This window comes from Myxococcus llanfairpwllgwyngyllgogerychwyrndrobwllllantysiliogogogochensis (genome assembly GCF_006636215.1).
Classification (GTDB): Bacteria; Myxococcota; Myxococcia; order Myxococcales; family Myxococcaceae; genus Myxococcus; species Myxococcus llanfairpwllgwyngyllgogerychwyrndrobwllllantysiliogogogochensis.
This window is the reverse complement of sequence record NZ_VIFM01000004.1, coordinates 1-115,343: the sequence shown is the minus strand read 5'-3', so window position 1 is coordinate 115,343 and position 115,343 is coordinate 1. Positions and strand designations below refer to the sequence as shown.

Genomic DNA, 115,343 nt, shown 5'->3' with positions numbered 1-115,343 from the left:
TCTCGCTGGAGGATGCGCTCGCCCTGGTGACCGAGCGGGGTCGCCTCTTCGAGCAGCTCCCCTCGGGCGCCATGGTGAGCGTGGCCCTGTCCGAGGAGGAACTGCTGCCGCTGCTGAGCGAGCGGCTGTCGCTGGCCGCCGTCAATGGACCCACTCAGTGCGTGGTGGCCGGAGATACCGCCGCCGTGGACGCGCTTTCGACGGAGCTGGCGGCGCGTGGCATCGAGCACCGTCGGGTCCACATCGACGTGGCCGCGCACTCGCACATCATCGACTCCATCCTGCCGGCGTTCTCCGCCTTCGTGAGTCGGCTGAAGCTGCAGACGCCCAAGCTGCCCTTCGTGTCCGGTGTGACGGGGACGTGGGTGACGGAGGAGGAGGCCACGGACCCGCGCTACTGGGTGCGGCACCTCCGGCAGACGGTGCGTTTTGGCCCCGGCCTGCGCTGCCTGATGGAGGACACCTCGCGCGTGCTGTTGGAGGTGGGCCCCGGCCGGACGCTGGGCTCGCTCGCGCGGCTCCAGGTGGCTCGCGACCAGTCCACCGTGGTGCTCACGTCGATGCGCGCTCCTCGCGAGCCGGGCTCCGACGTGCGCTTCGTGCTCACCACCCTGGGCCGGCTCTGGATGGCCGGCGTGCCGGTGGACTGGAAGCGCCTGTACGCCGGAGAGAAGCGGCGGCGCGTGGTGCTCCCCACCTACCCCTTCGAGCGCAAGCGGCACTGGTTGGACCCGAAGCTGGTGGGCGCCATCGTGGGCGGAGAAGCCTCGCTTGCCCGACGCAAGGACGCCTCTGACTGGTACTACCTCCCGTCGTGGAAGCGGACGCTCGCCCCGCGCGTGCCCGCGGCCACCCTGGGTCACTGGCTTGTCTTCGTCGACGAGCAGGGGCTGGGTGATGCGCTGGCGGCGCGGCTCATGGAGACCGGCGGCCGGGTCACCCGCGTGAAGTCCGGGCCTGACTTCCGCCGGCTGGAGGACGGAGACTTCGAGGTGAACCCGGGCCGCGCGGAGAATTACGCGACGCTGCTGGCCGCGCTCACCGAGGACGGGCCGCGCCCCGACCGCATCGTCCACCTGTGGAGCGTGGATGCGACTGGCGCGGGCCTGGAAGGCGTGGAGCGCGCCCAGGACACGGGCTTCTTCAGCCTGCTCTTCCTGGCGCAGGCGCTGGGAGGCCAGGGTTCGTCCGGGCCGGTACACCTCACGGTGGTCTCCACCGGAGTGCAGTCCGTCACCGGCCACGAGTCACTCGCCTCGGAGAAGGCCACGCTGCTCGGCGCATGTCGCGTGCTGCCCCATGAGGTGCCGGGCCTCACGTGTCGGACGCTCGATGTGGAGCTGCCCGAAAGTCCGACGGAGCTCCCCGCGTTGGCGGCACGACTGGCGGGCGAGGTCACCGCGGCGTCCTCCAATGGCACGGTCGCGCTGAGAGGCGCCCACCGCTGGGAGCAGTCGCTGGAGCCCGCGCACCTGACGCCTCCGGAGACGGGCGCGCCGACGCGGCTGCGGCCTCGGGGCACGTACCTCATCACCGGTGGCCTGGGCGGAATCGGACTGGTGCTGGCGGAGTCTCTCGCGCGCAAGGTGCAGGCCCGGCTGGTGCTGGTGGGTCACCGCGCGATGCCGGAACGAAGCCAGTGGGACGCATGGCTGGGCGCACACGATGAGCAGGACGTGGTGAGCCAGCGGATTCGCCGGGTCCTTGTGTTGGAGTCACTCGGGTCCGAGGTCCTGGTGCTCCAGGCGGACGTGGGCGACGCGGGACAGATGGCGGAGGTGATGCGCCGCACGCGTGAGACTTTCGGCGATCCGCATGGCGTCATCCATGCCGCGGGTGTTCCCGCGGGTGGGCTCGCCCAGCTTCGCACCCGGAAGGCGGTGGAAAATGTCCTCCGTCCGAAGGTGCGAGGCACGTGGGTGCTGCACGAGCTGTTGAAGGGCATGCCGCTCGACTTCCTCCTGCTCTGCTCGTCCCGCACGGCCTTCACCGCCGAGCCCGGGCAGATCGACCACTGCGCGGCGTGCGCCTTCCAGGATGCCTTCGCCTACCAGGCCTCGGCAACAGGGAGCCTGCCGGTCATCTCCCTGGGCTGGGACACGTGGCGCGAGGTGGGCCAGGCCGTCACCACCCAGATTCCCGGCGGGGCCGACGCGCTGCGCGAGGCGATGCTCACCCACGCCCTGTCCCCCACCGAGGGCGTGGACGTGTTCGAGCGCGTGCTCGCGCAGATGCCCACGCACGTCGTGGTGTCCACGCAGGACCTGCGCGCGGCCATGGCCCGCAGCGCCAGCTTCCTCCAGGACCTGATGGGCCCGGTGGAGACGGACGACGCGCCCAAGGGAGAGCGCGCGGCGCCCACCAACATGGACGACGCGGAGCGCGAGCTGGCGGACATCTGGCGGCGCTTCCTGGGTGTGGAGAGCGTGTCGCTGCACGAGAACTTCTTCGAGCTGGGTGGCAACTCGCTGATTGGCCTGAAGGTCATCAACGAGGTGAAGCGCCGCTTCGGCACGGACGTGCCCGTGGTGGCGCTCTTCGAGAACCCCACCCTGAGCGCCATGGCGCGGCTCCTGACGCGCGGACAGGACCCGGCGCCGACGACGACCACCAGCGACCGGAGGAGCCGAGGAGCGCGGCGCCGGGAGCAAATCCAGCAGCGCCGCCAGTCCGGCAATTGAGGGGGAGGAACCAGCGTGTCGGAAGGCAACACGGGCATGGAGATCGCAATCACCGGGATGGCCGGGCGCTTCCCGGGCGCACGCAGCCTGGATGAGCTGTGGCGCAACCTGTGCGACGGCGTGGAGGCCATCGAGCCTCTGTCGGACGACGCGGTGCTGAAGGCCGGCCTGCCCCCGGAGGTGCTCGCGGATCCCCACTTCATCAAGGTGGCCTCGCGACTGGAGGACGTGGCGGGCTTCGACGCGGCCTTCTTCGGCTACACGCCGCGCGAGGCGGAGGTGATGGACCCGCAGCAGCGCCTGTTCCTTGAGTGCGCGCTGGAGGCACTGGAGGACGCGGGCCAGGGAGCGCCGCCCCAGGACGTGCTGGTGGGCGTCTTCGGTGGCCAGGCCCTGAGCACGTATCTGTTGCTCAACCTGATGGGGAACGCGGAACTCCTTCGCACCGCGGACCCGCTCCAGCTCAACCTGGGCAACGCGGGCAGCTTCCTCACCACGCGCGTCTCCTACAAGCTGGACCTGCGCGGCCCCAGCTTCAACGTGGAGAGCGCGTGCTCCACGTCGCTCGTCGCGGTCCACGTCGCCTGCCAGAGCCTGCTCAACCAGGAGTGTGACGTCGCGCTCGCGGGAGGCGTGTCCATCAACCTCCAGCTCCAGGGCGGCTATCGCTACGTGGAAGGTGGCATCCTCTCGCCGGATGGGCGCTGTCGCTCGTTCGACGCGCAGGCGAAGGGCATCGTCTTCGGCAGCGGCGCGGGTGTGGTGGCGCTCAAGCGACTGGAGGACGCGCTCGCGGATGGCAGTCACATCTACGCCGTCATCAAGGGCTCCGCGGTGAACAACGACGGCGCCGCGCGCGTGGGCTACACCGCGCCGGGCGTCGAGGGGCAGGCCGCCGTCATCTCCGAGGCCCTGGGCAGCGCGGGCGTGTCCGCCGCGAGCATCGGCTACGTGGAGGCGCACGGCACCGGCACGGCGTTGGGAGACCCCATCGAGGTGCAGGCATTGACGCGGGCCTTCGGCGACGAGGCGGCGGGCCCGCGCACGTGCGCCATCGGCTCGCTCAAGCCCAACGTGGGCCACCTGGACGCGGCGGCGGGCGTGGCGGGCCTCATCAAGACGGCGCTGGCGCTCAAGCACCGCAAGCTGCCGCCCAGCCTCAACTTCGAGACGCCCAACCCCAACATCCCCTGGGACGAGAGCCCCTTCTACGTCAACACCACGCTGCGCGAGTGGAAGGCCTCCGCCCACGGGCCCCGGCGCGCTGGCGTGAGCAGCTTCGGCATGGGTGGCACCAACGCCCACGTCATCCTCGAGGAGCCGCCGACGCGAGCCCCTGTCCGGGCCGCCCGCGCGCAGCAGCTCCTGCTCCTGTCGGCTCGCACGCCCGCCGCGCTCGCCGCGCAGACCCAGCGACTGGCGGAGCACCTTCGCGCGAACCCGGGCCTGGAGCCCGCGGACGCGGCGTACAGCCTCCAGGTCGGCAGGCGTCGCCACGCGCATCGCCGCGCCATCGTGTGTCAGGGGCGCGAGGACGCGCTCACCGCGCTGGGCGACACCGCGCGGCAGTTGTCCGCCGCCGAGGAGCGCACGGGCCGCTCCACGGTCTTCATGTTCCCCGGCCAGGGCGCGCAGTACGCGGGAATGGCCCAGGGCCTCTACGAGAGCGAGCGCGCCTTCCGCGCGGTGGTGGACGACTGCGCCACCAAGCTCACGCCGCACCTGGGCCAGGACCTGCGCGAGGTCCTCTTCCCCGCCGCGAACCGCGCGGAGGAGGCCCAGCGCCAGTTGCAGCAGACGCGACTGGCACAGCCCGCCCTCTTCACCATCGAGTACGCGCTCGCCCGGCTATGGATGAGCTGGGGCGTTCAGCCCGAGGCGATGATTGGCCACAGCATCGGTGAGTACGTGGCCGCGTGCCTCGCGGGTGTCTTCAGCCTGCCGGATGCGCTGGCCCTGGTGGCCGCGCGCGGCAAGCTCATGCAGGAGCTGCCCTCGGGGGCCATGCTCTCCGTCGCGCTGCCGCACGCGGAGCTGACGCCGCTGCTGGACGCGCGCGTGTCCGTGGCCGCGATGAACGCGCCTTCGCTGACGGTGGTCGCCGGACCCGACGACGCGGTGGAAGCACTGCGGGCCCGGCTCGAGGAGCGCGGCGTGCAGGCTCGCAAGCTGCACACCTCGCACGCGTTCCACTCCGCGATGATGGACCCCATCCTCGCGCCGTTCACCGAGCGCGTGCGGCGGGTCAAGCTGTCCGCGCCCCAACTGCCCTACCTCTCCAACGTCACGGGCACCTGGGTGACGGCCGCCGAGGCGACGGACCCGGCGTACTGGGCCCGCCATCTGCGCCAGCCGGTGCGCTTCGCGGCGGGGCTCTCGCTGTTGCGGCCCGCGCAGGTGCTGCTGGAGGTCGGTCCCGGACGCACGCTGTCCACCTTCGCCGCCCAGCCCGGCGCGCTCCCGCAGGCGCCCACCACGATGACCTCACTGCGCCACCCGGACACGCGGCAGCCGGATACGGCCGTGCTGCTCGGCGCGCTGGGGCAGCTGTGGCTTTCGGGCGTGGACGTGGACTGGGAGGCCTTCCACGGAGGGGAGCGACGACTGCGCGTCCCGCTGCCCACGTATCCCTTCGAGCGCAAGCGCTACTGGGTCTCCCCGGATGGACACCGCGCGCTGGCTTCCGCTCCAGCACCGGAGCGCACGCTCGAGGCCCGGGAGCATGAAGAGGCGGCGTCCGCGGGCTACTCGCGCCCCGCGCTGTCCACGGAGTACGTGTCACCCGACACGGACGACGCGCGGACGGTGGCGCGCATCTGGGAGGACGTGCTGGGCGTGCGGCCGGTGGGCCTCAACGACGACTTCTTCGCGCTCGGGGGGCACTCGCTGCTGGCCACCACGGTGGTGGGGCGCCTGCGGGACACCTTCGGCTTCACGGTGCCACTGCAGTCCCTGTTCGAGGCACCGACGGTCGCCCGCCTCGCGGCGTTGGTGGCCGAGCAGCGCAAGAGCCCCGGCCATGATGATCCGGAAGTCGAGGCCCTGCTGAAGATGCTGGCGGAGCTCACCCCCGAAGAGGTCGCGGCCAGCCGTTAGCCGCGCTCCCACCCCTTTCGAGAAACAGCCGATGGCATCTCCCAACTCCGCACCCCTGAAGGCCCTCATCCTGGCCATGGAGTACACCCCGAACGTGGCCGGAGGCGTGGGCACCTACGTCTACGAACTGGCCCGCGGGCTGGCCCGTGGCGGGTGCAAGGTCACCGTCGTGGCGTACACCCCGGGCGAGCCGGCCGTGCTTCGCGAGCCCAACCTCACCGTTCACCTGGTGCCGCCGAGCCGAGGCAGCCTCTCGCAAGCGGCGCAGCTCTCGCTGGTGCGTGGCATCCGCCTCTTCAACGAGGACCTGGTCCACCACGGCCGCGAGCGCATCCGCGAGGAGCAGCCGGACCTCATCCACTTCCACCAGTGGCACACACACCGCGCCGCGCGGGTGCTCGGCCGCGAGGCCGGCGTGCCCGTGCTGGGCACCAGCCACTACATCTCCGAGCCCGCCGAGCGCTGGTGGGGCCAGACACCCGACCCGGAGATCCTCGAGGAGGAGCGCAGCTTCTACGACGGCACGACGCCGGTCATCTCGGTGAGTGAGTCCATGAGCGAGCTCATCCGGGAGACCTACGGGCTGTCGGCGTCGCTGCTGCACACCATCCACTGCGGCATGGAGGCGGGGCCCTTCCTGGAGCCCTCGCACACTCCCGAGCAGTACGCGCGGCTGCGCGCCACGGTGGCCACGCCCGATGACCCGGTCGTCCTCTACACGGGCCGGCTCCATCCGCAGAAGGGCATCACCGCCATCTTCGCCGCCGCCGAGCGCGTGCTCGCCAAACGTCCAGAGGTGCGCTTCCTCCTGGCGGGCGGCACCGACTCGCGCGAGTCCACGCAGATGGTGCAAGGGCTGACCCAGCGCTACGCGCACCTGCGCCACCGCATCAAGCTGCTGGGCAAGTTGCCGCGTCGCCAGCTCGGACTGCTGCACCGAATCTCGGACCTGGCGCTGGTGCCCTCGCTGTACGAACCCTTCGGCTACACGGCCATCGAGGCCATGGCCTCCGGGCTCCCGCTCGTGGCGACGAGGTCTGGAGGCCCGGCGGAGATCGTCGAGCACGAGAAGACGGGCATGCTCGTCCCGGTGCTGCCCGGCGCACCAGGAGGCCCGCGCGAGGTGGATATCGAGGCACTCGCCAACGCGCAGCTCCACTTGCTGGAGGACCGCCAGCGCGCTCGGAGCATGGGCCTCGCCGGACAGCAGCGCGTGGTGGAGCTCTTCGGCCTGCCGCGCATGGTGGCCGCCAACCGCGTCGTGTACCAGAAGCTGATCGACATGCCCGCCCGGCAGGCCGAGGCCCCTGTCGCCCGGCGCGAGGTGCTCTCATGACATCCCCGGTGTCGCCCTCCCCCGCCCTGGCCGCGGCGGAGTGGCTGGCCTTCCACGTCCCGCAGCCGAGCGCCTGGGTGAGGGTGTTCTGCCTGCCCCACGCAGGCGGCAGCGCGTCGCTGTTCCGCACCTGGCAGGCGGAGCTGGGACAGGACATCGAGGTGTGCCCGGTGCAGCTCCCCGGCCGGGAGAATCGGCTGCGTGAGCCGCCCCTGCGTGAGCTGCCGCGGGTCGTCGACTTCCTGGTGGACGTGGTGGCGCGCCACGGGGACAAGCCCTTCGCCCTGTTCGGTCACAGCATGGGCGCGCTGCTCGCGTACGAGCTGACGCGGGCGCTGCGCGAGCGAGGGCTCCCCACGCCGTTGCACCTCTTCGTCGCCAGCTACCGCGCGCCCCAGACGCTGAAGGCCCACCCGCCCACGGCGATCACGCACGACATCGACGCGGCCGAGGCCCGGCGCATGGGCGAGGCCATCTCCGTCTCGGGCGACATGGCGGAAGAGCTGCTGAAGCTGATTCGCACCACCCTGCTGGCGGACACCGCCGTGTGCGAGGGCTACACGTGGAAGCCGGGCCCCGCCCTGGCCTGTCCGCTGTCCGCCTTCCGAGGCTTCGACGACTACGTCCCCGAGGACGCGACCGAGGCCTGGCGCCAGCTCACCTCTGGAACGTTCTTCACCCAGACATTCCTGGGCGACCACTTCTTCCTGCGGCAGACGCCTCGCGGCCTGCTGCAGAACATGCGCCGGAGCCTCGCGAAGTCGCGGCCCGCGCCTTCCCGCTGACCCTCCCCAAAGGAGCTGCCCCGATGAAGTACCTCATCTACGTCAAGGACCGCACCTCGGGCCCCGTGCCCCCGGACCCCATCGCCCTCAACCGCTCCGTCCGCGAGTGGGTGGGCGCCCGCCTCCAGGACGGCACCATGGACTGTGCCTACTACGTCCTCCCGAAGATGGGCCTCTGTATCATCAACGCCGACTCGCACGAGACGCTGCTGACGCTGCTGCGCGCGTGGCCGTCGTTCGCGTTCCAGGAGTTCGAGATCCACATGCTGGCGGACGTGCGCCACGGCATCGACAACAACTTCGAGCGACTGACGCGCGAGGGCCCCAAGGCCCAGGCCGAAGAAAACGCGGCGTGACGCGCCACCCAGGAGAGCTGTCATGAGCACCGCCACCGTGCAGAAGGATGTCGGGCCCCAGGTCCCCGAGCGCATGCCGCTCGACAACCGTCGGGCTTTCTACGAAGGCCTCGAAGCCAACAACAAGCCCATCATCTTCACGGATGCCATGAAGGGCTGGCCCGCCGCCGAGCGGTGGACCTTCGACTGGTTCATCCAGCAGTACGGCGACGTGAGCGTCCCGGTGGAGTGGCTGCGCTACAACGCACGCCCCGCGGGCGATGTGGAGCGCGTGGGCCGCGTGCGGAAGATGACGATGCGCGACTACGTCGCCTCGCTGAAGGTGAAGGACGGCGAGGAGACGCCGGGCTACCTCATCGGCAACGACTTGTTCCGCACCCTCCCCGCCCTGCACCGCGACGTGCGCTTCGACGAGTACGCCGTGCAGCGGCGCCTCACCGAGCAGCTCTTCTTCATGGGGCCGAAGGGCACCTTCACCCAGCTCCACTTCGACCGCGCGCACAACCTGCACGCCGTCATGGTGGGCCGCAAGCAGTGGCAGCTGTACGCGCCGTCACGGGACGCGGAGCTGCGGCCGGCGAAGCTCAGCCACCCCTGGTCGGTGATGAGCGCGCATGACCTGACGCCACACGGGGGCAAGCCGGACGAGCTGCCCGCGGGCAAGGTCCCCGACTATGACTTCGTCCTGGAGGCCGGGGAGATCCTCTACCTGCCCTATGGCTGGTGGCACCGCGTGTACACGGTGGAGGACGCCATCGCCACCAACTACTGGTGGTGGACCTGGTCCATGCTGGCGCGCATCGGCCCCAAGCTCATCCCCTCCATCGCGGTGAGCGCGATGAAGAAGATGCGCAAGCAGCAGACGCTCGGTCGCGAGTACCGCGAGCAGTGACGCGGAGCCGGCGGCTCACTCCAAGTCGATGAGGGCGGCGAACATCGCGCCCTGCGAGACATTGACGACGCCTGTGCCCTTTCCGATGGGGCACAGGCGCAGCGAGTGGCCGCCGTAGGTTTCACCGAGGACGAAGAGGCCCCAGATGACGCTGTGAGGCAGCACCCCACCGTCTGGTCCCAAGTAGTGGAAGGGCGCGGACCGCACCCGCTCCTGCACCACCCAGCCGCCCTCATCGAGCGCCTTGCGCGCGGCTTCGTCCCACGCCGGCGCGGGCGTCGACTCCCCGAGCAACACCGAGGCGCCGCCAAAGTCCCGCCCCGCCTTGAGCACCAGCTCCTCGCGCCGGGAGGACAGCAGCTCCGGAAGGAAGACGCGCTCGCCCCCGCGCTCGACGTGGGCCCGCTCGACACGGCGAGACCAGGGCACGTGGGTGCGCACCAGCGCCTGCTCCTCGGCGGACAGCGCGGAGGACGTCACACGCTCCGACAGGAGCGCGAGGTTGCGCTTGTCGTCGAGCACGTCCTGAGCGGGACCGTTGAAGAGGCTGATTGAGCGAGCGGAAGTGGCGGCCCGCGCGTTTTCGATGAACTCCGGGCCCGCCATCAGGAGACGATCCCGGGCCTCGTACTCGACCACCGCGTGCAGCCGCTTGCCCTGGGTGGTGAGGCGGTGCCCCTCGGCGCTCTTCACCGCGCCGTAGGTGGTCATGAAGACCTCGCCCCGCGCGCCCTCCGGACGGAGGATCTCCATGAGCTGGCTGGTGAAGAGTCGGCACGCCTGCTCCGCGAGCGCCGGCCCCGGAAGTCCGCTCGGGGGGAAGAGGATGGCGATGTTGCACTCGCCCTCCCACTCGGTGTCGCGGCGCACGCAGTCCACGATGTTGGCGAAGAAGACGCGCAGGGTATGGGGCTGACGGATGCGCAGCCCCTGCTCGGTGGCGAAGCGGTGCATCGCGGGCTGCGACATGACCTGCTGGACGAGGAAGGCCGTCTCCCAGCCGCCGACCCCCGCCGTCAGGTTGAACTCCAGGCACTTCAGGGCCGTGCCATCGTGGATGAAGTCACCCCGGCTGATGGCGCCACGCGCGTCGTCCGTGCGCGCGAGGCAGTCCAGCGCCTCGCTGGCGCGCTCCTGGGAGAGCCCGTACCAGGCCGCGGCGCTGCCAGCGTCCCCGAGCAGTCGCCGTGGCGCGCATTTGATGAGTCGGCACAGCTTCGTGGCCATCTCCCGCATCGCCACCACCGCCGTGGCGTCGATGAACAGGGGCCAGGCGTGCAGTTGGTAGGGAAAGAGCGGTGACGCCTCGCTCGGCGCGAAACTGTGCCGCGCGAAGGCCTCCGGGACGCGCTCGGCGAAGTCGAGGAACTCCGCGGCCGCGGAGGACAGCCCCCCGTGCAACGCCTTGATGTCGGGAGGCAACTTTCCGCCGGGAATCGGCTCGGGCGCGCGCATGCCGTACTGCTCCTTCATGAGTAGAGGTGAACCACGTCGACTGCGTGGGAGTCGCTCAAGACAGCTCGCAGACCACGCGAAGCTCGCTCGTATATCGGTGCTGGGCCGCATCCGTGAGCCAGAGGTGGTCCGGGTCCGGCACCATCTCCGAGAAGCTGACCCGCGAGGACGGAGCTTCCTCCAGCGCGCGTCGCACCAGCTTGGCCATCATCTCCACCAGGAGCGGGCTGTCGAAGTCCACGAAGCAGGGCTTGCGCTCCGTCTCCACCTTGAAGAACGCGAAGCGAGGGATGCCGAGTCCGCGCTGCCAGCGCCGGGCCTCGAGCCACTGCTCCAGTGCCTCCGTGACACTGGCGAAGCCCAGGCTCGCCGCCGGCACGCTCCATCGCTCGCGGGCGACGATGACACCGTCCACCGTCAGTCGCGGCGAGTAGTCCTCGCCCAGCGCCAGGTCGAAGGCGCTCGCGCAGCGGTGCTCCAGATAGACGGCCAGGAAGTCCATCAACCCGAAGCGGCGCCCGCTCACCCGGTCGACAACCTCGAGCGCGCCGTCGCGGCGCTCCACCACCAGGTCACCCACGCGCAAGGCGCGAGCACCAGGGTTCGGCGACGGCTCCTGCCCGGAGAGGTAGTGGAGGCTGCCTCTGGGGAACAGGCACGGCAGCGTCCGCTGGCTCCACTCGGACTTGGGAAACACCGGGATGATATCCGCCTCGGTGGCACACCGCTCCGCGAGCGCGAAGAGCTCCGCGGGCGCGGGGTGCTGCTCCACGAAGAGCGAGGAGATGCTGTTGCACAGGTGCAGCTCACCCAGGACCAGTTGGTAGTCCCCGGCGCGGACCGCCTCGTCGCTCGCCGCGTCGATCATCACGTCCGGCGACGCATGCCAGCGGCGCTTCCACCCCGCTCCGCTCGTGACGAAGCTCTCTCGCACCAGGGGACGCAGTGCCTCGACGGTGCGCGTCTGACGACGGACACCCGGTTCGAGGGCGAAGAGCTCACGCCAGCGACGACGGTGCTCGGTGACAATCTCGTGGATGGGCATCAGCTCCGTCGCGGACGCCGGGTCTTGAATGCCCTCGACGAAGGCGAGCTGGAGCGTGGAGAGCTCCACCGTCGCTCCTCCCTGGGACAGCTTGTCGAACAGCGCCTCCAGGCCCACGCCCGTGCGACGGGTCACCTCGCCCACCAGCCAGCGAGCCCCCGTCAGCAGCAGCTCCAACACGGGTCCGAGTCGCGCGAGCAGCGGAGCCCCCAGCTCCAGCGAGCCGTCCCTCACGCAGTCCTCGTAGATGAGCGTGCGCGAGGCGTACGTCTTGCCCGCGGCGCGCGTCGGGAGCGCGCCCGTCACTTCCTTGAACACGCCCTCCAGCTCCGCGAGCGCTCCGTCCAGCGCCTCGGGTGAGCCGGCCGCGGCCTCGACGGCGGCACGCGCGTGCTCCAGTCGGTCCAGCGGGGCCAGCGCGCGCGCCCGAGCATCCTCATCGGGAATCGCCATCAGCGCGCCGCGCAGCACCATCTCCGGGCGCACCAGCAGCGGCACGTCCCAACCCCAGGCCAGCACTCCCATCCCGCTCGCCTGGTCCAGCGCGTCGTAGACCTCGTCCACGTTCGCGAAGGAGGGCTCGGCGCCGCGCGTGAGCGCCTCCGCGATGGCCACTGCGCTGACCGTGCCATCACACCGCGCGAGCAACAGCGCCTGCGACGGCAACAGCTCCACGGGCGTGGGCATGGGGCCATGCAGCACCTGGCCCTCCAGGCGGAAATACGGCAACAGCCGAGGCGGCGCCCAACGTCGCAGGGTGGCGTCCTGGACCAGCGCGGCGCCGAGCGTGTCCATGCACCACGCCTCGAAGTAGACGGCGCGCCGGGAGACGAGTTGCTGCCCCGGCGACAAACGCAAGGCGTCACTCGACTGCGTCAGCCGCGCCCAACCCACCGGACCGAAGAACCCGATGGTGTCATTCTTGGTGCTGTAACGCTGAACGTAGGAAGCGACCAGCCGCTCGCGTTGCCGGGCCTTGCTGTTGCGCGCCGTGGCGGGCAGCGCCGCGAGCGGCTCGACGCCCGTCTTGTACGCGTGACGGTTCTGCCAGAGCAGGGCCTCGCGCAGTCGCGTCTCACCTGCCAGGGAGCGCAGCGCGGCGCTGATATTCAGCAAATCCGCGTCGAACGTGGCACGCAGTGCCTCCCCGGGTGTTTCAGCCCCCGTCGCGAGCCAGGCCTCCGCGGCGGCGGCGGCGCTCGGTGCCGCGAGCCGGAGCACATCCTCTGCGGGAAAACCGGCGCCGCGCAGCGCGGCCCAGGGCCACAGCGCCATTCCAGGAGCAAGCGGGACAAGCAAGGGTGAAGCGGACATCGAGGATTCCAGAGGCTCGGGTACAGCGGTCAAGGAAGTCTGCCCCTTCCGGATTGTCCGCCTACTCTAGTATACAGCCCGTCCCTCTCAACGGCGTTCCCTGTATGAGCGATCAATCATCATCATTGCCGCGTCTTTCGTATTTCACGGGTCGAGGTGTCGCGGAGAAGATCCGCCTGGTGCTCGCCGAGTCCGGCACGGAGTACGAGGACATCGACCTGGGCAAGTTCGACGTGAAGGCGAAGGAGAAGACGCCTCCCTTCGAGGAGCTGAAGCGCGCCGGAAAGCTGGCCTTCGACAAGGTGCCCTTGTGGGAGGAGCCGGACGGCTTCCGCGTCGTGCAGAGCCTGGCCATCCTGCGTCACGTCGCGCGCACCCGGGGCCTCTATGGCGCGAACCCGCGTGAGAGCGCCGCCTGCGACATGATCATCGAAGGCGTCGAGGAAGTGACCGCACGCGCGCGCAGCCTGACGTCGCTCAGCCCGGACGACCTGTCCGAGCAGCTCCCCATCATCCTGGGCGAGGAGCTGCCCCAGTGGCTCGGCCACTTCGAGCGGGTGATTGGGAACAACGGCAGCGGCGAGGGCTTCTTCGTCGGCACCGCGGTGAGCGTGGCGGACACCAGCGTCTTCGGCTTCCTGGAGCTGCTCGTCGACAACGGGCTCATGGAGGTGCTGGAGAACAGCTACCCGCGCCTGCGCTCGTTTTTCGAGCGGATGCGACAGCGTCCCAACCTCGCGCGATACATCGCTTCTCCCAAGCGAAACCCGCCCGTCCAGCTCCTCAACGGCTGAGCGGAATCATCCTGGCACCCGAAGCCCTCCGGCCATGACGCTGACCCTGAAGTTTCATGACTCCGTCCGCCACCTGAGTGATGAGGCGCTGGACGTCCTCACGTCCGAGTCGAGTGTGTTCTTCGGCCGGCGCTGGCTCAGGATGCTGGACGCGGTCGACCTCCCCTTCATGGTCCGGGGCGAGCTGTCGCTTCGCTATGCCATTGTCAGCCAGGGCGAGGTCCCCGTCGCGCTGGCGCCGTGTTTCATCACCCGCAGCCAGAACATCTACACCCCCTACGCGCTGGAGAAGTTCTTCTTCAGCAGTTGGAAGAAAGGCTTCGCCAACGCGGGGGGGCTGAGCCGGGTGGCCGTCACGGTGGCGGACCTCTACCATTCCCTGGCGCGGCTCACGGGGGCTGGCATCGACGGAGGCGTGTTCGTCACCAGTCCCCTCAGCATGCGCAGCGGCATCATTTGCTCGCCCCAGTCGCCTGAACTCGCGCGCCAGGCTCGCGAGCTCATCCTCCAGGGGCTGCGGGAGTTGGCGACGAGTGAGCGACTCCCCCTCTACTTCTACGGAGTGGATGGAGACGATGCGGCGCTGCGAGAGGCGCTCAACTCAGCGTCCTTCCAGGAGGTCTTCATCTACGACGACAACGTCATCGACGTGCCGCCGGGTGAGAGCCTCGACGCCTATCTGGGCCAGTTCAAGAGCGACGCGCGGAGGTTCCTCAAGAAGGAGATGGCGCACGTTCGAGACGCGGGCGTGAGCTTCGAGCGTGTCTCGCGCATGGGCGAGATGGGCGAGTTGCTCGAGCGGTTCTACGAGGTGACGTATTCGAAGTACGGCAGCGAGCACATCCGCCACCCGCCCGCGTTCTGGTCCGCCATCGAGCAGCACGTCTCACCCGAAGCCGAGGCCGTGGTGGGCTACCAGGGCGGAGAGCCCATCGGGTTCTCCCTGCTGCTGCAGAAGCACGACGAGGTGTGGTTCTACCGCGTCGGTCGCGCCGAGGCGGGTGCATCGGAGACCCCGCTGTACTTCAACCTCGGCTTCTATGAGCCGCTGCGCCGGGCCTACGAACTGGGCGCCCGGAAGCTCTGGCTCGGGCCCAGCGCCTACGAGACGAAGCGGCGGAGAGGCGCGCGAAGACATCCACTCTTCAGCTACCTGTGGATTCCAGGGCGCTGGCCGCGCACCGTCCTTCAGCCCTACGTGTCTGCCTATTCCCGCGTGACGAAGGCCATGGCGGCGGGCAGCCCGCAGAAGAACCGGATGCGCAAAACACCCTGACCTGGAGGGTGTGCCGACTCCCGTGGCGCGTCGCACGCTGCCACGGGAGCCTGAGCAGGCTCAGCCTTCGAGCTGCTCCGGCGTGACGCAGGCCGCGGCGAGGTCCAGGTCCTCCAGCGGGATTCGCTGGATGTGTTCGCGAGGCTCGTACTTGGGGTTGAGCTTGTCGCGATACTTCTCGGAGCCGCTCTCGTACGTCACCCACAGCTCGCCATCGATGATGTTCACACCCTGGGCGTAGGGGTCGATGAGCCCGTTGCTGATATCCACCCGGTTATCGATGTTCGCCGTGAAGGAGTCCGCGCTCGCCTCGAACGGCTGGTAGACGAGCTTCTGGTCGCCCGTGGTGAACAGCAGGGCGCCGTCGACCACCGTCATCCCCTGGGCGCGGTCCGGCGCGCGGATGGGTCCCTGGCGTGAGTCCTCGATGAGGGAGCCGGTCTCCTCGTCGAGCTTGTAACGCCAGACAGCGCCCGCCTTTCCATCGCCGTCCTTGCTGTAGCTGCCGATGTACGCGTAGCCGTCCTTCACCGTCATGTAGCTGCCAGCGGAGACCAGGTCCATGCCAGTGGCCGGGTCCTTCACTCCCTCGGGGAATGGAACCTCCATCACCTGAGAGGCCTGGGCCACGGTCCCCGTCTTCGCCGCGCGCTCGAGCTCCTCGCGCGTGTAGACGTAGATGCCCCGGGTGTCGGAGACGTAGACGAACTCGCCGTCGGTCGAGACACCACCGCCGTGCGTGGGCTTTCCCTCTTCGGGGTGCTTGGGGTCGAGCCCACCGAGCTGCACCTGGAGCGACTCGCTGCCCGAGCCCTTGTCCTGCACGGACAGCAGCACGTCGTGCTCGTCGGAGTAGTACGTCGTGAGCACTTCATCGCGTTTGGCGTCGTAGCCCTGGCCCTGGGGCGTCCAGCCCGCATCGAGGTGCAGCAGCTCCGGACCGACGGGCGCCGAGCCGCTCGACGAAGGCGGGGCGGACGCCACGCTCGCGGGCTCCGCGACCGCCGACTTCGTCCCCAGGCCGGTGAGATTCACGGGGCTGGGCCGGGCAGCCTCCAGGCCGTCCTGGAAATAGGGCGCGGGGGCCGGGGGCGTCGCCGGTGCTTCAGTCGCCAGAGGCTTCGTGGCGTCCGTCTGGGTCGTGGTGACGACCCGGCGAGGAATCGAGGTGATCAAGAGCATGCCTCCGTCTGAACGGGCGAGTATCCAAGCCCCGCTGTATCACGGGCTGGTAACAACCCGAGCATATCCGAGTCTGGCCGGGAGAGCGCGACCCGGCCCACGGAACCGGCGGTCCCTTGGGGCGGCTGCGGGACGCGGATTTTGCTATGGGGGGGCCATGTCATCCGCACTCCAGACCCGTTCCCCCAGCTCCCTGGCCGCTGGCCGCTTTGGTCAGACGCGCTACATGATTCGCCGGAAGTTCTTCAAGCTGTTCGGCGGCGCCTTCCACATCTACGACGAGGTGGGCAACCTCGCGTTCTACTCGAAGATGAAGGCCTTCAAGCTGAAGGAGGACCTGCGCATCTACGGAGATGAGGAGATGCGTGAGGAGCTGCTCACCATCAAGGCGCGCGGCATCCTCGACTTCGGCATGACGTACGACGTGACGGACGCCGCCACGGGAGAGCGCGTGGGCGCGCTGCGCCGCAAGGGCCTGCGCTCCATCCTCCGAGACCAGTGGCTGGTGCTGGACGCGAACGACCAGGAGACGGGGAAGATTGAAGAGGACAGCATGATGCTGGCGCTGGTGCGCCGCTTCCTCACCAACCTGGTGCCGCAGTCCTTCTCCGGGAAGCTGGGCGAGACGAAGGTCCTCGCCTTCCACCAGCGGTTCAACCCGTTCATCCAGAAGATCGACCTGGACTTCTCGATGGACGACCGGAACCTGCTCGACCGGCGGCTCGGCATCGCCGCGGCGGTCCTGATGTGCGCCATCGAAGGCCGTCAGCAGTAGCCTTCGAGAGAGGGGCCGGGAGCGCGTCCCGGCCCCCTTCTTCAGGAGCGGAGGGGCAGTCGGAGGGTGAAGGTGGAGCCTTCGCCCATCTGGGAGCGGGCGGCCAGCGAGCCACCGTGAAGCCGGGCGAGCGACGAGGCGATGAACAAGCCCAGTCCATGGCCCCTCCCCTGCTGGCTGTCCGCTCTCCGGAAGCGGTCGAAGACGTGGGGCAGCGAGGCGGCCGGGATTCCCACGCCCTTGTCTCGCACATGGATGAGGACCGCGCCCGGATCCAGCGCCGTCCGGATGTCCACCTCGCGAGAGGCGCCGCGATACTTCACCGCATTGGACAGCAGGTTGTTGAGGATCTGCCGCGTCCGTTCCGCATCGAAGAACACCTGCTCCGGAGGCTCCTGCGCCTCCAGCCGGAAGGTCACCTCCGGCTGGGCCTCGGACCAGTCCTGGACGACTTCCTGGAGGAAGGGAACCAGGGGCGCGGGCACGCGCTGGAGTTCCAGCTTCCCATCCACCAGTCGCGAGGCGTCCAGGATGGAGGTCACCAACCCGTTCATCTGGTCGAGCTGGCGCATCACCGACTCCGCGGAGCGTTGCTCGTCTTCGGGGGCGCCACGCTTGAGCAGCTTGCGAAGCAGGAGCTGGACGTTGAGGCGCGCGGAGCTCAGCGGCGTCTTCAGCTCATGTGCGACCCAGTTGAGCATCTCCTCGCGCGCCGCTCCCAAGGAGGTGGCGGAATCGCGCGAAGGCGGAGGTGTGTCCGGAATGGCCCGTTCGTGACGGGCCAGCGCGGCGCTGACGGTCTTCTCGAAGGTGGCCAGGTCCACCGGCTTGGCCAGGAACGTCTCCGCCTCTTCGCGACCGGTTGGGCGCGCCGCGCTGAGCAGCACGAAAGGCACATGCGCCAGGGCGGGCTCCGAGCGCATCGCATAGAACAACTGCATCCCCGTGCGCCGGGGCATCATGTGGTCGCTGATGACCAGGTCCGGAGGCTCCGTGCGCGCGAGCATCAGGGCCTCCTCGCCATTGCTGGCTCGCACGACGCGGTGGCCCAGGTCCTCCAGCACCTCGGAGAACACTTCCAGGAGCGCCTCTTCGTCCTCGGCGATGAGGATCAGGCTCATGTCGTGCTCCCACCGATGGTGGTTCCCACCGGACGGGCCTGACCCGTGAGCAATCCCTGAGAGGAACGCATGGGGGCGAGCACCCGCAGGCCCGTATCGGCCACCTCGAACTCGCGCACGGTGCTGTCGTACTTGCTGTCGCGCATCTTCAGGATGGAGAGGATCCGGTGCAGGCGGCCGTGCAGCTCCACGAAGCGCAGGAGCAGCACGTTCTCCGCCAGCATGGCCACGGGCGAATCGCTGAAATCCAGCTCGGTGCCCACGACCTTGGAGACCTCGCGGGTGAACAACGACGTCACTCCCAGTTGCCGCAGGCGCAGCGCCAGGGATGCCAGGAAGGCGCGGCGTCGCTCGCCCTCCATGATGGACTGCTCCAGCTCCGCCAGCCCATCCAGGACGACGCGCTTCACGCCCCGCTCCTCGATGCGCTGGAGGATGCGGCGGACAAGGACGTCTGCCTCGGCTTCCGCGGGCAGCTCGTTGATGATCTCCAGCATCCCGGACTCGTACGCGGGCCGCATGTCCAGCCCCACCCGCAGCGCGCGGGCGAGCACGCGCTCGGGTGAGTCGAAGAACGAGACGAAGAGCGACTTCTCTCCACGGCGAGCGCCGTCCAGCGCGAAGTACGACGCCATCAGCGTCTTGCCGATGCCCATGCTCCCGGCGATCAACGTGGCGCTGTTGGACGGAAAGCCGCCGTACATCAAGGTGTCCAGCTCCGGAAGCCCGAAGCCCCTGCGTTCGAGGTCCAGAGGAGCCTCCGGCACGGCAGGCAGCGTCGCCTCCAGACGAGGCAGGAAGTCCACGCCCTGCATGGTGATGCGCATGACGTGCTCGCCCAGCAGGTGTGGACGACCGCGCAGCTTCACCACCTCCACCCGGCGCATGCGGAGCGCGCCCTGGCTCCGGACGGACACCGCCACGATGCCATCCATGGTGGTGGCCTCCGGCAGTTCCATCAGTCGCTGGAGCGGATACTCCGTGGTGAAGATGCCAATGCAGTTGAGCGCCGCCAGGCCGAGCCCCAGCTCGTAGAGGAACTCGCGCAACCGCGCCTCGTCCTGCCACAGGTCGCGGATGGAGCGCAGGCCGTCGATGAAGAGCAGGCGGGCGCCGCGCTCTCGCACCGTCTGGAGGAGCAGGTCCCTGGCTTCCTTGGCGCCCCGCTTCAGCGCCGAGTAGGCGCTGATGAGGAACAGCATGTCGCCCAGCACCTCGGGCTTGTGGAAGGCGAAGCCGGACAGCGCATCCACCAGCTTGTCATGAGGCTCGGAAGTGACGGTGACCACCACGACGGGGATGCCCCGCGACGCGGCCGCGAAGGCCACCTGGCTGCACAGCACCGTCTTGCCGCTGCCGGGCGTCCCGGTGACGATGATGGACTGGCGAGGAGGCAACCCACCCGCCAGGAGCACGTTGAGGCTGGGGATGCCGGTGTCGAAGTTCTGCGGCGGACTCATTCAGGAATTCCGGGGAACGTGAAGACCCAGGCGAGGGAGGCCTGAGCCAGGAGGTGTGCACGCGACGGCACAGCGCGCAACCTGCGGTTGGCTCGGGCGACCCGCCACCCCGAAACGCCGTTCGACGACCCCGGACTGTTCAGCAGTCAGCATCCTCCAGCCCTCCAGGGCTGGATGCTGAACCCGCGAAGGGCTGGGCGCCTGCCGTGTGCCGTCCAACCCCCCGTGCGATGGACCTGGCGCGCGCTCCCCTGGCACCAGCCAGAGGAACCGCACGTGCGGCGACCATCACACGGGCAGGCGTTGGAGCAGCGGTTCGAGCCCCCGATCAAATCTCCAGGAAGACCAGTTCATCTGAACGGACCCGTAAAATGGGCCGCACATAAACCCATCGAGAAAGCCAGACGCAACCCAGCCTCCACGCGCGACGGATTGTGGATGTTATTGGCGGTGACCGGAGCGCCTCAGGGTGCCCGAGCTCGCGATTCGCCACGGACGTCAATCGGGCGGCGCGGAGCCGCCACCGATGACGATGGGGTCATCGAGGTTCTTGAGGTCATCGCCAGCCTGAACGCGGGACTCTTTCATCTTAGGCGGGTTTTTCAATACAGTGCGACTGAGTCGTCAGCGCGCATTAAACGGAGAATCCAGGAATGGCTCGAAACGTCAAGTCCACCTACGTCCTTGGTACGGGTCTCTCTCACGACGGCTCGGCGTGCCTCATCAAAGATGGGCGCATCTGTGTGGCCATCGAGAAGGAGCGCATCACCCGGCGCAAGCACGACGGTGGCAACGACTCCGACGCGGTGAGCTACTGCCTGCAGGCCGAGGGCATCACCATCGACGACGTGGCCGTGGTCGTGCAGAACGACAACTTCGGCATGCTGGTGGGGGCGGACGACTGGTTCCAGGGGCCTCGGGTGGTGAAGGGAACCAACGTCCCCCTCGTCACCATCTCCCACCACCTGGCGCACGCCTTCAGCGCCATCTGCGCGTCGCCGTTCGACGAAGCCTCGGTGCTCATCATCGATGGCAGTGGCAATTCCTTCGATGACTGCCTGGACCGTGAAGGGTGCACCCTGGGCGTGACGCCCGCCAAGGAACTGGAGCACCTCTACTTCGAGAAGGACAGCTATTACCACTACGAGCAGGGCCGGATGCGCCCGGTCTACAAGGACTTCTCCGAGGCCGGCATGGGCATCAAGCAGTACCCCATGCGTCCCAACTTCACGATGCACTCCATTGGAGGCATGTACCTGGCTGCGAGCGTGTACGTGTTCGCGGGCTTCGAGGACCCGGGGAAGCTGATGGGGCTTGCGCCGTTTGGCCGCCCGAACCAGCACGACTTCCCCATCTTCGACCTGAAGGACGGTCGCGTCTTCGTGCGCTACGACTGGATGGAGCGCTTCACGCGGCCGGCGCGCAACAAGACGGACTTCAAGGAGGGCTTCCAGGCACACGCGGACTTCGCGTGGTGGCTGCAGCGTGAGGTGGAGCGGGCCCTGCTCTACGTCGTGAACCACCGCTACGAGCAGGCGCCGTCGGACAACCTCGTGTACGCGGGAGGCGTGGCGCTCAACGCGGTGGCCAACCGCGTCATCCGCACGCAGTCTCGCTTCAAGAACATGTTCATCCAGCCGGCGGCGGGTGACAACGGGCTGGCGGTGGGCTGCGCGTATTACGGCTGGCAGGAGGTGCTCAAGCGCGAGCGGGTGAAGGCCACGGGCTCCTCGGCGTTCGGCCGGCACTACCGCCGCGACGAGGTGGACGCGGCCCTCAAGAACCACGACGACCTGCTGAAGGAGGAGCCGGCGCAGGACGTGTACCGGCGCACCGCGGAGCTGCTCGCGGACGGCAAGGTGGTGGGTTGGTTCCAGGGGGGCTCGGAGCTCGGTCCGCGCGCGCTCGGCCACCGCAGCATCCTGGCGGACCCGCGCCTGCCGGAGATGCGCGACTTCATCAACAGCAAGGTGAAGTTCCGTGAGGACTTCCGTCCCTTCGCACCGTCGGTGCTGCGCGAGGACTGCTCCACCTACTTCGACTGCGACTACGAGAGCCCGTACATGGTCATGGTGGCGCCGGTGCGTCCGGAGTGGCGCTCGCGCATCCCCAGCGTCGTGCACCAGGACTTCTCGGCGCGCATCCAGACGGTGACCGAGGACGTGTCCCCCGCGTACTACCGGCTGCTGAAGCAGTTCAAGGAGGTCACCGGCATCTCCGTGCTGCTCAATACCTCCTTCAACCGCAAGGGCATGCCCATCGTGGAGACGCCCGAGGAGGCCATCCGGTTCTTCCTCAGCTGCGCGCTGGACGCGCTGGTGCTGGAGGACCGCATCTTCTTCAAGGTGGCGACGCGGACGTCCGTGGACCTGCCCCTGGACAAGCTGCTGCTGGAGCGCATCAAGCCCGCGCTGGAGCGCAACGTCGAGGAGGCGAAGCGTATCGGCGGGGTGTTCGAGCTGCGCCTGAGCGGCGTGCGGACCTTCACCATGGACCTGTCGCGCCAGCAGCCGACCCTCTTCGAGGGCCGTCAGAAGACCCCGGACGTGGTGCTCGAGCTCTCGGAGAGCGACTTCCAGCGGCTCTACAACGACCCCAACGAGGCCCAGTCGCTGTTCGGCCAGGGAAAGATCTCCGTCAACGGAGATCCCGCGCGCGCGCTGCAGGTGGCGCGCATCCTGCGGATGTCGTGAGCCGCGGGCCCGCACTCGAGAACGCCATGAACGTACGGGAAGCCCTCCAGCGGACGAAGCACTGGGTCAATACCGAAGGCAGCCGGATCCCAGGCTTCCTGGGCGCCTATGTCGCGGGGAGTTCGACGCGCATGCCGCTGGACGCGCCCTTCGCGCCGTGGCGTGACGTCGATATCGTCATCGCCACGACGGACGCGAACGAGGTCCGGATGCCGCCCCTGGAGTTCGTGCACCAGGAGGTCATCGTGGAGTGCGGCTGTCTGGACGCGAAGCTCTTCCAGCGCGCCGAGGATATCGTCGCGACCCCGGAGCACGCGGACAACCTCGCGGCGGGGGTCATCCTGTCGGACCCGACCGGCGCCTTCCAGAAGCTGCACGAGCGCGTCGCCGTGGAGTTCCCCCGGCGCCCCTGGGTGCGTGCCCGGTGCGAGGCACACCAGCGCACCTTCCTGACGCACCTGGAGCAGGCCACCCAGGCCCGCGCGGCGGGGATGTATCCGCTGATGCTCATGCACTACCACGCCGCCCTGGTCTACCTGTCGGGGCTCGTGGCGCTGTCACACCTGCGCCCCATCACGGTGCGCCAATGCTTCGTCCTCTCGGGGGAGTTGCTGGAGCGGCAGGGGCTCGGGGCCCTGCACGAGGAATCGCTGGAGCTGCTGGGCAGCGCGAGCCTGTCGAAAGTGGAGGTGGAGCACTTCCACGCGGACTTCATGAAGGCCTTTGACCGCGCGATTGAAGTGAAGCGGGGCGACGTCCCGTACGGCTTCAAGCTTCGCGCGCACCTGAGGCGCGCCTACCTGGAGGGAACCCAGGAGATGATCGACGCCGGGCGGCACCGGGAGGCCGCGTTCTGGTTCTTCGGCCTCTATTTCCTCGCGCTGATGGTGATCCAGAAAGACGCCCCGGGCGACGAGAGGCCGGTGTTCCAGGCGCGCTTCGATGCGTTCTTCGCCCGGCTCGACTTGCACCCCACGGCCGACTGGATGGGCAGGCTGAGGCGCGCGAAGGCCGTCTTCGAGCGGTTCCGCGAGGCCTCTGAAACGGCCCTCGCGAGCACCCCCGCCATCAAGGACTGACTCCCCTCATGGCGACCATCCTCCTCGCGCCCTTCGCTGGCCATGGCCATATCAATCCCACCCTGAAGCTCGCCCGGGCACTGGGCCAGCGAGGCCACCGCGTGGTCTACGCGGGCCCCCTGGACTGCCAGGAGCTGGTGACCCGCCGCGGGGGCGAGTTCATCCCCGTGCTCGAGGAGCAACTGCCCAAGGGCAGCTTCGACCCCTTCCAGGCCTCCGGGTTCCTGGGGCACGTGCGCCAGCTCCGCGCGCTCACCCGCCGGGTCGACGCCGCGCTGCTGGCCATCGCGGAGGGCGCGCTCGACGGAGTCTTCGAGCGCGTGCGACCGGACCTCGTGGTCTGCGACACCCTCCTCCCGTACACGGCGCTGGTGGCCCATGGCCATGGAGTCCCGGCGGTCTTCTTCAATACCTCCGTGCCCCGCGAGTTCATCCACCCCTTCCTGTCCCGGCCACCCACGGAGCCCTCCCGCAGGCTGCGCGCCCACGCCGTCCGGGCGTTGCTCGGGGTGATGGGGGCGCTGGGCATCGCGCCCCGGATGAACGAGCGCAGCGCGCGCATCGCACGCCGCTACGGCTATCCGGTGGAGGCGCTCGCAACGGAGCCCGAGCGCCTGCTCGCGCCCCGGCTGCCAGAGCTGGTCCTCGCCCCGCGTGAGTTCGCCGAGCCCGATGGCTACGTGGAGTCCCACTACATCTACGCGGGGCCGAGCATCGACCTGGACCGGGCCCCCATGGACTTCCCTTGGGAGCGGCTCGCCGCCGACAAGCCCCTCATCCTCTTCTCACTGGGCAGCCAGGGCGCCTTCCGCCGAGCGATGGAGCAGCAGGTGCTCGACACCGTGTTCGCCGCGGCGCGGGCGAGGCCCCAGTGGCAGTTCGTCTTCGCGGTGACTCCCGCCCACGACCCGAAGCCCTACGACGCGGAGCCCAACGTGGTGGCCGTCCACTCCGCGCCCCTGCTCCAGTTGCTGGAGCGCGCCACCGCGGTCGTCACGCACGGCGGCTTCAACACGGTGAAGGAGTGCATCTACTTCGGCGTGCCCATGGTCGTGGTGCCGTTCGTGTTCGACATGCCCGGCGTGGGGCGAGCGGTGGAGCACCGGGGGCTGGGCATCTCCTGCCCCGCGAAGACGCTGAAGCTCGAACACCTGCTCGCATCGCTGGACTCGCTGGTGGGCGAGCCGCGGTGGCGCACGGCCCTGGCCGCCATGCGCGCGTGCTTCCATGAGAACGAGCGGAACAACTCGGCCGCGGACGCCCTCGAGCGCCTCCTCCAGGCGCCCGAGGCCCAGGGCGCGCGGCTCAGGCCGGGTTCTTCCGCACGGTGACCTGGAAGGCCTTGCGCACCACCTGGAGGTGCCTGGCCGCGGCGGAGAGGAACGCGTCGATGCCGAGGTCCGGGCGCGAGATGTCCTGGAAGTCCGCGAGCTGCGCGGCGGCCATGCCGTAGTCGTCGAAGGTCATCACCCCACCCGGCTTCAGCAGCCGCAAGCACAGCACGGCGTCCTCCAGGACGTCGTACGTCTCGTGTGAGCCGTCCACGTAGATGAAGTCATACACGGGCTCGGGAGGAAGCCGGCGCAGGGCGACATGGGACAGGCCCACAAGCTTCTCCACGCGCTCCCCCGCGCCGCTCGTGGCGATGTTCTCGTCGAACAAGCGCGCGGCATTCCCCTCGAACAGGTCCACGCAGGTGATGCGCGACGTCGGGTGCGTGAGCACGTTCTCCAGGAGCCAGATGGCGGAGCGCCCCTCGAAGCTGCCAATCTCCAGCACCCTCGCGCCAGGCTGCCCCATCAACGGCGAGAGCACCTCGCGCCACTCGGCTTCGCACTTGGACATCCAGTCCGTGGAGAAGCGGTAGCGGCCCACCTGCCGCAGCGCCGGGTTGCGCTCCATGTACCCGCGCGCCGCCGCCTTGACCTCCGGGGAGGCCCACTTGAAGTCCAGCAGCCGCGCGAGCGCGGCGTGCACGGAGCTCCGCAGGTTGTCCACCGACGCGGCATGAGGCCCCAGCCGCGCCGCCGCCCCGTTCGTCAGCATCGCCCCCAGGCTCTCCACCTCCCGGAGCCACGCGAGGATGCCCTCGTTCGCGGCCGCGGGCTCCATCCGCAGGAAGCCCTGGAAGCGCATGGCCAGCGACGACACCTGTTGGGACAGCTCAACCCCGGGGTTCACGCGGGCCTGCCTTTCTTCAGAGGGAGGGGCACTCACGACACCCTGCCGGCGTCCGCGAGTGTCTTGGATGGTTCCATGCGGTATACCGCGAGGTCAAGGAATCGTGATTAATCTCGAATGTAAACATTTCCTGATTATGTATAAACAGGCCTCGATGAAGCTCCTTCCATGAATGACACCCGCCTCCTGGTCAGCAGCATCATCCGAATCACCGAGCCCGGTGAGCGCAGCGGCTCCGTGCGACTGGTCAGCCTGAAGGAGCGGCGCGTCCTGGCGGACTGGCCCATTCCGGAGAGTCCCTTTCGCGCGTACGACCCGAACCCGCGCGGAGGGCTCAGGGGCGGTCGCGGCATCAGCGGCGACGGGGAGCGGCTCGTGGTGGCGGTGACGGATCGCCTCTTCGTCTTCAATCGCGAGTGGAGACAGGTGGGCGAGCTGAGCCATCCCCTCCTCGGCCAGGTGCATGACCTCCTGGTCGAACCGGATGGTGTCTGGGTGACGGCCAGCGCATCGGACATGGTGATGAAGCTGGGCTGGGACGGCGCCGTGCTGCGCACGTGGAGCTGGCGGGAGGACCCCGCGCTGGCCCGGGAGCTGAAGCTGGCGGACGCGCTCGGCGGAGCGCTGAGCGACGATTACCGGGACCCTCGCCGGCTCCCCGCCTTCTTCGACTTCGTCCATGTGAATGGCGTGGCACGCTGCCCCGAGGGGCTGCTCGTGTCCTTCGGCTTCGTCCCGTCCCGGCTCTCACGACGCATCCAGGCGCTGACGGACCTTCCCGGCGCGCTCCTGCGGCGGCTGGGGCGCGGGACGCGAAAGACGAGGGCCTCGAGCGCGTTCGACCTGCGCTTCCTGGCCTCGAGCTTCACGGCCTCCTCCTGGGTGGGCGTGCTGTTGCCAGACCAGGGGCCCGCGCGCGTCGTCGCCCGTCAGGACGGCATCCTGCGGCCCAACCACAACCTGCTGCGGCACCGGGACACGCTCGTCTACAACGACACCCACAACAACCAGGTCGTGCAGCAGGCGGTGGATGGAAGCTGGAAGCGGCAGGTGGCCATCCCCGGAGATCCACCCTTCGTCCGCGGTCTCGCGCCCCTGGGGGGAAACCGCTTCCTCGTGGGCAGCCAGCGGCCGGCCGCCTTGTACGATGTGGACTTCGATTCACCGCGCTGCGAGCGGCTGCTCGAGCTGGGCACCCACCGCCACGAGTGCGTCTACGGCATCCACGTCGTGCCGGACTGTTTCGGCGAGCCCCCGGAGGAGCTCTGGGCGCCCGCGTCCCAGGCCAACGACGCGCGGCCCCGGAACGAAGCGCGGGTGGCCTAGCACACCGCCGCGCGACGTGCTGTCCGGACACCTGCTTTTGACATGAGCGCGTGTTTCAGGTCCGGACGGACTCGTGGTCGAAGGAAGCATATTGCCTGTTTGACCAGTTGAGCCATGTTTCCATAGTCTGCATGGCTGACTTCAACCACCGGTCTTCCAGGTCTCCCTTGTCATCCATGAACTACTCGTTTCGCGGCCCTTTCTTGCGCTGCGTTCTCGCGACCCTCGCGACCTTCACCCTGGCCGCCTGTGGTGAAGACACGGTCCCGGAGCCGCCCCCGATCGCCGCGCCGGGCTACGAGGCCACGATCCGGCGCACCCGCCACGGGATTCCCCACATCACCGCCAGGGACCTGGGCAGCGCGGCCTTCGGCCAGGGCTATGCCTTTGCCCAGGAGCACGTCTGCGCCCTGGCGGATCAAGTCCTCAAGGTTCGCAGCGAGCGGGCCCGGTTCCTGGGCGCGGGCGCCGGCAATGCCAACGTGGCCAGTGACTTCGGCTACCTCGCGCTGGACGTCTACGGCCGCGCGCGGGAGGCGCTCCCCAGGCTGCCGGCGGACGTGAAGTCCATGATCGAGGGTTACGTCGCGGGCTACAACCGCTACCTCGAGGAGGTGGGCCCCGCAGGACTGCCCCCTGGCTGCGTCAACGCCGCGTGGGTGAGGCCCATCAGCGACGTGGACCTGATGGCCTACCACGTCAGCCTGGCGCTCCTCATGAGCAGCTACCAGTTCGTCGCCGCGGTCACCAATGCCCAGCCGCCGACGACCACGGGCGGCATGCGCATCACCGTGCCGTCGCCGGAGGCCTTCAAGGAGCTGCGCGATCACGACACGGGGAGCAACGGCTGGGCCATTGGCGCCGAGCGCTCGCGCGGGGGCCGCGGAATGCTCGTGGCCAACCCCCACTTCCCCTGGCAGGGCGAGCTGCGGCTCTGGGAGAGCCACCTCACCGTGCCGGGCGTGATGAACGTCTACGGCGCGAGCCTGCTGGGCGTGCCAGGGGTGCTCATCGGCTTCAACGAAAACGTCGCCTGGACGCACACGGTGTCGGCCGGCCAGCGCATGACGCTGTACCGGCTGAAGCTCGTGCCCGGCAAGCCGACCCACTACCTGTATGACGGGCAGGAGCGGCAGATGACGGCGCGGGAACACACCATCCTCGTGCGCCTGCCGGAGGGCTCGCTCACCAACGTGAAGCGCACGCTCTACAGCAGCCACGTCGGCCCCATGCTCGCCATCCCCGGCGCCACGGACTGGACCTCCACGGTCGCCTTCACGTACCGCGACGCCAACCTGGAGAACTCCACCCTGCTGGCCCAGTTCCACGCGATGAACCGGGCGCGCAACCTCCAGGAGTTCAAGGAGGCCTTCGCCACCATCCAAGGCATCCCCTGGGTCAACACCCTGGCGGCGGACCGTGACGGCAACACCTGGTACGCGGACGCCGCGGCCACGCCCGACCTGAGCAGCGCGGCGATCGACGCCTGGCGCACGGCCAGCTCGGGCGCGGACCCGCAGGCGACCTTGTTCCTGCGCAACCTCAACCTCGTGCTGCTCGACGGCAGCACCTCCGTCAACGAGTGGGTGGCCACTCCCGGCGGACGCAGCCCGGGACTCATCCCTTTCGCCCGCGTGCCTCAGCTCGCGCGGCGTGACTTCGTCTTCAACGCCAACGACAGCTACTGGCTCACCAATCCGGCGGAGCCCCTGCCGGACCTGTCCCCCCTGCACGGTCCCACGCGCCGCAGCCAACAACCGCGCTCGCGCATGAACCTGGTGATGTTGACCGAGCAGACGGCGGAAGGGGCCTCCGGCGCGGATTGGAAATTCACGCTCGACGAGCTCCAGGCCGCCATCCTCAGCAACCGCGGCCTCGTGGCGGAGATGCTGCGGCCCGGAGTGGTGGAGCGCTGCCAGGCCACGCCCACCGCGACCTACCAGGGCAGGAGCGTGGACCTCACCCGGGCCTGCGCCATCCTCGCCGCCTGGAACGGCCGCTTCGACGTGGACAGCGTGGGCGCGGTGCTCTGGCGCGAGTTCATCGGGACCTATCTGGTGAACCAGTTGCTGAACAAGGGCACGCTCTTCGACACGGCCTTCGACGTCAACGCGCCCTTCACCACGCCTGGCACCCTCACGCCCGCCCCCGCGCAGGGTGAGGACCCGATGCTCGTCAAGCTCGCGCAGGCGGTGACGCTGCTGGCGTCCTCGAACATCGCCCTGGACGCGCCGCTGGGCACCGTGCAGTTCACGCCGCGCCGCGGCCTGCGCATCCCCATGCACGGCGGCCATAACCGCGACGGCGTGGCGAACGTCGTCAACTACGGCACCATCCAGTCCACGCTCATCGACGTGCCGCCCCCGCGTGCCAGGCTGCTCAACGGCGAGACAGGCCTGACGGCGGACGGCTACGTCATCACCTCCGGGTCCAGCTTCCTCATGGCCCTGGAGTTCACCGACACCGGCGTGCAGGCGCGGGCCTTGATGACCTACGGCCAGTCGTCCAATCCCGCCTCGCCCTACTACTCGGACCAGACGGAGCTCTTCTCCGGGAAGCAGTGGCGCGACATCCGCTTCACCGAGGAGCAGATCCTCGGGGACCCGGCCCTGGTGGTGCAGTCCGTGTCGGCTCCGTAACCCCTCTGTACCTCCAGAGCCTCGACAGGGCCTCCGGCTGTCCCCGGAGGGCCGTTCCTCACTTGCATGTCATCACGAGTGAAACCCGTCCTCCGACCTCGGGGGACGAGCCTTCACCCGTCGTGCTCGGCACCGCCCGCCCAGGCCTGGCCCGCCAGGTGCCCGAGACACTGGAAACGTGAACATCATGTCCGCCCACTCCACCTCGTCTCCTGGCTCCTCCACGTCTCTCGTCGGCCTTCTGCGTCAGCGGGCGCAGGGCCGGGCAGAGGACCCGCTCTACACGTTCCTGGAAGAGGACGGGGCCGCCAGCGGGATGACGGGCGGGGAGCTGGACCGCTGGGCCCGGCGCATTGGCGCGGCGCTGGAGGCGGTGGCTCCCGCCGGGGCGCGCGTCGTGCTGCTGTACCCGCCCGGCCTGCAGTACATCGCGGGCTTCTTCGGGTGCCTGTACTCGCAGCGGGTCGCGGTGCCGGCCTACCCTCCGGATCCGCTCCGGCTCGCGCGGACGCTGCCCCGGTTGCGGGCCATCATCGAGGATGCGCGGGCCACGGTGGTGCTGACCACCTCGTTCATCGCGTCCTTCGCGGAGTTGCTGTTCGAGCAGGCCCCGGAGCTCCAGTCGCTCCAGTGGGTGGCCACCGACACGCTCCCCGAGGACACGGGGCACGACTGGACGCCGGCGGACGTCGGCCCGGACGCGCTCGCCTTCCTCCAGTACACCTCCGGCTCCACGGGCACGCCCAAGGGGGTGATGCTCAGCCACGGCAACCTGCTGCACAACCTGGGGCTCATCGCTCACGCGTTCGAGAGCCGCCGGGACTCCGTGGGCGTCATCTGGCTGCCGCCCTACCACGACATGGGGCTCATCGGCGGAATCCTGCAGCCGCTCTACATGGGGTTCCCCGTGGCGCTGATGTCGCCGCTGGACTTCCTCAAGCGCCCGCTCCGGTGGCTGGAGGCCGTGTCGCGCTTCAAGGGCACCATCAGCGGCGGTCCGAACTTCGCGTTCGACCTGTGCGTGCGCAAGAGCACGCCCGAGGAGCGCGCGGCGCTCGACCTCAGCGCCTGGGAGGTCGCGTTCTGCGGCGCCGAGCCCATCCGCCCGGAGGTGCTCGCGCGCTTCACGGAGGCGTTCGCGCCGAGCGGGTTTCGCCCCGAGGCGCTCTACGCCTGCTACGGCCTCGCCGAGGCCACGCTGATCGTCTCGGGCGGCAAGAAGGGCGTGTTCCCCGTCCATCGTTCGTTCTCGCCCGGAGCGCTGGCGCGCAATGAGGCTCGAGTCGACACGACGGCCGAGGGACAGGTGCTCGTCGGCTGCGGTGGAAACCTGCCGGACCAGGAGCTGCGCGTCGTGGACCCCGCGACGTGCGCGCCGTGCCCGCCGGGCACCGTGGGAGAGATCTGGGTCTCTGGCCCGAGCGTGGCGCGGGGCTACTGGCAACGCCCCGAGGAGACGGCCCGCGCGTTCGAGGCCCAGGTGCCCGGAAGTGACAGGCGATTCCTGCGCACGGGCGACCTTGGCTTCCTGCACGAAGGTGAGCTGTTCGTCTCCGGGAGGCTCAAGGACCTCATCATCCTCCGCGGCCGCAACCTCCATCCCCAGGACCTGGAGCTGACCGTCGAGCAGAGCCACCCCTCGCTCCGTCCCGGTTGCACCGCCGCCTTCGCCTTGGACGTCGACGGTGAAGAGCGGCTCGTCGTCGTCCAGGAGGTGGATGTCCGCAAGCTGGTGGATCCCGCCGAGGTGACGGCCCTGGTGCGCCGCCGGCTCGCGGAGCAGCACGACGTCCAGCTCCACGCGCTCGCGTTGATTGAACCCGGCAGTATTCCCAAGACGTCCAGCGGGAAGATCCAGCGCAACGGCACCCGCGCGGCGTTCGTCGCTGGCGAGCTGGCCCTCGTGTCGACCTGGCGCGAGGAGGCCGCGGTCGGCGCGACAGCTCCGGAGGCTGTGGCGCTGTCCTCGAGCGCGACCCTGGAGGAGACCACCACCTGGCTGCGGGACACCCTGGGCCGGAGGTTGCGTGTCCGGGCGGAGGAGCTGGATCCCGCCGTGCCCATCACCCGCTTCGGCTTCGACTCGCTCGTCGCGATCGAGCTGGGACACGCGCTGGAGATCGCCACGGGCGTCTCCTTGCGCATGGAGGAGCTGCTGCGAGGCCCCAGCGTCATGGAGCTGGCGGCACTGCTGCACGGACGGCGCTCGGCCGCGAAGGCGGAGCTCCCGGCCATCACTCGCCGCGCGGATGACACGCCACCCCTGCTCTCCCCCGGCCAGGAGCGGCTATGGCTCCTGGAGCAGCTCCAGCCGGGCGGTGCCCTGTACAACCTCGCCGTGGCCGTCCGGTTCAAGGGCGCCCTGGACACCGTGGCCTTGGAGCGCGCGTTCCAGGACATCGTGCGCCGCCACGAGGTGCTCCGGACCACGTTCCGCGCCGTGGAGACGGAGGGTCCGGCCGTGCTGATCGTCTCGCCGGACGCGGACTTCACGCTCGCCACCGACGACCTGCGCGCGCGGCCGGCCGCCGAGCGCGAACGGGAGGTCCAGCGACGTGCGGACGCCGAGGCGCTTCGGCCCTTCCTGCTGACGCAAGGGCCGCTCCTGCGCGGGCTCCTGCTGCGGACCGGCGAGCAGGAGCACGTGCTCCTGCTCACGATGCACCACATCGTCTCGGACGGCGCGTCCATGGAGGTGCTCGTCCGCGAACTCGCGGCGCTCTACGCGGCGCACACCTCCGGTCAGCCGGCGGCGCTGCCCGAGCTGCCGCTGCGGTACTCCGATTACGGCGCGTGGCTGCGCGAGCACCTGCGGGGCGAGACGCTGGAGCGGCTGCTCGGCTACTGGCGTCGGCAGCTCGACGGTGCGCCCGAGGTGCTGGAGTTGGGCGTTGCGCAGCCCCGGCCGGCGGTGTCCACGCACCAGGGTGACAGCGTGGAGGTGAAGCTGGCTGCCCCGCTGATGGAGCAGGTGAAGTCCCTCGCGTGCGAGCAGGGCGTGTCACCCTTCGTCGTGTTGCTGGCGGCGTTCCAGCTCCTGCTGGCCCGTTACTCGGGGCAGGACGACATCTGCGTAGGCACGCCCATCAACGGTCGTGACCGCCCGGAGACGCAGGGACTCATCGGCTTCTTCGTCAACACCCTGGTCCTGCGCACGCGGCTGGCGGGAGCCGCCACGTTCCACGAGCTGCTCGCGCGCGTGCGGGACATCACCCTGGAGGCCTATGCCCACCAGGAACTGCCGTTCGAGAAGCTGGTGGAGGCGCTGCGGCCGACTCGCCACCTCGGGGCCTCGCCGCTGTTCCAGGTGGTGCTGGCCATCCTGCCGGACCCGCTCTCCGCGCAGCCGTTGCCGGGGCTGGAGCTTCAGCAACTGGAGCTGCCGAGCCGCCTGGTCCAGAGCGACCTGCGCCTCGCGCTCGCGGAGAGCGTCCAGGGCCTCCACGGCCGGCTGGAGTACAGCACGGACCTGTTCGACGCGGCGACGGCGCGCCAGCTCGTCAAGCACCTCGGCGCCCTGCTGGAGGCCGCTGTCTCCCAGCCCTCGGCGCCACTGGCGTCCCTGTCCCCGCTGGATGAAGTGGAGCGCCGCCAGTTGCTCGTCGAGTGGAGCGGCGCCGTCCCCGGTGAGCCGGAGGATGTCTGCGCTCACCGGCTCTTCGAGGCGCAGGTCGCGCGGACTCCCGACGCAGTGGCGCTCAGCTTCGAGGGTGAAGAGCTCAGCTACCGCGAGCTCAACGCGCGGGCCAACCGGCTGGCGCGGGTGCTTCGGCGCCGGGGCGTGGGGCCGGAGGTCCTCGTCGGCCTGTGCGTCGAGCGCTCGTTCGAGATGGTCGTGGGGCTGCTCGCCATCCTCAAGGCGGGCGGCGCGTACGTGCCGATCGACCCGAGCCAGCCCGTGGAGCGGCTCGCCCTCATCCTCGACGATACGAGCGCGCCACTCGTCCTCTCGCGCGGCGCGCTGGTTGACCGGCTGGGCGGACAGCAGGCGCGGGCGCTGTGCCTGGAAGACGTGGAGGCGGAGGTCCGCCTCGAGTCCGCGGAGGACCTCGACGCTGGCGCCACTGGCGACAACCTCGCGTACGTCATCTACACGTCGGGCTCGACGGGCCGCCCCAAGGGGACGCTCCTCCAGCATCGGGGCCTGTGCAACACCGCGCGGCAGACGCTCGCGGTGATGAAGCTGGAGGTGGGCAGCCGCCTCCTGCAGTTCTTCGCGCTGAGCTTCGACGCGGCGGTGTCCGACATCTTCCCGCCACTGCTGTCAGGGGCCACGCTGGTCCTGGTGCCCAGGGAGCGGCTGATGCCGGGGGCTCCGCTCGAGCAGACCCTGAACGAGCAGGCCATCACCGTCGTCACGCTGACGCCATCCGTCCTCGCGCAGCTCTTCCCCGCGGGAGTGACGAGCCTGCGGACCGTGCTCACGGCGGGCGAGGCATGCACGCCGGAGATCGCCTTGCGCTGGGCGGACCGGCTGCGCTTCGTCAACGCCTATGGCCCCACCGAGGTCACCGTCTGCGCGACCTTCAATACGGCGATGGACCCCGAGCGCCCCACGCTGGGCAGGCCGATGGCCAACGTCCAGGTGTACGTGCTGGATGACGCGCTCCAGCCCGTGCCGGCCGGTGTTCCGGGCGAGCTGTACGTCGCGGGGGTGGGCCTGGCGCGAGGCTACCTGGGCCGCCCGGACCTCACCGCCGAGCGGTTCATCCCCCACCCCTACTCCGCGGTGCCCGGTGCCCGGCTGTACCGCACGGGCGACCGGGTCCGACACCTCGCCGACGGCGACCTGGAGTACGTGGGACGTGTCGACGACCAGGTGAAGCTGCGCGGCTACCGCATCGAGCCGGGTGAGATCGAGGCTGCGCTGCGCGCGCAACCGGGTGTGCGCGACGCGGCGGTCATCGTCCGAGAGGACGTCGCGGGCGATCCGCGACTGGTGGCCTACGTGGTGGCCTCGCTCGAGGTGGCGCGCGGGCTGCGCGGCGCCATCGAGCCGCGACTGCCGGAGTACATGGTTCCCTCGGCCTTCATCCCGCTCGAGGCGCTCCCGCTGACCCACCACGGGAAGCTGAATCGCAAGGCCCTGCCTCCGCCGGAGGACCCGCGCCTCACACTGGGCGAGGAGTACGCCGCGCCCACGACGGACACGGAACACAAGCTGGTGGCCATCTGGGCGGAGGTGCTGCGGACGGACCGCATTGGCATCCACGACGACTTCTTTGACCTGGGCGGTCACTCGCTCATGGCCACCCAGGTCATCTCCCGCATCCGCACCGCCTTCGGGGTGGACCTGCCCCTGACCGCGTTGATGACCGATGCGACCACCGTGGCCGTGATGGCCCGCCGCATCGACGCAAGCGCGCAGCAGCCCCGCAGGGCCCCGCCGCCGCTCGCCAGGGTGCCGCGCACCGGGCCCCTTCCGCTGTCGTTGGCGCAGGAGCGCCTGTGGCTGGCCGACCAGCTCTCCCCGGGCTCGCCTCTCTACAACGTGCCCGCCGCGGTGAGGATGCGCGGCATGCTCCACGTGCCCGCCCTGGAGCGAGGTCTCGCCGAGCTCATCCGCCGGCATGAGGCGCTGCGCACCGTCTTCCGCGAGGTGGACGGGCGCCCGGTGCAGGTCATCCTGCCTCCGGGGGAACTGGCGCTGCCGGTGGAGGATTTGGGTGGCCGCTCGCGCGAGGAGGCGGAGACGGAGGCGCGGCGCCTGGCGCGCGAGGAGGCCGTGCGCCCGTTCGACCTGGCGCACGGGCCGCTCGTGCGCACGGTGCTCGTCCGCCTGGGTGAGGACGAGCACATCCTCTGCCTGACGCTGCACCACATCGTCTCCGACGGCTGGTCGGGCGGCGTGTTCCTGCGCGAGCTCGCGGCGCTCTACGGCGCCTTCAGCCAGGGCGGGCCCTCGCCGCTGGCGGAGCTGCCCATCCAGTACGCCGACTACGCGGCGTGGCACCGCGGCTGGCTCGAGTCCGGCGTGCTGGCGGAGAACCTGGCCTGGTGGCGGGGCAAGTTGACGGAGCTGCCCACGCTCCAGTTGCGCACCGATACGCCGCGCCCACCGGGTGAGCGCTTCCGAGGTGACAGTCGGCGCTTCACCTTCCCCGCGGAGCTGACCGCGCGGCTGGAGGCGCTCGCTCGCGGCGAGGGCGCCACGCTCTTCATGGCGCTGCTCGCGGTCTTCGACGTCCTCCTCCATCACCACACGGGGCAGGACGACATCGTCGTGGGCACCGACATCGCCAGCCGCGAGCACGACGCGCTCGAGGGCATCATCGGCTTTTTCACCAACCAGCTCGTCCTGCGCACGCCGCTGTCGGGCCAGCCCACCTTCCAGGAGCTCCTCTCGCGCGTACGGCGGGTCGCCCTGGAGGCCTACGAGCACCAGGACACGCCCTTCGGCCGGCTCGTCCAGGAGCTGCGCGACCAGCGCGCCGCCACGGGACAGCCGCTCTTCCAGGCCAAGCTCGTCCTCGAGAACGCCCCCATGCCCGCGATGCGGTTGCCGGGCCTCGCCCTGGAGCTCATGGAAGGCGCGAGCAACGGGCTGGCGCGCTGGGACCTGCTGCTCATCCTCACACCCGACCGTGAGGGCCTGAGCGTCGTCGCCGAGTACAACACCGACATCCTCGACGGCGAGGGGATGGCGCGCCTGTGGGAGCACTTCCTCCTGCTGGCCCACGCCGCCGTCGAAGCCCCCGGACAGCGCATCTCCACCCTGCCCATGCTCACCCGCGAGGAGCACCAGCGGCTGGCGGCATGGAATGGCCCCCTGCGGCACATCGCTCCGGACGCGTGCATCCCCGCCTGCTTCGAGCAGCGCGTGTCGGCGGCGCCGGACGCGGTGGCCCTCGTCTTCCAGGAGCAGACGCTCACCTACGGCGAACTCAACCGCCGCGCCAACCAGCTCGCCCACCACCTGCGCGGGCTCGGCGTGGGCCCTGGCAGCCGCGTGGCCCTGGCGCTGGAGCGCTCGCTGGAGCTGGTGATCGGCATGGTGGCGATCCTCAAGGCCGGCGGCGCCTATGTCCCGCTCGACGCGAGCTACCCGGCGGAGCGCCTGTCCTTCCTGCTGGAGGAAGCACGGCCGGCGGCCATCGTGACGCGCTCGGAGGTTGCCGACGAGCTGCCCGCGCACTGGGCCCAGCTCGTGTGCATGGACCGCGATGAGGCCACGCTCGGACAGAGGCCGGAGCACGACCTGGCGCACGCGGTGGGCCCGGAGTCCGAGGCCTACGTCCTGTTCACCTCCGGTTCGACCGGAACGCCCAAGGGCGTCGCGGTGCCCCATCGCGGAGTGCTCCGGCTGGTCCAGGAGCCGGGCTATGTGCGCCTGTCGTCGGAGGAGACCCTCCTGCAGTTGGCGCCGCTCGCCTTCGACGCGTCCACCTTCGAGGTCTGGGGCGCGCTGCTGAACGGCGCCCGGCTGGTCATCGCGCCGCCGCACGCGCCGTCACTCGACGAGTTGGGCGCGCTCATCTCCCGTGAGCACATCACCACGGTGTGGCTGACGGCGGGCTTGTTCCACCAGGTCGTCGACACGCACATCGGAGCCTTGGCGCCAGTGCGACAGCTGCTTGCCGGCGGTGACGTGCTGTCGGCTCCGCACGTGGCGCGCGTGCTCGAGACCTACCCCACCTGCCGGGTCATCAACGGCTACGGTCCCACGGAGAACACGACGTTCACCTGCTGCTTCCCGGTAACGGACCGTGAGGAACTCGGCGCGGGCGTGCCCCTGGGTCGGCCCGTCCCGGGCACACAGGTGTACGTGCTCAACCCGGCGTTGGCGCAGGTCCCCATCGGCGCGCCTGGAGAGCTGTACGCCTCGGGAGACGGGCTCGCGCACGGCTACCTCCACCAGCCCGCGCTGACCGCGGAGCGCTTCATCCCGAACCCCTTCGGCACCACGCCCGGGGCCCGGCTGTACCGCACCGGCGACCTGTGCCGCGTGCGCCGTGACGGCACGCTCGAGTTCCTCGGCCGCGTCGACAACCAGGTGAAGGTCCGTGGCTTTCGAATCGAGCCAGGGGAAGTCGAGACCGCCCTGCGACGCCACCCGGCGGTGCGGGACACCGTGGTCGTGGCGCGTGAGTTCGCCGGAGAGAAGTCCCTGGTGGCCTATGTCGTTCCCGTCGAGGGCCAGACGGTGACCGTCGACGGGATGCGATCCTTCCTGTCGGACAAGCTGCCCGCGCACATGGTGCCAGCCGCCGTCGTAACACTCGCGGAGCTGCCGCTCACGGCCAACGGCAAGGTCGACCGTCGCGCGTTGCCGGCGCCGGATGGGGCGCGCCCCGAGCTCGGCACGACCTACGTGGCCCCTCGCACTCCTACCGAGGAGATCCTCGCCGTAGTGGGCGCGGAGACGCTGGGCGTGAAGACCGTGGGTATCGACGACAGCTTCTTCGACCTGGGCGGCGATTCGATCCGCGCCATCCAGTACGTGGCGCGTTGCCGCGAGCGGGGCGTCGAGCTGTCGGTGGCGACGCTCCTGGAGAAGCAGACCGTCCGCGCCATGGCCGAGACGCTCCTGCACCAGGAGCCACCCCGGACGGCGGCGGCGGCGAGCCAGCTCTTCTCCCTGGTGTCCTCCGAGGACCGGGCGCGGCTGCCCGCGGACGTCATGGACGCCTACCCTCTGGCCGCGCTCCAGGTGGGCATGCTCTTCCAGAGCGAGTACAGCCAGCAGTCGGCGCTCTACCATGACGCCTTCAGCTTCCACCTGGAGCTGGAGGACGCCAGCGCCGAGCCGCTGCGGCACGTCCTCCAGGAGCTGGCCTCGCGCCACCCCGTGCTCCGGACCTCGTTCGATCTGGTCCGCTTCAGCGTCCCGCTACAGCTCGTCCACCGCGAGGCGGAGGTGCCGCTGCACGTGGAGGACCTCGGTCACCTGTCCCGCGCCGAGCAGGACACCGTGCTGCGGGAGTGGCTCGGCCGTGAGCGCAGCCGTCCCTTCGCCTGGGACCGGGCGCCCCTGCTCCGCTTCGGCTTCCACCGCCGCGGTGAGCGCACGGTGCAGTTGTCCGTCATCTTCCACCACGCGATTCTCGACGGCTGGAGCTTCGCGTCACTGCTGACCGAGCTCGTCCCCCGCTACCTGGCCGTGCGGCGGGGCGCGGCGGCGCCCGTCCCTCCGCTGGAGGCGGTGTACCGCGAGTTCGTGGCGCTGGAGCGTCAGGCGCTCGACTCCGAGGAGACGCAGCGTTACTGGCAGGAGCGGCTGGCCGAGGTGTCACGCGTGCGCGTGGACGCCGCCCGCCGGACGGGAGCCCAGGCGCCGGGCCCGCTCCTGTTTCGCGAGTTCCCGCTGACGGAGCCGTTGGCCAGGGGACTCCGGGCTCTGGCCCACCAGGCAGTGGTGCCCATCAAGAGCGTCCTGCTCGCGGCGCACCTGCGGGTCCGAGGGGTGCTCGAGGGGGCCTCCGAAGTGGTGACGGGCTTCGTGGTGAACGGCCGCCCGGAGGTGAGCGACGGCGAGCGGGTGCTGGGCTTGTTCCTCAACAGCGTCCCCTTCCCGGTGCGGCTCGGCGGAGGTACCTGGGTGGAGCTGGTCCGCGAGGTGTTCGCCCGCGAGCAGGCACTCTCCCCGCATCGGCGCTACCCGATGGCGCGGATGCAGCAACAGTTGGGGGGACGCCCGCTGTTCGACGCCCTCTTCAACTTCGTCCACTTCCACGTCTCCGAGGGGCTGACGCGCATCCCGGGAATGAGGCTGGTGGAGCCGTACTGGGAGACGTCGTGGCTGGACATGCCGCTCGACACGACGTTCAGCGTGGACCCGGAGACCCAGGACGTGAAGCTCACGCTGCGCAGCCACGGGCGCGAGTGGGACCTGGACCGGCTGGAATACATCGCCGGCATCTACCTGCGCGCGCTGGAGGACATGGCGCTGCGCCCGCTGGGCCGCTACGAGTCCTGCCAGCTCCTCGACGCACAGGAGCGTCACCGCCTGCTCGTTTCCTGGAACGACACGGCCACGCAGGCGCCACCCGCGAAGCACGTGGGCGCGTTGTTCGAGGCCCAGGTACAACGGACGCCCGACGCGGTGGCGCTCCAGGTCGACGCCCTCTCGTTGAGCTACCGCGAGCTGAACGCGCGGGCGAATCAGCTCGCGCGCGTCCTGCGGCGCAACGGAGTGAAGCAGGAGGTGCGGGTCGCGCTCGCCCTTCAGCGCGGCCTCGACATGGTGGTGGGCGTGCTGGGCGTCCTCAAGGCCGGCGGTACCTACGTGCCGCTCGACCCGAGCTACCCGTATGAGCGGCTCGCCTACGTGCTCAAGGACAGCGCGGCCCAGGTGCTGGTCGCCCATTCCATCCTCCGCGACGAACTCCCCGACACCGGGGGGCCGCAGGTGTGCCTCGACGAGATCGACCTGTCCCCCGAGGAGGACACGGACCTCGGCGTGACGGTGGACGCGGACCAACTGGCCTACGTCCTCTACACGTCGGGCAGCACCGGCCGGCCCAAGGGCGTCATGGTGACGCACGGGGGCGCCGTCAACTACCTCGTGTGGAGCCGCGAGGCCTATGACGCGGCGTCGGGTGCGGGTGCGCCCGTTCACTCGCCGCTGGGCTTCGACCTGACCATCACCAGCCTGCTGACGCCCCTCATGGCGGGAGGACGAGTCGTCCTGGTGCCGGACACGAAGGCGGGCGAGGGACTGGCCCACGTCCTGCGCTCGGGCACGGACCTCTCCCTCGTCAAGCTGACGCCAACCCAGCTGTCGCTCCTGGAGACGCAGCTTGGCGACGTGGCCGTGGCTGGCCGCGTGCGCTGCTTCGTCGTGGGCGGAGAAGCGCTGACCTCCGCCGCGCTCGCGTTCTGGCGTGAGCGGGCGCCGGCCACGCGCATCATCAACGAGTACGGCCCCACGGAGACGGTGGTGGGCTGCTGCACCTTCGAGGTGGGTCCCCAGACCGCCCTAGGGAGCACGGTGCCCATTGGCCGCCCCATCGCCAACACGAAGTTGTACGTGCTGGACGCGCACCTCATGCCGGTGGCGGTCGGCGTGGCGGGTGAGCTGTACATTGGCGGAGCGGGCGTCGCGCGTGGCTACAGCCAGCAGCCCGCGCTGACGGCCGAGCGGTTCGTGCCGGATTCGTTCTCCTCCACGCCGGGGCAGCGCCTCTACCGCACGGGAGACCTCGTGCGCTGGCGCGCCGACGGCGAGCTCGACTTCCTGGGACGCATCGACGACCAGGTGAAGGTGCGCGGCTTCCGCATCGAGCTGGGCGAGATTGAAGCGGTGCTCGCCGAGCACTCGGCCGTGAAGGAAGTGGCCGTGGCGGTGCGGGACGACGGCGGTGACCGCAAGCTGATCGCCTACGTCGTCGCTCACGACGCGCCGCCGAATTCCCTGGAGCTGCGAGGCTGGCTGCTGACGCGGCTGCCGGAGCCCATGGTGCCCTCGGAGTTCCTCACCCTGGACGCGCTGCCGCTCACCCCCAACGGCAAGGTGGACCGCAAGGCCCTGCCCGACATGGACGTGAAGGCGGTGACGGACGGCATGGCGTATGCCGCGCCGAGGACCCCGGTCGAGGAGCGGATCGCGGAGATCCTCGCCATGGTGCTCGGACGACCGCGCGTGGGGCGGGATGACGATTTCTTCGCGCTCGGTGGCCACTCGCTGACGGCGACACAGGCCATCGTCCGCGTCCGAGATGCCTTCCGCATCGATCTGCCAGTGGGTGCGCTCTTCGATGCGCCCACCGTGGGCGCGCTCGCGGAGCAGGTCGAGCGGACATTCGACGCTGGGGCAGGCGTGCGGTGGACGCCCCTGGTGCGCGTGCCACGCGACGGGACGCTGCCCCTGTCCTTCGCTCAGCAGCGCCTGTGGTTCATGGACCAGTTGGAGCCGGGGAGCGCCGCATACAACATCCCCGCTGCGGTGAGCATCGAAGGTGACCTGGATGCGGCCTCGCTGGAGCGTGCGTTCGCCGCGCTGGTGGCGCGTCATGAACCCCTGCGGACGGCGTTCCGCGCCGAGAACGGGCAGCCCGTCCAGGTTATCTCCCCGGTGGGCGAGCTGCCGCTGCGGAGGGTGGACCTGCGCGGGCTGCCGGTGACGGAGCGCGACGCCGAGGAGCGGCGACTGAAGGCCGAGGAGGCGCGGACCCCGTTCGACCTCCAGCGGGGACCTCTGCTGCGCACCGTGCTCATCCAGCAGGACGAGCGCGCATACACGCTGCTCGTGACGCTGCACCACATCATCTCGGACGGCTGGTCCACCGGCGTGCTCATCCGCGAGGTGGCCGCGCTCTATGAGGCCTTCTCCAGTGGAAAGCCCTCGCCCCTCAAGGATCTCGACTATCAATACGCCGACTTCGCGGCGTGGCAGCGACGGTGGATGGATGGACCGGAGCTCGAAGCAGAGATCGACTTCTGGCGGATGACACTCGCTGGAGCGCCCCCGCTGCTGGAGCTTCCCACCGACCGTCCCCGTCCCCCCGTCCGCGCCTACCATGGAGCCACCCACGCGGTGGCCCTGCCCAGGCAGCTGTCCGAGGCCATCAAGGCGCTCAGCCAGAAAGAAGGGGCCACGCCCTTCATGGTCCTGCTGGCGGCGTTCCAGACGCTGCTGGCGCGCACCTCCGGCCAGGACGACCTCTGCGTGGGAACGCCCGTCGCGGGCCGGACGCGCACGGAGGTCGAGGGCCTCATCGGCTTCTTCGTGAACACGCTCGTCCTGCGCACGAGTGTGGCGGGAGACCCGTCGTTCCTGGAGCTGCTCGGCCGGGTCCGCGAGGTGACGCTGGCGGCCTACACGCACCAGGACGTCCCCCTGGACAAGCTCGTGGAGCAACTGCACCCCGAGCGCAGCCTGAGCCACCCGCCCCTCTTCCAGGTGGTGTTCGCCCTCCAGAACGCGCCGACGGCCGAGCTGACCCTCCCGGGGCTCGTCCTCAGGGCGCTGCCCACCGAGAGCCAGGCGGCCAAGTTCGACCTGGCCCTGTCGCTGCGCGAGGGGCCTGACGGCTTCGACGGCTTCATCGAGTACGACACGGACCTGTTCGACGCGGAGACGATTTCCCGGATGGAGGACCAGCTGCGCGTCCTGCTCCAGGGTGTCGTGTCCGAGCCGCGGGCGCGTCTGTCGCGGCTGGCGCTCACGCACACGAGCGGGCTTCCGTCCCTCGAGCCACAGCCAGCTCCGGTGCACCCGAGTGTGCTCTCCCTCATCGCCGGACAGGCCTCACGCGCACCCGAGGCGCCAGCGGTCATCGACGGGGAGCGCGTCTTCACCTACGGCGAGCTCGTCCGCGAGGCCTCGCGTCTGGCACACAGGCTCGCGCGCATGGACTCCCATGGGACGCATCCCATCGCGGTGTTGCTGGAGCGCTCGGCCGAGATGGTGATGGCCCAGCTTGCGATCCTCAAGGCGGGCAGCGCGTTCATGCCGCTCGACCCGACCATGCCGGACGCGCGCCTGCGCGTCATCCTCGCCGAGGCTCACGCGGCGGTCGTCGTGACCTCGCCCGCGCTGGCGGCGCGTCTGCCCCCGGGTCTCCAAGTGGTGTTCGCCAACATCCACCCGCCCGACGCGGACAGGGTCCCGGACGAAGGCACCACTGAACCGCCGGAGCCACTTCCGTCCCAGTCCGCCTACGTCATCTTCACGTCGGGCACGACAGGCGTCCCCAAGGGAATCACCACCGACCACGCCGCGCTGGCCCACCTGACCGCGTGGCATCAGCGCGACCTCCCCATGGGCCCGGGTGACCGCGGGGCCGTGCTGGCATCCCCCGCGTTCGATGCATCGATGCTGGAGCTCTGGCCCAAGCTCGCGGCCGGAGCGACGCTGGTCATCGTCCCGGACGAGGTGCGCGCCGCGCCCGCCGCGCTCGCGCGCTGGATGGCGGACACGGCCATCACCACGGCCTTCTTCACCACGGCGCTCGGGGAGCTGGTCCTGGCCGAGCCGCTCCCGGCGCACCACCGAGTGCGCGTTATCATCGTCGGTGGCGAACAGCTCCGGCGGCGGCCCACCGCCGAGACGCCGTACCAACTCCTGAACGTGTACGGCCCCACCGAAGTGACCGTGCTCGCGACCTGCGATTTCGTGGCGCCGGCCAGTGTCGAGCAGGGGCTCCCCACGATTGGCCGCGCCATCTCGGGGGCCCGAGTTTACGTCCTCGACGCGCACCTGCGGCCGGTACCGGTCGGCACACCCGGCGAGCTGTTCATCGCGGGCGGTGGCCTCGCGCGGGGATACCTGGGCCGGCCGGACCTGACGGCCGAGCGGTTCCTCCCGGATCCACACGGCCCTCCGGGCGCGCGCATGTACCGCTCGGGCGACCGGACGCGCATGCGCGCCGATGGGCGGCTGGAGTTCCTGGGCCGGCTGGACAGCCAGGTGAAGCTCCGTGGGTTCCGCATCGAGCTGGGCGAAATCGAAGCAGCGCTCGGAGCGCACCCGGCCATCAAGGAGGCCGTGGTCACCGTGCACGAGGTGGCGGAGGACCGCCGGCTGGTGGGCTACGTCGTGGGCCGCCAGGAGCTGCCGGAGGCCGCGGAGCTGCGCCGCTGGCTGCTCGAACGGCTGCCGGAATACATGGTGCCCGCGGCGTTCATCCGCCTGGAGGCGATGCCGCTCGACTCCAACGGCAAGGTCGTGCGCAAGGCCCTGCCCGCTCCCGACGCGCTGTTCGCCGGGAGCACGGAGGGCTACGTGCCCCCGCGGACTCCCACCGAGGAGATCCTCACTGGCCTCTTCTCGCGGGTGCTTGGCGTGGAGCGGGTCGGCATCAAGGACGGCTTCTTCGACCTGGGTGGACACTCCCTGCTCGCCACGCAGCTCGTGTCGCGGCTGCGGGCGGCCTTCGGCGTCGAGCTGCCGCTCCGGGTGCTCTTCGAGTCCGCGACTCCCGAGCACCTGGCCGAGCGCGTGGAAGCCCTGGCGCGCAAGGAAGGCGGGCCGCCGGTACCTCCGCTCACGCGAATGCCGCGGGGGGAGCGGCTGCCCCTGTCCTTCGCGCAGCAGCGCCTGTGGTTCCTCGACCGGCTGGAGCCCGGCAGCGCGCTCTACAACCTCTCCCATGCCATGCGGCTGAGCGGGCACCTCGACGTGGAGGCCCTGGAGCACGGCCTCGCGGAAGTGGTGCGCCGCCACGACAGCCTGCGCACGACGTTCGGCATGAATGAGGGGCTGCCCTACCAGATCGTGGCCTCGGAGGTCCCGTCGGTCCTCGAGCGGGTACGGATGGAAGGCACGCCCGAGGAGCGCGAGGAGGCCGCCCTGCGCAGGTGCGCGGCGGAGGTGCGCCGGCCGTTCGACCTGGCGCGTGGGCCGCTCATCCGAGCCGTGCTGCTTGAACTCTCCGAGGACACGCACGTCCTGATGATGACGATGCACCACATCATCTCGGACGGCTGGTCGGTGGGCGTCTTCGTGCGGGAGATGGCCGCCCTCTACGAGTCCTTCCGGCAGGAGCGCCCATCGCCCCTGGCACCGCTGCCGATCCAGTACGTGGACTACGCGCTCTGGCAGCGCCAGTGGCTGGAAGGCGAAGTGCTGACGGCGCAGCTCGGCTACTGGAAGGACCAGCTCGGCGGGGCGCCCCGTGCGCTGGACCTGCCCACGGACCGCGCGCGGCCCCCGGTTCAGACCTACAGCGGCGCGAGCCACCGCGTCCGCTGGTCGCCCGAGCTGTCCGCACGCGTGAAGGCGGTGAGCCGCCAGGAGGGTGTCACGCCCTTCATGACGCTCCTCGCGGCATTCCAGTCACTGCTGAGCCGCTACTCCGGGCAGGACGACATCTGCGTGGGCTCACCCATCGCGGGACGCACCCGCGAGGAGACCGAGCAGCTCGTCGGCTTCTTCGTCAACACGCTGGTGCTGCGCACCAGCCTCGCGGGCGACCCGAGCTTCCGCGAGCTGCTCGCCCGCGTGCGGAACGGAACGCTGGGGGCGTATGCCCACCAGGACGTGCCCTTCGAGAAGGTCGTCGAGGCGCTCCAACCCGAGCGCGACCTCAGCCGCTCGCCCCTGTTCCAGGTCATGTTCGCGCTGCAGAACACGGCGGTGCCGGCGCTGGCATTGCCGGAGCTGAAGGTGACACCGCTCGAGCCGGACCTGCCCACCGCGCGCTTCGAGCTCATCCTGACGCTCATGGAGGAGGACGGCGCGCTGACCGGGGCCATCGAGTACAACACGCGGCTGTTCGACGGGGCGACCATCCGCCGGATGGAGGTACACCTCGTCGGCCTGCTCCAGGCGGTGCTGGAGGACGTCGACCGCCAGCCCTCCCGAGTGCCCCTGCTGTCCGACGTGGAGCGCCGCCAGGTGCTGGTGGACTGGAACGCCACGGAGGCGGTGCTTCCGTCGGGGTGCGCGCACGAGCTGGTCGCGGCCCAGGCGGCACGAACGCCGGAGGCGCTCGCGGTGACGTTCCAGGACCAACGGGTGACCTATCGCGAGCTGGAGCGGAGGGCCAACCAGTTGGCGCACCGGCTGAGGGCACTGGGCGTGGGTCCCGAGGTGCAGGTGGGCCTGTGCGTGGATCGCTCGGTGGAGCTGGTGGTGGGCATCCTCGCGGTGCTCAAGGCGGGTGGCGCGTACGTGCCGCTCGACCCGGGCTACCCGCGTGAGCGTCTGGCGTTCATGCTCGCCGACAGCGGCGTCCGGGTGCTGCTGGTGCAACGGCATCTGGCGGACGGCGTGGGCGCGCCGGGCGTGACGGTGCACGTGCTCGAGCCGGGCGTGGGCGAAGGCGCACCGGAGACGCCACCGGACGTCGCCGTCGACGCCGACAACCTGGCGTATGTCATCTACACGTCGGGCTCGACAGGGCGGCCCAAGGGCACGCTGCTCACGCACCGCGGCCTGAGCAACACGGCGCTCGCGGCGGTGAAGGAGCATGGCTTCCATCCGGGCAGCCGCGTCCTGCAGTTCGCGGCGACGAGCTTCGATGCGTCGGTGTGCGAGATCTTCGCCACGCTGCTGGCGGGAGCCACGCTGTGCCTGGCGCCGCGCGAGGCGCTGCTGCCGGGGCCCCCGCTGCGGGCCGTGCTGACGGACAACGCCATCACCGCGGTCACCCTGACGCCGTCGGTGCTGGCGCAGCTCGAGCCGGAGGGGTTGCCCGCCTTGGAGACGGTGATCTCCGCGGGTGAGGCCTGCACGCCGGACGTGGCCCGCCGGTGGAGCCGTGGCAGACGGCTGCTCAACGCCTACGGTCCCACCGAGGTGACCATCTGCGCGTCCATCAACGGCGCGGTGGACCCCGAGCGTCCCACCCTCGGCCGGCCCTTCCCCAACGTGCGGGTGTACGTGCTGGATGCGCGCCTCGTCCCCGCCCCGGTCGGCGTGGCCGGCGAGCTGTACGTCGGCGGACCGGGCGTGGCGCGCGGCTACACGGGCCGGCCGGACCTGACGGCGGAGCGCTTCGTGCCGGATGCCTTCGGCGCGCTGCCAGGCGCGCGCCTGTACCGCACGGGCGACATCGTCCGATGGTGCGCGGACGGCGAGCTCGAATACGTCGGGCGCGCCGACGGACAGGTGAAGCTGCGCGGCTTCCGCATCGAACTCGGAGAGCTGGAGGCTGTCCTACGCGAGCACCCGGCGGTGAGGGATGCCGCTGTCGTGGCGCGAGATGAAGGCGGCACTCGCCGACTGGTTGCGTACGTCACCGGCGACGGGCCGGGCCTCGAGGTGCCGGGGCTGCGCGGCTATCTCACCGAGCGGCTGCCGCAATACATGGTCCCCGCCACCTTCGTGGTGCTGGACACCCTGCCCCTGTCGTCGAGCGGCAAGCTCGACCGCAAGGCGCTGCCGCCGCCCGACGCTCGGCACCTGGGCTCGGCGGCCACATACGAAGCGCCGCGGAGCGACGTCGAGCGCACCGTGGCGGGAATCTGGCAGGAGGTCCTCAACGTGCCTCGGGTGGGCCTGCACGACGGGTTCTTCGACCTGGGCGGCAACTCGCTCTCGCTCGTGCAGATCCACGGCAAGCTCCAGAGCGCGCTGGGCGTGGAGTTCCCGCTCGTCGAACTCTTCCAGCACCAGAGCGTGAGTGCGCTCGCCGCGCACCTGCGCCGTGTCGCCGACGCCGCGGCCACGCCCGTGGACACCGCCGCCGAGGAGGAGCGCTTCGATTCCCGAAGGGCCCTGCTCGAGCGGCAGCAAGCCCGGAGGCGAGGACGCGCCGGCCCCACCCCGGCCGACTCGGACGGCAATCCGGAGGATTCCCATGAGTGACGACATGGAGCGGTCCGAGCCTTCTCCGGAGGGCGTGGCGATCATCGCCATGTCCGGCCGCTTCCCCCAGGCCGCGACGCTCGAGCAGTTCTGGGACAACCTTCGCCGTGGCGTCGAGGCGCGCACCGTCTTCACCGACGAGGAGCTGTTGGCCGACGGCGCCGACCCGGCCCGCATCCACCAGCCCGGTTACGTCCGCGCGGGCTTCGTGCTCGAAGACGTGGACCGCTTCGACGCGGGGTTCTTCGACTTCAGCCCGCGCGACGCGGAGGTGCTCGATCCGCAGCACCGCGTCTTCCTGGAGTGCTGCTGGGAGGCGCTCGAGCGCGCCGGGTACGCGAGCCGGGCATACCGAGGGCAGATCTCCGTCTTCGGCGGCGCGGGCGCGTCTTCGTACCTCTACAGCAACCTGCTCTCCCGCCCGGACGTCCTCCAGGGAATGGGGACCTTCCAGGTCACCATCAGCAACGACAAGGATTTCCTCCCGCCACGCATCTCCCACAAGCTGGGGCTGCGCGGCGCGAGCATCGCGGTGCAGACGGCCTGCTCGTCCTCGCTCGTGGCGATCCACCTCGCGTGTCAGAGCCTGCTGACGGGCGAGTCGGACCTCGCGCTGGCGGGTGGCGTGTCCATCGCCCTGCCCCAGCGGACCGGTTACGCCTACCAGGAAGGCGGCGTCGTCTCACCGGACGCGCACTGCAGGACCTTCGACGCGAAGGCCGCCGGCACGGTGCGCGGCTCGGGGGCGGGGGTCGTGGTCCTCAAGCGCCTCGCGGACGCTCTCGCGGACGGTAACCCCATCCTCGCGGTCATCCGTGGTTCGGCGGTCAACAACGACGGCGAGGCACGGCTGGGCTACACCGCCCCGAGCGTCGAGGGGCAGACCGCGGTCGTCTCCGAGGCCCTGGGCATCGCGGGCGTCCCCTCGGAGAGCGTGACGTACGTGGAGGCCCACGGGACGGCCACGCCCCTGGGCGACCCCATCGAGGTCACCGCGCTCACCAAGGCGTTCCGCGCCCGGCTCTCGCAGGGTGCGCGGGCGCGCTGTGCGCTCGGCTCGGTCAAGACCAACATCGGGCACCTCGATGCCGCAGCTGGCGTCGCGGGGCTCATCAAGACGGTCCTCGCCCTCCAGCACCGGGAGCTGCCGCCCTGCCTCCACTTCGAGCAGCCCAACCCGAAGCTCGACCTGGCGAGCGGCCCGTTCTTCGTCAACGACACGCTGCGGCCGTGGGAGAGCGACGGCACGCCGCGCCGGGCCGGCGTGAGTTCGTTCGGTATTGGCGGGACGAACGCGCACGTCATCCTGGAGGAGGCGCCCGCGAGGCCTTCCTCGACGTCCTCCAGCCGCCCGTGGCAGTTGCTCACGCTGTCGGCGCGCACCGCTCCCGCGCTGGAGGCCGCCACCTCGAACCTCCAGACCTGGCTGTCGCAGCACCCGGAGGCCGAGTTCGCCCAGGTGGCGCACACGCTGCAGGTGGGGCGCCAGCGGTTCTCGCACCGCCGTGTCCTGGTCTGCCGTGACGCGGAGGATGCTCGCGCCGCGCTGGAGGCGAGAGACCCCCAGCGCCTGCGGACCACCCTCCAGGAGGACTCCACGAGCCCTGTCGTCTTCCTGTTCCCTGGCCAGGGTGCGCAGTACGTGGGCATGGGGCGGGAGCTGCACGCGTCGGAGCCCGTCTTTCGCAAGCATGTGGATGACTGCTGCACCCGCCTGAAGTCCCTGCTCGGCTTCGACCTGCGCGAGGTGCTGTTCCCACCGTCCGACGTGGACCCCTCGGCCGCGGAGGCGCGGCTCACCCAGACGGCGGTGACGCAGCCCGCGCTCTTCGTCATCGAGTACGCCCTGGCGAAGCTATGGATGTCGCTGGGCGTGACGCCGCAGGCGATGCTCGGTCACAGCATTGGCGAGTACGTCGCCGCGTGCATCGCGGGAGTGCTGACGCTCGACGACGCGCTCGCGTTGGTGACGGCGCGCGGCCAGCTCATGCAGTCGCTCCCCTCGGGCGCGATGCTCTCGGTCGCGCTCCCCGAGGCCGAGCTGCGGCCCCTGCTCGGCCCCGCGCTGTCGCTCGCCGCGGTCAACGGGCCCGCGCTCTGCGTGGCCTCGGGCCCCACGGAGATGGTGGAGGCGCTGGAGGCGGTGCTCTCCCGGCGGAAGGTCGAGTTCCGCCGGCTGCACACGTCGCACGCCTTCCACTCGGCGATGATGGACCCCATCCTGGAGGCCTTCGCCGCGAAGGTCCGTGGTGTGCGGCTGTCGCGGCCTCGCCGTCCCTACGTCTCCAACCTGACCGGCACCTGGATCACCGAGAAGGAGGCCACGGACCCGGGCTACTGGGTGGAGCACCTGCGCCAGGCCGTGCGCTTCGCCGACGGAGCGAAGCTGCTGCTCGAGGACACGGCGAACGTGTTCCTGGAGGTCGGTCCTGGCACGACGCTCGGCGCGCTGGTGAGGCAGGCGGCACGGTCGTCAGGGCCGAGCACCATCCTGTCCACCCTGCGGCACCCGCGCGAGTCGGTCTCCGACCGGACGCGACTGTTGGAGACGGTGGGCCAGCTGTGGCTCGCCGGGGCCGCGCTCGACTTGAACGGGCTCCAGCCCGTGGAGCACCGTCGCCGGCTGCCCCTGCCCACCTACCCGTTCCAGCGCGAGCGCTACTGGATTGAACCGCGCGCCGGTGCCGGGCTCACCCATGCGCGAGCGGTGACAGGACCGGGGCTCGTGCGCAAGCAGGGCTCGCTGGCCGACTGGTTCTACGTCCCGGGCTGGAAGCACGCGGTGCGGCCCGGCCCGGGCACGGCGGCGACTCGCTGGCTGGTGATGCTCGATGAGCGCCTCGGTCCCGCGCTGGCCGACCGCCTGGAGGCCACGGGCGGGGACGTCGTGAGGGTGGCCACGACGGACGCATACGGCCGCCAGGGACCTCGCCGCTTCACCGTGGCCGAGGGACAGCCTGAGGGCTACACGCGCCTGCTCGCGGAGCTCGACGCGGAAGGCTGGAGGCCCGAACGGGTCGTCCAACTGGGGAGCGTCGCCGGGGCCTCGCTGGACGAGGCGTCCGCGGTGGACCGGGCGGTGAATGGGTTCCACGACCTGCTCCATCTGGCGAGCGCACTGCACACGCGGAAGACAGACGCGGCTGTCGAACTCATCGTGGTCACCGCCGGAGCCCAGGACGTCACGGGAGAGGAGTCCCTGTGTCCGGCGAGCGCGCTCCTCGTGGGGGCGTGCAAGGTCCTGCCACAGGAGCTGTCCCCTGCCCTGCGCGTGCGCACAATCGACGTCGCCCCGGCGGAGGTGGGTGGAGAGCGGCTCACGCGCCTGCTGGTGGACGAGCTCCGCGTGGAAACGGCCGAGCCGGTCATCGCCTACCGGAGTGGACGCCGCTGGGCGGAGACCTACGAGCGCGCGCGCCCTCCAGAGGGGGGACAGGGCCGGCTGCGTGAGCGCGGTGTCTACCTCATCACGGGTGGGCTCGGGCGCATCGGCATGGCCCTGGCCGAGGAACTCGCGACGTCGTTCCAGGCGCGGTTGGTGTTCGTGGGCAGGTCAGTGTTTCCCGCGCGCGAAGCGTGGGAGGCGTGGCTGGCTTCCCATGGCTCGAACGACGAAACGTCGCGGCGCATCCGCCAACTGCTCGTCATCGAGCAGCGCGGTGGCGAAGTCCTTGTGCTCCGCGCGGACATCTCCCGCCCGGAGGAAGTCGCGGAGGTCCTCGCGCGAACCGAGGCGCGCTTCGGAGCCCTCCACGGGGTGATCCACTCGGCGGGAAGCCTGGGTGAGCGGGCCCACGTCCCGGTCCTGGACCCTGGTGACGCGCGGCATGCGGAGCAATTCGACGCGAAGGTGCGCGGAGTCCTGGCGCTCGAACGCGCGCTGCGGGGCCGCGCGCTGGACTTCGTGCTGCTGCAATCCTCCCTGGCGGCGGTGCTGGGAGGAATCGGGTTCGCGGCCTATGCGGCGGCAAACCTGTTCATGGACGCCTTCGCTGCCCGCCAGAACCGGAGCGAGTCCACGCCCTGGCTCAGCGTGGACTGGGATGGCTGGGGCGACGAGGAGACGCTCGACGAGGGGATGCTGGCGCTCACGATGGCCGAGGGCGTCGCCGCGTTCCAGAGCGTGCTCCGCGGCGACGTTCCGCGCTGGATCGTATCGACCGGAGACCTCTCCGCGCGGTTGGCCACGTGGGTCCAGCCGGTGGCGGCGCGTGGGGACGCGGCGAGCGCGGTGTCGTCGCATGCGCGCCCCCAACTCGCGACCGGCTACGTGGCCCCTCGCGACGCATTGGAACAGGAGCTGGCGGCGATGTGGCAGGAGCTCCTCGGCGTGACCCCGGTGGGCCGCCACGACAGCTTCTTCGATCTCGGTGGGCACTCGCTGCTCGGGACGCAGTTGCTGTCGCGCCTGCGAGAGACCTACCGGGTCGAGCTGCCGATCCGGACGTTGTTCGAGACCCCGACGGTCGCCGGCCTCGCGGAGGCGATCACCCAAAGCCGGAGCGGGCCCGAGACGCGCCCAGATCCCGCGCCCACGACAGCGAGCGCCACACCGCCCCGCGCCCCACTGTCCTTCGCCCAGCAGCGCCTCTGGTTCTGGGAGCGCCTGGAGCCGGGCACGTCCGTCTACAACATCCACACGGCGCTCCAGTGTGACGGTGACCTCGACGTGGGCGCCCTGGGGCGGAGCCTCGATGCACTGGCGGCTCGCCACGAGGCGCTCAGGACCACCTTCGTCGAGGAGGGGGACCAGGTCGTCCAGGTGATCGCCCGCCGGCTCGACCTGGAGGTACCCGTCACCGACCTGCGCGATCGCTCCGACGACACGCGCGCGGACGAGGCACGCCGCGTCGCGGAGGAAGAGGGACGCCGGCCCTTCGACCTGGAGAAGGGACCGCTCCTGCGCGCCCGACTCATCAAGCTGGCCGCGCGCGAGCACGTCGTCACGCTCACGGTGCACCACAGCATCTTCGACGCGTGGTCACTCGGCCTGCTCATCCGTGAGCTGGCGGAGCTCTACACGGCCTTCGCGGCCGGGCGGCGGCCCCGCCTGCCCGAGCTCACCATGCAGTATGCGGACTTCGCCCGCTGGCAGCGGGAGCGGCTCCAAGGCGACGTGCTCGAAGCGGAGCTCGCGCACTGGCGCACGCGACTCGCGGGAGCCCCTCCGGCGCTGGAGCTGCCGACGGATCGGCCCCGGCCAGCGACGCCGTCATACGACGGGGCGAGTCATCCGCTGGACCTCCCTCGTGAACTCACCGACGGGCTGAAGGAGCTGGGCCGGCGCGAGGGCGCCACGCTCTTCATGGTCCTGCTCGCGGGCTTCCAATCGGTCCTGGCCCGTCACTCGGGGCAGGACGACATCGTCGTGGGCACACCCATCGCCGGGCGCAACCGCGTCGAGCTCGAGAGCATCGTCGGCTTCTTCATCAACACGCTCGCCCTGCGAACGCGGCTGTCGGGCAACCCCACGTTCCGCGAACTCGTGGGTCGGGTGCGCGAGGTGACGCTGGCGGCCTACGCCCACCAGGACATCCCCTTCGACAAGCTGGTGGAAGCCCTGGCGCCGCCGCGCGACCGCAGCCGCTCGCCGCTGTTCCAGGTTCTGCTCATCCTGCAGAACGCGCCGGTTCCAGAGCTGGCCCTGCCCGGGGGTCTCAAGCTGCGCCCTGTCGGCGCGCCGGAAGAGCCGGCCAGGTTCGACCTCAGCCTGTCCTTCACGGAGACCGCCAGCGGGTTGCAGGGGACACTGCGGTACGCCACGGCGCTGTTCGACGCGAACACCGCGCGGCGCCTGCTCGGCCACCTGCGCATGTTCCTCGAGGCCGCGGCAGCCAACCCCGACCAGCGGCTGGACACCGTATCGCTCCTGTCCGCGGACGAGCAGCGTGAACTCGCGCACCTGGAGTCGGGCCGGCGTGAGCGACCTTCGCCCCGGTCCATCCTCGAGCGCTTCCGAGCGTGGGTGGACCACACGCCGGCGGCGCCCGCCGCGCTCATGGGCGAGCGCACCGTGCGCTACGACGCCCTCGCCCTCCGCGCCCACGTCGTGGCCCGCGAGCTGGCACGGCACGGGGTCCACCGAGGGACGCCGGTCGCCGTCTTCCTCCCCCGCTCCCCCGAGCTGCTCGCCACATTGCTCGGCGTCCTCGAAGTCGGCGGCGCGTATGTGCCGCTCGATCCGGGCTACCCGGCGGAGCGCGTGGCCTACATGCTGGGCGACGCGCGCCCCCGGGTCGTCGTCACGGATGGGCCTCGGCGTGAGCAACTCCCAGAAGCGTGGCGGGAAGGCGCGGTCCTCGTCGAGTCGCTCACCGATTCACCGGGAGCGTCGCCGCGTCCGGCCGACCTCCAGGGCGATGACGTGTCGCACCTGGTCTACACGTCCGGATCCACCGGCATGCCCAAGGGCATCATCGGCCACCACGCGGGCATCCTGAACTACGTCGACTACCTGGAGCGCACCTATCGGCCCGGCCCGGGTGACGTCGCGCTGCAGCTCGCCTCGGCTTCCTTCGACGCCTCGCTGCGCGACATGCTGGCGCCGGTGTTGATGGGCACGCCCGTCGTCTTCGCCGACGGCGACCGCGGGCGAGATCCCGAGGAACTGCTCGCGGCCATCGAGCGCTACCGCGTCACGCTGCTGCCGAGCGTGGTGCCCAGCCTGCTCCGGCTGCTCCTGGCGGCGGCGGGGACCCGGCCGCGCGAGTTGGGGACGGTCCGGCTGATCCTCTGCAGTGGCGAGCGGCTCCTCGCGACGGACGTGGAGCGGGCGCGCGCGGTGTTCGGTGCGCACGTGCGAATCGTCAACCAGTACGGCCCCACCGAGTGCACGCTGACGAGCACGTTCCACATCGCCACGCCCCAGGACCTCGTGGGCGTGGTGCCCGCGGGGCGGCCCATCGACAACGCCGAGGTGGTCCTGCTCGATGCCCGCGGCGAGCGTGTGCCCACCGGGGTCGTCGGCCACATCCACATCGGCGGCAACGGCGTGACGCATGGCTTCCTTGGGCGGCCCGACCTCACCGCCGAGCGCTTCGTGCCGCACCTAGATGGGGACCGGCCCGGGGCCCGCCTCTACGCGACGGGCGACTACGGGCGCTGGCGCGCTGACGGTGCGCTCGAGTTCGTCGGCAGGCGCGACGACCAGGTGAAGGTGCGTGGAAACCGGGTGGAGCTGGGCGAGATTGAATCCAACCTGACGCGCTGCCCGGGAGTGGGCGCGGCCGTGGTCCTCGCTGTTCCCGAGCAGGACGGTGACACGAGGCTGGTCGCCTGCATCGTCGCCAGCGACGCCGGGGCTCCAAGCGATACCGAACTCACCACGTTCCTCGCGGCCCGCCTGCCCGAGCCGATGCTCCCCTCTGCGTACGTGCTCCTCGATGTGCTGCCACGCACGCCGAACGGCAAGGCGGACCGGGCGGCGCTCATGCCCGCGGCGACGGCTGCCCGGCGGCGCGGTGGGGCCGACAGCGGGGCTCCTTCCGTGGCGCCGCGGACACCGACCCAGGAGATTGTCGCCGGACTCTGGGCCCAGCTCCTGTCGGTGGAGCGCGTGGGGATTCACGACAGCTTCTTCGACCTGGGCGGGCACTCGCTGCTGGCCACCCAGGCCGTGTCGCGCGTGCGTGTGGCCCTGGGAGTCGAGGTCCCACTGCGGGAGCTGTTCACACACCCCACCGTGGAGGCGCTGTCCGCGCGCATCGACGAACTCGCGATGAGCAGGCAGTCCGCCAGGGGCAGGCCGCCGCTCGTGCCCGCACCTCGCACGCAAGGGCTGCCGTTGTCCTTCGCGCAGAAGCGCCTCTGGGTGGTGGATCGACTGCGGCCCGGCGACCCGGCCTACAACATCTCGGGGGCCATCCGGGTTCGTGGGGCGATCGACGCCGACGTGCTCGAGCGCTGCGTCGCGGAGATCGTGCGACGCCACGAGAGCCTGCGCACGACCTTCGAGTTCGTGGGAGAGGAGCCGGTGCAGCGCATCGCCGCCGAGCTCGAGGTGCCGCTGGGGCGCGTGGACCTGTCGGACTTCCCCGAGCCCGAGCGCGAAGACCTGGTCGCCCGGCTCGTCGCCAAGGAGACGGGGTGGTCTTTCGCCCTGGCACAAGGCCCGCTGCTGCGCGTCTCGCTGCTGCGACTATCCGAGGCGGAGCACGTGCTGGTGTTCGCGATGCACCACATCATCTCGGACGGCTGGTCGCGCGGAATCCTCGTCCGGGACCTCATGGCGCTCTATGTCGCCTTCGTCGCGGGTCAGCCTTCGCCCCTGCCGAAGCCGGTGCTGCAGTACGCCGACTTCGCGCACTGGCAGCGGAGCTGGCTGCGGGACGAGGTGCTGGAGGCCCAGCTCGCGTACTGGCGTCGTCGGCTCGCGGGCGTGCCGCCGGTGCTGGCCCTGCCCACGGACCGTCCGCGTCCGGTAGCGCAGAGCCTGCGGGGCGCCCACTACCGGGCCACGCTACCGCCGCTTCTCGTGGAGGCGTTGAAGCGGCTTGGCCGGACGGAGGGGGTCACGCTGTTCATGACCCTCATGGCCGGTTTCCAGGCGTTGCTCTCGCGCTACACGGGGCAGGAAGACCTCACCGTGGGGACCGACGTCGCCGGCCGCAACAACGCCGACCTGGAGGGGCTCATCGGGTTCTTCGTGAACCAGCTCGTCATCCGCGGGCAGCTCGACGGCAACCCCCCGTTCCGCGCGCTCCTGACGCGCGTGCGTGACACGGCGCTGGAGGCGTACGCGAACCAGGACCTGCCCTTCGAGGAGCTCGTCCGCGCGGTCAACCCCGAGCGGAGCCTGGGCCATACGCCGCTGTTCCAGGTCAAGCTGGCGCTGCAGAACCAGCCGTTCACGGAGCTCCAGCTCCCAGGCCTGAGTCTGAGCGGCGTGGCGTTCGAGAACGCGTCGTCCAAGTTCGACCTCACGCTCGTCCTGGAGGAGTTCGAGGGCAGCCTCGTCGGGCTGTGGGAGTTCAGCACCGACCTCTTCGAAGAGGCGACGATCGCGCGCATGGCCGCGGCCTACCAGCGGGTGCTGGAGGCGGTGGTCACCGCGCCGGACCTGCGGCTGTCCTCCCTGCCCGTCCTCGCCGACGAGGAGCGCCACCGGCTGCTCGTCGAGTGGAACGCGACGGACGCCGAACTCTCGGTGGACCGCTGCGCGCACCACCTCTTCGAGGAGCAGGCGCGCCGCACACCGGAAGCGCCAGCGGTGTCCTTCCAGGGGCACGCGCTGACGTACGCGGAGCTGGACCGCCGGGCCAACCAGCTCGCGCACCACCTGCGTGGGCTCGGCGTCGGGCCCGAGCTGCGCGTCGGCGTTTGCCTGGAACGTTCGCTGGAGCTGGTGGTGGCCCTCCTCGGAGTGCTGAAGGCGGGGGGCAGCTTCGTCCCATTGGATCCTGGCTACCCCACGGAGCGGCTCTCCCTGCTGCTGCGGGAGTCCGCCGTGTCGGTGCTGCTCACGCAGGACGCGGTCCTCGACGAGCTGCCCCTCCGCTCGGAGCTCCCGGTCTGCCTGGACTCGGACTGGACGGACATCGCCCGCCACCCCACGAGCGCGCCGTCGGTCGACGTGACGCCGGAGAACCTGGCCTACGTCATCTTCACCTCGGGCTCCACGGGCCAGCCCAAGGGCGTCCTGCTCGCCCACCGGGGCCTGTGCAACACCGCCCTGGCCCTGGCGGCGGCCTTCGACATCTCGCCTGGGAGTCGGGTGCTCCAGGCCTCCGCGCTTGGCTTCGACGCCTCTGTCTCCGAGGTCTTCTCCACCCTGCTGAGCGGCGGCTGCCTCCATCTGGCCCTCCGTGACGAGCTGATGCCCGGTGCGCCCCTGCGCGACCTGATTCAACGGGAGGCCATCACCACCGTGACGCTCACGCCGCCGGTGCTCGCGCAGTTGGAGCCGCGAGCGCTGGACACGCTGCGGGTGGTGATCTCCGCGGGCGATGCGTGCACGCCGGAGCTCGCCGCGAGGTGGAAGCCGGGCCGGCGCTTCCTCAACGCCTACGGCCCGACCGAAGTGACGGTGTGCGCGAGCATCAGCCCTGACGTAAAGGTCGAGCGGCCGAGCATCGGCCGTCCGCTCCCGAACGTGCGGCTCTACGTCCTCGACCCCCACCTCCAACCGGTTCCCCTGGGGAGCACCGGCGAGCTGTACGTGGGTGGCGTGGGACTGGCGCGTGGGTATCTGGAGCGCCCGGACCTCACGGCCGAACGGTTCATCCCGTCCCCCTTCGCGCTCACGCCCGGTGAGCGGATGTACCGGACGGGAGATCTCGTGCGCGCCCTGCCGTCGGGCGAGTTCGAGTTCTCGGGCCGCGTCGACAACCAGGTGAAGGTCCGCGGCTTCCGCGTCGAGCTGGGGGAGGTCGAGGCGGTGCTCGGGCAGGCCCCCGGGGTGCATGAGGCCGTCGTCGTGGCCCGTGCCGACGCGGCGGGAGGCAAGCGGCTCGTGGCCTACTTCGTCGCCCGGGAGGACACGCGGCTCGCCGTCGAGGACCTCCGTGCGTTCCTGCGCGACAGGCTCCCCGACTACATGGTGCCGTCCGCGTGGGTGCTCCTCACGGCCCTGCCGCTGACGCCCCACGGAAAGGTCGACGCCAAGGCGCTCCCCGCTCCCGAGGCGGTGCCCGGCACTGAGGACATCCGCCAGCGCACCCCGCCCCGCACGCCCACCGAAGAGCTCATCGCCGAGGTGTGGGCCGACGTCCTCCAGTGCGGGTCCGTGGGCGTCGACGATGACTTCTTCGAGCTGGGCGGACACTCGCTCATGGCCACCCAGGTGACCACGCGCGTGGGCGGAGTCTTCGGCCTGGAGCTGTCGCTGACCGACTTCTTCTCGAAGCCCACCGTGGCGGCGCTCGCCACGCATATCGACTCACTCGGAGGCACGTCCGGGCCGCGCGTCCCGCCCGTCGTCTCCACGCCACCGTGCGAGGTGCTGCCCCTCTCGCCGCGCCAGCAGGTGTACTGGTCGGACGAGGAGAAGGGGCCCGAGGACCTCGCGAACTCCTCCCCGGCGGCCTTCCGCCTGGACGGCCCGCTCGACACGGAAGCACTGCGGGAAGGCTTCGACCTGCTCGTCCGGCGCCATGAGATTCTCCGCACGAGCTTCCCCGTCATCGACGGCACTCCGATGCAGCGGATCGCCTCGCAGGGGGAAGCGCGGCTCCAGGTGATCGAACTCGGCGACCTGCCGGAGCAACAGCGACAGGCGGAGCTCATGCGGCGTATCGACGAGGAGCAGCACCGCCCGTTCGACGTCGCCCAGGGACCGCTGCTCCGCGCCTGGGTGTTCCGCCTCACCGCCGACACGCACGTCCTGCTCCTCAACCAGCACCACGCGATCACCGACTACGTCTCCACGTCCCTCTTCATGGGCGAGCTGGCGGAGGTCTACGCCGCGATCCGTGAAGGGCTGCCGCCGCGGCTCCCCGAGCCCGCGCTGCAGTACCGCGACGTCACCCGCTGGGAACACGACTGGCTGCGCGGGGGAGCGCTGGAACAGCTGCGCGCCTACTGGTCCCTGAAGCTCGCCAGTCCAGTCCTGGAGGTGGCGCTTCCCTACCGGCGCCCGCGCCAGCGGCACGAGGGCATCGTGAGCAGCCTCCAGCCGTTCCTGCTCTCACCCGAGCTCTCCAGGGCAACCCGGGCGCTCTGCCGCAAGGAGGGCGTGACGCCGTTCGTGCTGATGCTCGCGGCATTCCAGGTGGTCCTGTCGCGCTGCGCCGGGCAGGAGGACATCGCGGTCGGCTTCTCGCACGCCAACCGCCAGCGCATGGAACTGGAGAAGGTCCTGGGGATGTTCGCCGGTTACATGGTGTTGCGGACGGACCTGTCGGGTGACCCGAGCTTCCTCGAGGTCCTCCGGCGGGCTCGCTCGACGTACCTGGAGGCGTTCCAGCACCAGGGGCTTCCGCATACCGAACTGGTCAAGCTGATGCCGCCCCCGTGGCAGGTCGGCTTCTCGTTCACCCGCGTGGATCGCGCACAAGCCACCTCCGTGGCCGGGCTGTCGGTGTCCCCTCTCCCCCTCCATCGCACCCGGTCCCTGACGGACCTCAAGCTGAACGTCGTGGAGACACCGGAAGGACTGGGCGGCACCTTCGAGTACAAGGCCGACCTGTTCGAGCACGAGAGCATCGAGGCGATGCAGGACGACTTCCAGGCCCTGCTCGAGTTCATCGTCGCGGCCCCCGACCAGCGACTGTCCGAGCTTCCGCGACGCACGCACGCCCTGGGCCTCGCCCATGGAAGGCACGAGACGGCGTGAGGATGCGAATGAGCCCGACCGGGTCCGCGAGCGGACGCAGTGAGCGCGCGAAAGGCCTACGCCAGGCGGCGGCGCTCACCCACCGTGGCGGAGCGGCGCGCGAGGAACTCCTCGATGGGGCCCGCGGCTCCCCGTGCGCTCTCGGCCTGGACGAAGTGGACCCGCAACTGCTCGCAGGCCTTCTTGTACGCGGGGTTCTGGAGGACGTCGTCGAGGGCCTCGAGCAGCCGGTCGGCGGTGAACTCTGGAGGCGGGATGGTGCGTCCCACCCCATGAAGTTCAATCAACCGGCCGATGTCGGGCTGATCGAACTGGAGTGGAATGGAGACCATGGGCACGCCGAAGGCGATGCACTCCTTCACGCTGTTCGTCCCGGCATGGTTGACCATCACCGCCGCCTTCCGAAGCAGGCCGAGCTGCGGCGCCACCTTCACGGCGATCACGCCGGGCGGCACGTCGAACATCGCGGGCTCCATCGTGGAGCCCACCACCATGACGAACTGAAGGTCCGGGCGGCGGGCGGCCGCGAGGAAGGCCTCCTGGAGGATGCGCAGGTTGTGCTTCGAGGTCGCGGCGAGCGTCCCGAGTGCGAAGAGGACCAGCGGTCGGTCCTCGCGCAGGCGCTCCCAGGGAAACTCGGGCTCGCGGCGTTCATGGTCGATGCACGGCTCGATGTAGCAATACTCCCCGGGGGTGCTGCGCACCCGCACCTCGGCGAACTCCTTGGGACAGAGGAGCAGCTCGGGCGAGAGGCTCCGGTCGAGCATCGGAACGGTCTCGATGTTCTTCAGCGGGTAGCGGTGCTTGCGCGCCAACGCCAGCAGGGCCGGGCGAAGGCGGGGAAAGAGCCCCAGCGCCATGAGGAGTCGCTCACCCGGCATCGCGGCGCCACGCCCCGGTCCCCGCGAGGCGCCCTCGGGGCGTGGAATGAACTCCGGGGGAATCGTCACGTTCATCTGCAGGACGGGGACGTCGAGCCCGTGCCCGATGATGGCGAGGTGCCGGAGCTTCTCGTCGCAGATGAGGAGGTCCGGTTGAAGTCGGGCCAGGAGGGCATCGACCTCCCCCTCGACCATCCGACGCAGCGCTTCGTTGAAGCAACGAGCCTGGGTGCGCAGGAACCACAGCAGGCGCAGGCCCTTCAGCCGCGCCGCGGTCGCTCGCAGCTCGGTGAGCTTCCCCTTGGGGAAGACGTCCCCGAACAGGGGCGTGAACTCGAACCCCTCGGCGCGCACCTCGTCCTCTATCTCCAGGATGCCCAGGTAGATGACCCGGTGACCGCCGCGCTGGAGCGACCGCGCGATCCGCAAGCTGGGATTGACGTGGCCTGGAACAGGCAGCGGCGCGAGGAGGATGGTGGCCATCTGAATCCTTCGAGGAGGTCGATCTGGATCGAACGGATTGTAGAATGGTTTTTCGTGGATTATTGTTCAAACCAGCAAGATTAGACATCCGGTGAGACGAGACCTTGGATAGCCTTGGGCTGCCGCCTGCCGCGCGGACGAACATGTGGGACGCGGTCCCGGCGCCGAGCGAGCTCCTGGGCATCGTGGGGGGCCTCGGGCCCCTGGCGTCGGCCGAGTTCCTGAAGACCATCTACGAGGAGAATCCGTTCGAGGTGGAGCAGTCGGGGCCGGCCTGTGTCCTGCTGTCGGACCCGAACGTGCCGGATCGCACCCAGGCGATCATCCAGGGCCAGGAGGCGGTGGTGGCGCGATGGCTCGAGGGCGCGTTGATGCGCCTGCGGGACATGGGTGCGCGGCGCATGGTGATCGCCTGCATCACGATGCACCACTTCCTCGAACACATCCCCGCGCCGCTGCGCGACCTCACCGTGTCGCTCGTGGACCTCACCCTCGACGAGGTGAGCGCGGAGGGGAAGCGCTGGCTGATTCTCTCCAGCCAGGGGACCCGCGCGGCGCGCGTCTTCGAGCGCAGCGAGCGCTGGCGCGCAGCGGAGCCCCACCTGACCTGGACGAGCGCCGCGGAGCAGGTCGAACTCCACGACGCCATCTACCGGCTCAAGCGACACGGCGACGTCACGGAGGCGGCGGTCCTGTGCGAGCGGCTGGTCCGGGCCCATGGCGTGGACGGCTTCATCGCGGGCTGCACCGAGCTTCACCTCGTCACCCGGTACATGCGCACCCGCCCCCCACAGGAGCGCCTGCGGAACATCGACCCGCTCTACCTGGTGGCGAACCGCATGCCCGCGCTCGTCACGCACCGGTACGCCTTCAAGCGCAGCGCGTAGAGGCTTGGGCGCGAGTGCCTGGAGACTCCCTCCCGCACCTCCGTGTCGCGGCTCACTGCGTTGCGAATAGCGGGCAAGAAAGTAAATTCAGAAATCGCCTGAATATTGCGATGTTCTGACTATGCAGCTCTAGCAAGTTTGGCCGGGTGAGCATGAGTGAGCGGCACGGCGTCACGAATCGTCCGACCCGGCCAGCACCGGACCCGATGAGGGGTCTGGTTGGCGGGTTGATGCGCGCACGGTGGGCGCTTCGGTCGGCGCGCTCGTGGCTGCGCGTGCGTTACGTCTGGCTCAAGCCCCGCCCTGGGGACATCTACATCGCCACCGCGGCCAAGGCCGGGACGACGTGGATGCAGCAAATCGTCTTCCAGTTGATCCACGAGGGACGTGGCGAGTTCGAGCACATCCTCCAGGTGTCCCCATTCCTGGAGCAGCTCGGGACGAAGCCCCGGGCAGAGCAGGAGCTGGACGGACTGCCCTCGCCCCGCATCTTCAAGACGCACCTGAGCCGTGGCTTGCTGCGGCCTCCCGCCAACAGTCGAGTCATCTACGTCACGCGTGCGGCGAACGACACCCTGGTGTCCTACTACCACCACGTGTGCAGGGCCCATGGCGCGCATCTGGACTTTGATCAGTTCTTCCAGCGGGAGATGAAGAACCGCGGGTGGTCGTCCCACCTCAGGTCCTGGTGGCCGAACCGCCGGGCGCCCAACGTCCTGCACGTGCGCTACGAGGATCTCGTGACGGACCGCGAGCGGGAGCTGCGGCGCGTCGCGACGTTCCTCGCGCTTCCACTTCCTCCAGAGCGACTGCCGGACATCCTGGAGAAGACGAGCTTCGAGTACATGAAGCGGCACAACGCCCGCTTCGCGCCGCCCATGCCAGGAGGCTTGAGCGCGGAGGGGTTCATCCGCGAGGGCAAGGTGGGGAGCGGCCGCGACGCGCTCGATGCCGGGCAGCAGGCCCTGCTCGAAAAGACGCTGGCCCCGCTGTTCCGCGAGCTTGGCATCACCGGCAACGAAGTCTGACAGCTGACCACGAGAATAGGGTTGCCAGCATCATGTCTCAGAGCCCCCGTAGCGCCCCTGACCGGTCCGTTTCCCCCAAGCCCAAGCGGCGCGGCGTGTTCCGGCGCCTCGCGCGCGGGACGCTGGTGCTGCTCGCCATCGTGGGCATCCCCTTCGGGCTGTACGTCACCTGGGTGTCGCATCAGCTACCCTCCGTGAGCCGGCTGGGCGAGGAGAACCCGGAGCGCACCAACTACATGCGCCTGGCCATCTCCGAGGGACAGCTCCCCGAGAACTTCGCGGTGACCTGGCTTCCCCTCTCCTCGATGTCCAACGCGCTGGTGTGCGGGGTGGTGAAAGCGGAGGACACCATCTTCTTCCAGCATCGGGGCTTCAACTACCGGCAGACGTTGCTGGCCATACACGGCCGCTTGAACGGCCGGGTCGTCGGGCACAGCACCATCACCATGCAGCTCGCGCGCAACCTCTTCCTCGGACCCGAGCAGACCTTCGAGCGGAAGCTGCGGGAGATCCTCCTCACCCGCGACCTGGAGCGCGAGGTGCCCAAGCAGCGCATCCTGCAGCTCTACCTGAACATCATGGAGCTGGGCCCCGGTATCTGGGGCGTGGGACAGGCCAGCCAGTACTACTTCCAGAAGCAGCCCGCGCAGCTCGACGCCTTCGAGGGCACGCTCCTGGCGGCCATAGCGCCCGCGCCGCGGCAGCCCCTGGAGGGACCGAATCGCGAGCGAGCACGAAAGAAGCAGGCCTCCGTCCTGTGGCGCATGTTCATCTCCGGCCTGCTCGGCCCGGAGCAGTACCAGTCACTGGCCCTCCGCCATCAGGTCCTGTTCCAGGCCCTCGAGAAGGGAGTCTCGCTGCAGGAGGCGCTGCGGATCCCCACTCCCGCCGACGTGCAGCCGCCCCCCGTGCCATTCCGTGTCGTCACCGAGGAGATTCCCGAGGAGCGGATGCTGGAGGAGTCCTGCGGCTATCGCAGCGAGCTCGGCTACTACACGGGCCCCAACCCCGTCCCGAAGTTCTGAGAGGCAACGGGCTCCCGCGCAGGGCACGCCCTCATCCGCGAGACCGGGCCTTCACCGACAGGGGCTGGGGCTGGCCTGCCTTGACGGAGGAGTTACGAGGAGAACAGCCGGTGCAACCAACCGGTGAGCCCGCTGGCGGATGGAGCCGGCCTTCCGTCCAGGAATGAGGAGTTACGAGGAAAAGAGCCGGCGCAGCCAACCGGTGAGCCCGCTCGCGGATGGGGCCGGCCTTCCGTCCAGGTACGCGGCGGGCACCTGTTGCCGGAGATCCTCGGGGAGCGTGTGGAACGCATACTCCCGGCCCGGAGGGATGGGCTTGAGCTTCACGCCCCGCGTCTCGGTGAGGTAGTCGTACCCGACGCGCTGGAAGCGCGATTCCGGATCCAACCGGACGTAGCGGTCTCTCCGCGCGATGCGGTCCTCCGGCTTCACCATGCGCAGGTGATACAGGCCGTGGTCCAGCATCAGGTGCCGGGCCCCCAGGAGTTGCTCGGGGTACCACACGCCATGAAACTTCGTATGGCGCCGGCCGCCGAAGGTCATCGCATCAGGAAGAGGAAAGGCGCAGCAGCGGGTCTTCCGGCCCCAGAGGCCATCCGCGCGGTACTGCGCGACGCCGTCCCACAGCTCCCGGTAGCGCATCGCCACGAGGGGCCGGTTCTGCTTCTCCGCCTTGAGGAGGTACTCCGGCAGCCGCGCGAGAAAGCCCTGCTCGAAGCGCTCGTCGGCGTCACCGCAGAGCACCCACCGGGCGCCCAGCTCCTTCGCCCGCCGCAGCAGTCGGGAGCGGTTACCGGGCTCATCCCAGCCCACCTCGTCGGGACGCGGCGGGTTGGTGAGCACGTCGGCCATCTTGGGCTCAGCGGCGAGGATGGCGCGCGTTTCATCCGTCGACCCGTCGTCCAGCGCGACAAAGGCATCCACATGGTCGCGCAGGTGGTCCAGGCACCCGCGCAGGTAGTACGCCTCGTTCCGAAGCTGCAGGACCGCCACGAGCATGGGGTGTCCCATCTCCTATCGCCGCCAGTCGAAGGCGATGCGCTTGAAGCTCTCACCCCAGCCCTCGGGGTTCGCCTGCGCCGACGAGGGGCTGAAGATGCGCTGCGTGTACTCGGGTGAAGGCATCGCGCTGGCCTGCCGCACCTGCCGGGGCTCGAGGGACAGGTGGAGGATGCGCATGTCCTCGAGCGGAAAGAGGTACGTGTCCGTCATCATGAGGCGCACGCGCAGGTTGTCGTCGTCACCGCCCCACTGGTCGAAGCTCTCGTCGTAGCCATGGATGGCGTTCAGGCGCTCGCGGGCCACGCAGATGGAGCCGTAGATCGTCACGGGTTCCGTGAACGCCGTCGCGAGAGAACCTCCGGCGGACTCCACCTGGTCGAACGTCGCGAAGGCGACGTGGCCGAGCGCCGCCGTACCGGGGTTGGCCGCGATATGCGCGAGCGCGATGCCGGGCACGTCGGTGACGAAGGCGGACTCGGGCGACATGACGAGCACGTGCTCGCCGATGGCATTGCGCACCCCCACGTTGATGGCGCGACACGGCGGCCGCCAGGGGTGGTCGAAGTCGTTGACGATGATGCGCCACCGGATGGAGGGGAAGTCGCGGACGAGGCGCATCACCTCCCCTTCTTCGCTCGGCTCATCTAGGACGATGACCACCTCGGTGCCTGGCCGGGCGAAGTACGGCGCGTTCAGCAGCAGCACCCTCTGAAACTCCCGGATGCGCTTGAAGTACGGCATGACGACACTGAGATTCACCCGTTCCCTCCACTTCGTGCCCGGAAGCCCCGGACCGCCTGGCGAGGACCGAATGATACATTTTCCTGAATAGCCGTGTTCACGGCTTTGACTTAATCTACGCGCTTCCCGGCTTCTGCCCTGGAGCACGCCCCCATGCTTGTCGCCCCTGTCCGCTCGCGCCTCACGCGGATGTCACTCCTCGCCGTCCTCGTCTGCGTGGCGGCATCCTGCAAGAAGCGCGATGCCCCCTTCGGGGAGCCGATGGAGACGGACTTCGGCGCGCACCCGCTGCAAGTCACCGCCTCATTCGACGGGAGCAAGCGCTTCGCGATGTGGCTCGACACGTTGGGGTTCGCCCGGAAGCTGGAGCGGGAGACGGGCAAGCCGCTCCACTACACCTACTTCATCAACACCGCGTACTACGACCCCACCGTTCAGGGTGTGGCGATTGATCCGCTCGACGTGCCGACGACGAGTGAAGAGGCCCGCGTGCGATGGGCCCTCACCCAGCAGGCCCTGAACGAGGGGCACGAGGTCGCGAACCACACGGTCCGCCACGCTTCCGGGCAGACATGGACTGACGACGCCTGGCGCAAGGAGATCGACGAGTTCCACGCGCTGGTGGAGGCGAACCTCTTTGAGCCCGTCGTCGATGCGAAGGGCAAGGCGGTGTTCCCGAAGTGGGAGCCCTTGAAGACGGCGGCGGCGGGACAGCCGGGTGCGCGGTGCGGCGCCGACGCGGACTGCCAGGGCGGTACGTGCCTGCATCTGACGGAGGACGTAGGCGTGTGCAGTACGACCTGCAATGCCAATACACCCTGCGTGGCGGGATTGGTTTGTGGAAGCCCGACGTGGACGACGGCGACGGACGTATGCATTCCCCCTCCGGCCTTCCCCGTCGAACATGAAGGTAAGGTGTTGTTCGACGCGGAGGGGAAGCCCCAGCGAGACAACCTCCGGCCGTACCGGGTGGTGGGGTTCCGCGCGCCCTTCCTGCACTTCAACTCAGCCCTCTACCGGGTGCTGGCCGCGCGCGGGTACGCGTACGACAGCAGCCCGAGCTGGAAGCTGGGCCCGCCCAGGCGCATGACGAAGGAGCCCGGACTGGGAATGGCCCAGTTCCCGTTGATGTGGATGAAGGGCGCGCTCACGTACTCGATGGACGACGCATACAACTCGAAGGGGGGCACGGGAGCGCAGATGGAGGAGGACTACCAGAAGGCTCTCCACGCGGCCTACGAGGACTTCGGGCGGGTGCCGTGGAACATGGGCCACCACTTCGCGCTGTTCCGGGGCGGCGACTACTGGCGCGCCATGCAGAAGACGCTCACCTACGCCGCCGCGGGCTGTCGGGATGAGGAGGGGGTCCGCCACTGTCAGGAAGTGGAGTTCCCCTCCTTCCGCGAGCTCGCCGAGAAGAAGATTCCGAGCTGGGACGCCACCGCCGCGTCGAAGCCGTGACAAAAAGGTGAAGGCCCTGGACCCCTCGGCTTTCGCCTAGGAGTCCAGGGCCTTCGATGGTCGGGGCGACAGGATTTGAACCTGCGACCACTTGCACCCCAAGCAAGTGCGCTACCAGGCTGCGCTACGCCCCGAAACCGCTTGTGCTGCCGCCGTCGTGAAACGGTGCGCCCTTATGCCCCTACACAACGCTCAGGTCAAGCAGGAGCAGCAGGTCGCGGTGGGAAAACTCACCCTTCTGAATCTTCCATTCCCTCTTCGTCGAAGTCCTCGCCCCGGGCCTCGGCCGCGTCCGCCGCCGCTTCCTCGCGCGCGTCGATCTCCGCGTGATCTTCCGGCGGGGCCTCCCCGTTGAGGGCGCTCTTCAACACCTGACTCGGCCGGAAGGTCAGCACCCGACGGGCCGAGATTTCAATCTCCTTGCCCGTCTGCGGGTTGCGACCCACGCGCGCCTTCTTCTGGCGCACCTGGAAGTTGCCGAACCCGGAGACCTTGATCTTGTCGCCGCGCTCCAGCGTTTCCTTGAGCGTGTCGAACACGAGCTCCACGATTTCGGCCGACTCCTTCTTCGAGAAGCCGACCTTCTCGTAGACGCCCTCGATGATGTCCGCCTTCGTCATGCGAATCCTCGGGATGCCCCCACCCTCAGCACGGTGAACGCCCAAATACTGTGGCAGCCTTCCCGAAGGCAAGTCAACCCTCTGACTTCATTCAGGAATTCAGGCACGCAGCGAGGCACCCAGGCGCTGGTTCACCTCGCTGATGATGCGCTGGTGCGCCTCCGTGACTTCCACGTCGGTCAACGTCCGCTCCGCCGAGCGGTAGCGCAGCGCGTACGCCAGGTTCTTCTTCCCCTCGGGAATCGGCTTGCCCGTGTACACGTCGAACACCAGCGCGTCCTCCACCAGCGGACGCCCCACTTCCAGGATCACCTTCCGCACCGAGTCGTTCGCCAGCTCCACCGGCACCACCACCGCCAGGTCGCGGAGCACCGCGGGGAACCTGGGCAGCGAGTGGTACTCGGGCACCAGCCGAGCCGCCGAGTACAGCGGCTCCGTGTCCAGTTCGAACACGAACACTCCCTCGGGCAGGCCCAGCGATTTCACCACGCGAGGGTGCAGCTCCCCCACATGGCCCAGCACCGTGCCGTCCGCCAACTTCACCTCCGCGCTGGCACGCGGGTGGTACGCCGCAGGCCCGCCGAGCGACCAGGTGACGCCGTCCACACGCAGCGCCCCGAGCACCGCCTCCACCGCGCCCTTGGCATCGTAGAAGTCCGCCCGGGCATCCTTCTGCGTCCAGCTCCGGCCGCCACCTCGCAGGCCCCAGACCAGGCCCGCCACGCGGTTCACTTCGCGCGCCGCCGGCCGAGTCCCCTGCCCGCCCTCCGAGTCCCGGAAGTAGGCGCGGCCCGTCTCATAGAGGCACACCGACTCCACCTGGTGCCGGACACTGCGCGACAGGTTCTCCAGCAGCCCCGGAATCAGGCTGGTGCGCATCACCGACTGCTCGACACTCAGCGGGTTGAGCAGCGCCACCGGCTGCTCCTTCAGGCCCAGGACCTCCAGGCTCTTGGGCGCGACGAACGAGTAGTTCACCACCTCGTCCAGACCCGCACCCGACATCGCCTGCCGCAGGCGACGCTCCGCCTCGGAGTGCGCCGGCTCGGGCGCCAGTGAGGCGAGCCCGCGCGGCAGCTTCGCCGGGATGTTGTCGTAGCCGAAGACGCGAGCGACCTCCTCCAGCAGGTCCTCCTCGCGCTCCACGTCCACCCGCGCCCTGGGCACCGAGTACGTCGCCTGCCCCGCGCTCTCCGACAGCTTCTGGAAGCCGAGCGCCTCCAGGATGCGCCGCACCTCCGCCTCGGGCACCGCCACGCCCAGCACCTTCTCCACCCGGGCGAAGCGCAGCGTCACCTGACGCGGCGGCTTCTCGGCCGGATAGATGTCGATCAACCCCGGCGCCACCGTGCCGCCCGCGAGTTCGACGAGCAGCTGCGCCGCCCGCTCGATGGCGGGAACCACCGCGTCCAGGTCCGCCCCACGCTCGAAGCGATGGGACGCCTCGGTGTGCAGCGCATGACGCTTCGCCGCCCGGCGCACGCCCGAGCCCAGGAAGTTCGCCGCCTCCAGCAACAGGCGCGTCGTCTTCTCCGTCACCTCGCTGTCCCCGCCACCCATGACGCCCGCGAGCGCCTGCGGCCGGTCCCGGTCACAGATGACCAGCTCATCCTGGTCCAGCGTCCGCTCCTTGCCGTCCAGGGTCGTGAGCTTCTCGCCCTTCTTCGCCCCGCGGACGACGATCTCCTGCCCCGCGAGCTTGTCCAGGTCGAACGCGTGCAGCGGCTGCCCGAACTCGAGATTGACGTAGTTGGTGATGTCCACCACGTTGTTGATGGCCCGCACGCCACACGCCTTCAGCCGGTCCTGCATCCACTGCGGCGACGGCTTGATGGTGATGTTCTCCACCACGCGCGCCCCGTAGCGCGGGCAGCGCACTGAATCCTCCACGCGGACCTTGACGCTCTGGGACGCCGGCGCACCGGACTCCGTCAGCTTCGGCTGAGGAACCTTGAGGGCCGCCCCCGTCACCACGCTCACCTCGCGCGCCACGCCCAGGTGGCTCAGCGCGTCCGGCCGGTTCGGCGTGACGTTGACCTCCAGGACCACGTCATCCAGCCCCAGCGCCTCCGCGATGGGCGTGCCCGGCTTCAAGTCGGGCGACAGGATGAGCAGGCCGCTGGACTCCTCGGTCAGCCCCAGCTCCTTCGAGGAGCAGAGCATGCCGGAGCTGTCCACGCCGCGCAGCGCGGCCTGCTTGATCTCCATCCCGTTGGGCAGCTTCGTGCCCACCGTGGCCAGCGGAACCTTGTCGCCGACCTTGTAGTTCTTCGCGCCGCACACCACCTGCACCAGCGCGCCGCCCCCGGCGTCAATCTGCGTGACGGAGAGCTTGTCCGCGTTGGGGTGCTGCACGGACTCCTTGATCTGCGCCACCACCACGCCTCGGAGCCCATCCCCCGGACGCTCCAGGCCTTCGATCTCCAGGCCCGCGGCGGTCAACTTGCGCGCCAGCTCGTCCACCGACGGCGGCAGCGCCACGTAGTCGCCAAGCCACTTCACCGAAATCTTCACAGGTCCACCCTCTTGCTCTCGGGACGAAGACAGGAGCGCGGCCACGCCACCCCGCCAGGCGGGAGGCTCGGGCGGCCGCGCCCGAAGGACTCAGAACTGCTCGAGGAACCGAGCGTCGTTCTCGAACATCATCCGCAGGTCGTCGATGCGGTAGCGCAGCATGGCGATGCGCTCCACGCCCATGCCGAACGCGTAGCCCGTCACCTCGCCCGGGTCATACCCCGCGGAGGTGAACACGTTGGGGTGCACCATTCCGCTGCCCAGCACCTCCAGCCAGCCCGTCTGCTTGCACACGCGGCAGCCCTTGCCGCCACACGAGGTGCAGGAGATGTCGACCTCCGCCGACGGCTCGGTGAAGGGGAAGAACGACGGGCGGAAACGCGTGCGCGTGTCCGAGCCGAAGAACGCCTTCACGAACGCGTCCAGCGAGCCCTTCAGCTCGGCGAACGTCACGTCCTTGTCCACCAACAGGCCTTCCACCTGGTGGAACATCGGCGTGTGGGTGATGTCCGAGTCGCGGCGGTACACCCGCCCCGGCATCACCGCGCGGATGGGCGGCTTGCGCTGCAGCATGTACCGCACCTGCACCGGCGACGTGTGCGTGCGCAGCAGCACGGAGCTGTCCGCCTTCTTCGCGTGCCCCAGTGACGGCTCGTCCACGTAGAACGTGTCCTGCATGTCCCGCGCGGGGTGGTCCTTCGGGAGGTTCAGCGCCTCGAAGTTGAAGTAGTCCAGCTCGATTTCGGGGCCCGCGGCCACGTCGAAGCCAAGCCGGGAGAACGTCCGGACGATGTCCTCCATCGTCCTCGACACCGGGTGCCGGCTCCCCGGCGCCACCGCGCGACCGGGCAACGTCACGTCCAGCCCGGGCCCCTGGAGCTGGGCCTCCAGCGCGGCGTCTTCCGCGCGCTGCGTGGCCTCGGCGAGCAGCTTCTCCAGCTCCGCCTTGACGATGTTGGCCACCTCACCCAGCGCCCGTCGCTCCTCAGGGGGCAGCTTGCCCATGCCGCCAAGGACTCCGGACAGCTCGCCCTTCTTGCCCAGGTAACGGACCCGAAGCGCTTCCACCGCGGGCAACTCGGACGCCCCCGCGATCTCCCGCCGAGCGGCCTCCGCCAACGCCTGCAACCTGTCCCGCATGGCCTTGTCGCCTCCGTTGCACGGCCCCTGGACGCATGGCCCATCGGGGCAAAAAAAAGGGCCGCCCTGGAGAGGCAGCCCGTTTACTCACGCAGGCGGGCGGCCCGTGAAGGCCACCTCACCCGCTCTGTCGCTGGCCCTCAGGGAGGACCGGCGTGAATCAGGCCGCCTTCGCGATGTTGGCGATGGCCGCGAAGCCCGAGGGGTCCGCGATGGCCATGTCCGACAGCACCTTGCGGTCCAGGCTGATCTTCGCCTTCGCCAGGCCGGCGATCAGCTTCGAGTAGGACAGGCCGACCGTGCGGGCCGCCGCATTGATGCGGACGATCCACAGGCGACGGAAGTCCCGCTTGCGCTGCATGCGGTCGCGGCTGGCGTAGTCCAGGGCGCGCTCAACCGCCTGGTTCGCCCGGCGGAAGCAGTTCTTCCGGCGGCCGCGGAAACCCTTGGCCAGCTTCAAAATCTTATTGCGACGGCGACGAGCCTTTACACCCTTCTTGACGCGCATGTTTCACTCACTCCGGACTGCGTAGGTTGTCAGCCCCCGCGCGGTGCCGGCTTCACGCCGCTCCGCCAAGGGCCACGAGGTTGCCGAGCCGTGGCTCAGGCCCCGTAGGGGAACATTTCCTTGATGACCTTCTTCGCATCCATGTCGCGAAGATGGCTGGTGCCGCGGTTGCCGCGCTTCTGCTTCGGCGTCTTGGCGTGAGTGAAGAGGTGCTTGCCGTAGGCCTTGCCGTGCTTGACCTTGCCGCTCTTCTTCACCTGGAAGCGCTTCTTCGCGCCACTGCGGGTCTTCAACTTCGGCATCGTCCTGATTCCTTCCTTACAGCGTGCCGTCAGCGTCACGGCCTCTGGCGTTTTCACCCAAGGCCACGGCGGGAGCCGGCAGCCTCTACCACTATTTCTTTTCAACTGGAATGGCTACCGCCGACCGCACGCCAAGCCGTCGACCTACCGTCCCCGCGCCCCCTGCCCTTTCGGGCTGGGTGCGACGATTCCTACAAAAGTGCCCCAAGATACTTGGGCATGACGGGGAGTCAAGACCTGTCCGCAATGCACGGACCACCCCGTCCAACGGCCTACGGCAGGGCGGTCTCCTTGGCCAACAGGGCCTCGAAGTCCGCAAGCTTCATGCTCTTGAGGTCCTCGCCCCCGTACCGGCGGGGCGCCACGCCCTCCGCGGCGACCTCGTTGTCGCCCACCACGAGGGTGAACGGAATCTTCTGGAGCTGCGCCTCGCGGATCTTCGCGTTGAGGGACATGCCGCGGTCGTCGAAGTCCACCCGGAAGCCCTTGGCCCGCAGCGTGTCGCGCACCTTGCGCGCGTAGTCCGCCTGCCGGTCCGCCACGACGACGATGACCGCCTGGATGGGCGACAGCCACGCCGGGAAGGCCCCCGCGAAGTGCTCGATGAGGATGGCGGTGAAGCGCTCGAAGGAGCCGAAGATGGCGCGGTGGAGCACGACGGGCCGGTGGAGCGCGTTGTCCTCGCCCACGTAGGACAGGTCGAAGCGCTCCGGGGCCAGGTAGTCCAGTTGCATGGTGCCCAGCTGCCAGCGGCGCCCGATGCTGTCGGACACCGTGAAGTCGATCTTCGGGCCGTAGAAGGCGCCGTCGCCCGGGGCCAGCTCGTACTCCAGGCCCAGCGACTCGAGCGCCGTCTTCAGGCCCGCCTCGGCGCGATCCCACAGGGAGTCATCCCCCAGCCGCTGCTCCGGACGCGTGGACAGCTTCACCGCGTACGTCAGGCCCACCGCCTTGTAGACGTGGTCCAGCAGCTTCACGAAGCGCTTCACCTCGTCGGTGATCTGCGCCTCCGTGCAGTAGATGTGCGCGTCGTCCTGCGCGAACTGGCGCACCCGGGTGAGGCCGCCGAGCGAGCCCGCCGCCTCGTTGCGGTGCAGCACGTCCTGGGTGTGCAGGCGCAGCGGCAGGTCGCGGTAGCTGTGCTTCTTGAAGCCGTAGAACAGGTGGTGCGACGGGCAGTTCATCGGCTTGAGCGAGAAGTCATGCTCACCCGACTCACTGTCGAGCACGAGGAACATGTTCTCCTTGTACTTGCCCCAGTGGCCGCTCGTCTCCCAGAGGCCCTTGTTGAACATCAGGGGCGTCTTGATCTCCACGTAGCCGTCATTCGCCGTGAGCCGGCGCATCCAGTCGGAGAGCGTCTGGTAGAACGTCGTGCCCTTCGGGGTCCAGAAGGCGGCGCCGGGCGCGTACGGGTGGAAGTGGAAGAGGTCCAGCTCCTTGCCCAGCTTGCGGTGGTCGCGCTTCTTCGACTCCTCGATGCGCGTCAGGTACTCCTGCATCGCCTTCTTGTCGAAGAAGGCCGTGCCGTAGACGCGCTGGAGCATCGGGTTGCGGTGGTCACCGCGCCAGTACGCTCCGCTGGACGAGAGGATCTTGATGACGCCGATCTTCCCGGTGCTCGGGGCGTGGGGCCCCAGGCAGAAGTCCACCCAGTCGCCGTGGGTGTAGAGGGTGAGCGTCTTGGCGCCGCGCGCGGCGATGTCCTTGACGATCTCCACCTTGAACTTCTCGCCCTTCTCCTCGAAGAGGCGAATGGCGTCGTCCATGGAGATTTCGGTCCGGACGAACGTGAGGTCCCGCTTCAGCTCGGCGTTCGCCTCGGCCTCGATCTTCTCCAGGTCGTCGGGCGTGAACGGCTTCTCGCGGAAGAAGTCGTAGTAGAAGCCCTCCTCCGTCGCGGGACCGATGGTCACCTGCGTGCCGGGGAAGAGCTTCTGGACGGCGCTGGCCACCACGTGGGCCGCGTCGTGCCGGATGAGCTCCAGGGACTCCGGGCTCTTGGGCGTGAAGATCTGCAGCTTCGCGTCCTCGTCGAGCTTCCGGGCCAGGTCCATGTCCTGACCGTTCACCCGAGCGAACAGCGCGGCCTTCGCCAGGCCGGCACCGATGCTCTCCCGAACGAAGTCCGCGATGGTGGTCCCCCGGGCGGCCTGCTTCTGACTGCCGTCGGGGAGGGTGACCGTGATCATGTCGGACATGCGATACCTCGGAAAAACCGCGGGCGGCAGGGCTCTTGAAAGCCGTGCCGCCCGCTGGAGATCACATCAACTGTGTTGGGTCGTAGTGGGATCGAACCACTGACCCCTACCGTGTCAAGGTAGTGCTCTACCGCTGAGCTAACGACCCGGTGCTGAGGTGGCGCGGGGAATAACAGCGGGCTCCCGTAGCTGTCAAGCAAACACGCGACTACGCATCCGATCTTCCCAATTTCCCGGCGCGTCCCTACGGCTTCGCTGCGATCAGCGCTCGGACCCTCGCCATCACCACATCGAACATGGCCGGCGTCAGCCGCCCCGTCTGCGTGTTCTGCTGACTGACGTGGTAGCAGCCCAGGAGGATCCGCCCATCCGGGAGCTCCAGCTCCGCCCCGTGTCCGAACGCGGGGCGCGGCGATCCGAACTTCATTCCGGTCCGCTCCAGCGAGGCGAGCGCCGCGTTCCAGCCGATGGCCCCTAGGGCGAGCAGCACCCGGGCGGGCAACAGGGCCATCTCCCGATCCAGGAACGGCGCACAGCGAGCCAGCTCCTCGGGAAGCGGCTTGTTGTCCGGTGGAGCGCAGCGGGCGGCCGCCACGATGAAGGCATCCCTCAGCGCCAGCCCGTCCTCCCGGTGCTCACTCGTCCCCTGGTTCGCGAACCCCGCCCGGTGCAGTCCCGCGAAAAGGAAGTCCCCGGACCTGTCTCCGGTGAACATGCGCCCCGTCCGGTTGGCCCCATGCGCCGCCGGCGCCAGGCCGACGATGACGAGCCTCGCCCGCGGATCTCCGAAGCCCGGCACCGGCCGCCCCCAGTAGGTCCACTCGCGGTACGCGCGGCGTTTCACCCGGGCGACTTCCTCGCGCCACTCCACCAGCCGGGGACAGCTCCGGCACGACGAAATCTCCTGATGCAGCTGCTCCAGCTTCGTCACCGCGCGCTCCCGCTCACCGCGGCCTCCAGCCGCTCGACCCAGGCCCGGGCATAACCCAGGGACTCCGGGTCCGCGCCCACTTCAAGCTCCAGCTCCGTGGCCGGCTCCTGGACGAACAGCGCGACGAGGGTCACCTCATCCAAGGGCTCCCTCACGCGGATCCGCCGGACAGCGCCTCCCAGCGCCCTCCCCTTCGCGTCGGTCCACAACAAGACCCTCGAAGCCGAAGACCTCCAGGACCACGCGCCGAGAGCCACGTCGCGCCCACCCAGCGCGATGGGCCCCAGCAGCTTCGCACCCGGGAGCTGCACGAACTCGCCCCAGCCCGCCAGGCTCGCATCCTCGGGCCCGGGAAACCACGCCACCCGCGAGGGCCTCACGTCCGCCACGCGACTGGCGACGTCCACATCGAGCACCCCGCGGACCTCCACCGCCACGGCCCTGGGCCCCAGCCGGTGGTGCCAGCCCGACGCGTCGAGCGTCGACGAATCCACCCAGAGCCCCACCCGGGGTGCCCGCCCGAGCTGCCGCGCATGCGCCTCCAGGAGCGGCGGACGGACCTGGACATAGACCTCGGGGAAGCTCTTGAGCGCCTCCAGCGTCGAGTCTCGCAACATGTTCGAGCGGGTGCTCAGCCACAGCACCGTCCCGCTGCCAGCGAGGGAGCGCAGGGCATCCGCGTCTACCGACTCATCCACCCGGAGGTGGAGCCGATAGTGAGGCAGCGTCAGGCTGGCGGGGCCTGGAGCCTGCGCCAGCACCGCCGCCAGCAACACCGCCACGCCGATCACTTCGAGCGAGCCTCGCCCGTGTACAGCGAGGTCCGCTGGTAGCGCTGCACCACCACGCTCAAGACAACCTTGAGGATGGCCGCCACCGGCACCGCCAGGAGGATGCCCACGAAGCCGAACAGCTCACCGAACGCCAGGATGGCGATGATGACCGCTACCGGCGCGAGCCCCACCTTCTCTCCGACAATGCGCGGGGTGATGACGAAGCCCTCCAGCATCTGGCCGAAGATGAACGTGCCCGCCACCACGCCCAACTGCCAGGGCCCCTGCCACGACAGCATCAGCCCCACCAGCGAGAGCACGATGCCGAGCCCCGTCCCCAGGTACGGCACCATGTTGCCGAACCCGGCAATCACCCCGATGACGATGGCCATGTCGATGCGCGCCACCGACAGGCCCGCCGCGTAGATGACCGACAGCATCGCGCCCACCGTCAACTGCCCGCGCACGAAGGCGGACAGCACCTCGTCGACCTCCGCGAAGCGACGTCCCACCAGCCCCACCGCGCGTCGCGGCAGCAGGTCCTTCAGCCGCCCCATCAGTCGCGGGTAGTCCTGCAGGAAGAAGAAGGCCAGCACCGGCACCACCGCCAGCCCCAGCAGCGTCACGACGAACCGCGCCGTGTTGCCCGCGAAGGCCGCCAGGAGGCGCGCGGCGGCGGGGCCCGCGCTCTGCACCAGGTCCGACGCCTGCTGTCCCAACTCCGTGGTGCGCTGCCGCACCAGGTCCGGCACCGAGCGCCCCAGCAACCCCTCCAGCCGAGGCACCACCTGCGTGCTCGCGCGACGGAAGAAGTCCGGCAGCTTCAGCGCCTCGTCACGAAACACCGGGACGAGATAGAGCACCGCGCCCACCATCAGCAGGGTCCCCGCCACGAAGACCACCGTCGTCCCCAGCGTCCGATCCAACCCCCTGCGCTCCAGGGCCGTCACCATCGGATTGAAGATGTAGGCTCCGGACAGCGCCAGCAGCACCGGCACCGCCACGCCGCCGAACACCGCCAGCAGCGCGAACACCAATCCCAGCGAGCCCACCATCACCGCCGACCACCACAGGTCGATGCGGCGAGCCTCGACCTCCGTCAGCTCGACCTCCGGCACCGCGGCTACCAGCGGCGACGGCGCTTCCTTCACGGAGTGAAGCACGGGAGGCACTGGCGCCTGGCTCACCGACCCGGGGCTGCTCTTCTTGTTGTTGCGGCGTCCGATGACCCACTCCTCTTCCACGAATCGTTCGTGGATTACGGCTTCTTCAAGCCGTCATTGCGCATCCCGAAAGCGTCCAGCTTAGGCCCCGTCGGGCCTCAGACGGAAAGGCCCGGCCCCACGGCTCATCATCGCCCAGGCTTCCAGGGAAACCACGAGGGCATCCGTGGCGCGGTCCCGCCTGGTTGGATGAACGGTAGGCAGCCCCCTTGGACATCCCCGCCGCGAACCGGCGACACCCGTCACGGAGTGCTTCCCCCGGGCGCGCTCTCCGAGGAGCGCAGTTGGATGGTCAGCCTCGCCCGGGCACCACTGGGCTCGTAGTACGTCGTATAGGGCCAGTACCCCTGCTTCTTCACTTCGATTTGATGCAGGCCCGTCCCCAGCGTCAGCCCCCGGGGATTGCCGGCGTAGTCGCTGCATGCGCCCTGGAGCACGCCGTCCAGATACACCTCGGCGTCATCGGGCTCACAGCGCAGCACCACGTCTCCACTCGTGCCCTGGGCACCGGCCATCAGCTCGCGCGCCCGCGCCATCGAGTCGGGCTCCTGCTGCGCCGCGCACCCCAGCAGTGACAGCAGGAACAATCCCGCGCCGTACCTCGGCCACCGTCCCACCCGCGCACCACTCACCCCATCACCCTGTCGACCTTCCACCGAAGTCCCCTGCCGCGCGGAACCGGGCCTCGGGAGCCAGCATCCGCGCTACTGCGTGACGATGACGACACGGCCCTCGGCCAGGAAGCCCGTGTTGACCTCTCCCAGCGTCTTCACGTCATCCGAGGCGAGCACCAGGTCGGAGCCCTTCAACCCGGTGGCCTTCACCACCATGGGCTTCTCTCCCACCAGCGCGGCCTTCTTCGCCGCATCCAGGCTGTTGAACCACGCGGCGACACCGGTGGACTCGCGGACCTCGCTCGCGAGCGCACCCGCGCCGTAGAGCGCCTTGCCCGCCGCATCCAGCAGCCGGGGCGCGAGCACGGGCTTGAGCCCCAACCCTCGCGCATCCACCACGAGGCCCGTGTACTTCTTCGCGCCCGCGCTGTTGAAGACGATGGTCGCTCCCGGTGCGGGCACCACCAGCGCGGACGTAATCGCCGCCAGCGGCACCTCCACATCCAGCTCCACGCCACTGTCCGAGAAGAAACGCTTGGCGACGACCTTGTGGCCACGGACCGCCGTCTCCACCCGCTCGCGCACCTCGCTCCGCGCCATCTCGTCGCCGACGCTCCGCCCCGCGCTCAACTGCAGCGTGCGCACCTGCTCGAGGAGATTCTTGGACGCATCCTGCTTCGCGGAGCGCTCGGCCCCCAGGCGCGCCTGCCCCGGATTCGCCGCCTTCAAATCGGGAGCACCCGCCCCGGTCGCCCGAAGCACCTGCCCCTCCCAATTCACGCCCACACTCCCCACCGGACGGACAACCTCAACGGTGGGGACGGGCTTCGCAGCCTTGCCCTGGCCGAACGCCGACAGAGGCACGGCCAGCAACACCGCCCATCGCAAATGCCGCATGGAGCTCCTCCCGTCCTCACCCGATACCTTGGGTAGTCCCAGGGCAGAATGGCTGCCCATTCAAGGAGCCCGCCTCCTTGGAAGTCAAGACAACCTCCGAGGAGCAACGCGTCGCGTCAGTTCTCGCTGCCCGGGCGGCCGTGACGGTCGACGTAGGCGTCAATCATCTTCCGGTGCCGCTCGGTGAGGAGGGTGAACTTCACGCCGGAGCGCTCGCCGCGTTTGGCGGTGGACAGCTCCACCCACTCGCGTACGACTTCGCCTTCCGCGTAGATGATTTCTTCCGAGCCCGGGAGCTGGAACTGGAGGCCCACGCGCTTGGCTTCGTGCTGGGGTTCAATCAACCGTGCCAGACTCACCCCTTCCGGGCTGATGTCCGCGGCCCGCGACATGTACGGCACGCCGCCCATGTACTTGTTCAGGTAGATGTCGAGGGGCGCCCGCTTCGCCTTCCGCTTGTCGCTCATCGCTCCGTCGCCTCCGCTGCGTGCAACAGGTTGCTCCGGGGTTGAAGCAACCTGGATGCAGGGTAGAGGCAGGTGCTGAACTCGCAAGAAAACGACCCACCACTCCGTGCTGGGCGCGAGCGCGTGGGCCCTATATTCCAGCCCACATGATGAAAGGTGGAAGCATGCGAACGACGATGTGCATGGCGACACTCGCCCTGGTGCTTGGCACCACGGGAGCACACGCCCAGGGTGGCGGCGCGGCGAAGAAGTCCGAGCCCACGGCGAAGGCTCCCTCGGCCCCGACTCCTCCTCCCGGGGAACTCTCCGAGGACGGAAAGACCATCTACGCGCTCGGCGTCAGCGTGGGGAAGGACCTCTCCCTCTTCGCCCTCACGCCAGAAGAAGTCCTCATCCTCCAGCGCGGCGTCGCCGACGGAATGGCCGGCACTGCCACCGTCGAGCCCAAGGAGTACGCGCCCAAGATTCAGGCGTTCGCGAAGTCGCGTCAGTCCCAGGCCGGCAACGCGGCGCTGGAGCGCGCGGCGAAGGAGCCCGGCGCGGTGAAGCTGCCTACGGGCGTCATCTACCGCGAGACGCAGGCGGGCAACGGCAAGAGCCCCCGCGTCACCGACACCGTGAAGGTCCACTACGAAGGGCGACTGGTGGATGGCTCGGTGTTCGACACGTCGGCCAAGCGCGGCATCCCCGTCGAGTTCCCCCTCAACGGCGTCATCGCCTGCTGGACCCAGGGCGTCGCGCGGATGAAGGTGGGCGGCAAGGCGAAGCTCACGTGCCCCGGCGCCACCGCGTACGGCGAGCGCCCTCCTCCGGGCTCGCGCATTCCGCCCAACGCCGTCCTCGTCTTCGACGTGGAGCTGGTGGACATCCCCGGCGACACGTCCCGGCGGTAAGCCGCGCGGCTCACTTCACGCGACGAATCCAGAAGCTCCCAGGCCAGTCCACGGGAGCGCCTCGATACGACGGGAAGGCCTGACGCAGTCGGTCCGCATGCGTCAGGTGCATGAAGCTGCTGCCCCAGAGCACCTCGAAGCTGTCATTGAAGGACAGGAACGCCTGGAGCAGGTACTGCTCCGTCCAGAAGCGCCGGTGCTCCAGCACCCAGGACCTGGGGTACTCCGCTGGCAGGAAGATGTCGTGGATGTGCACCACCACGCCCTTCTTCAACCGGGGCAGCAGCTCCAGGAACTCCACCTGGACGTCACTGCCCACCTTCAACACGTGGCTCGAGTCGATGAAGAGGATGTCGTTCTCCTCCAGCCTCGCCACCTCCGACAACGGAATGTCCTGCGCCTTCATCGGCTCCAGGCGCGTCAGCCCGGGGAAGCCCGCGCGCAGCACGTCGCTCGGATAGGGCTCGAACGCCACCAGCTCACACGCGGGCGCGCCGTGTGATTCATTCACCCGGCACGCCTGCGCGGCCAGTCGCGTGGACCAGCCCGAGCCAATCTCGAAGAGCCTGCGCGGTTTGAGTTCCCGCACCAGGCAGTACAACAGCTCCGCGTCCACCGTCCCGAACGCGCTGTTGTCCAGGTGGAACTCGTGCGGGACGCCCGTGGGCTCGCGCGGGAAGGCCGTGTATTCGTCGCGATACTGCGTGGAGAGGCGCTCCAGGAGTTCAAGCTGCCTGGACTCGCGCAGGTCCACGCCCACCAGCTCCGAGCGCGCGCCCCAGAGCGACTCCGGCAGCGAGCTTGTGTCGGGGATGGGCTGATAGAAGTGGTTCGGCGTGACGTGGTAGCCGCTCCGCTCGAAGACCTGGAACAGCCGAGGGTCGTCGAGCAGCCCGAGCCGCCGGCCTCCGTTCACCAGTCCTTGGGCCAGCAGCTCCTTGAGTCGACGCTTGATGGGCATGTGCGGCGCGCAGCCTACCACCGCGTGAGACTACGGCTTCCCCTTCAACGCGGCCTCCGTCGCCCGCAGCAGCGGCTCCGCGCTCACCGGTGCGCCCGTCGCATGCGTCATCCACACGTCCGGCGTCACCGAGCCATAGGTCGCCATCCGCTCGAACTCCGCGCCCAGCGGCCCCTTGCGAGACAGGTGTTCTTCAATCTGGAACGCGATGAGGTGCCCCAGCGGATAATCCGGCAGGTATAGCGGGTAGCTGATCATGTGGCTGTAGATGGCGAGCAGCGTGGTCCCCTCGCCCCCCAGCACCGGCGCGAAGTAGCGGGCCCACACGTCGCGGGAGATCGACACCACCGCCTCACGCAGCTCCGCGGCCGTGGCCTCCGGATGCGCGTACAGCCAGTGCCACACGCCCATGTCCACCATCGCGATGCCCGAGCGCTCCCACGTCTGCCAGAAGTCTCCGAGCACCCGCTCCCGCTCGCTGGCCGCATCCGGCTTGCCCAGCCCCAACAGCTCCAAATCCCGCGCCTGGAACACGAAGGCCAGCGCCTCCGTGAAGGCGTTGTTGGGGACACCCGTGAGCAACGTGTGGTCCACGCCGTAGAGGCTGAAGGCCTGCTCCACGTTGTGCCCCAGCTCGTGCACCGCGATGTTGTAGCCCTTGTAGCTCATGCCCTCCTTCTCCACGCGCGTGCGCAGCCGAGGGAAGTCCCCTCTGCGCATCGCCTGCTGGGCATGTCCCGCCCCCCGCGAGGCATCCACGCGGATGTGCGCCGCGAGCCAGTCCGCCTTCTGCGCGCTGAACCCCATGCCGCGAAGGATGCGGGGCAGGTCTTGCGCAAACGCCTCCGCGCTCGGGTAGCGCTTGCGAGTCAACGCATCCAGCTCCGACTCCGGCCGCTGGGCGCCCGGCTTGAACCCCGCATACCAGACGTCCTGCGGCTCCAGCTTCCGGCCCAGCCTTGTCTCAATCTCCTTCGCCACACGCGGCACCAGCGGGGACTCCAGCACCTGCGCCAGCAGCGCCTTCACCCGCTCCTCGGGCAGCTCCCGACCCAGCTCGAAGGCGCGAGCGATGCGCGTGGGCGCCACCGGCACGAACGGGTCCGCCCTGCGCGCGGCCTGGAAGATGGCGAGCAGCCGCGCATAGCGCACGTCCTGCTCCCGCGTCGCGTCCGCCTTGGCTTCCTTCGATGGCGCATCCGCCTCCACCGTGTCCGCCGGCGCCACCGTCACGACGTTGGTGTATGGGTTCCAGTCCAGCCTCGGGTTGTCGATGACGGCCGCCGGAATCGTCTGGGTGATGATGCGCTCCATCACCTGGACGATCATGCGCTGCTTCTCGCGCCCTCGCGGGTCCGCGTAGTCCGCCTTCAGCTCGTCGCGCAGGTTCCAATGGCTGATGAGCCGCAGCCCCTTCGGGAAGAGCCGCTCGCCGCGCTCGTCCAGCAGGTGATGCATCCACACGTTGTACTCGGCGATGTAGAGGTTCGCCGCCGCCACCTCACGCGAGGACTCCTGGGCGATATCCGCGGGAACCCGCATGCTGAAGCGCCCGGCGAGTCTCGCCTCCGCCCACTGCCTGCGCGTCCACGTGGGCCCCTTCTCCGTACGCTCCGACAGCGTCGTCAGCGGGAAGTTGAGCAGCACCACGAAGGCGACCTTCGCGCGGAACAGGTCCTCGGTGACGTGCGAGGACGGGTCATACGCCGCCACCAGCGGCTCCACCGGCAACAGCGGCCCCAGGTCCAGGTCCGTGTACCACTGCGTCTCGCGCCCCAGCTCGAGCATGTGCCCATCCAACTGCTCGAACAGCCGCTCCAACCGGGCGAACGTCGCGTCCAACACCCGCGCGTCCGACACGAACTGCTCACTCACGAAGACAGACAGGTCTCCGTCCTCGGCCCGCCATTGCAGGGCGACCTGATCGACGCCCCGCTCGATGCGCGCGCGAGACGCCTCCCCGTGTTTCGCCACGAGTCCAGCCTTCACCGCCGCCAGGTCGAACGCGGGCTTCATGGCTCGGGACTCCTCCGGCGCAATGACAGGGGGCCGTGCGGGGGTGGCACATCCCAATGCCAACAACAGAGGCCAGGAACGGACGGCGGAAAAGAAGCGTGGCTTTGGAGAGGACATGGGCAGGCACCAGAAAGCACGAAGGGCCCGACCTTGGCAGGCCGGACCCTCATGATGCATCCAGGAAGTCGTTGCGAACGACGTCGGGAATCAGCCAGCGCGGACGTTCTGCGCCTGCAGACCCTTGGGGCCGCGGGCCACTTCGAACTCCACCTTCTGCCCCTCCTGAAGGGTGCGGAAGCCATCCATGTTGATGGCGGTGTGGTGGCAGAACACGTCCTCACCACCGCCGTCCTGGGTGATGAAGCCGAAGCCCTTCGCATCGTTGAACCACTTCACGGTACCAGTAGCCATTCGATTTCTTCTTCTTTCGTCACGGACGCGAAAATCCGCCGTCCGGTCCTACCGAGCGAACCCTAAAGGACCCGGGGAATCTATGCGGCCTTTCCCCGGGAAGTCCACTTCAGCAGGCTACCAGCCGCACTTCTGGCCCTTGTTCTGGGCCTTCAACCACTGACGCAGCGGGCTGAAGTAATCCAGCAGTGGTGTCGCATCCATCTTCCGCGTTCCAGTGACGACCTGGAGCGCCTCCGGCCAGGGCTTGCTCGCGCCCAATTCCAGCATCGCCTGGAGCCGCTTTCCGGCCTCCTTGTTGCCGTAGATGGAGCACTCGTGCAGCGGGCCCTTGAAACCTGAAGCCTCACACAGCGCCTTGTGGAACTGGAACTGGAGGATGCGAGCCAGGAAGTACCGCGTGTAGGGGACGTTCGCCGGCACGTGATACTTGGCGCCCGGGTCGAAGTCCTGCTCGGAACGAGCCACCGGCGCGGCCACGCCCTGATACTTCTGTCGCAGCGTCCACCAGGACTTGTTGTAGTCCGCCGGCTTCACGCGGCCGGAGAAGACCTCCCAGCGCCACTGGTCCACCAGCAGGCCGAAGGGCAGGAACGCCACCTTCTCCAGCGCGTCCTTCATCTGGAGGTTGATGAGGTTCTTGTCGTTCTTCGCCACTTCCTTCAGCAGACCGACCTGCTGGAGATAGGCGGGGGTGATGGACAGCGTCAGCGCGTCGCCAATGGCCTCGTGGAAGCCGTCGTTCGCACCGGCCTGATAGAGCACGGGCAGGTTGTAATAGTACGTGTAGTAGTAGTTGTGACCCAGCTCGTGGTGGATGGTGACGAGGTCCTCCTCGGTGGGCTTGATGCACATCTTGATGCGCAGGTCGTTCTCGTACGTCACGTCCCAGGCGCTGGCGTGGCAGACGACGTCCCGGTCCTTCGGCTTGGTGAACTGGGAGCGCTCGAAGAAGGACTCCGGGAGCGACTTGAGGCCCAGCGAGGTGAAGAACTTCTCACCCAGCCGCACCATCTTCAGCGGGTCGTAGTCCTGCTTCTTCAACTCGGAGTCCACGTCCAGGCTGGCCTGACCGGGGAACGGCTCCACCAGGGGGTAGATGTTGTTCCACTCCTGGGCCCACATGTTGCCCAACAGGTGCGCCGGAATGGGCTTGCCCGAAGGCACCTTCTCCGCGCCGTACTGCTTCGCCAGCCGGCCCCGCACGTAGCAGTGCAGGTCGTCATACAGGGGCTTCACCTGGCCCCACAGGCGCTGGGCCTCCTTCTCGAACTCCGCGGGCTGCATGTCGTAGCCGGAGCGCCACAGCGTGCCCAGGTCGTTGAAGCCGATGTCCTTGGCGCCGTCGTTGGAGATGCTCACCAGCTGCTGGTAGAGCGGGCGCATGGGCTTGGAGATGGAGTGCCAGCCCTGCCACGCATCCAGCAGCGCGTTGTAGTCACGGCTCTCCGCCATGACGTCCGACAGCTCCTCCAAATCCCTGCACTTGCCCTTGCCGTCGGCGCCGCAGTACTTGCCCTTGCCGTAGAGTCCTTCCAGCTTCGCGGCCGTCGTCGCCAGCTCCGCGCGCTTCTTCGCGTCCGAGGGCGCCGGCAACGCCTGGGACACGCGCAGCAGGTGCAGCATGCGCGCGGTGTCCGCGTCGAGCTTCAGGCCGTCGAAGCGGCGCGAGTCCTTGATGGCGCCGTTGACGTAGCCGAGCACCTCTTCGTTGACGTAGGCGGCGTTCCGCTCGGTGTCATCGGTGATGTACGTGGACTTGATCCACTCGGCGGTGGCCTGTTTCGTCCATAGCCGCTTGAGGTCCGCGTTCACCTTCTCGGCGAACTGCTTCGCCTCCTCGGGCGTGGCCTTCGCGGCGGGCGCCTGGGCAAAGCCCGGGACGGCGGTCAGCACCATGGCCGCGAGGGCCGAGCGCAGCAATGACTGCGGAAGTCGGGTCCGTTTCATGGGGCGGACCGTAGAGGAACCGCCGGCCAATGACATCCCGAAAGTAGGCCCTCAAGCACCTGCGCGCCCCTCCCACCACGTCGGCGTCCGGCCTCGTCGCCGGCTGACGCAACGCGAAAGCGCCATCGAGCGCCCCGGACGAAAGGGACGACACGCGCCCCAGGGCCCGCCCGTGGAGCAGGCGAGTCCCCTGCCCTCTCCCTCCCGAGTCCCCGGGCCGCGTTACAGCTTTGAGGCCATGCTGCTTGGACACACGAAGGACCCGACCTGGCCCGCGCCCGAGGACGCACTCACCGAGGCCCGTCGCTTCATGGAACAACAGCGCGGGAAGCGCGTGCTCGTGGTGCCCCACTCGGAGGTGGATGGGCTCGCGTCCGGCGTGCTCATCGTCCGTGCCCTGGAAGCGCTGGGTGCATCCGGCGCCCTCCGCGTGCCGGGCAAGGGAGAACATGCCCATTCGCCAGGGTTCCTCGAGCGGGTCCGCGCCTCCTCGCCCGAAGCCCTCATCGTGCTCGCCATGGGCAGCCGGGCGACACCTCTCCTCCCCACGCTCGTCGTGGACCGTCATCGAGACACCGAGCCGCTTCCCGCCGAGGTTCGCCTCCTCTCCGCGCACGGCCATGAGCCCGCCGCGAGCACCAGCCTGCTCACCTATGTGCTCGTGTCACCGCTCGTCGTGCCCGGGCCGCTGGAGTGGCTCGCGGTGCTCGGCACGGCAGGCGCGCTCGGCACCGACGCGCCCATGGCGTTCCTCAAGGACGCGCTGCGACGCGCGAACCGCAAGGCCGTGGTGGAAACGGTGTCCCTGGTGAACGCCGCGCGACGCTCCGCGCGCTTCGCCGCACCGAGGGCACTGGAGGTCCTCCTGCGCGCACGCAACGCGAAGGACGTCGCGGACGGCCACGTGCCCGGCGTGGACGAACTGCGCGACTGCCGCCTGGAAGTGCGTCGGGAAGTCGAACGCTGCGCGAAGACACCTCCACGCATCGCGACGAACGTGGCGCTCCTGCTGTTCAGCTCCGAGGCCCTGGTACACCCCCTGGTGGCCGTGAGGTGGGCGCAGCGCCTTCCCGAGCATCTGGTCATCGCCGCCAACACGGGCTACCTGCCCGGGCGCGTGGACTTCGCGCTGCGCAGCCAGGCGACCCGAGATCCGATGACCCTCCTCCAGGGACTGACGCCTTCCGCGCTGGGAGACGCGCTCACAGCGGGCCACGCCCACGCCACGGGTGGGAGCTTGTCCCAGCCCGACTTCCTCCGCTTCGCGGAGGCCGTGGGCCTACCAGGACTGCGCGCTCAAGACGTGGAGCGGCGAGGCGCGTTCCCGGGCTGATGGGATATGACAAGGGCCGTGCCACTCAAACACGCCCTCGTCGTGCTCCCTTCGCTGCTCGCGCTCGTGTCGCTGTCCGCGTGCGACTCCTCGGATGACGGGGAACTTCGCGGCTGCGAGCAGTACAGCTTCCCACTCTCCGCGCAGACGTCGTCAGGCCACCTGGCCGTCTGCGACAGCCCGGCCTGCGGCAACGGAGAGAATCCACCGAACTCCGGCCCGCACTGCGGCAACGTGGCGCGCTGCGGGGTCTACGCGGAGCCCGTGTCTCGCTGCCTCTACGTCCACAACCTGGAGCACGGGCACGCGGTGTTTCTCTATAACTGCCCCGACGGCTGTCCCGACGAGGTCGCGAAGCTCGAGGCCGCCGCGGCCAGCGTGCCCACGGGCGCAAACGGTGTGCGCCGAGCCCTGGTGGCGCAAGACCCGCAGATGCCCCAGCGCGTGGCCGCGCTGCTGTGGCGACGCACGTACCTGGCGGACGCCGTGGACCCGGAGGCCCTTCGCTGCCTCCTGGCGCACCAGGACTCGGATGCCCCCGAGCCTGGCCTTGCCTGCCCGGGCCCGTGAAACCTCGCGCATGACTCCTCGCTCGGAGCCCATGAGCGGTTCCGGCGGATGACAGTCGTCCCTCGCGGCGCGGGCCACGAATGCGGGGGCTCGCCCGTCGGTACGGAGGGCAGGCGTCCCGACGCTGGGTGCGGGCAACCGGTTTGTCGACTGCCAGCCATTTGTAGTCAGGGGCATGAAACCAACGCTCCGACGAAACCTCGCCGTGCTGGCGTTGGCGTGGCTGACAGCCGCCGTGTCGCCCGCCCTCGCTCAATCACAACCACCGGGTGTGAAGGGCCCCGTTCCCACGGGGATGCCCAATCGCCTCGCCGTGGGACTCTTCGAGGAAGCAGGTCAGAACTGGATGCGAGACAGCGGCGTCCCCTGGGACGTGCGCTACCGCTACTTCACCAAGGGCTGGGTGGACAACTGGGGTTGGGGGCAGCCCGATGGAAGCTGGGGGAAGGCCTTCCTCGATGAGTCCAAGACCCAGGGATTCATCCCCGCGCCCGTCTTCTACCAACTGTTCGCCGAGCCCGGCGGTGGTGAGGGCGAGTCGCTCGCCAAGGTGCAGAACGCGGCCACGATGCGCGGCTACTTCGGAGACCTGAAGATTTTGCTCCAGCGCGCGAAGGAGCTCGGCAAGCCGGTGCTGCTCCACATCGAACCGGACGCCGTGGGGCTCCTCCAGTTCCAGACGAACTCCAATCCCAACGCCTATGCCGCGGTCGCCGCCACGGGAATGCCCGAGCTCGCGAGCCTCCCCAACACCGTGGCCGGCTGGGGCCTCGCCTTCCTCCAGCTCCGCAAGTCCGTGGGCGCCAACAACGTCATCCTCGGCATCCACATCTCAGCGTGGGCCAGCGGCAAGGACATCTCCTGCTGCTCCGTCACCGACCCGCTCCAGCCCGAGGTGGACAAGGTCGTCAACTTCCTCAAACCCCTGGGCCTTGGAACCAACGTGACGGGCGCCACCTACGACGTGCTCGTCGGAGACCCGCTGGACCGGGACGCGGACTTCTACAAGCTGACGCGGGCCCAGGACGTCTGGTGGGATGCCAGTGACAACGCCTCCATCTCCTCGCGCTCCTTCAATCGCTACGCGCAGTGGTTGACGCTCATGAACCAGACCACTGGCAAGCGATGGGTGCTCTGGCAGATTCCGCTCGGCAACTCCCAGCATCGCAACATCAACAACGACGGCAGCACCCGCGCGGGCTATCGCGACAACCGCACCGAATACTTCTTCGGCACGAGCGGCGACGCGCACCGCCGCAAGTTCGCCAACACGGGCGTCATCGCGCTCCTCTTCGGCGCGGGCGCGGGCGGACAGAGTTCGTATCCGAATGACCTGGGCGCGGATGGACAGCCCTACCTCAAGACTCACGCGGCCCCGTTCCTCCTCGCGGGTGGACTGACCCTCCCCGCCACGGGCACCACGCTCCCCGGCTCAGGAGGGGGCACTGATGGCGGCTCGGGTGGAGGGACCGACGCGGGCACCGATGCCGGGACACGCGACGGCGGCTCGGATGGCGGCACGCGCGACGGCGGCGTGGGTGGCACTGACGCCGGGACGAGCGATGGCGGCACGCGCGACGGCGGCGTGGGTGGCACTGACGCCGGGACGAGCGATGGCGGAACGCGTGACGGCGGCTCGGGTGGCACTGACGCCGGGACGAGCGACGGCGGTAGCGCGGCTCGCGGCTACGGCTTCGAGTCCAGCACCGAGGGCTGGTCGTCGTCGGGCGCTCCACTCAAGGCCGCGACGTCCTCCACGGCGCGAGCCCAGGCGGGGACGCGCTCACTCGCGGTGCCCTTCAGCGGAACCTCGGGAACGGGCGTCGCGTCCGTCCTCACCGCCCCCGTCCCTCGCGGCGCGACCGTGACGTTCCGCGTCTGGATTCCCAGCGGCAGTGGCATCACCGCCATCCAGCCCTTCGCACTGGAAGGAGAGCCAGGCGGCTGGCGCTACACAGGGCGCTGGACGGCGATGGGCAGCCTTCAGACGGGAACCTGGAACACCGTGACGGTGGCCCTGCCCACCAACAGCACGACGCCGCTCTACCAGCTCGGTGTCGAGTTCACGACGAACAGCGGCTGGACGGGCACCGTCCACCTGGACGCCATCACCTGGTAGCCCCAGGGGCCCAAGAGTCGGGCCCCGTGGCCCCTCCAGGCCCTTCGGAATTCGCACCGGGGATCGCAACTATTTCCGGACTTCAGTGTTTTTGTTCCCGGGGGAGTCCTCTCCCCCTTCGCGAACCAACTGAAGGAGTACCTCCGGATGATTCGACGCCTCACTCTCACCCTCGCCGTGTGCGTGGCCGCATGCGCACCCGACGAGGGCCCGCCCACCTCCCATACCCCACCGCTCGACGCGCCAGGACAACAGGAGCAGCACGCCGAGCCCCTCGAGACGCCCACCGAGCCCAACACCCTGCGCTTCCTGGAGCAGGCGACCTTCGGACCCCGGCAGGCCTTTGGCGCCCCGACGCCGCCCATCGACACCGTCGAACACGTCATGACGGTGGGCATCCGTCAGGCCATCACCGACCAATTCGCCGCGCCGCGCTCCACCTTCGACGGCCTTGCGACGAAGGACCTGGGCTCGCAGTTCTTCTTCCATGCCGTCCATGGACAGGACCAGCTCCGGCTGCGCATCGCCTTCGCCCTGAGCCAGATTCTCGTCGTCTCCCAGAACGGCATCCCCAACGTCATGTCCACGCCGGAGCCCGAGCCGCGCGTGGCGATGGCCAGCTACCTCAACCTCCTGTCCCAGCGCGCGTTCGGCAACTTCCGCCAGCTCCTGGAGGACGTGACGCTGCACCCCGCCATGGGCACGTACCTGGACATGGCCAACAACCGGGCCTTCAAGCCCAACGGCCAGCCCATCGAGCCCAACGAGAACTACGCGCGGGAGATGCTCCAGCTCTTCACACTCGGCCTCCACAAGCTGAATGAGAACGGCACCCCGGTGCTCGACAACCTGGGCCGCACGACGCCCTCCTACACCGAGGCGCAGGTCCAGGCGTTCGCCCACGCCCTCTCCGGTTGGACCTATGCCGGCCCCACCTGCCCGACCATCGGCCGGACGAATCCGCCGACCTATGCGGCGCCGATGATGGACTGCGCGGTGAACCACAACAGCACGTCCAAGGAGCTGCTCCGGGGCATGTGGACCACCGCCAACGGCACGCCGCGTCAGCACCTGAAAGAGGCGCTCGACAACGTCTTCGACGACCCGAACCTGCCGCCGTTCATCTGCAAGCAGCTCATCCAGCACCTGGTCACCAGCAACCCCAGCCCCGAGTACGTGCAGGACGTGGTCAACATCTTCAAGAACAACGGCAGCGACGTCCGGGGAGACCTGCGCGCGGTGATCCGCAGAATCCTCCAGCACGACGAGGCCCGGGGCCCCGTGCCTCCCGCCGCGCAGCTCGCGACCTTCGGCCACCTGCGCTCGCCCGCGCTCCACGTCACCACGCTCGTCCGCGGCCTGAAGGGAACGCTCGACACGACGGGCACGTTGGACCCCGGCGCGAAGCTGAGCTCCTGGAGCCAATCCATGGGGCAATACGTGCCCCAGCCTCCGTCTGTCTTCAGCTACTACCCGCCCAACGCGCCCGCCCCGGGAGGAGGAGGTCTGCTCGGTCCCGAGTTCGCCATCCTGGACACGGCCACCGTCACCGCGCGCGCCAATGTGACGCATGACCTGCTCTTCGCGGCGGCCACGGCCAACGCGGGCGTCCTCATCGACCTGGACATCCTCCCCGTCAACTCCAGCGACACCGTGCAGTGGCTCAACCGCTACTTCCTGCACGGCACCATGTCTCCGGAGCTGCGGGACATCGTCCTCAATGCCATCTCCCACCCGGATGCCGGCGACACCCTGCGCAGGAAGAAGCTCGCCGTCTACCTCACGTCCCTCGCTCCCGAATTCCAGATCCAGAGGTAGCCCATGAGCTTCTCACGACGACAATTCCTCCGTGGCACCTCGCTGGGCCTGGGATATCTGGCGGTCTCCTCCCCCATGCCCGGTTGGCTCGGGAACGCCGCCGCCGCGACGCTGTCCGGTTACGCCGGCTACCGCGCGACGGTGTGTGTCTTTCTGCTGGGTGGCAATGACACCAACAACGTCCTCGTTCCCCGGGACGCCGGCATCCACGCGCAATATCTCGACGCGCGCTCCACGCTCGGCATCCCCTTGAACGACCTGCGCCCCATCAACCCCGTGGGACTGGCGCCGGGCGCCTATGGGCTCCATCCCTCGCTGGAGAAGCTCCAGGCGCTGTTCGAGCAGGAGCGCGCGGCCTTCGTCTGCAACGTGGGGCCGCTCACCCTTCCCATGCGCAAGGTCAACTACGAGCTGGGCGACGTGCCCCGTCCCGACAACCTCTTCTCGCACAGCGACCAACAGGACGCCTGGGCCAGCGGCATCTCCAACCCCTCCACCGTGGACCTGCCCCCAGCGCTCGAAGGCAAGGCCACCGGCTGGGGCGGACGCACCGCCGACCGCCTCCACACGCACAACCCCGGTGACTATCCGGAGGTGACCTCCTTCGGCGGCAAGGCCCTGTACTCCGGAGGCGCCGAGCGACAGCCGATGATGGTGTCCTCTTCGGGCGTGCTCGAGATGAAGGGGACGTCCGACGCGGACTTCAACACCCTGCGCTCGGAGGCGCTCGCGGACATCGTGGCCCTGGACCGGGGCGTCACGCTGGAGGCCTCTTACGGCGGTGTCTTCACCACCGCGCAGACCTTCGCCTCCGCGCGAGCCACCGCGCGCGCCGCCGCGTGGGATGCGCTGACCGACGACGCGCGGCTCGACATCGACGGCTACTTCACCCCGCCGCAAGGCACGACGGGCTGGACGCTGCACACGCAGCTCTACCAGGTGATACGCGACCTGGTCGCCGGCGCCGTGCCGTCCACGAGCGGAGGGCTGGGCGTGCGCCGACAGATGTTCTCCGTGGGGCTCGGCGGCTTCGACACCCACGTGGGCCAGGACGCCACGCAGACCGCGCTGCTCCTCCAGGTCGACTTCGCGCTGGACGCCTTCCAGAAGGCGATGACCCGCCTGAAGACCGAGGGCGTCTTCGGCGTGAATCCTCCCCAGTCCACGCTCTTCACCATGAGCGACTTTGGCCGGACCCTGGCTGAGAACTCAGACAAGGGCTCCGACCACGGCTGGGGCAGCCACGCCATCGTCCTGGGAGACCGGGTGCAGGGCCGCCGCCTCCACGGCACCTTCCCCAACCTGGACCTGTCCGCCGGCGCCGTGAACAACCTGGACTCCGTCGACGCCAAGGGCCGCTGGTTGCCTTCACTCTCCGTGGACCAATACGGCTTTACCCTGGCGTCGTGGCTGGGGCTGGGCGGCGTCGCTGATCGCGACCATGCCTTCCCCAATCTCACCGACTACGTCGCCGCCGCAACCTCCGGGGGCTTCCCCGCCGCCGCGCGCGCCTACCGGATTCCGTTCCTCCTGCCGGACCCCTGAGCGACGATTTTCAGAGGGGCGCGGGGTCACCTTCCCCTTCATCCACCCCGCGCCCCTCGACCCCCTGCGTCACCTTGAGCCAGGGTCAGCAATGACAACCCGGAAATGGTAGGGCCGAACCGTTGTTTCGTGCCCTACCTGATAAACCCTTGAAACCGGAGTGTTCGCTAACATACTGTGCGCATGCGTTCATGTTTCGCATGAGCGCACTCATTTTCACTTGAGGGGGACATATCCATGGCAGCAGACGCAGCGGCGAACGTTTCCGACGCTTTGGCTACAGTGGACAACATCGCCATCCAGGTCGAACAGGCGCTGTACAAACTGTATCTGGCCGTGAGCGGTACGGGATTCAAGAGCATCACCGACAAGATTTCCGTCATCTGGACGCCGGTACGCAATGTACTGAGCTCGGTGCTCAAACAAGTCGAAGGTCTCATCAAGCCGCTGATGGATCCGCAGGTCGTCACGTCCATCAAGGACGTGCTGGAAGCGGGCCGAGACCTGGTGAACTCCACGCTGGACCTGCTGCCTGACTCCGCGCGGAACCTGGCGCTGACGGGACAGCGCTTCCTGAACATCATCGTCGACTTCGTGGGCGCGGGTGTCGAGCACATCGTCGCCATCGTCGACCTGCTGCTCAACGTGGGCAAGGCCATCATCGGCGAGCTCTCCACGCTGGCGGCCACCACCATCGCCGCGCTGCGCAAGACGGGTGTGCAGATTCCCGCCACCAATCCCTGATTCAACCCCTGTCGTCTGTCGCATCTCCTGGTGTGTCGCGGGCGTCATGGCTCGCCGCCAGGAATTCCAGCGTGTCGTCACGGCCCTGCGCACGCTTTTCTCAAATCAGTGTCTATGAATAGGACCGTCCCCCATCAGGGGTGGGCGCAAGCCCAGGCACGCGGTCCAGGGAACCTGCACCCGGAGCAGGGATTTCCACCCCCTCGCTGGCGAGGGTCGGGGAGCGTATGGCCACAGGTCTCATCATTCCTGGTGTCCAGGTCACGGTCGTCAAGGAAGTGTTGCCCCAACAGCTTGCACCGTCTGGGGTTCTTGGAATCACAGGCTTCTTGGAGTCAGCCAACGGCAAGGTCGTCCGAGCCAGCAGCTGGTCTCGCTTCCTGGAGGTGGCCGGACGCGCGAGCGCCTACAGCCTCCCGGAGGCGCGCCAGGCGCTGGACAATGGCGTCTCCGAGCTGGTGATTTCCCCCCTGCCCGCCACCGCGGGCACCGCCGCGACGATCGCCGTCGCGGCCGACAACAGCAAATATCCGCCGGGACACGTCGGCGATAAGTTTGGCGCCACCTTCATCGCGAGAGTCCCAGGCCTGTGGGCCAACGGAATCACGCTGAAGGTCACCTACCGTGACAACATCGACCTGTCGGTGTCGTTCGACCTGGAGGTCACCCACCCCTCCAGCGGCTCGGTGGAGGTGCTGCGCAACGTCAACTCCGCGTCGCTGACCTCGTCGCTGGACACCTCGTCGTTCATCCGCATCGACACGACGAAGGGCGTGGGCTGGCCCACCGCGGGCACGTACACGCTGGCCACGGGCAAGGACGCCACGCCGGACGACTACGCCACGGCGCTGGGCCGACTGAAGGACCAGCCGGACGTGGACCTGGTGCTGGCCGCGGTGCAGGACTTCTCCGACCGGACCAAGCTGACGCGCATCTACGGCGACGTCATCAGCCACTGCAACACGCTGAGCAGCGAGAGCAAGGGCCGCCTCGGCTTCGGACAGGTTCCTCCCGCCGGGACGATGGCGGAGAACACGCAGCTCGCCGCCAACCTGGTCAGCGACCGGTTCGTGCTCGTCGCGCCTCACGGCACGGTGGGCGCGGTCGCCGGCATGGTGGGGAGCCTGGCGCCGCACCAGTCCCCCACGTTCAAGCGCGTCTCCGGACTGAACGAGCTGCTGGTGGGTGTGGAGGACCAGAAGGCGCTGTTGCGTGCCTTCGTCGTCCCCGTCGTCACCGAGCGCGGTCGGGGCACCATCGTCGTGCGTGGCCTGACGACGGACGGAGATCAGATCAACGTCCGCCGCGTGGCGGACCGCGCGGTGCGCACGCTGAAGATGGTGGGCGACCTGTTCATCGGATTGCTCAACAACGCCGACGGGCGCAGCGCCCTGAAGCAGAAGCTGGTGGAGGCGCTGGTGCAGATGCAGAAGGACGGCGCCATCGTCCCCTCCACCGACGGGAAGGATCCCGCCTTCAAGGTGGAGGTCTATTCCTCGCAGGCGGACTTCGCGCTCGGAATCGTCAGGGTCAACATGGCCGTCAGACCCGTCCGCGCCATCGACTACATCTACGCGACCATCACGGTCCAGGTCTGATGAAGGAACGCACCGATGCCAACGGTATTCTCAGCCAACCGTAGCAGCATCCTCGTCGACGGAGAGGCCGTGGACGGCCTCCAATCCATCGCATTCCGAGTGGTCACCGAGCGCGAGGACATCCGCGCCATCGGGTCCAACGAGCGCGTCGACGTCATCTTCGGCCTGCGCACCGTCATCGGTGAGCTGGTCATCCGCTCCGCGGCCGTGAAGCTGGACACCCTGCTCTCCGAGCGCGGCAAGTTCCAACTCGTGGCGAACCTCAAGCGCACCGAGGGCACGGACGACACGCGCACCCTGTCCTTCGACGACTGCTTCGTCGAGGGCAAGTCCTTCCAGATGGACGCGCACGGCAGCGCCGCCACGACGTACGCCTTCACGGCGACCCGCATCCGCGAGGAATAGTCCGTGAGGGAGTCGCCCGCCAGCTCACGCATGGAGTCCGGTGCGGCGCCGATCTCCCTGGAGATCGACGGCCGGACCTTCCACCTCCACCCCGGAGTCAACTCCGGGGCCCTGGAGGTGGAGTGCTCCACTGGCGAACGTCTCGCGCTCCATCCGTGGAGCTTCGAGGCGCACCTGCGGGCGCTCGACCTTCATGCGCGGCTCGATGGCCCGGGACTGGCCTTCGACGCCGACGGTTTCGCCGCCGACGTGCTGCGGAACTCAGGGGTGCCGGAGTCCCTCCACGCGGAGCTGGCGCCCCTCGCGTTGTGGTGGGCCTCGGGCGGGGCACAGGAGCCTTCGCCCGGGACGCTTCCACCGGGCTGGGTGCAGGCGGGTGCGGTGCGTGCCCGACTGCGGCCCTGGACGTTCTCCGAGCGCTCCCGGGCGCTCGAGGAGAGCCTGACGTCGCAGCCCGATGGCTCGAGGGAACTCAGCCTGGAGCGCTACCTGCGCTCGATGCTCTCCAGTTCCGTCGTGGAGCACTTTCCCACGGCGCCCCTGGAGACGCTGGATGGGGCCAGCACCGCCGCGCTGCTGGACGCCGTGGTCGCGCTCAACGCGGGGGACGAGCGCGATGAAGACCGCACGATGCGTGCCTCGGGCAAACAAGCCCGGGTCCTCGCGGAAGTGACGTTGAAGCTCTGTCGTGCCCTGGGGTGGACACCTTCCCAGGTCTGGGCAACCCCCGCCGCCGAGGTGGACCGACTGCTCGCGATGTTGCAGCTCACGGAGCCTGGTGCTCCGGCCCCGGCCCCGACTTCGCGGCCGAGGAGACTCTCCGACTTTCCCGACGCGGTGGTCATTCAGGTGGAGGACGACTGATGCGCACGACGTTCACCACCACCGAGCTCACCGCGCGACTGGCCCGCCCGGCGTTTCGAGCACTCGAAGGTGTCGCCCGACAGCTCGGCGTCAAGCTTGCTCCCCATGCTTCGGAGCATGGCGAGCCTTCACCTGACGAGGCGTCAGCGCCGACCTCGGGCAGCGATGCGACCACCGTGCGTCCCAGAGTGGAGGCACCGGCGACGGCTCGGCCCACCGGTCTCCTCTCGCCTTCACGCTCCAGCGGCGAGGTGGATGCAGCTCCGGGTCCTCATGGACAGCGACCCTCCGGGCCCCTCGTCGCTCGACCTGAGCCCGTCAGCGTCCCTGCGGCCCCTATCGCTCCCCGGTCCGTCGCGCCCTCGCGGCCCGCGGTGACGCCGGTCTCCGCTTCCGAGGTCTCGAGGTCCGTGAGTCGTGCGCCCACGTCCGATGAGGGGCATTCCTCCTCTTCGGCGCACGACCTGCCTTCGTCCGGGAAGCGCGCCGGCATTCCCCTCGCGAGCGACGCGCGAGTCTCCGAGATGGCTCCAGGCGACGACACGCACGCGGTGAACTCCGGTGCGAGCCACCCGATGCAGTTCGACGGCACCACCCTCCACGCGGGCGCATCGACTTCGTTGCCCTCGGAGTTCTCGGCGGGTCCGTCGAAGCACTCGGGCATGGGGGACAGGCGCACGGACGAAGCGCCTGTCGCGGCTCGGACTCCGAGCGATGGCGTCGAATCAACAGCCAGCGCGTCCCCCCTGAGTGCCCCTCCGGAGTCGCTCGCCACGAGCAGCGATTCGTCCGAGGGACTCCGCGTCTCCATCAAGGCCACCGAGCCCCGGTCGCCCAAGCGACAGGTCGTGCGACTCATGCGACCGATGCCGCTCCCCTCCGAGACCTCGGCGAGCGAGAGCGTCCCCACGCTCCAGCGCGCCAGTCCCCTGCCCGCACGCGGCGAAGACGCTTCCTCGAACGTGCCGCCCGCGGCTCGCGAAGTGACAGCGGACGCACCTCGCTACGAGGCGAGCACTCCGGCCGGGGTCACCCCGCGTCCCCCCTCCGCACCCGTCGAGGCTCACACGAGCCTCCCGTCCGCGACGCCCGTCATGCGCGTGCTGTCATCGACTCCCGCCGCGTTCCGGGCGCCAGGGTCAGTCGCGCAGTCCACGCCCGTGGTGCGTCCCGCCGCGCCCGCCGTCTCACGCCCCAGGTCCCGCCTCACCTTCCTTCCGCCCATGGAAGCCGAGCCCGTGGCTCCTCCGTCGTCACCCGAGCCGGAGCGCGCGGTGCCACCGGCCGCGCTGGCCACATCCCAGGTCGTGCGCCAGGTGAGCCAGGGTCTGACGCCCGTCCTGGAGCGAGCCCAGCAAGTCACCCACGAGGCCCTCACCGTCGAGCGCTCCTCGCGTCCCGCCTCGACTCCCGCCGTGGACTCCGGTGCGAACGCGGCGGTTCGCAACACGTTCAACGTGAACGTGCAGATGGGCGCGGAGACGGCGACGGCGGGCATGGACCGGCGCACGCTGGAAGACGCGCTGGTGGACATCCTTCGCGAGACGGCACGCCGTCACGGACTGGAGGTCTGAGCCCATGGCCGGCATCGGATACTCCGTGACGATTGGCTCCCTCCGGGCTTCCAACAAGGCCCGCCAGGGACAGGCCTTCATCCGCTCCATCACCAGCGAGCTGACCATGGACGGCGCGGGCGGCCGGTGCACCGTGGAGCTCGTTCCCTCCGACGCGGCGCTCCCGCCTCCCGGAGAAACCACCACCATCGCCCTGGATGGCGGCGATGGCGCGGTCACCGTCTTCACCGGCCTGGTGCTGGAAGCCCGCGCCGCGCCGGACACGTCCATCGTCATCGGCGGAGATGCCCTGGCGAAGCTCGCGCGGCTCGACGTGTCGGGCGCCTACGAGCAGATGTCCGCGGGCTCCATCGTCCGTGAGCTGGTGAAGAAGGCGGGCGGCACGCCGGGCACCATCGACGACGGCCCGACATTCCCCAGCTACGTGCTGCACCGCGGGCCTCGCGCCCTGCGGCACATCCTCCAGCTCGGAGAGCAGTGCGGCTTCGACGTCTTCACCGACGGCGAGGGGAAGGTGTACTTCACGGCGCCGAAGCAGGGCGGCGCGGACCACACGTTCGCCTACGACGCCCAGGTGCTGCGCACGCAGCTGGGCAAGCCGCTCCCCGCCATCGACGGCTTCGAGGTCTGGGGCGAAGGCGCGGCCAGCTCCCAGGGCGAGAAGAAGGCGCACTGGCTGGTGGATGACCTGGCCTCCGTCCACGGCAAGGCCGCGCTGGGCACCAGCGGCAAGGTGCAGGCGGGTTCCACGGGAAAGAGCTCGCGCGAAGTGAAGGACGGCTCGGTCCGCGCGGGCGCCGACGCGTCCGATCAGGCCAAGGCCCGCGTGGGCGCGCTGGCCGCCCGTCCGCTGCACGGCTTCATCGAGGTGCTGGGAGCGCCCGCCGTGAAGCCTGGAGACTTGATCAAGGTGGACGACATCCCGGAGGGCCATCCCGTGGAGGCCCTGCTGTCCGGGAAGGTTCTTCGCGTCCGCTCGGTGCGTCACACCCTGAATGCCCGCACGGGCTTCACCACCCGGATGGAACTCTGACATGCCCGTCCGCATCGGAAAAATCGAGCTCATCGGGCTCACGCAGATCTACACCGAGGACGCGCGCAACCTCGTGCAGCAGCGCGTGCCCGGTCAGTCCGGCTCCGTCTTCCAGGACCTGGGCCGTGAGCCCGTCACCGTCGTCATGGAAGGACTCCTCCTCGGCGAGGACCCGCAAGCGGCGCTGGAGGAACTGCGACAAGCACAGATGAAGGCGACGCCGATGTCGTTCGCCTCGGACGCCATCGCGGGAGCGGACCTCACCGATGTCCTCATCGCGGACTTCCAGGTCCGCCAGCTCGCGGGACACCAGAACCGCTTCAGCTTCTTCCTGCGCGTCAAGGAGTACGTCGAGCCCCCCGCCACCCAGGACGCGGGCGTCGGCGCGGTGAACGACGCGGTGGCCGACGACGCACAGTCCTGGGCCCAGGGCTCCACGGACGCCGCGGGCGTGCTCCAGAACCCCGAGTCGCTGATGGACGCCGTCGACGCGAACCCGGACCTGCTCGGCCACCTGTCTCCGGATGAGCTGGGCTCGGTGGTCAACGGCACCAAGGGCTCGCTGACGGGGAAGAACTTCGGAAGCCTGCTGGGCGCGCTCGGCAAGGTGAACCCCGGCGCCATCATCGGCTTCGTGCAGTCGCTCAGCCAGGCAGGGAGCCTGGGCGAGTTCATCGAGAAGCTCGCCACCGAGGGCATCAACATCCTGGAGCAGATGACCGGGCTGGACCTCGGCGCCGCGCTCGACATCGTCAAGGGCATCGCGGGCGCCGGGGACTTCCTCGCGAAGCTCCAGGCCGTGGGCAAGGAAGCCGGCGCACTGGGCGCGGCCATCGGCGGGTTCGATCCGCTCGGACCCTTCAAGGACCTGGAGAACCTTCCGTGAGCACGACCGCCGATATCGTCGACAGCATCACCCGACTCGTCATCGCCGTGGACAACCTGCTCAAGACGGACACGGTGAACGCCATCGTCAGCCTGGTGCGCAGGTTCGGCATCGGAGCCCCCGTGAAGGTGGGCATCGACGCGCTGGGCAATGCACTGAACCTCATCATCGGGTGGATCGCCAAGCTGGAGCAGGTCGCGGCCATCCCCGAGCTGCTGGAGAAACTGGACCCCGCGCTGGAAGGACTGAAGGCCATTGGCGACAAGTCCGAGCAGGAGATGCGCGACATGGGCATGGAGGCGCTCGCCCCGCTCGCCGGCGCGGCCCACGCGGCGCACCTGGTCCTGGAGAAGATTCGCGCCGGCGCCGTCGTCATCCTCCAGGGCTATCTGCCCAAGCAGTCCCTGACGTCCCTTCGCGAGTCTGTCATCGGCGTCAAGGCGACGCTCAAGGCGCTCGGTGAGGCGCTGCTCGCCGCGCCGCCGCCCACGACACCCGCTCCCTCGCTGGGTGCTGGCACCATGCCGCTGCTCGCGGGAGGCACGACGTGAGCGACCTGGTCACCATCATCCGCTCCATCATCCGGGACGAGCTGGCGTCGTTGCGCCTGGGCGACCTGGGCGTGGTGACGAGCGCGTTCCCCCACGCGGACGGCGACGCGAACAACCACGAGTGCCACGTGAAGCTGCGCGAGAGCGGCCTGGAGCTGCGCCGCGTCCCCATCGCCACGCCGCACATCGGCATGGTGAGCGCGCCGCACGCCGGAGACCTCGTCGTCATCACCTACCTCAACGGCGACCCCAATCGCCCCGTCATCACCGGACGCCTGTACTCGGACAAGCTCAACCCGCCCATTCACGAAGCGGACGAGTGGCGCGTCGTCTCGCCACCGGGTGGCAAGACGTCCATCGCCATCGACCAGGAGCAGTCGGTGGTCATCACCGCCGGCGAGACGGTGGTGACGGTGAAGCAGGACGACGTCATCACCATCAAGGGCAAGACGGACCTGTCGCTGGAGGTGGAAGGCAACGTGCAGCTCAAGTGCACGGACTGCACGGTGGACGCGTCCGGGAAGATCGACCTGGGCAAGGGAGGCAGTGGCGTCATCACCGAGATGAGCCACAAGTGCTACTTCACCGGCGCTCCGCTCAAGGGCTCCAAGGACGTGAAGGCCAAGTAACCATGCCTGCACCGAGCGGAAGCGAAATAGGCGCCCTGGCGAAGAGCGCGATGCAGTCCGCGAGCCTCCGGGGAGAGAACGCCCCGGACCTGGCCACCGCGCTCGGCGACGCCTGTGGTCAGGCCTTCACCCTCTTCGCCTCCATGGCCATGGTGACGCCGGGAATCCCCGCCGCCGCGCCGCCGCCACCGGGCGCGGGCAGCACCGCGGGGCCCGGGATGATGCTGCCACCGCCGGCAGGCGGCCCCGGCGCGTCGCAGATAGAGCCCATCGCCAAGGGCCTGCTCGCGTCGAACAAGATCAACGGCGAGCAGCGGGACGCGCTGGCGAAGGCGATTGCCCAGACAGTGGAGCAGGCCCTCATCCTCTTCACCGTCCAGGTGATGGTGGCGCCGGGAATCGCCATCGCGGGCTTCGTGACGTCGTCGCCCGGCAGCCTCATGGGCGCCGCTCCCGCGAAGCCGATGCTCCAGCCGATTGCATTGGGCTTCCTCATGGCCGGTGGCATCCGGGGCGAGAACGCGCCGGACCTCGCGGGCGCCATGGCCGAGACGCTGTCCAACGCGCTCACACAGATGATGACGCGCCTCAAGGTCTCCCCGGGCATTCCCAGCTCGCCCGGGGCGACGGCGGGCCCGGGGAGGTTGCTCTGATGGCGGACGAGCTCAAGACGGACCTGCGCCTGAAGTTCAACGAATCGGGCGGCGTGGACCTGGACTGGTCCACGGACGACGGCGCCACCACGGTGAGCGGCAAGGACAACCTCATCCAGGCCCTGACGATGCGGCTCATCGTCTACCGGGGACACCTGGAGCAACTGGGCCACCAGCGCTACGGCAGCCGCGTGGCGGACCTCATCGGCGAGCCGTTGGATCGCGCCAATCTGGACCTGCTGCGCCGCTACGTGCGGCAGGCCATCAAGGAAGACCCGCGCGTGGACGAGGTGACGCAGTTGAGCGTCACGGCCCGGGCGGATGTGCCGGGCGCGGTGGATGTGCGAGCCCGCATCAAGGCCATCAGCGGTGAAGCGGTGGAGCTGGGATTGGCGCTCGACCTGGGTTGAGCGCGGCGGCGTGGGCAACGGGTACGGACACGACTTCGGGAGAGCGTGATGAACGGCAAGGAAAAGCAGGGCATGAACGGAGTGCTGACCCTCGAGCTGCTCAACCTGGATGGCTCCCTGATGGAGCGGCGCCGGGTCCCCAACCTCATCACCACCGCGGGCAAGCGGTTGGTGGCGGAGCTGCTGATGGGCCGGGTCAACGGGCTGCCCGTCAAATGGTCCATCGTCGTGGGCACTGGCACCGAGGCGCCAGTGCCCGGGGACACCGTGCTGAAGGGCCCGGCGGCCGAGGCCGAGGACCCCGCGCCCAAGGTGGAGGTCATCGACCCGGGTGACGGCTCCAGCCTGGTGCGCGCCCTCGTGACGGCCACCCTGCCCGCCATCACCGACGCCACGGTGCAGCCGCTCACCGAGGCCGGCATTCAAGTCACCCTGGGGGAGACCACGAAGATCCTCTTCAACCGGGTCCGCTTCGAGGAGGTCAATCGCGGCTCCAACATGGTCATGAAGATGATGTGGGAGATCTCCTTTTGAGCCTCATCCCTCCCGAGACAACCACCTTCAGCGCCATCGTCGAACGGCTGCTGAAGAACATGGGGCCGGGAACGGACCCCAACGCCGGTGGCATGGCGCGAACCCTGGCCGAAGCCTACGCACGGGAGATGGCGACCTTCTACGCCATGATGGAGCTGGCCCATCGCTCCGGCTACCTCGACACAGCGGAAGGCGCCGCGCTGGACAACGTCGTCGCCGTGCTGGGCCTGAAGCGCGCACGCGCAGGTCGCCTCACCGGCGAGGTGGAGCTCAGCCGCGCCGCCCCCGCGCCGGAGGACATCGGCATTCCCGCGGGACGGCAGTTGACGGGCCTGGCGGCGGACGGCAAGCCGCTCCCCCTCTTCGAGACGCTCGAGGACGCCACCCTGCGCAAGGGCGACACGCGCGTCCTCATTCCCGTGCAGGAGATCCAGGATGACGCCGGGGCCGCGGCCGAGGCGCCTCCCGTCATCAACCCCTTCCGGCTGACGCTGATGCCCAGGCCCATCCTGGGAATCGAGGCCGTCACCAATCCGGCCCCCCTGCGGCGCGGCTCGGATGATGAGACGGACGAGAACCTCCGCGCGCGCGCTCGCACCGCGCTGCGGGATGGCGAGAAGGGCACGCTGGAGTCCATCGCCGCCGCCGTGCGCCAGCAGGGCGTGCAGCAAGTCACGGTGAGGGAGCCCGCCGACGCGCCTCCGGGCGTCGTCGATGTCCTCGTCGGCGACACCGACTTCGAGTCGGACGTCGAGGGCGTGGTCCGCGTCGAGTCCGCCATCCGGGAGACGAAGGCCGCCGGCATCCACGTCCGGCTCCGCTACGCGAAGACCGTCTTCTTCCAGGTGGACTTCCAGGTGGAGCCCACCAACCCGGAGATGGACGAGGTGACGTTCGACCGGCTCCGCCGGGAGCTCCAGCAGACGCTCGCGCTCCACATGAACGAGCTGCCCGTGGGCGCGCCCGTGAGTCGCCGCAAGCTGGAGGCCCTGCTCTTCGGCAACCCCGCGGTGCGCAGGGTGAACGAGCTGTCCGTGGAGACGTATGTCTGGGGCACCGACCCCGGACCTCCCATCAAGAAGGTCCTCGTGAAGGAGACGGCGGGCCGACTGTATGGCGCCAACCGCGACTGGAAGCTGGAGCCCCTGGAGGCCGCGCGCATCGACCTGGAGCTCAAGCCGCCGCGCATCACCCGCCTGCGCGCGCCGACGTGGCGGCTGGACCTGGTCGTCTCGCTGTCCAGTGGCGAGGCGCGCACGGCCGAGCAGGTGCGCGAGGCGCTGCGAGGCGCCCTGGACGTGTACGCGGCGCGGCTCTCCGAGGACGCTCAGATGGGTCGCGAGGCGAAGCTCACCTTCGACTCCCTGCAGCAGAGCCTGAAGACGCAGGCGCGCATCGAAGCGCTGCTGGGCTGCGACGTCACCCTGGAGACCGGAATCACCGCGACGCTCGTCCTGGCGACGAATCCCGCCCATGTCGTGCCCGCCCAGGTCACCCAGCTCCTGGTGCGAGCCGACGTCCGGCTGCAGTTCGGCGGGGCAGAGCTGGTGGGTGTCGGATGAGCGCGGACCAACGCAGACGTCGCATGGTGGGCTACCTGCCGCCCGTTCTGCAGTCCGGAACGAAGCTCAACCTCTTCTTCTCCACGCTCGCCCAGGAGCTGGAGCAGATGGAGGGAGGCCTGACGCGGCTGATGCGTTCCCGCTGGCACGCGCTCGCGCGGGGCTTTCCCGTCGAGGAGTCGCTGGCGAACAAGGCGGACTCGGAGCTGGGGCAGCTCGCCGCGCTCTACAACCTGCTGCCTCGCCGGGGAGAGTCCGCCGACTACCTCCGCCAGCGCGTCGCCACCGTGGTGGAGCTGCACCGCACCGGCATGGCCTCCGCGCGCGCGCTGCTCCGGCTCGTGTCCCTGGTCTACATGGCACGGCAGCCGCCGGTGATTACGTGGGAGGGGAAGCTCGCGGTCGGCCTCTTCTCCGTGCCGCGCACGGATGGCACCTACCGGACCATTCGCGTCGAACTGGAGGACAATCCTCCGACGCCTTCGAGCGCGAGCTTCCGCAACGTGAGCGGGGGCCAGCGGCTGATCGCCACGAACGGAGGGCTCCACGTCGCATCGCCGGCCATCTCCCTCAAGGCGACGGAGAAGGAGATCGCCGTGCCCGTCTTCCGCCACGAGCAGTCCGGGCTGGACCTCATCTTCCTGGGCCGGGTTCCCCTGAACTCCACGCTGACCTTGCGCGACGAGCGAGCCGCCTTCATCGACGGCATTCCCGTGGACCCCGTAAAGAACCCCGTCATCCGGACACACCCCACCCGCTTCTCCGCCCTGACGGACCCGGGCGTCCTCACGCGCTTCGATGCGCCCGAGTCCCGCTTCTCCGTGTTCGAGGAGGACCAGCACGTCCCCGACCTGGCGCTGGGCGAGAACCACTGGCGCTACGACACGCTGGATCAACAACAGGTCCACTCCTACCTCACGAGCTGGTCCCAGACACGACGGGACGCCGCCGTGGCGTGGGCCCTGCCCGTGCGAGCCACGCCGCGCGCGGACGTGCGCCTCGACTGGACGGAGATAACGCCCGCGACCTGCACGCTGACCATCCCCGTCGACTACATCCCGCCGCACCTTCAGGTGCCCAACGAGGACCAGGTGGTGCCCGGGCTGCCTGGGTTGGTGAAGGAGTTGATGCGCGCGCTGGAGTACGGCCGCTGCGCCGGCGTGCGCACGCGCATCGAGTTCACGCTGCCCCTGCCTCCGGAGGCGCTCGTCGCCAGCGAGGGACCGCTCCGGATGGAGGTCGACACGTCCCTGACCGAGAAGCTGGAGCCGAAGGACGCGCTGACCTCGTTCGGTTCCACCATCGAGTTGCACGAACAGTTCCCAGATCCCCAGGAGAAGCTCGCCTGGGACGGCGTCTTCTCCGCGACCCGCTTCGATACCTCGAGGTTCCAGTCATGAGTGATCCCTTCTACACCGCGAAGTCCGGTGACCCCATCCTGGCGGACACCTGGAACAACATGCAGATCAAGACGCGGGATGAGATCCGCGCCCACACCCACCATGGCTCCGACGACGGCCGGCAACTGGATGGCGAAAGCATCTCCGCCACCGCCGTGCTGAAGGTGAGCCGGGTGGACGCCACCGTGTCGATGTCGGTGGGCGGCGTGGACCTGGCCACCCGGCTGAGCACCCTGGACACCCAGAAGCTGTCCATCGGCGGTGGCAACCTCACGGGCCCGCTGTCTGTCGCGACGGCCAACGTGGGCATCGGAGCGACGGCGGGGACCAAGCGACTGCTCGTCGTGGCGCCGGGCAGTGGCAACCAGAACGCCCCCCTGGAGCTGCGGAGCGGTGGCGATACGGGCTGGGGCATTGGCGCCGTCATCCGGACCACCGGCGGCACGGAGGGCGCGGGGCTGGTGCTGAGAAGCCGCGCCAAGAGCTGGCAGCTCCGCGGTGAGCAGGGCGCCACCGCCACCGGCCTGCAGATCACCGAGGACGGAGGCGACGCGGACACGGGCTCGGGCCTGGGCACGCCGCGCATCCACATCAAGTCCGGCGGCAGCGTGGGCCTCAACACGACGGACCCGCAGGGCGCGCTGGACATCCGCCTCTCGGGGGCCGCCGCCGGGTTCGACAGGTTCGTGGTGAACACGACGACGGACTGGGGCAGCGGCACGGCACAGGTGACCATCGGCGCCGGCGGTGGCGCGGGCCTGATGATCAACAACCCCCACGTCATCTGGCACAAGACGGAGAACCGCGCGTCCATCCGCTACGGCCTGAGCGGCGGCGTCGCCACGGGCCTGTTCTGGGACGTGGGCGCCCGGGTTGGCAACGCATTCTCCTTCACGGTGAATGGCACCCAGACGATGTGGATGGGCGCGGACGGCAGCGTCGGCATCGGCACGGTGACGCCGGGCGCGCGGCTGGACATCCAGGGCGGCGGCCTGCGCGTCAGCGGCGCCATCATGCCCTCCATCGGCAACGCGTCCGGCAATGGCATCCAGTTCCCCGAGGACTCGTGGGGTGGCACCGGAGACGCGGCCTTCATCCGCTACTACCGCGTGCCCAACCCGCTGCCCGGTGAAGAGGAGAACGGCCGTCTGGTCATCGCCTGCACGAACGAGCCGGGCGACTCCATCATCTTCCATCAGGCCGGCGCCGAGCGGCTGACGCTCGTCAATGGGTTCATTGGCATGGGGACGCCCCGCCCCTCCACGCCCTTGCACGTCGTCCAGCAGGCGGCCAACGCGGGCCTGCGCATCCAGGAGAACACGTCCGGCCGCTTCATGGACCTCTGCTACGAGGGCCAGGGCACCTTCCACCTGTTCCACAGCAACGGCAACGGCCAGTGGATGCAGCAGGACGGCATCTGGCGCGGCCCCTCGGACGCGTCGCTGAAGGACAACATCACCTCGCTCCAGGACATCCTCCCGCGCGTGCTGGCGCTCAGGCCCGTGAGCTTCAACTGGAAGAACACCGGTGACCTCAACCTGGGCCTGGTGGCGCAGGAAGTGGAGACCGTCTTCCCGGAGCTCGTCAGCGAGCTGAAGCTCGAATCCGCGGGCGGCAAGGTCATCAAGGGATTGGCCCACCAGGCCTTCAGCGTGCTCGCCATCGCGGCCCTCAAGGAACTCAAGCAGCAATACGACGAACGATTGGCGGCGCTCGAGCAGCGTCTCCAGAACCAGGAGCTGAAGTCATGATGGATGCCATCGAGAAGCGCCTCGCGGACCTCCGGGCCGAGCACGAAGCAGGTCAGAAGATGATGGCGGAGCTGGAGGCGAAGCGCTCGCATCTGGTGCAGACGATGCTTCGCATCGAGGGCGCCATGCAGGTGCTCCAGGAGCTGCTGCCCGCGAAGGCCGAGGGCGGCACCGCCACCGTGACGGACATCAAGGAAGCCGCTCGCTGATTCCCCGCACGACGTCAGGACTCCGCCATGAGTGATACGCGCGTCGGCGCCACGCTGACCTATACCGGGACGGCCACCCCTCCCACGGCCGCACAGATTCCGGTGGACACCGCCGGTCTCGTCGTCGCCCTGGACGTGCCGGCGGGCGTGGCGTTGGTGCGCGCGGCACTCACCGTCCGCGCGCCGTCGGATGACGTGACGGTGAACCTGTCGCCCACCGCCACGCTGGCCACCAGCGGGGGGCAGACCGTCCTGGACCCCGCGCAGCCCATCACCTGGCTCAGCCTGGACTGGGGGGCGCGTCGTCCCCTGTCCTCCGTGGACGTGCGGCTGCCGACCTCTCCCACGCAGACGGAGAAGAAGGGACGCCTGAGCGTCGCGGAGGGCGGCGCCTGGTATCCCCCGACGCCGTCGGACACGGTGTCGGTGAACGCCGTGGCGCCAGCGCCACTGCCGGGCATCCTCGCCAGCCGCTTGCTGGTGGAGTTCGTGGAGGCGAGCAGCGCGCCGCCTCCGGTGGGGACGCCGAAGACGCTGGCGGCGACCCAGGTGGCGAGCATCGCCCTGCGCGCGCCCGCGCGGCCTCCCGACCTCACCGCGACAGTGGGCGTAGGCGCGGGCGCGCTGTTCTTCCACCATGCGCTGCCCCTGCTGCCCCGGCAGGAGCTGGTGCTGGAGGATGCGTTGAGCGACGCGCTCCAGCGCGCGTGGCCGGTGGACCTCAAGTCCGGCGCGGTGGCGGTGGCGCTGCGCTCGTCGGGGCTGGGCATGTTCGACCGCGTCCAGCTCGTCATGGACACGCTGGAGGTCATCCAGCGCTGGAGCGACGGCGCGGAGAGCCAGACGCTGGCGGTGAACACGGACAGCAGCGTGTCCGCGCGAGTCACCGTGCCCAGGGACCGCGCGCTCTCCGAGGTGCGGTTCCACGTCCAGCATCAACTGCACGATGAGGACCTTCCCCTCGCGCCGCGCCCGCCCTCGATGCCCGCGCTGTCTCACCACTGCGGCTCCGGGTACTCCGCCGCGCAGGCCTTCCGTGCGACGCGCGCCACGGGCCCGCTCGCGGCCCTGGACCTCCACTTGCGTCCGCTGACCCGGCGCGTGGTGGGAACCCTCGCCTTTCATGCCGACGTGCATGACCGGCCCGATGATGCGCCCCTGGCTGGCGGTTCCATTCCCCTGCTGCTGGAGCAGGAGGGTTCGGCTCCGTGGGCCTCGCGCTGGGTCGCCTTCACTCCTGGCAAGCCGCTCGCGCTCGGAACGGGCCCGTGGTGGGCCGTCCTCACGGTGGACGAAGGAGATGTCCTCTGGAGCCTCACGGACCATGCGGAGACCGCTCCCACGCCGGGCTCGTTGACGCCTGGCACCGCGCTGCATCGCACCGAGGCCCTGGGCCCCTGGCTGCCTCGGGAGAATGGCCTTCCGGGAGCGGAAGAGGACGCGGAGGCGCTCTGGGCATGCTCGCGTCCACGCCTGCGTCCACTCACAGCCGTGCCTCCGCTCCCGCCCCGTCTTCAGCTCCGCTGGGGCACGAAGGTGCTCGACGTGACGGCTCGCGAGGACGGTTCCGTCGCGCTGGATGCCAAGGCCCTGGCCACCCTCACGCCGCCCGGGGGCACCGGAAGCCCGCCGCCGCTGGAAGTCCTCGTCCAGTCGCGCGTGGCCGGTGACATCACCCTCTCCGGGCTCCAGGTGGTCATCCCCCAGCGGGAGACCTACCCACTCTTCCCGAGGTAGCGAGACCCCCACCCCATGCTCCTCGCCATCGAGTCCTACTTCCACGATGCCCTGCGCCCCGCCGTCCCCGAGACGGTGGAGGTCGCGACCGGCCCCTCACGAGGACCCGCCGCCGACGCGGAGGCGCTCGTCGAGGTCTATGCCTCCCGACTGAAGCTGGCGCTTCCGGAAGGCGATGACCTGGCGGCGCAACGACAGCCGTCCTATTTCGCCCAGGTGCACCGCTGGGCGGGCAACGGGACGACGAAGGACTTCACGCTCCCCGCGAATGCGCGCGGACAGGTGAGCGAAGTGGAGTCACCGCCCGGGCACCCGCTGCGCAGGGGCGATGACTACACGCTCGAGGACACCACGCTGCGCCTCTATCGCGCGCCCGCCGTGGCCAACGAGGCCGTGGTCGCCTTCCTGCGAGGAGACCGCGCCGACGGCTTCCTGGAACGGCGCCGGTGCGAGCTGTCGCTGTCCATCCGCGCCTGGGTGAAGGCCCCGGGCAACGCCGCGCCCCTGCTCTCGCGTGCCCTGGCCGCGGCCTTGGCCGCCTCCGCGGACATGGGCAACCTTGAGGACGAGGACACGTATCCCGACGAGTCGGGCGTGAGGCTGCGGCTGCTCCAGCCCGCGGCGAGCCTCCTGGACATCCAGCGCGCCATGGAGCCCGTGGGTGAGACGTTCTTCAGCCGCGCCCAGGCGAACTTCATCGTCCGGGGAGAGCTGGAGCAGCTCATCTCACTGGGGACGCCGGAGCTGGAAGGCACCATCCTCGAGGTGCGGCGCGTGACGTAGCCGTCGGAGGCTGGCGCGGGAGCAACCGCCGTACAACGGCCCGACCCAGGGAATGCCTGGGCGGGCCGCTCTTGCTCAAGGACCTGCTACTCAGCTTCAGCCGCGTCTACCGCGGGGCAGAAGCGAGCCATACAGGCATCCCAATCCGCGACGCATTCATCAGCCGGCCTGTTTTCAAGAAACAGGCAGCGGTTGTAGAGGCGGTCGCACACGCCCCCGCACGCAAGAGCCTCGACCGAGGGGTCCTGTTCCGCGTCAACGCCACCACATCCCGACAGCAAGCCCACGGTCAGCAGCGCCTTGGTGATAAAGGACTTGATCCGCATGTACGCCTCCTCGAGCGCCTTTCTGGATTGAAAGACATTGGAAGAGTAGCACCTCCTCCCAGGGCCACCCGGTGCGAATCGGCTCCACGCCATCAACAACACCCTGCGTCATCTGGTGCTTGTGATTCAGAACCGACCCACCTTCTCGGCATGCTTTCGAAACCACGGGAGCCATCGCTGATTTCGAGGAGGGCGAGCACAGGCCGGCTGCCGACGGACGGGATACGTCGAGAAGATGCGGCGCCACGTCCACACCTCGCGCCCAGCCGACCCACCCGTGGTTCTTGTCTTCACGGCACGCGGTGATGCCTCGAAGGGAAAGCCAGACGACCTTCGCTACGTCGAACCCAGCCTCATGAGGACTTCGGCGACTCCATCCGGGTGTTCCTGATGCTCATCGATGATGGTGTGGAAGCCACACTTTTCGAGGACGCGGATCGACGCGGTGTTGTGGACAGCGACCCACGCATGAAGCGGCCGGGCGGGCACGAGCGCGAGAAACTCAGTGAGGGCCCGGGTGGCGATGCCTTTGCCCCACTGCTCGCGCCCCACCCAATAGCCGATGAGGCGCTTTCCATCCTGTTCCCAACTGCCGATGTTCCCAACGACCACGCCACCCACAACGATGGTGCGGTTGACGTTTTCAGGGCGGAGAACATTCGTGCGCCAGTGAGTCATGAACGCGTCGCGCGCCCGCGATGGAAACGCGGCCATACGCAGCGCTTCCGGGTCGCACTGGTGCTCGAAGAAGATGGGAAGGTCCTCATCCGTGACGATGCGGAGAATCATTCTGAAACAGCTCCGTCCAGTCTGCGCCGCGAGGGACGTCGCGAGGCGAATGGTGGACGGATTCTAGCTTTTTCGGGCATGACGAAGCGCGGGAATCTGGACCGGCGAGACGCCCCAGGACCGCAAGGCACGCAGGAGCCCCATGCCGTTCGCCGAGGTCCCGCACGGACTGCGTCTTCACCCTGGGTTCATTCCACCTGTCGAATCCACTGACGCACGAGCGCCTCGAGCGCCTTGCGCTGGCTCCGTACGGACTCGAGCGTGACGAGACAGCGGTCTTTCGCGAGCCACCGGCAGAGTCCCTCCGGATCGTCGAGCTCGACTCCACTCTTCGCGCTCTGCTTCACCTTCGCGCCGGTGTGGAAGACGAGCTGCACGCGGTCCTCGGAGCGAAGGTGCACGGCCGCGAAGAACTCGGTGGTGCGGAAGCTCGCGGTGTTCCACTTCACCGCCTCGGAGATGGAGGGGTCGACACCGAGGATGAGCTTTCGGACCTGGTCGATGTCCTTGCGCAGCGGGTGCGCTCGCTCGTCGAGGAGCGCGGTGACCTCCTTCGAGCCGTCTTGCGGGGGCGTCACAGCGCGCTTCGCGGCCATGGTCCTGTGTCTCCTCTCCGGCGATTGCGTCCCGGTGTCTACCATGACACGCCCCAACTCAGCAGGAACCGACAGTCCCTGAAGGGACAGGACTCACGAACGGTTCTGGCCTTGAAACCGTGGCTGGCAATGCGGACCACTTCGAGCGAGCACTCGCGGCGAAGCGCGTCAACACTCGCACCGTGATGGCGCTGACGACAGCCGTGCGCGCGGGAGAGGCCGCGATGCTGCGCTCGGATGAGACCGCGTATAAAGCAGCGCATGAGCAGACCCTGAAGGCATTGCGTGCGCTCTCGCCGGAGGAGCTGCGCGCGGTCGAAAGCATCACCACGTCGATGCAAGTCCGTTGAGCCCCCCGTGAGGGGCGCCGCTCCGCGCTTGTCGTCGACGGTGCCTTCGACGCTTCCCTGCGATTGAAAGACGCATGGGCCGCCCCAGAACTCCGGGGCGGACCCAAGCCCTACGCACCCAACGTCGGCCTCAGGGGCAGTAGGTGCAGTAGAAGAAGCCGGAGTGCGAGGCGTACGGCCCATCCCCCGAGCCTGAACACTCCGTGGTGCAGTCATCGTTCGTATAGCAGGAGGCCACCAGCCCCTCCTCGCTGTAGGGGAGCGAGCTGTACCAGGCGCTGTACCGAGGGCGGTAGAGCTGCACACAGGCCTGGGCGGACACCTCCCCGGCGGTGCCTTCCGTGGGCGCGCCTTCCAGGACAGTCGACGGAACGGGCTGCTCCGAGAGCGGCGGGGACTCCCCGCCACACGCCATCAGGAAGCCCGCGGCCAGCACGGCGAAACCACTCAGGGTGCTCTTCATGGTGACACTCCTTCCAAAGGGAGGCCTGCAGGAGAGCACATTCCCTCGCGGACCTCGGTGCGAGGAAGCGCCCTCCTCCTCGGCCCGAGGCGTCACACCCGTCCGGGGCATCCAGGACCCTGTGGATCCCACGTAGTCATTGGGCGCCGCTCTTCGGAGTGGACCGCGCGGCCAGTCCCCTTCCGCCACTTGCGCCAATCACACGCGCAGTCCGCACGAAACATCCCTTTTCAGAACTCCGAGTAAACCAAGGGAAACAGATGCGACCTTCCAGCGCGCGCTCCGTTCCATCCCTGCGCGGGCGGACTTACTTGCCATTTGAAGGTCATCTCGCTCCATCTCGACCTTTGTCGAAATGAAGTTGCATCAGTATCAAAACTACAAGTATTCCCAGAGCCCCCGGAACTTCCCGGCTGGCGGCACGCGTGCGTGCATGACAAGGATTGGTGGAAACATGGCGTCCCGTCTCGGTGATACGTCTGCGAAGGGTTTGCGTTGGGGTGCGGTGTTGCTGGCGGGGCTGGTGGGCTGTGGCCCCACCACGACGAAGGAGCCCGCGACGAACCAGGAGGAAGTGCGCTCCATCGAGGAGCAGTCCAAGTCACTGACGCCTCCCCCGGGCTGTACCGAAATCACGCTGGGAGAGCTGAGCAACGGCGTGGAGCTGACGCCGGTGAGGTACTCGCAGCAGCCGACGTACCGGGGCACGTTCACCAACCCGGCCGCCCCCACCGCCACGAACCTGGCGTACCTCCGGCTGGACGTGAATACCGCGCCCGGGCTGTATGACTTGTCCGTGGGCGGAGGCAACACCTTCACGTGTGATCGCTGCGTGATGGGCTACCAGGACTCCGGTGCGCCAACGGAGAAGTACCTCGTCGCCGACTCCGGGACGATGCTCGTCGCGCTGAAGGTCTCGCCGGACCAGACGATTGGAGCGCTGGCGAACGTGGTGCTCCGCGAGTCCGTGGACGCCGCGCCGCTCAACGCCCCGTACTGGGGCAGCGCCGTGGTGCCGGGCGGCGAGTGCAAGTGGATCCGCTTCGCGACGTGGAACACCGTGCGCCCGGGTGGCTGCGATCCGCGCGAGGGCTCGCTGACGGCGAACCTGCCGGACACCACCTGCGTGCCCACCAACTACGCCGCCAGCGACGGCACGCTGGAGCGGGCGCTGGGCACCAAGACGCACGGCCAGGCGTGCACCACCACCCCGGCGGTGAGCGAGTACGAACTGGACTCCACGGACTGCGAGCAGGGCTTCACCTGCACGGACCTGCTCTCCGCGAACGCCCAGTGCCTCAAGACGTGTGACTTCATGGCGGCGAACCCGGGCTGCCCCACGGGCACCGTGTGCGGCGTCTACGGCCTGTGCATCGAGCAGTCCGTGCTCCAGCCGCTCGGCTTCGACTTCGACCCCGCGCGGATTGGCGAGCAGTGCAGCGTGGGCTACGCGGAGTTCTGCGGCACCGAGGGCGCGCGCGGCGCGTGTCTGGACCTTGCCCGTACGGGCAAGGGCACCTGCTACGCCTATGAGCGCGCGCGCAGCAACTGCGGCCCGGGCGAGGAGCTGGGCTACATGAACTACGGCCGCTCCGGCGGCGGCTACGACCGCACCTACGGCTTCTGCTACCACGACGGTCGCTAAGGGAAGTGAGCGGGGGCGTTCGCTGTCCGGGTCCCCTCCAGCCCGGGCAGCGGCGCCTCCGCTCAGCTCACCGCGCGCCCACCGATGCGAGAACCCGCGTCTTCTGGCAACCGCCTGAACAGCGGCCCCGCCAGCGAAGACACCACGCCCACGGCGAGGAACGGCAACAAGAAGCGGTCCGGGGTCAGCGGCAAATCCCCACTCCCTCGCGCCAGATGCAGCATGAGCGCGCCCAGGCTGATGCCCACGCTCAGCGCCATCTGCTGCGTCACCACCGCCACCGTGGAGGCCTGGCTCATCTTCTCCCGAGGGATGTCCGCGTACGCCACGGCGTTGATGGCGGTGAACTGCAGCGAGCGCACGAAGCCGCTGACCATCAACGTGGCGACGATGAGCGGAATGGGCGTGGAGTTGCGGAAGAACGCCGGGAGCGCCGTCAGCACCGCCGCGGCCAGGTTGGAACCGACGAGCGTCGTCCGGAAGCCCAGCCGCTTGATGACCCACGGCGCCACGGGCTTGCAGGACATGGCCCCCAGCCCCGTGCCGATGGTCACCATGCCCGCCTCGAACGGCCCCCACCCCAGGCC

The 115,343-nt window shown here is 69.2% G+C and carries 77 protein-coding genes and 2 tRNA genes (1 of these 79 running past the window's edge); 46 read left to right on the top strand and 33 right to left on the bottom strand.

Features of this window, described 5'->3' with window-relative positions; all coding sequences use genetic code 11:
* The 6 genes in view from FJV41_RS01905 to FJV41_RS01880 are tightly spaced (at most 31 nt apart) and all read left to right on the top strand, a layout consistent with a single transcriptional unit that may run on beyond the window.
* Positions 1–2,681, top strand: the 3' portion of a protein-coding gene (locus FJV41_RS01905; RefSeq protein ID WP_141640647.1) for a type I polyketide synthase. 1,927 nt of this gene lie to the left of the window's left edge; 2,681 of the gene's 4,608 nt are visible here — the last part of the coding sequence; its start codon lies beyond the left edge, outside the window; its stop codon occupies positions 2,679–2,681.
* A 15-nt stretch (positions 2,682–2,696) separates the two neighbouring features.
* Positions 2,697–5,777, top strand: coding sequence for a type I polyketide synthase (locus FJV41_RS01900; protein WP_246136941.1), 3,081 nt, complete (start codon positions 2,697–2,699; stop codon positions 5,775–5,777).
* A 31-nt stretch (positions 5,778–5,808) separates the two neighbouring features.
* A complete protein-coding gene (locus tag FJV41_RS01895; RefSeq protein WP_141640646.1) occupies positions 5,809–7,113 on the top strand; it encodes a glycosyltransferase family 4 protein in 1,305 nt (434 codons plus the stop codon).
* Entirely contained in the window at positions 7,110–7,898 is a 789-nt protein-coding gene (locus FJV41_RS01890; protein WP_141640645.1) for a thioesterase II family protein, read from the top strand. Before FJV41_RS01895 ends, FJV41_RS01890 begins: the two co-directional genes overlap by 4 nt.
* A 23-nt stretch (positions 7,899–7,921) precedes the next feature.
* Positions 7,922–8,254: a hypothetical protein gene (locus FJV41_RS01885; RefSeq protein ID WP_141640644.1), complete on the top strand. Its 333-nt coding sequence runs from the start codon at positions 7,922–7,924 to the stop codon at positions 8,252–8,254.
* Between the two features lie 22 nt (positions 8,255–8,276).
* The gene (locus FJV41_RS01880; protein ID WP_141640643.1) at positions 8,277–9,146 is read left to right on the top strand and encodes a cupin-like domain-containing protein; all 870 of its coding nucleotides are present in this window, start codon (positions 8,277–8,279) and stop codon (positions 9,144–9,146) included.
* A 15-nt stretch (positions 9,147–9,161) separates the two neighbouring features.
* Here the strand turns inward: FJV41_RS01880 and FJV41_RS01875 are convergent, their stop codons facing one another.
* Together FJV41_RS01875 and FJV41_RS01870 are read right to left on the bottom strand one after the other, a co-directional pair.
* The gene (locus FJV41_RS01875; RefSeq protein ID WP_246136940.1) at positions 9,162–10,619 is read right to left on the bottom strand and encodes a hypothetical protein; all 1,458 of its coding nucleotides are present in this window, start codon (positions 10,617–10,619) and stop codon (positions 9,162–9,164) included.
* A gap of 37 nt (positions 10,620–10,656) precedes the next feature.
* A complete protein-coding gene (locus tag FJV41_RS01870; protein ID WP_246136939.1) occupies positions 10,657–12,960 on the bottom strand; it encodes a lantibiotic dehydratase in 2,304 nt (767 codons plus the stop codon).
* A 104-nt stretch (positions 12,961–13,064) separates the two neighbouring features.
* Here FJV41_RS01870 and FJV41_RS01865 point away from each other — a divergent pair, with 104 nt between their 5' ends.
* Both FJV41_RS01865 and FJV41_RS01860 read left to right on the top strand, forming a co-directional pair.
* Complete coding sequence (locus FJV41_RS01865; protein WP_141640642.1) at positions 13,065–13,754, top strand: glutathione S-transferase; 690 nt, start codon at positions 13,065–13,067, stop codon at positions 13,752–13,754.
* A 34-nt stretch (positions 13,755–13,788) separates the two neighbouring features.
* Positions 13,789–15,030: a GNAT family N-acetyltransferase gene (locus tag FJV41_RS01860; RefSeq protein ID WP_141640641.1), complete on the top strand. Its 1,242-nt coding sequence runs from the start codon at positions 13,789–13,791 to the stop codon at positions 15,028–15,030.
* Between the two features lie 60 nt (positions 15,031–15,090).
* On the opposite strand, the gene FJV41_RS01855 is transcribed toward FJV41_RS01860, so the two are convergent.
* Positions 15,091–16,212 (bottom strand): hypothetical protein, encoded by a 1,122-nt coding sequence (locus tag FJV41_RS01855; RefSeq protein WP_246136938.1) that lies wholly within the window; start codon positions 16,210–16,212, stop codon positions 15,091–15,093.
* A 157-nt stretch (positions 16,213–16,369) separates the two neighbouring features.
* Here FJV41_RS01855 and FJV41_RS01850 point away from each other — a divergent pair, with 157 nt between their 5' ends.
* Positions 16,370–16,987 (top strand): LURP-one-related family protein, encoded by a 618-nt coding sequence (locus tag FJV41_RS01850; RefSeq protein ID WP_141640640.1) that lies wholly within the window; start codon positions 16,370–16,372, stop codon positions 16,985–16,987.
* Positions 16,988–17,028: 41 nt separating this feature from the next.
* On the opposite strand, the gene FJV41_RS01845 is transcribed toward FJV41_RS01850, so the two are convergent.
* From FJV41_RS01845 to FJV41_RS54905, 3 genes are all read right to left on the bottom strand, one after another.
* On the bottom strand, positions 17,029–18,108 hold the full coding sequence (locus tag FJV41_RS01845; protein WP_141640639.1) for an ATP-binding response regulator: 1,080 nt from the start codon (positions 18,106–18,108) through the stop codon (positions 17,029–17,031).
* Positions 18,105–19,568 carry an ATPase domain-containing protein gene (locus tag FJV41_RS01840; RefSeq protein ID WP_141640638.1) on the bottom strand — a complete coding sequence of 488 codons (1,464 nt, stop codon included), beginning with the start codon at positions 19,566–19,568 and terminating at the stop codon, positions 18,105–18,107. Before FJV41_RS01840 ends, FJV41_RS01845 begins: the two co-directional genes overlap by 4 nt.
* A 146-nt stretch (positions 19,569–19,714) precedes the next feature.
* Entirely contained in the window at positions 19,715–19,900 is a 186-nt protein-coding gene (locus FJV41_RS54905) for a hypothetical protein (RefSeq protein ID WP_368773764.1), read from the bottom strand.
* Between the two features lie 321 nt (positions 19,901–20,221).
* On the opposite strand from FJV41_RS54905, the gene FJV41_RS01835 reads away from it, so the two are divergent.
* The 3 genes from FJV41_RS01835 to FJV41_RS01825 are packed head-to-tail and all read left to right on the top strand — an operon-like array spanning position 20,222 to position 24,671.
* Positions 20,222–22,261, top strand: a complete 2,040-nt coding sequence (locus FJV41_RS01835) for a carbamoyltransferase C-terminal domain-containing protein (RefSeq protein WP_141640637.1) — start codon at positions 20,222–20,224, stop codon at positions 22,259–22,261.
* Between the two features lie 26 nt (positions 22,262–22,287).
* Positions 22,288–23,340 (top strand): hypothetical protein, encoded by a 1,053-nt coding sequence (locus FJV41_RS01830; RefSeq protein ID WP_141640636.1) that lies wholly within the window; start codon positions 22,288–22,290, stop codon positions 23,338–23,340.
* Positions 23,341–23,348: 8 nt separating this feature from the next.
* Positions 23,349–24,671 carry a nucleotide disphospho-sugar-binding domain-containing protein gene (locus FJV41_RS01825; protein WP_141640635.1) on the top strand — a complete coding sequence of 441 codons (1,323 nt, stop codon included), beginning with the start codon at positions 23,349–23,351 and terminating at the stop codon, positions 24,669–24,671.
* Here the strand turns inward: FJV41_RS01825 and FJV41_RS01820 are convergent.
* Complete coding sequence (locus FJV41_RS01820; RefSeq protein WP_246136937.1) at positions 24,646–25,521, bottom strand: class I SAM-dependent methyltransferase; 876 nt, start codon at positions 25,519–25,521, stop codon at positions 24,646–24,648. The genes FJV41_RS01825 and FJV41_RS01820 overlap by 26 nt on opposite strands.
* A gap of 168 nt (positions 25,522–25,689) precedes the next feature.
* On the opposite strand from FJV41_RS01820, the gene FJV41_RS01815 reads away from it, so the two are divergent.
* The 4 genes from FJV41_RS01815 (at position 25,690) to FJV41_RS01800 (ending at position 59,950) form a co-directional block, all read left to right on the top strand.
* Positions 25,690–26,847: a hypothetical protein gene (locus FJV41_RS01815; protein WP_141640634.1), complete on the top strand. Its 1,158-nt coding sequence runs from the start codon at positions 25,690–25,692 to the stop codon at positions 26,845–26,847.
* A gap of 203 nt (positions 26,848–27,050) precedes the next feature.
* Positions 27,051–29,486: an acylase gene (locus FJV41_RS01810; RefSeq protein ID WP_246136936.1), complete on the top strand. Its 2,436-nt coding sequence runs from the start codon at positions 27,051–27,053 to the stop codon at positions 29,484–29,486.
* Between the two features lie 187 nt (positions 29,487–29,673).
* Positions 29,674–47,679: a non-ribosomal peptide synthase/polyketide synthase gene (locus FJV41_RS01805; protein WP_141640632.1), complete on the top strand. Its 18,006-nt coding sequence runs from the start codon at positions 29,674–29,676 to the stop codon at positions 47,677–47,679.
* Positions 47,672–59,950 carry a non-ribosomal peptide synthetase/type I polyketide synthase gene (locus tag FJV41_RS01800; RefSeq protein ID WP_141640631.1) on the top strand — a complete coding sequence of 4,093 codons (12,279 nt, stop codon included), beginning with the start codon at positions 47,672–47,674 and terminating at the stop codon, positions 59,948–59,950. The genes FJV41_RS01805 and FJV41_RS01800 overlap by 8 nt, the downstream gene beginning before the upstream one ends.
* 56 nt (positions 59,951–60,006) lie before the next feature.
* Here FJV41_RS01800 and FJV41_RS01795 read toward each other — a convergent pair whose 3' ends face one another.
* On the bottom strand, positions 60,007–61,314 hold the full coding sequence (locus FJV41_RS01795) for a nucleotide disphospho-sugar-binding domain-containing protein (RefSeq protein WP_141640630.1): 1,308 nt from the start codon (positions 61,312–61,314) through the stop codon (positions 60,007–60,009).
* A 143-nt stretch (positions 61,315–61,457) separates the two neighbouring features.
* On the opposite strand from FJV41_RS01795, the gene FJV41_RS01790 reads away from it, so the two are divergent.
* The 3 genes from FJV41_RS01790 (at position 61,458) to FJV41_RS01780 (ending at position 64,254) form a co-directional block, all read left to right on the top strand.
* A complete protein-coding gene (locus FJV41_RS01790; RefSeq protein ID WP_141640629.1) occupies positions 61,458–62,201 on the top strand; it encodes an aspartate/glutamate racemase family protein in 744 nt (247 codons plus the stop codon).
* 275 nt (positions 62,202–62,476) lie between these two features.
* A complete protein-coding gene (locus FJV41_RS01785; protein ID WP_220137822.1) occupies positions 62,477–63,229 on the top strand; it encodes a sulfotransferase domain-containing protein in 753 nt (250 codons plus the stop codon).
* A 95-nt stretch (positions 63,230–63,324) separates the two neighbouring features.
* Complete coding sequence (locus FJV41_RS01780; RefSeq protein ID WP_181790323.1) at positions 63,325–64,254, top strand: biosynthetic peptidoglycan transglycosylase; 930 nt, start codon at positions 63,325–63,327, stop codon at positions 64,252–64,254.
* Positions 64,255–64,425: 171 nt separating this feature from the next.
* Here FJV41_RS01780 and FJV41_RS01775 read toward each other — a convergent pair whose 3' ends face one another.
* Together FJV41_RS01775 and FJV41_RS01770 are read right to left on the bottom strand one after the other, a co-directional pair.
* Complete coding sequence (locus tag FJV41_RS01775) at positions 64,426–65,253, bottom strand: glycosyltransferase (RefSeq protein ID WP_174462152.1); 828 nt, start codon at positions 65,251–65,253, stop codon at positions 64,426–64,428.
* A gap of 15 nt (positions 65,254–65,268) precedes the next feature.
* The gene (locus FJV41_RS01770) at positions 65,269–66,015 is read right to left on the bottom strand and encodes a galactosyltransferase-related protein (RefSeq protein WP_141640625.1); all 747 of its coding nucleotides are present in this window, start codon (positions 66,013–66,015) and stop codon (positions 65,269–65,271) included.
* Positions 66,016–66,150: 135 nt separating this feature from the next.
* Between FJV41_RS01770 and FJV41_RS01765 the strand changes: the two genes are divergently transcribed.
* The gene (locus tag FJV41_RS01765) at positions 66,151–67,458 is read left to right on the top strand and encodes a polysaccharide deacetylase family protein (protein WP_141640624.1); all 1,308 of its coding nucleotides are present in this window, start codon (positions 66,151–66,153) and stop codon (positions 67,456–67,458) included.
* Positions 67,459–67,515: 57 nt separating this feature from the next.
* Here FJV41_RS01765 and FJV41_RS01760 read toward each other — a convergent pair.
* The 14 genes from FJV41_RS01760 to FJV41_RS01695 all read right to left on the bottom strand — a co-directional run bounded on the left by FJV41_RS01760 (position 67,516) and on the right by FJV41_RS01695 (position 79,648).
* Positions 67,516–67,592 (bottom strand) — tRNA-Pro (locus tag FJV41_RS01760).
* Between the two features lie 96 nt (positions 67,593–67,688).
* Entirely contained in the window at positions 67,689–68,078 is a 390-nt protein-coding gene (locus tag FJV41_RS01755; RefSeq protein WP_141640623.1) for an integration host factor subunit alpha, read from the bottom strand.
* A gap of 99 nt (positions 68,079–68,177) precedes the next feature.
* Positions 68,178–70,592, bottom strand: coding sequence for a phenylalanine--tRNA ligase subunit beta (gene pheT / locus FJV41_RS01750; protein WP_141640622.1), 2,415 nt, complete (start codon positions 70,590–70,592; stop codon positions 68,178–68,180).
* A gap of 90 nt (positions 70,593–70,682) precedes the next feature.
* Positions 70,683–71,732, bottom strand: coding sequence for a phenylalanine--tRNA ligase subunit alpha (pheS, locus tag FJV41_RS01745; protein ID WP_141640621.1), 1,050 nt, complete (start codon positions 71,730–71,732; stop codon positions 70,683–70,685).
* Between the two features lie 160 nt (positions 71,733–71,892).
* Entirely contained in the window at positions 71,893–72,240 is a 348-nt protein-coding gene (gene rplT, locus FJV41_RS01740) for a 50S ribosomal protein L20 (protein WP_141640620.1), read from the bottom strand.
* Positions 72,241–72,335: 95 nt separating this feature from the next.
* Positions 72,336–72,542, bottom strand: a complete 207-nt coding sequence (rpmI, locus tag FJV41_RS01735) for a 50S ribosomal protein L35 (protein WP_141640619.1) — start codon at positions 72,540–72,542, stop codon at positions 72,336–72,338.
* Between the two features lie 272 nt (positions 72,543–72,814).
* Complete coding sequence (thrS, locus tag FJV41_RS01730) at positions 72,815–74,743, bottom strand: threonine--tRNA ligase (protein ID WP_141640618.1); 1,929 nt, start codon at positions 74,741–74,743, stop codon at positions 72,815–72,817.
* 76 nt (positions 74,744–74,819) lie between these two features.
* Positions 74,820–74,891: transfer RNA gene (locus FJV41_RS01725), tRNA-Val, on the bottom strand.
* Positions 74,892–74,987: 96 nt separating this feature from the next.
* Positions 74,988–75,674: a uracil-DNA glycosylase gene (locus tag FJV41_RS01720; RefSeq protein ID WP_141640617.1), complete on the bottom strand. Its 687-nt coding sequence runs from the start codon at positions 75,672–75,674 to the stop codon at positions 74,988–74,990.
* Positions 75,671–76,456, bottom strand: a complete 786-nt coding sequence (locus FJV41_RS01715) for a hypothetical protein (protein WP_141640616.1) — start codon at positions 76,454–76,456, stop codon at positions 75,671–75,673. Before FJV41_RS01715 ends, FJV41_RS01720 begins: the two co-directional genes overlap by 4 nt.
* A gap of 5 nt (positions 76,457–76,461) precedes the next feature.
* The gene (locus tag FJV41_RS01710) at positions 76,462–77,619 is read right to left on the bottom strand and encodes an AI-2E family transporter (RefSeq protein ID WP_181790329.1); all 1,158 of its coding nucleotides are present in this window, start codon (positions 77,617–77,619) and stop codon (positions 76,462–76,464) included.
* Between the two features lie 293 nt (positions 77,620–77,912).
* Entirely contained in the window at positions 77,913–78,326 is a 414-nt protein-coding gene (locus FJV41_RS01705; protein ID WP_438616726.1) for a PEGA domain-containing protein, read from the bottom strand.
* Positions 78,327–78,374: 48 nt separating this feature from the next.
* Positions 78,375–79,181, bottom strand: coding sequence for a TP0624 family protein (locus tag FJV41_RS01700; RefSeq protein WP_141640615.1), 807 nt, complete (start codon positions 79,179–79,181; stop codon positions 78,375–78,377).
* A 116-nt stretch (positions 79,182–79,297) separates the two neighbouring features.
* Positions 79,298–79,648: a PilZ domain-containing protein gene (locus FJV41_RS01695; protein WP_141640614.1), complete on the bottom strand. Its 351-nt coding sequence runs from the start codon at positions 79,646–79,648 to the stop codon at positions 79,298–79,300.
* 164 nt (positions 79,649–79,812) lie between these two features.
* On the opposite strand from FJV41_RS01695, the gene FJV41_RS01690 reads away from it, so the two are divergent.
* A complete protein-coding gene (locus FJV41_RS01690) occupies positions 79,813–80,541 on the top strand; it encodes an FKBP-type peptidyl-prolyl cis-trans isomerase (protein ID WP_141640613.1) in 729 nt (242 codons plus the stop codon).
* 10 nt (positions 80,542–80,551) lie between these two features.
* Here the strand turns inward: FJV41_RS01690 and FJV41_RS01685 are convergent, their stop codons facing one another.
* The 4 genes from FJV41_RS01685 to FJV41_RS01670 form a co-directional block, all read right to left on the bottom strand.
* Positions 80,552–81,502, bottom strand: a complete 951-nt coding sequence (locus FJV41_RS01685; RefSeq protein WP_141640612.1) for a class I SAM-dependent methyltransferase — start codon at positions 81,500–81,502, stop codon at positions 80,552–80,554.
* 30 nt (positions 81,503–81,532) lie between these two features.
* Positions 81,533–83,518 (bottom strand): hypothetical protein, encoded by a 1,986-nt coding sequence (locus tag FJV41_RS01680; protein ID WP_246136935.1) that lies wholly within the window; start codon positions 83,516–83,518, stop codon positions 81,533–81,535.
* A 207-nt stretch (positions 83,519–83,725) separates the two neighbouring features.
* Positions 83,726–83,929, bottom strand: coding sequence for a cold-shock protein (locus tag FJV41_RS01675; protein ID WP_141640610.1), 204 nt, complete (start codon positions 83,927–83,929; stop codon positions 83,726–83,728).
* Between the two features lie 117 nt (positions 83,930–84,046).
* The gene (locus FJV41_RS01670) at positions 84,047–85,879 is read right to left on the bottom strand and encodes a M2 family metallopeptidase (RefSeq protein WP_141640609.1); all 1,833 of its coding nucleotides are present in this window, start codon (positions 85,877–85,879) and stop codon (positions 84,047–84,049) included.
* Positions 85,880–86,117: 238 nt separating this feature from the next.
* Between FJV41_RS01670 and FJV41_RS01665 the strand changes: the two genes are divergently transcribed.
* The 23 genes from FJV41_RS01665 (at position 86,118) to FJV41_RS01560 (ending at position 110,587) form a co-directional block, all read left to right on the top strand.
* Positions 86,118–87,212 carry a DHH family phosphoesterase gene (locus FJV41_RS01665; RefSeq protein ID WP_141640608.1) on the top strand — a complete coding sequence of 365 codons (1,095 nt, stop codon included), beginning with the start codon at positions 86,118–86,120 and terminating at the stop codon, positions 87,210–87,212.
* A 54-nt stretch (positions 87,213–87,266) separates the two neighbouring features.
* A complete protein-coding gene (locus FJV41_RS01660; protein ID WP_254614449.1) occupies positions 87,267–87,782 on the top strand; it encodes a thioredoxin-like domain-containing protein in 516 nt (171 codons plus the stop codon).
* Between the two features lie 175 nt (positions 87,783–87,957).
* Positions 87,958–89,901: a carbohydrate binding domain-containing protein gene (locus FJV41_RS01655; RefSeq protein WP_141640606.1), complete on the top strand. Its 1,944-nt coding sequence runs from the start codon at positions 87,958–87,960 to the stop codon at positions 89,899–89,901.
* A gap of 147 nt (positions 89,902–90,048) precedes the next feature.
* Complete coding sequence (locus FJV41_RS01650) at positions 90,049–91,719, top strand: DUF1800 domain-containing protein (RefSeq protein WP_141640605.1); 1,671 nt, start codon at positions 90,049–90,051, stop codon at positions 91,717–91,719.
* 3 nt (positions 91,720–91,722) lie between these two features.
* Positions 91,723–93,264, top strand: a complete 1,542-nt coding sequence (locus FJV41_RS01645; protein WP_141640604.1) for a DUF1501 domain-containing protein — start codon at positions 91,723–91,725, stop codon at positions 93,262–93,264.
* 237 nt (positions 93,265–93,501) lie between these two features.
* Positions 93,502–94,008 carry a hypothetical protein gene (locus FJV41_RS01640; protein ID WP_141640603.1) on the top strand — a complete coding sequence of 169 codons (507 nt, stop codon included), beginning with the start codon at positions 93,502–93,504 and terminating at the stop codon, positions 94,006–94,008.
* Between the two features lie 329 nt (positions 94,009–94,337).
* A complete protein-coding gene (locus FJV41_RS01635) occupies positions 94,338–95,606 on the top strand; it encodes a phage tail sheath C-terminal domain-containing protein (RefSeq protein ID WP_246136933.1) in 1,269 nt (422 codons plus the stop codon).
* A gap of 15 nt (positions 95,607–95,621) precedes the next feature.
* Entirely contained in the window at positions 95,622–96,011 is a 390-nt protein-coding gene (locus tag FJV41_RS01630) for a hypothetical protein (protein WP_141640601.1), read from the top strand.
* A 3-nt stretch (positions 96,012–96,014) separates the two neighbouring features.
* A complete protein-coding gene (locus tag FJV41_RS01625) occupies positions 96,015–96,875 on the top strand; it encodes a hypothetical protein (RefSeq protein WP_141640600.1) in 861 nt (286 codons plus the stop codon).
* Between the two features lie 524 nt (positions 96,876–97,399).
* Positions 97,400–98,449, top strand: coding sequence for a hypothetical protein (locus FJV41_RS01620; protein ID WP_141640599.1), 1,050 nt, complete (start codon positions 97,400–97,402; stop codon positions 98,447–98,449).
* A gap of 4 nt (positions 98,450–98,453) precedes the next feature.
* Complete coding sequence (locus FJV41_RS01615; RefSeq protein WP_141640598.1) at positions 98,454–99,482, top strand: hypothetical protein; 1,029 nt, start codon at positions 98,454–98,456, stop codon at positions 99,480–99,482.
* Between the two features lies 1 nt (position 99,483).
* Positions 99,484–100,368, top strand: a complete 885-nt coding sequence (locus FJV41_RS01610) for a hypothetical protein (RefSeq protein ID WP_141640597.1) — start codon at positions 99,484–99,486, stop codon at positions 100,366–100,368.
* The gene (locus FJV41_RS01605) at positions 100,365–100,919 is read left to right on the top strand and encodes a hypothetical protein (RefSeq protein WP_141640596.1); all 555 of its coding nucleotides are present in this window, start codon (positions 100,365–100,367) and stop codon (positions 100,917–100,919) included. The genes FJV41_RS01610 and FJV41_RS01605 overlap by 4 nt, the downstream gene beginning before the upstream one ends.
* Positions 100,916–101,548 carry a phage baseplate assembly protein V gene (locus FJV41_RS01600; protein ID WP_141640595.1) on the top strand — a complete coding sequence of 211 codons (633 nt, stop codon included), beginning with the start codon at positions 100,916–100,918 and terminating at the stop codon, positions 101,546–101,548. Before FJV41_RS01605 ends, FJV41_RS01600 begins: the two co-directional genes overlap by 4 nt.
* 2 nt (positions 101,549–101,550) lie before the next feature.
* Complete coding sequence (locus tag FJV41_RS01595) at positions 101,551–102,201, top strand: hypothetical protein (protein WP_141640594.1); 651 nt, start codon at positions 101,551–101,553, stop codon at positions 102,199–102,201.
* Positions 102,201–102,611: a contractile injection system sheath initiator gene (locus FJV41_RS01590; protein ID WP_141640593.1), complete on the top strand. Its 411-nt coding sequence runs from the start codon at positions 102,201–102,203 to the stop codon at positions 102,609–102,611. Before FJV41_RS01595 ends, FJV41_RS01590 begins: the two co-directional genes overlap by 1 nt.
* 48 nt (positions 102,612–102,659) lie before the next feature.
* On the top strand, positions 102,660–103,145 hold the full coding sequence (locus FJV41_RS01585) for a hypothetical protein (protein ID WP_141640592.1): 486 nt from the start codon (positions 102,660–102,662) through the stop codon (positions 103,143–103,145).
* Complete coding sequence (locus FJV41_RS01580) at positions 103,142–104,707, top strand: baseplate J/gp47 family protein (protein ID WP_141640591.1); 1,566 nt, start codon at positions 103,142–103,144, stop codon at positions 104,705–104,707. The genes FJV41_RS01585 and FJV41_RS01580 overlap by 4 nt, the downstream gene beginning before the upstream one ends.
* Positions 104,704–106,107: a hypothetical protein gene (locus FJV41_RS52010; protein WP_174462132.1), complete on the top strand. Its 1,404-nt coding sequence runs from the start codon at positions 104,704–104,706 to the stop codon at positions 106,105–106,107. Before FJV41_RS01580 ends, FJV41_RS52010 begins: the two co-directional genes overlap by 4 nt.
* Positions 106,104–107,858, top strand: a complete 1,755-nt coding sequence (locus FJV41_RS52005) for a tail fiber domain-containing protein (protein ID WP_181790322.1) — start codon at positions 106,104–106,106, stop codon at positions 107,856–107,858. The genes FJV41_RS52010 and FJV41_RS52005 overlap by 4 nt, the downstream gene beginning before the upstream one ends.
* A complete protein-coding gene (locus FJV41_RS01570) occupies positions 107,855–108,067 on the top strand; it encodes a hypothetical protein (protein WP_141640590.1) in 213 nt (70 codons plus the stop codon). The genes FJV41_RS52005 and FJV41_RS01570 overlap by 4 nt, the downstream gene beginning before the upstream one ends.
* A gap of 27 nt (positions 108,068–108,094) precedes the next feature.
* On the top strand, positions 108,095–109,804 hold the full coding sequence (locus tag FJV41_RS01565; protein ID WP_141640589.1) for a hypothetical protein: 1,710 nt from the start codon (positions 108,095–108,097) through the stop codon (positions 109,802–109,804).
* 15 nt (positions 109,805–109,819) lie between these two features.
* Positions 109,820–110,587, top strand: a complete 768-nt coding sequence (locus FJV41_RS01560; RefSeq protein WP_141640588.1) for a hypothetical protein — start codon at positions 109,820–109,822, stop codon at positions 110,585–110,587.
* Between the two features lie 86 nt (positions 110,588–110,673).
* Here the strand turns inward: FJV41_RS01560 and FJV41_RS01555 are convergent, their stop codons facing one another.
* The 3 genes from FJV41_RS01555 to FJV41_RS01545 form a co-directional block, all read right to left on the bottom strand.
* A complete protein-coding gene (locus FJV41_RS01555; protein WP_141640587.1) occupies positions 110,674–110,913 on the bottom strand; it encodes a hypothetical protein in 240 nt (79 codons plus the stop codon).
* A 336-nt stretch (positions 110,914–111,249) separates the two neighbouring features.
* A complete protein-coding gene (locus FJV41_RS01550; protein ID WP_141640586.1) occupies positions 111,250–111,702 on the bottom strand; it encodes a GNAT family N-acetyltransferase in 453 nt (150 codons plus the stop codon).
* Positions 111,703–111,890: 188 nt separating this feature from the next.
* The gene (locus FJV41_RS01545) at positions 111,891–112,298 is read right to left on the bottom strand and encodes a DUF1801 domain-containing protein (protein ID WP_174455367.1); all 408 of its coding nucleotides are present in this window, start codon (positions 112,296–112,298) and stop codon (positions 111,891–111,893) included.
* A gap of 119 nt (positions 112,299–112,417) precedes the next feature.
* Between FJV41_RS01545 and FJV41_RS01540 the strand changes: the two genes are divergently transcribed.
* Positions 112,418–112,648, top strand: a complete 231-nt coding sequence (locus tag FJV41_RS01540) for a hypothetical protein (protein ID WP_141640584.1) — start codon at positions 112,418–112,420, stop codon at positions 112,646–112,648.
* A 130-nt stretch (positions 112,649–112,778) separates the two neighbouring features.
* Here FJV41_RS01540 and FJV41_RS01535 read toward each other — a convergent pair whose 3' ends face one another.
* A complete protein-coding gene (locus FJV41_RS01535) occupies positions 112,779–113,111 on the bottom strand; it encodes a hypothetical protein (RefSeq protein WP_141640583.1) in 333 nt (110 codons plus the stop codon).
* 454 nt (positions 113,112–113,565) lie between these two features.
* Here FJV41_RS01535 and FJV41_RS01530 point away from each other — a divergent pair, with 454 nt between their 5' ends.
* The gene (locus FJV41_RS01530; protein ID WP_141640582.1) at positions 113,566–114,756 is read left to right on the top strand and encodes a hypothetical protein; all 1,191 of its coding nucleotides are present in this window, start codon (positions 113,566–113,568) and stop codon (positions 114,754–114,756) included.
* Positions 114,757–114,818: 62 nt separating this feature from the next.
* On the opposite strand, the gene FJV41_RS01525 is transcribed toward FJV41_RS01530, so the two are convergent.
* Positions 114,819–115,343: MFS transporter (locus tag FJV41_RS01525; RefSeq protein ID WP_141640581.1), on the bottom strand; the 525-nt coding region annotated here is incomplete at its 5' end.

Bases quoted from the DNA above. Each gene is read 5' to 3' on its own strand.
- FJV41_RS01835 (WP_141640637.1), top strand. From the start codon at position 20,222: ATGGCTCGAAACGTCAAGTCCACCTACGTCCTTGGTACGGGTCTCTCT.
- FJV41_RS01840 (WP_141640638.1), bottom strand. From the start codon at position 19,568: ATGAGTCCGCCGCAGAACTTCGACACCGGCATCCCCAGCCTCAACGTG.
- FJV41_RS01700 (WP_141640615.1), bottom strand. From the start codon at position 79,181: ATGCGGCATTTGCGATGGGCGGTGTTGCTGGCCGTGCCTCTGTCGGCG.
- FJV41_RS01615 (WP_141640598.1), top strand. From the start codon at position 98,454: ATGGCCGGCATCGGATACTCCGTGACGATTGGCTCCCTCCGGGCTTCC.
- FJV41_RS01800 (WP_141640631.1), top strand. From the start codon at position 47,672: ATGAGTGACGACATGGAGCGGTCCGAGCCTTCTCCGGAGGGCGTGGCG.
- FJV41_RS01675 (WP_141640610.1), bottom strand. From the start codon at position 83,929: ATGGCTACTGGTACCGTGAAGTGGTTCAACGATGCGAAGGGCTTCGGC.
- FJV41_RS01645 (WP_141640604.1), top strand. From the start codon at position 91,723: ATGAGCTTCTCACGACGACAATTCCTCCGTGGCACCTCGCTGGGCCTG.
- FJV41_RS01680 (WP_246136935.1), bottom strand. From the start codon at position 83,518: ATGAAGCCCGCGTTCGACCTGGCGGCGGTGAAGGCTGGACTCGTGGCG.
- FJV41_RS01865 (WP_141640642.1), top strand. From the start codon at position 13,065: ATGAGCGATCAATCATCATCATTGCCGCGTCTTTCGTATTTCACGGGT.
- FJV41_RS01610 (WP_141640597.1), top strand. From the start codon at position 99,484: ATGCCCGTCCGCATCGGAAAAATCGAGCTCATCGGGCTCACGCAGATC.
- FJV41_RS01640 (WP_141640603.1), top strand. From the start codon at position 93,502: ATGGCAGCAGACGCAGCGGCGAACGTTTCCGACGCTTTGGCTACAGTG.
- FJV41_RS01590 (WP_141640593.1), top strand. From the start codon at position 102,201: ATGGCGGACGAGCTCAAGACGGACCTGCGCCTGAAGTTCAACGAATCG.
- FJV41_RS01790 (WP_141640629.1), top strand. From the start codon at position 61,458: ATGTGGGACGCGGTCCCGGCGCCGAGCGAGCTCCTGGGCATCGTGGGG.
- FJV41_RS01550 (WP_141640586.1), bottom strand. From the start codon at position 111,702: ATGATTCTCCGCATCGTCACGGATGAGGACCTTCCCATCTTCTTCGAG.
- FJV41_RS01805 (WP_141640632.1), top strand. From the start codon at position 29,674: ATGTCCGCCCACTCCACCTCGTCTCCTGGCTCCTCCACGTCTCTCGTC.
- FJV41_RS01875 (WP_246136940.1), bottom strand. From the start codon at position 10,619: ATGAAGGAGCAGTACGGCATGCGCGCGCCCGAGCCGATTCCCGGCGGA.
- FJV41_RS01850 (WP_141640640.1), top strand. From the start codon at position 16,370: ATGTCATCCGCACTCCAGACCCGTTCCCCCAGCTCCCTGGCCGCTGGC.
- FJV41_RS01655 (WP_141640606.1), top strand. From the start codon at position 87,958: ATGAAACCAACGCTCCGACGAAACCTCGCCGTGCTGGCGTTGGCGTGG.
- FJV41_RS52010 (WP_174462132.1), top strand. From the start codon at position 104,704: ATGAGCGCGGACCAACGCAGACGTCGCATGGTGGGCTACCTGCCGCCC.
- FJV41_RS01560 (WP_141640588.1), top strand. From the start codon at position 109,820: ATGCTCCTCGCCATCGAGTCCTACTTCCACGATGCCCTGCGCCCCGCC.
- pheS (WP_141640621.1), bottom strand. From the start codon at position 71,732: ATGCGGGACAGGTTGCAGGCGTTGGCGGAGGCCGCTCGGCGGGAGATC.
- FJV41_RS01690 (WP_141640613.1), top strand. From the start codon at position 79,813: ATGCGAACGACGATGTGCATGGCGACACTCGCCCTGGTGCTTGGCACC.
- FJV41_RS01665 (WP_141640608.1), top strand. From the start codon at position 86,118: ATGCTGCTTGGACACACGAAGGACCCGACCTGGCCCGCGCCCGAGGAC.
- FJV41_RS01650 (WP_141640605.1), top strand. From the start codon at position 90,049: ATGATTCGACGCCTCACTCTCACCCTCGCCGTGTGCGTGGCCGCATGC.
- thrS (WP_141640618.1), bottom strand. From the start codon at position 74,743: ATGTCCGACATGATCACGGTCACCCTCCCCGACGGCAGTCAGAAGCAG.
- FJV41_RS01765 (WP_141640624.1), top strand. From the start codon at position 66,151: ATGCTTGTCGCCCCTGTCCGCTCGCGCCTCACGCGGATGTCACTCCTC.
- FJV41_RS01860 (WP_141640641.1), top strand. From the start codon at position 13,789: ATGACGCTGACCCTGAAGTTTCATGACTCCGTCCGCCACCTGAGTGAT.
- FJV41_RS01890 (WP_141640645.1), top strand. From the start codon at position 7,110: ATGACATCCCCGGTGTCGCCCTCCCCCGCCCTGGCCGCGGCGGAGTGG.
- FJV41_RS01555 (WP_141640587.1), bottom strand. From the start codon at position 110,913: ATGCGGATCAAGTCCTTTATCACCAAGGCGCTGCTGACCGTGGGCTTG.
- FJV41_RS01795 (WP_141640630.1), bottom strand. From the start codon at position 61,314: ATGGCCACCATCCTCCTCGCGCCGCTGCCTGTTCCAGGCCACGTCAAT.
- FJV41_RS01530 (WP_141640582.1), top strand. From the start codon at position 113,566: ATGGCGTCCCGTCTCGGTGATACGTCTGCGAAGGGTTTGCGTTGGGGT.
- rplT (WP_141640620.1), bottom strand. From the start codon at position 72,240: ATGCGCGTCAAGAAGGGTGTAAAGGCTCGTCGCCGTCGCAATAAGATT.
- FJV41_RS01815 (WP_141640634.1), top strand. From the start codon at position 25,690: ATGAATGACACCCGCCTCCTGGTCAGCAGCATCATCCGAATCACCGAG.
- FJV41_RS01695 (WP_141640614.1), bottom strand. From the start codon at position 79,648: ATGAGCGACAAGCGGAAGGCGAAGCGGGCGCCCCTCGACATCTACCTG.
- FJV41_RS01620 (WP_141640599.1), top strand. From the start codon at position 97,400: ATGGCTCCAGGCGACGACACGCACGCGGTGAACTCCGGTGCGAGCCAC.
- FJV41_RS01825 (WP_141640635.1), top strand. From the start codon at position 23,349: ATGGCGACCATCCTCCTCGCGCCCTTCGCTGGCCATGGCCATATCAAT.
- FJV41_RS01830 (WP_141640636.1), top strand. From the start codon at position 22,288: ATGAACGTACGGGAAGCCCTCCAGCGGACGAAGCACTGGGTCAATACC.
- FJV41_RS01545 (WP_174455367.1), bottom strand. From the start codon at position 112,298: ATGGCCGCGAAGCGCGCTGTGACGCCCCCGCAAGACGGCTCGAAGGAG.
- FJV41_RS01595 (WP_141640594.1), top strand. From the start codon at position 101,551: ATGCCTGCACCGAGCGGAAGCGAAATAGGCGCCCTGGCGAAGAGCGCG.
- FJV41_RS01630 (WP_141640601.1), top strand. From the start codon at position 95,622: ATGCCAACGGTATTCTCAGCCAACCGTAGCAGCATCCTCGTCGACGGA.
- FJV41_RS01775 (WP_174462152.1), bottom strand. From the start codon at position 65,253: ATGCTCGTGGCGGTCCTGCAGCTTCGGAACGAGGCGTACTACCTGCGC.
- rpmI (WP_141640619.1), bottom strand. From the start codon at position 72,542: ATGCCGAAGTTGAAGACCCGCAGTGGCGCGAAGAAGCGCTTCCAGGTG.
- FJV41_RS01570 (WP_141640590.1), top strand. From the start codon at position 107,855: ATGATGGATGCCATCGAGAAGCGCCTCGCGGACCTCCGGGCCGAGCAC.
- FJV41_RS01885 (WP_141640644.1), top strand. From the start codon at position 7,922: ATGAAGTACCTCATCTACGTCAAGGACCGCACCTCGGGCCCCGTGCCC.
- FJV41_RS01880 (WP_141640643.1), top strand. From the start codon at position 8,277: ATGAGCACCGCCACCGTGCAGAAGGATGTCGGGCCCCAGGTCCCCGAG.
- FJV41_RS52005 (WP_181790322.1), top strand. From the start codon at position 106,104: ATGAGTGATCCCTTCTACACCGCGAAGTCCGGTGACCCCATCCTGGCG.
- FJV41_RS01670 (WP_141640609.1), bottom strand. From the start codon at position 85,879: ATGAAACGGACCCGACTTCCGCAGTCATTGCTGCGCTCGGCCCTCGCG.
- FJV41_RS01845 (WP_141640639.1), bottom strand. From the start codon at position 18,108: ATGAGCCTGATCCTCATCGCCGAGGACGAAGAGGCGCTCCTGGAAGTG.
- FJV41_RS01565 (WP_141640589.1), top strand. From the start codon at position 108,095: ATGAGTGATACGCGCGTCGGCGCCACGCTGACCTATACCGGGACGGCC.
- FJV41_RS01535 (WP_141640583.1), bottom strand. From the start codon at position 113,111: ATGAAGAGCACCCTGAGTGGTTTCGCCGTGCTGGCCGCGGGCTTCCTG.
- FJV41_RS01755 (WP_141640623.1), bottom strand. From the start codon at position 68,078: ATGACGAAGGCGGACATCATCGAGGGCGTCTACGAGAAGGTCGGCTTC.
- FJV41_RS01870 (WP_246136939.1), bottom strand. From the start codon at position 12,960: ATGTCCGCTTCACCCTTGCTTGTCCCGCTTGCTCCTGGAATGGCGCTG.
- FJV41_RS01855 (WP_246136938.1), bottom strand. From the start codon at position 16,212: ATGCTCTTGATCACCTCGATTCCTCGCCGGGTCGTCACCACGACCCAG.
- FJV41_RS01685 (WP_141640612.1), bottom strand. From the start codon at position 81,502: ATGCCCATCAAGCGTCGACTCAAGGAGCTGCTGGCCCAAGGACTGGTG.
- FJV41_RS01895 (WP_141640646.1), top strand. From the start codon at position 5,809: ATGGCATCTCCCAACTCCGCACCCCTGAAGGCCCTCATCCTGGCCATG.
- FJV41_RS01585 (WP_141640592.1), top strand. From the start codon at position 102,660: ATGAACGGCAAGGAAAAGCAGGGCATGAACGGAGTGCTGACCCTCGAG.